Origin of the sequence: Spongiivirga sp. MCCC 1A20706 (assembly GCF_046524175.1) — a bacterium.
GTDB lineage: Bacteria > Bacteroidota > Bacteroidia > Flavobacteriales > Flavobacteriaceae > Spongiivirga.
This window is the reverse complement of the sequence record NZ_JBEFZF010000002.1, coordinates 403,441-518,783: the sequence shown is the minus strand read 5'-3', so window position 1 is coordinate 518,783 and position 115,343 is coordinate 403,441. Positions and strand designations below refer to the sequence as shown.

At 36.1% G+C, this 115,343-nt stretch carries 109 protein-coding genes (2 of these 109 only partly in view); 50 read left to right on the top strand and 59 right to left on the bottom strand.

The genetic code is table 11. The annotated features are described in order from the left end of the window. The 3 genes from ABN763_RS06455 to ABN763_RS06445 all read right to left on the bottom strand — a co-directional run. Nucleotides 1–780, bottom strand: the 5' end (the start) of a protein-coding gene (locus ABN763_RS06455) for a M61 family metallopeptidase (RefSeq protein ID WP_410484620.1). The gene continues 1,035 nt to the left of window position 1, outside the view; only the first 780 of its 1,815 coding nucleotides appear in the window; its start codon is at nt 778–780; its stop codon lies beyond the left edge, outside the window. A gap of 102 nt (nt 781–882) precedes the next feature. Beyond that, nucleotides 883–1,098 carry a helix-turn-helix domain-containing protein gene (locus tag ABN763_RS06450; protein ID WP_410484619.1) on the bottom strand — a complete coding sequence of 72 codons (216 nt, stop codon included), beginning with the start codon at nt 1,096–1,098 and terminating at the stop codon, nt 883–885. Nucleotides 1,099–1,100: 2 nt separating this feature from the next. Continuing rightward, a complete protein-coding gene (locus tag ABN763_RS06445; RefSeq protein WP_410484618.1) occupies nt 1,101–1,613 on the bottom strand; it encodes a DUF2975 domain-containing protein in 513 nt (170 codons plus the stop codon). 139 nt (nt 1,614–1,752) lie between these two features. Here ABN763_RS06445 and ABN763_RS06440 point away from each other — a divergent pair, with 139 nt between their 5' ends. Genes ABN763_RS06440 through bioA form a run of 3 tightly spaced genes read left to right on the top strand, consistent with a single transcriptional unit; the run spans nt 1,753 to nt 4,917 of the window. Then, entirely contained in the window at nt 1,753–2,943 is a 1,191-nt protein-coding gene (locus ABN763_RS06440) for an aminotransferase class I/II-fold pyridoxal phosphate-dependent enzyme (RefSeq protein WP_410484617.1), read from the top strand. Between the two features lie 40 nt (nt 2,944–2,983). Beyond that, complete coding sequence (gene bioD / locus ABN763_RS06435) at nt 2,984–3,610, top strand: dethiobiotin synthase (protein WP_410484616.1); 627 nt, start codon at nt 2,984–2,986, stop codon at nt 3,608–3,610. A 38-nt stretch (nt 3,611–3,648) separates the two neighbouring features. Further along, nucleotides 3,649–4,917 (top strand): adenosylmethionine--8-amino-7-oxononanoate transaminase, encoded by a 1,269-nt coding sequence (gene bioA / locus ABN763_RS06430; RefSeq protein WP_410484615.1) that lies wholly within the window; start codon nt 3,649–3,651, stop codon nt 4,915–4,917. On the opposite strand, the gene ABN763_RS06425 is transcribed toward bioA, so the two are convergent. Further along, entirely contained in the window at nt 4,897–5,328 is a 432-nt protein-coding gene (locus tag ABN763_RS06425; RefSeq protein WP_410484614.1) for a cytochrome c oxidase assembly factor Coa1 family protein, read from the bottom strand. The genes bioA and ABN763_RS06425 overlap by 21 nt on opposite strands. A 49-nt stretch (nt 5,329–5,377) precedes the next feature. Here ABN763_RS06425 and ABN763_RS06420 point away from each other — a divergent pair, with 49 nt between their 5' ends. From ABN763_RS06420 to ABN763_RS06410, 3 genes are all read left to right on the top strand, one after another. After that, entirely contained in the window at nt 5,378–6,535 is a 1,158-nt protein-coding gene (locus ABN763_RS06420; protein ID WP_410484613.1) for a beta-ketoacyl synthase N-terminal-like domain-containing protein, read from the top strand. A 366-nt stretch (nt 6,536–6,901) separates the two neighbouring features. Beyond that, a complete protein-coding gene (gene bioB / locus ABN763_RS06415) occupies nt 6,902–8,002 on the top strand; it encodes a biotin synthase BioB (protein WP_410484612.1) in 1,101 nt (366 codons plus the stop codon). Nucleotides 8,003–8,063: 61 nt separating this feature from the next. Further along, nucleotides 8,064–8,933, top strand: a complete 870-nt coding sequence (locus ABN763_RS06410) for a cupin-like domain-containing protein (protein ID WP_410484611.1) — start codon at nt 8,064–8,066, stop codon at nt 8,931–8,933. A gap of 5 nt (nt 8,934–8,938) precedes the next feature. Here the strand turns inward: ABN763_RS06410 and ABN763_RS06405 are convergent, their stop codons facing one another. From ABN763_RS06405 to ABN763_RS06395, 3 genes are all read right to left on the bottom strand, one after another. Next, the gene (locus tag ABN763_RS06405) at nt 8,939–9,415 is read right to left on the bottom strand and encodes a regulatory protein RecX (protein WP_410484610.1); all 477 of its coding nucleotides are present in this window, start codon (nt 9,413–9,415) and stop codon (nt 8,939–8,941) included. Between the two features lie 62 nt (nt 9,416–9,477). Next, entirely contained in the window at nt 9,478–11,022 is a 1,545-nt protein-coding gene (locus tag ABN763_RS06400) for an Rne/Rng family ribonuclease (protein WP_410484609.1), read from the bottom strand. Between the two features lie 336 nt (nt 11,023–11,358). Then, on the bottom strand, nt 11,359–11,649 hold the full coding sequence (locus ABN763_RS06395) for an HU family DNA-binding protein (protein WP_410484608.1): 291 nt from the start codon (nt 11,647–11,649) through the stop codon (nt 11,359–11,361). Nucleotides 11,650–11,778: 129 nt separating this feature from the next. On the opposite strand from ABN763_RS06395, the gene mutY reads away from it, so the two are divergent. The 5 genes from mutY (at nt 11,779) to gldD (ending at nt 16,206) form a co-directional block, all read left to right on the top strand. Continuing rightward, nucleotides 11,779–12,819 (top strand): A/G-specific adenine glycosylase, encoded by a 1,041-nt coding sequence (gene mutY, locus ABN763_RS06390; protein ID WP_410484607.1) that lies wholly within the window; start codon nt 11,779–11,781, stop codon nt 12,817–12,819. 58 nt (nt 12,820–12,877) lie between these two features. Beyond that, nucleotides 12,878–13,720, top strand: coding sequence for a class I SAM-dependent methyltransferase (locus ABN763_RS06385; RefSeq protein WP_410484606.1), 843 nt, complete (start codon nt 12,878–12,880; stop codon nt 13,718–13,720). A gap of 100 nt (nt 13,721–13,820) precedes the next feature. Further along, the gene (locus ABN763_RS06380) at nt 13,821–14,291 is read left to right on the top strand and encodes a single-stranded DNA-binding protein (protein WP_410484605.1); all 471 of its coding nucleotides are present in this window, start codon (nt 13,821–13,823) and stop codon (nt 14,289–14,291) included. Nucleotides 14,292–14,311: 20 nt separating this feature from the next. After that, nucleotides 14,312–15,631, top strand: coding sequence for a gliding motility-associated protein GldE (locus ABN763_RS06375; RefSeq protein WP_410484604.1), 1,320 nt, complete (start codon nt 14,312–14,314; stop codon nt 15,629–15,631). A 2-nt stretch (nt 15,632–15,633) separates the two neighbouring features. Beyond that, nucleotides 15,634–16,206 (top strand): gliding motility lipoprotein GldD, encoded by a 573-nt coding sequence (gene gldD / locus ABN763_RS06370; protein WP_410484603.1) that lies wholly within the window; start codon nt 15,634–15,636, stop codon nt 16,204–16,206. Between the two features lie 2 nt (nt 16,207–16,208). Here the strand turns inward: gldD and ABN763_RS06365 are convergent, their stop codons facing one another. The 7 genes from ABN763_RS06365 to ABN763_RS06335 all read right to left on the bottom strand — a co-directional run bounded on the left by ABN763_RS06365 (nt 16,209) and on the right by ABN763_RS06335 (nt 25,283). Further along, nucleotides 16,209–16,598, bottom strand: coding sequence for a VOC family protein (locus ABN763_RS06365; RefSeq protein WP_410484602.1), 390 nt, complete (start codon nt 16,596–16,598; stop codon nt 16,209–16,211). A gap of 300 nt (nt 16,599–16,898) precedes the next feature. Then, complete coding sequence (locus tag ABN763_RS06360) at nt 16,899–17,351, bottom strand: helix-turn-helix domain-containing protein (RefSeq protein ID WP_410484601.1); 453 nt, start codon at nt 17,349–17,351, stop codon at nt 16,899–16,901. A 40-nt stretch (nt 17,352–17,391) separates the two neighbouring features. Next, on the bottom strand, nt 17,392–17,922 hold the full coding sequence (locus tag ABN763_RS06355; protein ID WP_410484600.1) for a hypothetical protein: 531 nt from the start codon (nt 17,920–17,922) through the stop codon (nt 17,392–17,394). Between the two features lie 393 nt (nt 17,923–18,315). Beyond that, nucleotides 18,316–19,602, bottom strand: a complete 1,287-nt coding sequence (locus ABN763_RS06350; RefSeq protein ID WP_410484599.1) for a hypothetical protein — start codon at nt 19,600–19,602, stop codon at nt 18,316–18,318. Continuing rightward, nucleotides 19,586–20,083 carry a hypothetical protein gene (locus ABN763_RS06345; protein ID WP_410484598.1) on the bottom strand — a complete coding sequence of 166 codons (498 nt, stop codon included), beginning with the start codon at nt 20,081–20,083 and terminating at the stop codon, nt 19,586–19,588. Before ABN763_RS06345 ends, ABN763_RS06350 begins: the two co-directional genes overlap by 17 nt. Before the next feature lie 237 nt (nt 20,084–20,320). Next, the gene (locus tag ABN763_RS06340) at nt 20,321–22,426 is read right to left on the bottom strand and encodes a DUF5689 domain-containing protein (RefSeq protein WP_410484597.1); all 2,106 of its coding nucleotides are present in this window, start codon (nt 22,424–22,426) and stop codon (nt 20,321–20,323) included. A gap of 145 nt (nt 22,427–22,571) precedes the next feature. Next, complete coding sequence (locus ABN763_RS06335; protein ID WP_410484596.1) at nt 22,572–25,283, bottom strand: carboxypeptidase-like regulatory domain-containing protein; 2,712 nt, start codon at nt 25,281–25,283, stop codon at nt 22,572–22,574. A 326-nt stretch (nt 25,284–25,609) separates the two neighbouring features. On the opposite strand from ABN763_RS06335, the gene ABN763_RS06330 reads away from it, so the two are divergent. Beyond that, a complete protein-coding gene (locus tag ABN763_RS06330; protein ID WP_410484911.1) occupies nt 25,610–26,656 on the top strand; it encodes an endonuclease/exonuclease/phosphatase family protein in 1,047 nt (348 codons plus the stop codon). A gap of 7 nt (nt 26,657–26,663) precedes the next feature. Here ABN763_RS06330 and ABN763_RS06325 read toward each other — a convergent pair whose 3' ends face one another. The 12 genes from ABN763_RS06325 to ABN763_RS06270 all read right to left on the bottom strand — a co-directional run bounded on the left by ABN763_RS06325 (nt 26,664) and on the right by ABN763_RS06270 (nt 43,511). Next, a complete protein-coding gene (locus ABN763_RS06325) occupies nt 26,664–27,104 on the bottom strand; it encodes a hypothetical protein (protein ID WP_410484595.1) in 441 nt (146 codons plus the stop codon). Between the two features lie 102 nt (nt 27,105–27,206). Continuing rightward, nucleotides 27,207–30,455, bottom strand: a complete 3,249-nt coding sequence (locus ABN763_RS06320; RefSeq protein ID WP_410484594.1) for a carboxypeptidase regulatory-like domain-containing protein — start codon at nt 30,453–30,455, stop codon at nt 27,207–27,209. 154 nt (nt 30,456–30,609) lie between these two features. Next, nucleotides 30,610–32,259: a glucose-6-phosphate isomerase gene (gene pgi / locus ABN763_RS06315; RefSeq protein WP_410484593.1), complete on the bottom strand. Its 1,650-nt coding sequence runs from the start codon at nt 32,257–32,259 to the stop codon at nt 30,610–30,612. Continuing rightward, nucleotides 32,192–33,565: a peptidoglycan DD-metalloendopeptidase family protein gene (locus ABN763_RS06310; protein ID WP_410484592.1), complete on the bottom strand. Its 1,374-nt coding sequence runs from the start codon at nt 33,563–33,565 to the stop codon at nt 32,192–32,194. The genes pgi and ABN763_RS06310 overlap by 68 nt, the downstream gene beginning before the upstream one ends. Nucleotides 33,566–33,570: 5 nt before the next feature. Next, nucleotides 33,571–34,533, bottom strand: coding sequence for a tryptophan 2,3-dioxygenase family protein (locus ABN763_RS06305; RefSeq protein WP_410484591.1), 963 nt, complete (start codon nt 34,531–34,533; stop codon nt 33,571–33,573). A 66-nt stretch (nt 34,534–34,599) separates the two neighbouring features. Then, the gene (locus tag ABN763_RS06300; RefSeq protein ID WP_410484590.1) at nt 34,600–35,379 is read right to left on the bottom strand and encodes a DUF3108 domain-containing protein; all 780 of its coding nucleotides are present in this window, start codon (nt 35,377–35,379) and stop codon (nt 34,600–34,602) included. A 427-nt stretch (nt 35,380–35,806) separates the two neighbouring features. Next, entirely contained in the window at nt 35,807–36,946 is a 1,140-nt protein-coding gene (gene hppD / locus ABN763_RS06295; RefSeq protein ID WP_410484589.1) for a 4-hydroxyphenylpyruvate dioxygenase, read from the bottom strand. 146 nt (nt 36,947–37,092) lie between these two features. Continuing rightward, complete coding sequence (locus ABN763_RS06290) at nt 37,093–37,575, bottom strand: CCC motif membrane protein (RefSeq protein ID WP_410484588.1); 483 nt, start codon at nt 37,573–37,575, stop codon at nt 37,093–37,095. 44 nt (nt 37,576–37,619) lie between these two features. Beyond that, nucleotides 37,620–38,777 carry a homogentisate 1,2-dioxygenase gene (locus ABN763_RS06285; RefSeq protein WP_410484587.1) on the bottom strand — a complete coding sequence of 386 codons (1,158 nt, stop codon included), beginning with the start codon at nt 38,775–38,777 and terminating at the stop codon, nt 37,620–37,622. Between the two features lie 87 nt (nt 38,778–38,864). After that, nucleotides 38,865–41,108, bottom strand: a complete 2,244-nt coding sequence (locus tag ABN763_RS06280) for a patatin-like phospholipase family protein (RefSeq protein WP_410484586.1) — start codon at nt 41,106–41,108, stop codon at nt 38,865–38,867. Next, the gene (gene uvrC, locus ABN763_RS06275; protein ID WP_410484585.1) at nt 41,089–42,888 is read right to left on the bottom strand and encodes an excinuclease ABC subunit UvrC; all 1,800 of its coding nucleotides are present in this window, start codon (nt 42,886–42,888) and stop codon (nt 41,089–41,091) included. Before uvrC ends, ABN763_RS06280 begins: the two co-directional genes overlap by 20 nt. 68 nt (nt 42,889–42,956) lie before the next feature. Beyond that, nucleotides 42,957–43,511 (bottom strand): TetR/AcrR family transcriptional regulator, encoded by a 555-nt coding sequence (locus ABN763_RS06270; protein ID WP_410484584.1) that lies wholly within the window; start codon nt 43,509–43,511, stop codon nt 42,957–42,959. Nucleotides 43,512–43,655: 144 nt separating this feature from the next. On the opposite strand from ABN763_RS06270, the gene ABN763_RS06265 reads away from it, so the two are divergent. From ABN763_RS06265 to ABN763_RS06255, 3 genes are read left to right on the top strand one after another with little or no spacing between them, the layout of a single operon-like run. Beyond that, entirely contained in the window at nt 43,656–45,104 is a 1,449-nt protein-coding gene (locus ABN763_RS06265) for a sensor histidine kinase (RefSeq protein ID WP_410484583.1), read from the top strand. A 6-nt stretch (nt 45,105–45,110) separates the two neighbouring features. Further along, nucleotides 45,111–45,542 carry a response regulator gene (locus ABN763_RS06260; protein ID WP_410484582.1) on the top strand — a complete coding sequence of 144 codons (432 nt, stop codon included), beginning with the start codon at nt 45,111–45,113 and terminating at the stop codon, nt 45,540–45,542. Further along, nucleotides 45,517–46,095: a 5-formyltetrahydrofolate cyclo-ligase gene (locus tag ABN763_RS06255; protein ID WP_410484581.1), complete on the top strand. Its 579-nt coding sequence runs from the start codon at nt 45,517–45,519 to the stop codon at nt 46,093–46,095. The genes ABN763_RS06260 and ABN763_RS06255 overlap by 26 nt, the downstream gene beginning before the upstream one ends. Here ABN763_RS06255 and ABN763_RS06250 read toward each other — a convergent pair. The 10 genes from ABN763_RS06250 to recO all read right to left on the bottom strand — a co-directional run bounded on the left by ABN763_RS06250 (nt 46,071) and on the right by recO (nt 57,635). After that, nucleotides 46,071–46,745 carry a lipoprotein signal peptidase gene (locus ABN763_RS06250; RefSeq protein ID WP_410484580.1) on the bottom strand — a complete coding sequence of 225 codons (675 nt, stop codon included), beginning with the start codon at nt 46,743–46,745 and terminating at the stop codon, nt 46,071–46,073. The genes ABN763_RS06255 and ABN763_RS06250 overlap by 25 nt on opposite strands. Before the next feature lie 56 nt (nt 46,746–46,801). Beyond that, a complete protein-coding gene (locus ABN763_RS06245; RefSeq protein WP_410484579.1) occupies nt 46,802–47,428 on the bottom strand; it encodes a hypothetical protein in 627 nt (208 codons plus the stop codon). A 75-nt stretch (nt 47,429–47,503) separates the two neighbouring features. Further along, on the bottom strand, nt 47,504–48,223 hold the full coding sequence (locus ABN763_RS06240; protein WP_410484578.1) for a DUF4097 family beta strand repeat-containing protein: 720 nt from the start codon (nt 48,221–48,223) through the stop codon (nt 47,504–47,506). A 35-nt stretch (nt 48,224–48,258) separates the two neighbouring features. Continuing rightward, nucleotides 48,259–49,017 carry a DUF4097 family beta strand repeat-containing protein gene (locus tag ABN763_RS06235; protein ID WP_410484577.1) on the bottom strand — a complete coding sequence of 253 codons (759 nt, stop codon included), beginning with the start codon at nt 49,015–49,017 and terminating at the stop codon, nt 48,259–48,261. Between the two features lie 11 nt (nt 49,018–49,028). Beyond that, nucleotides 49,029–49,820 (bottom strand): HEAT repeat domain-containing protein, encoded by a 792-nt coding sequence (locus ABN763_RS06230; RefSeq protein WP_410484576.1) that lies wholly within the window; start codon nt 49,818–49,820, stop codon nt 49,029–49,031. 5 nt (nt 49,821–49,825) lie between these two features. Beyond that, a complete protein-coding gene (locus tag ABN763_RS06225) occupies nt 49,826–50,359 on the bottom strand; it encodes an RNA polymerase sigma factor (protein ID WP_410484575.1) in 534 nt (177 codons plus the stop codon). A gap of 122 nt (nt 50,360–50,481) precedes the next feature. Further along, nucleotides 50,482–50,865 (bottom strand): TraR/DksA family transcriptional regulator, encoded by a 384-nt coding sequence (locus tag ABN763_RS06220; RefSeq protein ID WP_410484574.1) that lies wholly within the window; start codon nt 50,863–50,865, stop codon nt 50,482–50,484. Nucleotides 50,866–50,869: 4 nt separating this feature from the next. Then, nucleotides 50,870–54,268 (bottom strand): isoleucine--tRNA ligase, encoded by a 3,399-nt coding sequence (gene ileS, locus ABN763_RS06215; protein WP_410484573.1) that lies wholly within the window; start codon nt 54,266–54,268, stop codon nt 50,870–50,872. A gap of 111 nt (nt 54,269–54,379) precedes the next feature. After that, entirely contained in the window at nt 54,380–56,932 is a 2,553-nt protein-coding gene (locus ABN763_RS06210; protein ID WP_410484572.1) for a TonB-dependent receptor domain-containing protein, read from the bottom strand. Beyond that, a complete protein-coding gene (recO, locus tag ABN763_RS06205; protein WP_410484571.1) occupies nt 56,916–57,635 on the bottom strand; it encodes a DNA repair protein RecO in 720 nt (239 codons plus the stop codon). Before recO ends, ABN763_RS06210 begins: the two co-directional genes overlap by 17 nt. A 134-nt stretch (nt 57,636–57,769) precedes the next feature. Here recO and ABN763_RS06200 point away from each other — a divergent pair, with 134 nt between their 5' ends. The 4 genes from ABN763_RS06200 (at nt 57,770) to ABN763_RS06185 (ending at nt 61,064) form a co-directional block, all read left to right on the top strand. Beyond that, nucleotides 57,770–59,320 carry a hypothetical protein gene (locus tag ABN763_RS06200; protein ID WP_410484570.1) on the top strand — a complete coding sequence of 517 codons (1,551 nt, stop codon included), beginning with the start codon at nt 57,770–57,772 and terminating at the stop codon, nt 59,318–59,320. Continuing rightward, complete coding sequence (locus ABN763_RS06195) at nt 59,317–59,712, top strand: hypothetical protein (protein ID WP_410484569.1); 396 nt, start codon at nt 59,317–59,319, stop codon at nt 59,710–59,712. The genes ABN763_RS06200 and ABN763_RS06195 overlap by 4 nt, the downstream gene beginning before the upstream one ends. 216 nt (nt 59,713–59,928) lie before the next feature. Then, the gene (locus ABN763_RS06190) at nt 59,929–60,261 is read left to right on the top strand and encodes a hypothetical protein (protein WP_410484568.1); all 333 of its coding nucleotides are present in this window, start codon (nt 59,929–59,931) and stop codon (nt 60,259–60,261) included. Between the two features lie 101 nt (nt 60,262–60,362). Next, nucleotides 60,363–61,064 (top strand): thioredoxin family protein, encoded by a 702-nt coding sequence (locus ABN763_RS06185; RefSeq protein ID WP_410484567.1) that lies wholly within the window; start codon nt 60,363–60,365, stop codon nt 61,062–61,064. A 47-nt stretch (nt 61,065–61,111) separates the two neighbouring features. On the opposite strand, the gene gdhA is transcribed toward ABN763_RS06185, so the two are convergent. From gdhA to ABN763_RS06165, 4 genes are all read right to left on the bottom strand, one after another. Next, complete coding sequence (gene gdhA / locus ABN763_RS06180; RefSeq protein ID WP_410484566.1) at nt 61,112–62,455, bottom strand: NADP-specific glutamate dehydrogenase; 1,344 nt, start codon at nt 62,453–62,455, stop codon at nt 61,112–61,114. Between the two features lie 195 nt (nt 62,456–62,650). Beyond that, a complete protein-coding gene (locus ABN763_RS06175; RefSeq protein WP_410484565.1) occupies nt 62,651–63,808 on the bottom strand; it encodes a cystathionine gamma-synthase in 1,158 nt (385 codons plus the stop codon). Nucleotides 63,809–63,916: 108 nt separating this feature from the next. Then, nucleotides 63,917–65,167, bottom strand: coding sequence for a cation:proton antiporter (locus tag ABN763_RS06170; protein WP_410484564.1), 1,251 nt, complete (start codon nt 65,165–65,167; stop codon nt 63,917–63,919). A 1-nt stretch (nt 65,168) separates the two neighbouring features. Beyond that, complete coding sequence (locus ABN763_RS06165) at nt 65,169–65,627, bottom strand: DinB family protein (RefSeq protein ID WP_410484563.1); 459 nt, start codon at nt 65,625–65,627, stop codon at nt 65,169–65,171. Between the two features lie 70 nt (nt 65,628–65,697). On the opposite strand from ABN763_RS06165, the gene ABN763_RS06160 reads away from it, so the two are divergent. Beyond that, on the top strand, nt 65,698–66,048 hold the full coding sequence (locus tag ABN763_RS06160) for an arsenate reductase family protein (RefSeq protein WP_410484562.1): 351 nt from the start codon (nt 65,698–65,700) through the stop codon (nt 66,046–66,048). Between the two features lie 9 nt (nt 66,049–66,057). Continuing rightward, nucleotides 66,058–66,948, top strand: coding sequence for a DMT family transporter (locus tag ABN763_RS06155; protein ID WP_410484561.1), 891 nt, complete (start codon nt 66,058–66,060; stop codon nt 66,946–66,948). Here the strand turns inward: ABN763_RS06155 and ABN763_RS06150 are convergent. Both ABN763_RS06150 and ABN763_RS06145 read right to left on the bottom strand, forming a co-directional pair. Then, the gene (locus tag ABN763_RS06150) at nt 66,945–67,433 is read right to left on the bottom strand and encodes an acyl-CoA thioesterase (RefSeq protein ID WP_410484560.1); all 489 of its coding nucleotides are present in this window, start codon (nt 67,431–67,433) and stop codon (nt 66,945–66,947) included. The two genes, ABN763_RS06155 and ABN763_RS06150, sit on opposite strands and share 4 nt — an antisense overlap. A gap of 21 nt (nt 67,434–67,454) precedes the next feature. After that, nucleotides 67,455–68,429, bottom strand: a complete 975-nt coding sequence (locus ABN763_RS06145; protein WP_410484559.1) for a lipid A-modifier LpxR family protein — start codon at nt 68,427–68,429, stop codon at nt 67,455–67,457. Nucleotides 68,430–68,549: 120 nt separating this feature from the next. Between ABN763_RS06145 and ABN763_RS06140 the strand changes: the two genes are divergently transcribed. From ABN763_RS06140 to ABN763_RS06125, 4 genes are all read left to right on the top strand, one after another. Beyond that, nucleotides 68,550–69,554, top strand: coding sequence for a bestrophin family protein (locus tag ABN763_RS06140; protein WP_410484558.1), 1,005 nt, complete (start codon nt 68,550–68,552; stop codon nt 69,552–69,554). Beyond that, nucleotides 69,554–70,513 (top strand): YheT family hydrolase, encoded by a 960-nt coding sequence (locus ABN763_RS06135; RefSeq protein WP_410484557.1) that lies wholly within the window; start codon nt 69,554–69,556, stop codon nt 70,511–70,513. Before ABN763_RS06140 ends, ABN763_RS06135 begins: the two co-directional genes overlap by 1 nt. Before the next feature lie 25 nt (nt 70,514–70,538). Continuing rightward, nucleotides 70,539–71,048 (top strand): plastocyanin/azurin family copper-binding protein, encoded by a 510-nt coding sequence (locus tag ABN763_RS06130; protein ID WP_410484556.1) that lies wholly within the window; start codon nt 70,539–70,541, stop codon nt 71,046–71,048. 71 nt (nt 71,049–71,119) lie between these two features. Further along, nucleotides 71,120–71,590, top strand: a complete 471-nt coding sequence (locus ABN763_RS06125; RefSeq protein WP_410484555.1) for an OsmC family protein — start codon at nt 71,120–71,122, stop codon at nt 71,588–71,590. Between the two features lie 105 nt (nt 71,591–71,695). Here ABN763_RS06125 and ABN763_RS06120 read toward each other — a convergent pair whose 3' ends face one another. Both ABN763_RS06120 and ABN763_RS06115 read right to left on the bottom strand, forming a co-directional pair. After that, nucleotides 71,696–72,337: a gluconate 2-dehydrogenase subunit 3 family protein gene (locus ABN763_RS06120; protein WP_410484554.1), complete on the bottom strand. Its 642-nt coding sequence runs from the start codon at nt 72,335–72,337 to the stop codon at nt 71,696–71,698. 9 nt (nt 72,338–72,346) lie between these two features. Next, nucleotides 72,347–74,062: a GMC oxidoreductase gene (locus ABN763_RS06115; RefSeq protein WP_410484553.1), complete on the bottom strand. Its 1,716-nt coding sequence runs from the start codon at nt 74,060–74,062 to the stop codon at nt 72,347–72,349. Nucleotides 74,063–74,236: 174 nt separating this feature from the next. Here ABN763_RS06115 and ABN763_RS06110 point away from each other — a divergent pair, with 174 nt between their 5' ends. Genes ABN763_RS06110 through ABN763_RS06075 form a run of 8 tightly spaced genes read left to right on the top strand, consistent with a single transcriptional unit; the run spans nt 74,237 to nt 81,328 of the window. Beyond that, a complete protein-coding gene (locus ABN763_RS06110) occupies nt 74,237–75,226 on the top strand; it encodes a TIM barrel protein (protein ID WP_410484552.1) in 990 nt (329 codons plus the stop codon). 35 nt (nt 75,227–75,261) lie between these two features. Further along, on the top strand, nt 75,262–76,491 hold the full coding sequence (locus tag ABN763_RS06105) for an MFS transporter (RefSeq protein WP_410484551.1): 1,230 nt from the start codon (nt 75,262–75,264) through the stop codon (nt 76,489–76,491). Between the two features lie 23 nt (nt 76,492–76,514). Beyond that, nucleotides 76,515–77,654 carry a Gfo/Idh/MocA family protein gene (locus ABN763_RS06100; RefSeq protein WP_410484550.1) on the top strand — a complete coding sequence of 380 codons (1,140 nt, stop codon included), beginning with the start codon at nt 76,515–76,517 and terminating at the stop codon, nt 77,652–77,654. A 36-nt stretch (nt 77,655–77,690) separates the two neighbouring features. Then, nucleotides 77,691–78,743 carry a sugar phosphate isomerase/epimerase family protein gene (locus ABN763_RS06095; protein WP_410484549.1) on the top strand — a complete coding sequence of 351 codons (1,053 nt, stop codon included), beginning with the start codon at nt 77,691–77,693 and terminating at the stop codon, nt 78,741–78,743. 18 nt (nt 78,744–78,761) lie between these two features. Next, the gene (locus ABN763_RS06090; RefSeq protein WP_410484548.1) at nt 78,762–79,508 is read left to right on the top strand and encodes a DUF1080 domain-containing protein; all 747 of its coding nucleotides are present in this window, start codon (nt 78,762–78,764) and stop codon (nt 79,506–79,508) included. Then, nucleotides 79,509–80,258 (top strand): DUF1080 domain-containing protein, encoded by a 750-nt coding sequence (locus ABN763_RS06085; RefSeq protein WP_410484547.1) that lies wholly within the window; start codon nt 79,509–79,511, stop codon nt 80,256–80,258. A 7-nt stretch (nt 80,259–80,265) separates the two neighbouring features. Continuing rightward, on the top strand, nt 80,266–80,688 hold the full coding sequence (locus ABN763_RS06080) for a VOC family protein (protein WP_410484546.1): 423 nt from the start codon (nt 80,266–80,268) through the stop codon (nt 80,686–80,688). After that, nucleotides 80,663–81,328, top strand: a complete 666-nt coding sequence (locus ABN763_RS06075; RefSeq protein WP_410484545.1) for an SGNH/GDSL hydrolase family protein — start codon at nt 80,663–80,665, stop codon at nt 81,326–81,328. The genes ABN763_RS06080 and ABN763_RS06075 overlap by 26 nt, the downstream gene beginning before the upstream one ends. 114 nt (nt 81,329–81,442) lie before the next feature. Here the strand turns inward: ABN763_RS06075 and ABN763_RS06070 are convergent, their stop codons facing one another. Then, a complete protein-coding gene (locus tag ABN763_RS06070; RefSeq protein WP_410484544.1) occupies nt 81,443–81,808 on the bottom strand; it encodes a hypothetical protein in 366 nt (121 codons plus the stop codon). A 285-nt stretch (nt 81,809–82,093) separates the two neighbouring features. Between ABN763_RS06070 and ABN763_RS06065 the strand changes: the two genes are divergently transcribed. Genes ABN763_RS06065 through nadD form a run of 3 tightly spaced genes read left to right on the top strand, consistent with a single transcriptional unit; the run spans nt 82,094 to nt 84,135 of the window. Further along, the gene (locus tag ABN763_RS06065) at nt 82,094–82,966 is read left to right on the top strand and encodes a YicC/YloC family endoribonuclease (protein ID WP_410484543.1); all 873 of its coding nucleotides are present in this window, start codon (nt 82,094–82,096) and stop codon (nt 82,964–82,966) included. Further along, nucleotides 82,966–83,547, top strand: a complete 582-nt coding sequence (gene gmk, locus ABN763_RS06060) for a guanylate kinase (RefSeq protein WP_410484542.1) — start codon at nt 82,966–82,968, stop codon at nt 83,545–83,547. The genes ABN763_RS06065 and gmk overlap by 1 nt, the downstream gene beginning before the upstream one ends. 6 nt (nt 83,548–83,553) lie before the next feature. Then, nucleotides 83,554–84,135, top strand: coding sequence for a nicotinate (nicotinamide) nucleotide adenylyltransferase (gene nadD, locus ABN763_RS06055; protein ID WP_410484541.1), 582 nt, complete (start codon nt 83,554–83,556; stop codon nt 84,133–84,135). Nucleotides 84,136–84,188: 53 nt separating this feature from the next. Here the strand turns inward: nadD and ABN763_RS06050 are convergent, their stop codons facing one another. The 5 genes from ABN763_RS06050 to ABN763_RS06030 all read right to left on the bottom strand — a co-directional run bounded on the left by ABN763_RS06050 (nt 84,189) and on the right by ABN763_RS06030 (nt 88,407). Continuing rightward, nucleotides 84,189–84,944, bottom strand: a complete 756-nt coding sequence (locus tag ABN763_RS06050) for a UDP-2,3-diacylglucosamine diphosphatase (RefSeq protein WP_410484540.1) — start codon at nt 84,942–84,944, stop codon at nt 84,189–84,191. Between the two features lie 204 nt (nt 84,945–85,148). Continuing rightward, nucleotides 85,149–85,601: a 6-pyruvoyl trahydropterin synthase family protein gene (locus ABN763_RS06045; protein WP_410484539.1), complete on the bottom strand. Its 453-nt coding sequence runs from the start codon at nt 85,599–85,601 to the stop codon at nt 85,149–85,151. Nucleotides 85,602–85,759: 158 nt separating this feature from the next. After that, on the bottom strand, nt 85,760–86,530 hold the full coding sequence (locus tag ABN763_RS06040; RefSeq protein WP_410484538.1) for an enoyl-CoA hydratase/isomerase family protein: 771 nt from the start codon (nt 86,528–86,530) through the stop codon (nt 85,760–85,762). 45 nt (nt 86,531–86,575) lie between these two features. Further along, nucleotides 86,576–87,907: an MATE family efflux transporter gene (locus ABN763_RS06035; protein ID WP_410484537.1), complete on the bottom strand. Its 1,332-nt coding sequence runs from the start codon at nt 87,905–87,907 to the stop codon at nt 86,576–86,578. Continuing rightward, nucleotides 87,904–88,407, bottom strand: coding sequence for a GNAT family N-acetyltransferase (locus tag ABN763_RS06030; protein WP_410484536.1), 504 nt, complete (start codon nt 88,405–88,407; stop codon nt 87,904–87,906). Before ABN763_RS06030 ends, ABN763_RS06035 begins: the two co-directional genes overlap by 4 nt. A gap of 69 nt (nt 88,408–88,476) precedes the next feature. Between ABN763_RS06030 and ABN763_RS06025 the strand changes: the two genes are divergently transcribed. Further along, complete coding sequence (locus tag ABN763_RS06025; protein WP_410484535.1) at nt 88,477–89,268, top strand: universal stress protein; 792 nt, start codon at nt 88,477–88,479, stop codon at nt 89,266–89,268. Here ABN763_RS06025 and ABN763_RS06020 read toward each other — a convergent pair. Next, nucleotides 89,265–89,921 (bottom strand): NAD(P)H-binding protein, encoded by a 657-nt coding sequence (locus tag ABN763_RS06020; RefSeq protein WP_410484534.1) that lies wholly within the window; start codon nt 89,919–89,921, stop codon nt 89,265–89,267. The two genes, ABN763_RS06025 and ABN763_RS06020, sit on opposite strands and share 4 nt — an antisense overlap. Nucleotides 89,922–89,967: 46 nt before the next feature. On the opposite strand from ABN763_RS06020, the gene dinB reads away from it, so the two are divergent. After that, nucleotides 89,968–91,074 carry a DNA polymerase IV gene (gene dinB, locus ABN763_RS06015; RefSeq protein ID WP_410484533.1) on the top strand — a complete coding sequence of 369 codons (1,107 nt, stop codon included), beginning with the start codon at nt 89,968–89,970 and terminating at the stop codon, nt 91,072–91,074. 168 nt (nt 91,075–91,242) lie between these two features. Beyond that, nucleotides 91,243–91,707, top strand: a complete 465-nt coding sequence (locus ABN763_RS06010) for a PAS domain-containing protein (protein ID WP_410484532.1) — start codon at nt 91,243–91,245, stop codon at nt 91,705–91,707. Between the two features lie 114 nt (nt 91,708–91,821). Here the strand turns inward: ABN763_RS06010 and pyk are convergent, their stop codons facing one another. The 6 genes from pyk to ABN763_RS05980 all read right to left on the bottom strand — a co-directional run bounded on the left by pyk (nt 91,822) and on the right by ABN763_RS05980 (nt 97,763). Beyond that, the gene (pyk, locus tag ABN763_RS06005; RefSeq protein WP_410484531.1) at nt 91,822–93,264 is read right to left on the bottom strand and encodes a pyruvate kinase; all 1,443 of its coding nucleotides are present in this window, start codon (nt 93,262–93,264) and stop codon (nt 91,822–91,824) included. 3 nt (nt 93,265–93,267) lie between these two features. Continuing rightward, nucleotides 93,268–93,750, bottom strand: a complete 483-nt coding sequence (locus ABN763_RS06000) for an IPExxxVDY family protein (protein WP_410484530.1) — start codon at nt 93,748–93,750, stop codon at nt 93,268–93,270. Nucleotides 93,751–93,861: 111 nt separating this feature from the next. Next, a complete protein-coding gene (locus tag ABN763_RS05995; protein WP_410484529.1) occupies nt 93,862–95,502 on the bottom strand; it encodes a sensor histidine kinase in 1,641 nt (546 codons plus the stop codon). Nucleotides 95,503–95,518: 16 nt separating this feature from the next. Further along, on the bottom strand, nt 95,519–96,256 hold the full coding sequence (rnc, locus tag ABN763_RS05990; protein WP_410484528.1) for a ribonuclease III: 738 nt from the start codon (nt 96,254–96,256) through the stop codon (nt 95,519–95,521). Nucleotides 96,257–96,262: 6 nt separating this feature from the next. After that, a complete protein-coding gene (fabF, locus tag ABN763_RS05985; RefSeq protein ID WP_410484527.1) occupies nt 96,263–97,516 on the bottom strand; it encodes a beta-ketoacyl-ACP synthase II in 1,254 nt (417 codons plus the stop codon). 13 nt (nt 97,517–97,529) lie between these two features. After that, nucleotides 97,530–97,763 carry an acyl carrier protein gene (locus tag ABN763_RS05980; RefSeq protein WP_068590783.1) on the bottom strand — a complete coding sequence of 78 codons (234 nt, stop codon included), beginning with the start codon at nt 97,761–97,763 and terminating at the stop codon, nt 97,530–97,532. 174 nt (nt 97,764–97,937) lie between these two features. Here ABN763_RS05980 and ABN763_RS05975 point away from each other — a divergent pair, with 174 nt between their 5' ends. From ABN763_RS05975 to ABN763_RS05955, 5 genes are read left to right on the top strand one after another with little or no spacing between them, the layout of a single operon-like run. Continuing rightward, nucleotides 97,938–98,513, top strand: a complete 576-nt coding sequence (locus tag ABN763_RS05975; RefSeq protein WP_410484526.1) for a phosphoribosylglycinamide formyltransferase — start codon at nt 97,938–97,940, stop codon at nt 98,511–98,513. Then, nucleotides 98,506–99,147, top strand: coding sequence for a viroplasmin family protein (locus ABN763_RS05970; protein WP_410484525.1), 642 nt, complete (start codon nt 98,506–98,508; stop codon nt 99,145–99,147). Before ABN763_RS05975 ends, ABN763_RS05970 begins: the two co-directional genes overlap by 8 nt. Nucleotides 99,148–99,202: 55 nt before the next feature. Then, nucleotides 99,203–99,796 (top strand): START domain-containing protein, encoded by a 594-nt coding sequence (locus ABN763_RS05965; RefSeq protein WP_410484524.1) that lies wholly within the window; start codon nt 99,203–99,205, stop codon nt 99,794–99,796. A gap of 60 nt (nt 99,797–99,856) precedes the next feature. Then, nucleotides 99,857–100,783 carry a PfkB family carbohydrate kinase gene (locus tag ABN763_RS05960; protein WP_410484523.1) on the top strand — a complete coding sequence of 309 codons (927 nt, stop codon included), beginning with the start codon at nt 99,857–99,859 and terminating at the stop codon, nt 100,781–100,783. Nucleotides 100,784–100,832: 49 nt separating this feature from the next. Further along, nucleotides 100,833–102,731, top strand: coding sequence for an amidophosphoribosyltransferase (locus ABN763_RS05955; protein ID WP_410484522.1), 1,899 nt, complete (start codon nt 100,833–100,835; stop codon nt 102,729–102,731). Nucleotides 102,732–103,350: 619 nt separating this feature from the next. On the opposite strand, the gene ABN763_RS05950 is transcribed toward ABN763_RS05955, so the two are convergent. After that, the gene (locus ABN763_RS05950) at nt 103,351–103,959 is read right to left on the bottom strand and encodes a superoxide dismutase (protein WP_410484521.1); all 609 of its coding nucleotides are present in this window, start codon (nt 103,957–103,959) and stop codon (nt 103,351–103,353) included. Nucleotides 103,960–104,418: 459 nt separating this feature from the next. On the opposite strand from ABN763_RS05950, the gene ABN763_RS05945 reads away from it, so the two are divergent. From ABN763_RS05945 to ABN763_RS05920, 6 genes are all read left to right on the top strand, one after another. Further along, nucleotides 104,419–105,177: a hypothetical protein gene (locus tag ABN763_RS05945; RefSeq protein WP_410484520.1), complete on the top strand. Its 759-nt coding sequence runs from the start codon at nt 104,419–104,421 to the stop codon at nt 105,175–105,177. A gap of 303 nt (nt 105,178–105,480) precedes the next feature. After that, a complete protein-coding gene (locus ABN763_RS05940; RefSeq protein ID WP_410484519.1) occupies nt 105,481–108,621 on the top strand; it encodes a UvrD-helicase domain-containing protein in 3,141 nt (1,046 codons plus the stop codon). Nucleotides 108,622–108,669: 48 nt separating this feature from the next. After that, nucleotides 108,670–109,863: a glycine C-acetyltransferase gene (gene kbl / locus ABN763_RS05935; protein ID WP_410484518.1), complete on the top strand. Its 1,194-nt coding sequence runs from the start codon at nt 108,670–108,672 to the stop codon at nt 109,861–109,863. A gap of 123 nt (nt 109,864–109,986) precedes the next feature. Then, nucleotides 109,987–111,342, top strand: a complete 1,356-nt coding sequence (locus tag ABN763_RS05930) for an OmpA family protein (protein WP_410484517.1) — start codon at nt 109,987–109,989, stop codon at nt 111,340–111,342. A 205-nt stretch (nt 111,343–111,547) separates the two neighbouring features. Further along, nucleotides 111,548–114,292, top strand: a complete 2,745-nt coding sequence (locus ABN763_RS05925; protein ID WP_410484516.1) for a PD-(D/E)XK nuclease family protein — start codon at nt 111,548–111,550, stop codon at nt 114,290–114,292. Beyond that, a complete protein-coding gene (locus ABN763_RS05920; RefSeq protein WP_410484515.1) occupies nt 114,282–115,124 on the top strand; it encodes an alpha/beta hydrolase family protein in 843 nt (280 codons plus the stop codon). The genes ABN763_RS05925 and ABN763_RS05920 overlap by 11 nt, the downstream gene beginning before the upstream one ends. Before the next feature lie 14 nt (nt 115,125–115,138). On the opposite strand, the gene ABN763_RS05915 is transcribed toward ABN763_RS05920, so the two are convergent. Further along, nucleotides 115,139–115,343: the 3' portion of an SDR family oxidoreductase gene (locus ABN763_RS05915; RefSeq protein ID WP_410484514.1), read on the bottom strand. It continues 509 nt past the right edge of the window; the window shows 205 of its 714 coding nt (coding positions 510–714); its start codon lies beyond the right edge, outside the window — the gene reads right to left on this strand; the stop codon is at nt 115,139–115,141.

The window sequence follows — 115,343 nt, the reverse complement described above, 5'->3', positions numbered from 1 at the left end:
GCCATCCCCTGACACATTGGGCATATAACTAGCCAAAAAAGTATATTCACCAAAATCGAATTTAGGAAGCTCTCCAAAAACCGCTTCTTCTTCTGCAACAATTTTCTTTACACTTTCAAAATACTCATCAAGTTCAGTTTCTGAACCTTGATGTAGCAATACAAAATTTATTTTTTGAATTTCCTTTCCTTTTCCAACTAAAAAACTCCTTTTTGAGAAATTGCTCAACATAATCGGACTATCCATGAAATAATAAAAGTTAGGCGCCATGAACTTGTTGCCACTGATCTTTTTAAGTTGAGTAGCCACGCGCCAACCAAGATCATCATGCACATCAAAATACATCAAAATAGCCCGACTGCTCAATGCTGGGGCGTACATAAATGTCGCTGGAATATTTAAGTGAGCATGGGTTTCATCAATTTGGCTATAGGTACCATCTGCCCTATTGGCGAAAAGCGTATAAGACAATTCAATAACGCCATCATGCCCAGAAATGATCCATTGATACGGGTCGGGTCTGGTGATAAGAAGCGGACTACCTTTACTATCTAACGCTCGAACATTAAACACATTTTTCGCAAACTCGTGCAATGCATAGCGCCCTGGCGAAGTACGACTCATTCTTACTGAAATATCTTCAGCAGGAAGATCTCTAAAAATTGCTGTTATCTCTGCCTCATGATTTACTGCATGCGGGAATGAAACCTCGTATACCACAGGGGCTTGAGCAAATGAAAAATGAGATATAAGCAACAGAAGACCAATAAAACGAAACATACATTTTTATTTTACGCTTAAAAGTAGTCTTAGCTTTAAACTTCTACAAACAATAATTTGGTAATCGTTATTTTTTCATCGTAATATCGCAATACTACGATGTTAGCTGATGTTATCCTTTGAAAACTCAAGAATATCTGCAGGCTGGCAATCTAATGCTTTGCATATTGCCTCTAAAGTTGAAAACCTGATCGCTTTTGCTTTCCCTGACTTTAATATAGAGAGATTGGCCGTAGTAATACCAACAATCTCCGCTAAATCTTTACTTTTCATTTTCCGCCTAGCAAGCATCACGTCCAAATTTACGATAATGGGCATACTTAAATAGTTAAATCATTTTCTTGTTGTAATCGAAAACCTTGTCTAAAGATTGCCGAAATAAATCCTGAGAAAACCGCAATCAGCACGTGGAACATTCCATATACAACCTCATCGTTTAGAGCACCCCCTCCAATGGTGAGGACACCCACAAAAGTTGCAACAGGAAACAACAAGTTGATGTACGTAAACTGATCAAGTTTTTTAATAGTACCATGTGTAAATAAGACCTTAGATTTAAAGGTCTTCAAAATGCGAGACAGCAACAGAAAAAACAGTAAGTAGTAAGCCAGAAATAAGAAAAGTACTAGAACAGTCTTTAAATCCAAAGCTCCCATTACATAACTTTCTATAAATGGGATTTTAATCTTGAATCTGTTGTTGTCTGTTAACTCAAATTGTTGAAATACTAATGCATAGCCAATAAAAGCAATGAACAATCCGTTGATGATCACAACTCCCAGCGCTACAAAGTACAACAACTTTGAAATTGATTTATTTCCAAACATTTTCATAAAGCTAATTTTGTATAGTTAAATCACTTTTATTTTTAGTTGAAAAGTTGTCCAAATATATAAAAATTATTGATAAACAATAATTTTTTATTTTAAAATGATATTTTTTAATACCTGCACAAGGTGTTATCTTTACCAAATGCTGCCAAAAAAACTACGGAAAAAACTAGATAAAAGAAATGAAGAAAATGCCATCCGTTCCTTACCAAAGCAATCTGATCTGATCGATTTTTCGTCAAATGACTACCTAGGACTCGCAAAGGACGCTACCATTTTTGAAAGTACTCATCAATACCTGATAGATAAAGAAATCATTGAAAACGGTGCCACTGGATCTCGACTACTATCAGGAAATCATTCACTTTATCAAAAGGTAGAGCAACTACTCTGCAATTTTCATGAGTCGGAAGCCGCGCTTGTATTTAATAGCGGGTACGATGCAAACATTGGTTTTTTTTCATCAGTACCACAAAGAGGAGATCTTATTTTATATGATGAATTGATACATGCCAGCATAAGAGATGGAATAAAAATGAGTAATGCTAAAAGTTTTAAGTTTAGGCATAACAATTTTGAAGACATACAGAGCCATTTGGAGCGAGGGTCTTATATACAAAAAGATGTTAGTGCATCTACTCAAAATGAAATCTATATTGTCACCGAATCTGTTTTTTCGATGGATGGAGACACACCGGACTTAAAAGCGTTAGCTCACATATCAAGAAAATACAACTGCCGGTTGGTCATCGATGAAGCACACGCTATTGGTGTCCATGGTTCTGGATTAGTGCAACAACTAAATTTACAAAAGGATGTTTTTGCACGAATTGCTACCTTTGGTAAGGCATTAGGTGGTCATGGAGCTGCCATTATTGGGTCTTCTGATCTAAAATCATACCTGATTAACTTTGCTCGAAGTCTAATGTACACTACAGGACTTCCACCTCATTCGTTAGCTACTATTTTAATGGCATACGAACATTTAAAAAACAACGTACTTCTCTCACCAGTGAAAGGCACTAAGGTTCAGGTGCCTTCCAACATTCAACAACTTCGAAATAACATCGAATATTTCAAAACTCAAATCTCATCATTAGGTTTAACAGAAAATCTTATTCCTAGCAATTCAGCTATTCATTGCGCCATCGTGCCTGGAAACGAAAGCGTTAAGGCATTGGCAATTAGCCTTCAAAAAAATGGTTTTAATGTGAAGCCTATTCTTTCTCCTACTGTTCCGAAAGATCAGGAGCGCCTTCGATTTTGTCTTCATTCTTATAATACTAAAGACCAAATTAAACAGGTTTTGGCATTGTTAAAAGAAGCATTGTAAATACTTCGGAAACTAAACTTGGCTTCGTTATTTTTGTGATATGAACAGCCAAAAAATTTTCGTTACCGGAATTTCAACCGAAGTCGGCAAAACCATTGCTTCAGCGATTATTGTGGAATCGCTAAAGGCTGATTATTGGAAACCGATTCAATCGGGGGATTTAGATAATTCTGATACTCACAAAATAGAGAAGTTAATATCAAACGATCAATCGGTTTTTCATCCAAATAGTTATGCATTGCAGACTCCTATGAGCCCACATGCAGCTGCCGAGATTGATAACGTTCGAATAATATTAAAAGATATTAAGACCCCAAATACAAGTAACACACTTGTAATTGAAGGTGCAGGTGGGCTTCTTGTGCCTTTAAATGATAAGCAGACCATTGCCGATATCATACTACCTAAATACAAAATAGTGCTAGTGAGCCGTCATTATCTAGGAAGTATTAATCACACATTACTATCTATTGAATACTTAAAAAGCAAAGGTCATGAAGTAGCTGGAATTATTTTTAGCGGTGATGAACATCCAACAACTGAAGCAATTATCAAAAAAATGGGCAAAGTTCCCGTTATAGGCCGCATTGATGAAGAGCCTTATTTTGATAAAAATGTTATCAAGGAATATGCTGAACGATTTAAATCAAATCTGAAAAATTTATAACATTAAGTGTCGCCTCGAGGGAAGTCGAGGGGTTTTCTATGACTATATCAAAACGCGATAAAAAATACATTTGGCACCCACTAGTACAACACAAGTTGTATGATGAAATGCTTGCAATAAAAAGTGCTAAAGGAGTCATTTTAACTGATGAATCTGGCAACGCATACATCGATGGAATATCATCATGGTACACTGCTGTCTATGGCCATTGCAATAAGTTTATAATCAGTCGAGTGACCGAGCAAATGAAACAGCTTGACCAAGTGGTTTTTAGCGGGTTTACTCATGAGCCTGCTGTTCGATTATCTGAAGCTCTAATTGATATTCTACCAGATAATCAAGAAAAATTGTTCTTTTCGGACAATGGATCTACCGCCACTGAAATCGGCATTAAAATGGCATTACAATATCATTTTAATAAAGGCAATAAGCGCAATATCTTAATAGCCTTTGAAGAAGGGTTTCATGGTGATACGTTTGGTGCCATGTCGGTATCCGGTCTTTCCGTTTATAATGGTCCGTTTGAAGAGTATTTTATTGATGTCGAACGTATCCCTGTTCCAATTGGGGAGAACAATAAAGAGGTTCTATCTGCCCTTAAAAAGTTAATAGCAAAAGGAAACATCGCAGGATTCGTATTTGAACCCATAGTGCAAGGTGCTGCAGCAATGAAAATGCATGATACAAGAGGACTTGATGCCTTAATTAAACTGTGTAAAGAAAATGATGTAATTACTGTTGCCGATGAAGTGATGACCGGTTTTGGAAAAACCGGTACTTATTTCGCATCTGATCATTTAACCTACAAGCCTGATGTTATTTGCATGTCAAAAGCACTAACCGCCGGCTTACTTCCAATGGCAATAACCAGTTGTACCCAAAAAATATTTGACGCTTTTTATGATGATGATATTGGTAAAGGATTATTTCATGCACACACTTATACGGCAAATCCATTATCGTGTACGGCCGCCATTGCGGGAATCGAATTACTAAAGTCGGTTGAAATTCAAGAGAATATCAAAAATATAATTTGCTGGCATCGACAATTTGGACAACGAATAGCATCACACCCAAAAGTAAAAAGCGTACGACAAACAGGAGTAATCTTTGCGTTGGATTTAGCTGTTGAAATGGCACGCTATGGAAACTTAAGAGATCGGCTATATAAGTTTTTTATGAAAAATGGTGTTTTCTTAAGACCTCTGGGTAGCACAATTTATATCTTAGCACCATATATTATTACCAAAGAGCAAATGACCAAGATCTATGATGTGATAGAACAATCATTCGAGATTCTCGAGTAAATCAGGTAGCAAATCAATATGCTCTTCTGATTGATCAGTGATAACATATAGCTTTTCATAGGACCACTCATCATCCTCTTTAGTACCCAAAACATAAACTCTACCCGCTCCCTTAGGTCCCTTTATAGGAATATTGAAATCTGCTTTTCCGACACCGTTAGAGAAATTTAGTGAACCGTTCATCATACCATCTGTATCGATGGGTTCACCAAGAGCATCGATCACTAATTCGTTTTTCGATACTTCTTCCATAGCCAACTCATAGGGCTCAGATCCTGTTAGCGCTTCAGACACTCCAAAGATCAAGGCACCAATACCAAATACAAATAGTAAAATAATTGTGAGACAACCACCTAACGGCACGGCCCAAATCCAATTTCGACCGAACCAACTTTTTTTGTTTTCTTCCATGACTTATGAGTATGATAAAACTTATTTTTGTTTCAAATTTTAGTAAAAATTGCAACAACCAATTTCGATTACAGGTCTTTCATCAATTTCGCCACTTGGTCGTAAGCGTTCTCAAATATGGGAATCTTATTTAAAAGATGGGCACATGTTTACTTTAAAAGAAACAAAAAAAGGTCCTGCTCCTGTTGCTTCGTTAAAAGATCGCGACAAAGATGTCATTAATAAGCTAAGAAATTCAGAATCAAAATATGAACATTTAGACGATTCCGTTTTGTATGCGATTTATGCGGCTCGTGAGACCATTTTGGAAGCTGGTTGGAAATCAGATTCTGATTTCGGAATAAACATAGGATCATCTCGAGGAGCAACATCTCTATTTGAAAACTATCATGAGTATTTTTTAAAAAAAGGGGCCGCAAAAACACTTACTTCTCCCACCACAACTTTAGGCAATATTTCTTCTTGGGTAGGCCATGATCTGCAATCAAAAGGGCCAGAAATCAGCCATTCGATAACATGTTCTACCGCATTACACTCCATGTTGAATGGAGCCGCATGGTTACAAAGCGGATTGACCGATAAGTTTCTAGTTGGCGGTAGTGAAGCAGCGTTGACCAACTTCACTATAGCGCAAATGCAAGCCCTTAAGATTTACTCAAAAGACATAAATGACACCTTTCCTTGTCGAGCACTTGATCTCGATAAAAAAAATAATAGCATGATTCTAGGTGAAGGCGCTGCAATGGCCTGTCTCGAACTTGGCAAAAAAGAAAATGCAATAGGAACAATATCAGGAATAGGTTACGCCACTGAACCTTTGCAACATAATATATCGATTTCTACCGATGCTAATTGTTTTCAGCGTTCGATGCAAATGGCAATAAAGGATATGGGCGAAGAAAATGTCGACGCTATCGTGATGCACGCCCCCGGCACAATTAAAGGTGATTTAGCTGAACACAATGCGATACAGAAAATATTTTGTAACAGAATTCCCTTTTTAACTACAAATAAATGGAAGGTAGGTCACACATTCGGTGCTTCTGGGATGCTGAGTGTTGAATTGGCCATTCTCATGTTACAGCATCAACAAGCTATTGAAGTTCCCTACATTGCACCGCAAACCAAACCCAACAAACTGAACAATATCCTAGTAAATGCAGTTGGTTTTGGAGGGAATGCGGTATCGATCTTATTATCCAAATAAGCAAGAGGGAGTCCTCTTAAGAACAGGAAAATAACTAACCTTTGCTATCTACCCGCAAGATTCTTAATAATTTACAGATTTTTTCTTGTTAACCAATTAATACTTATACCTAAGACAGTAACTCATTGGTAGAAGTCTTGTGAATAAGCCTGGTGATATTTAACGGTTAAACCCCTCATCAATTAAGCGCAATAGGTTATTTTTGATATATGATCACGGCTTAGGGATTGCAGCGGCATCCTTTTTCATGTCATCCTGAGCGCAGTCGAAGGAGACTTGAAAAAGATATAGCGGAAAGCCCGGCCCTACGTAGTTCTAATGTAATTAGAACGAAGTAGGGAAAGCTCCACAACAACCAAACGACTGATGAGTACAATACGACATAACTGGACAAAAGAGGAGATATTGGCTATTTACAATAAGCCTTTAATGGAGTTATTATATGAAGCTGCCACAGTGCATCGTGAGTTTCACGATCCGAACACAGTGCAGGTTTCTACCTTATTATCAATAAAAACTGGTGGCTGTCCAGAAGATTGTGGATATTGCCCACAAGCAGCGAGATACCATACTGATATTGAAGGCAACGACCTGATGAGTGTTCAGCAAGTGAAAGCACAAGCATTACGAGCAAAGTCTTCAGGAAGCAGCCGAGTTTGCATGGGTGCCGCTTGGAGAAACGTAAAAGATGGCCCTGAATTTGATCAAGTTTTAGAAATGGTGCGCACAATTAATAAGCTAGATATGGAGGTATGTTGCACGCTGGGTATGGTTACCGAAAATCAGGCGAAACGTCTAGCAGAAGCCGGTTTGTACGCTTACAACCATAATCTTGACACATCAGAGGAATATTATAAAGAAGTTATTTCTACACGTGGTTATGAGGACCGCTTGGAAACAATTGATAATGTTCGAAAAACCAATGTTACCGTGTGCAGTGGCGGTATTATTGGTATGGGCGAGGCTGTAGAAGATCGTGCAGGAATGCTGGTAGCCCTTTCTACATTGAATCCTCAGCCAGAATCAGTACCAATTAATGCTTTAGTGGCGGTTGATGGCACCCCCATGGAAGATGAAACGCCGGTTGAAATTTGGGAGATGATACGTATGGTAGCGACTACAAGAATTGTAATGCCGGAAACTCAGGTTAGACTTTCAGCAGGACGCACTAATATGTCACGCGAAGGGCAGGCAATGTGCTTTTTTGCTGGAGCCAACTCAATTTTTGCAGGTGACAAATTACTGACGACACCAAACCCTGATGTTAATGAGGATATGGAAATGTTTAAAATGCTTGGACTGAATCCGCAAAAACCATTTATTAAGAAAATGCAACCACAGACTGTGGAAGCAGCCGACTCTCAATACGAATCATTAGGTGAAAAACCGAAATGGACCAGACCAGAACATACCATTGATCGGAATGAAGAAGCAAAGCAAAAAGGTAAGTTAGCATCCAAACTTTAAGATATCGTTTGGAAACCTTTTGTTAACTTTGGGCATTCATCAAGCTTAAATCGATTTACATTTGGGATTGCAACTACAAGATATACCCCGGGTAGAAACCATTACCAAGAAAGATTTTATTAGTAATTACTTCAGACCTCAAAAACCTGTGGTAATTGAACGTTTCATAGAAGATTGGCCTGCGTATTCTAAATGGAATTTAGAATATATGAGCGAAGTTGCTGGCACCTTAGAAGTTCCTCTCTACGACAATAGGCCGGTTAAACACGATGAGGGGTTTAATGAGCCTCATGCCAAAATGAAAATGAGTGATTATATCGCTCTACTTAAAAGGGAACCTACAAAATACCGCATTTTTTTATGGAATATTTTAAAGGAAGTACCAGAACTACAACAGGACTTTACATTTCCTGATTTCGGACTTCGTTTAATGAAGGGACTACCCATGTTGTTTTTTGGTGGAGAAGATTCCTATACCTTTATGCATTATGATATCGATCTCGCTAATATTTTTCATTTTCATTTCGAAGGGAAAAAACAATGTATTCTTTTTGATCAAGAACAAAGCAAATACTTATATAAAGTACCTCACTCTTTAATCACAAGAGAAGATATTGATTTTGCTAATCCCGATTTTAATAAGTGGCCCGCGCTAAAACGTGCAAATGGTCATGTTGCCAATCTTGAACATGGTAACATACTATATATGCCAGAAGGCTACTGGCATTATATGAGGTACTTAACCCCAGGTTTTTCAATGAGTTTACGTGCTATTGCCAGAAACCCGAAAAACTTGAGCAAAGCGATTTATAATGTTTTTGTAATGCGCCATTACGACAACTGGATGCGAAAACGAAAAGGCCAAGCGTGGATTGATCATAAAAATGAACAAGCGATTGTTAGAACACATGCTACACTAGGTATTTCTTAGAATTTTTATTTAATGAGTTGATTGATCTTCTCATAGACCAGATGGGATTCCCAGCCTCTATATAACAAATAATCCGCTAGTTTTTTTTTCTTCTTATACGGGTTTTTATCCGTGAGTTGAGCTAATCTTTTTTTGGCAAGTGCATCTAAAGTTTCGAAGTAAGCATGAGAGTCGATTTCTTTTAAAGCCTTATCGATATTGTATTTCGAAATATCACGAAGTTTTAGTTCTCTTACAATCCGATTTCTCCCCCACTTTTTGATATTGAATTTTCCTCGTGCAAAACTCTGTGCAAAGCGCTGCTCGTTTAGGAAGTTGTGCTCAATTAAATGCGAAACTATCGTGTCAATAGCAAGAGGAATCATGTTCATATTTTTCAATTTAGTAATCACCTCTTTATGACAACGATCTTGGTAAGCGCAGTAGGCTTCAAGTTTTCTTTTTGCTTCAGTAACAGTATATGACCCAATGTTTCGTTTCACAAAACGAAGATATCATTTCTACAAAACAAAAAAGCCCATTTCGAAAACGAAACGGGCTTCTTCTATTTTAAAACTGTACCACTTTCATCTTTAAAGTGGTACTCTAAATACGTGTAAGCATCTCTAGGTAATATTTTTACCCATTTTTTGTGTTCAAAAAGCCATTTTGAACGGATGGATGGAAATCCTTTGGTCAAATAGGCTGCAATAAACGGATGCGTATTGAGCGCTATTTTCTTGTTTTTATTGTTTGACAATATTCTCTCCAGATCATGGTTAATTTTATCGACAATTACGATAGGGGCTTCTACTTCGCCTCCGTTTCCGTTAGGATTTTCCTCCCTTGTCTTAATTGCCATTTCTGGTCGAACTCGTTGTCTCGTAATTTGTATCAATCCAAACTTACTTGGCGGCAAGATTTTGTGTTTGGCCCTATCTTCTTTCATTTCATTTCTTAAATGATCGAATAAGGTACGTCGGTTAGCTGCATTGTTCATGTCGATAAAGTCGATAACAATAATACCTCCCATATCGCGTAAACGAAGTTGCCTAGCAATTTCACTTGCTGCAATTAAGTTTACTTCTAATGCTGTATCTTCCTGATTTTTAGCTTTGTTAGAACGATTACCGCTATTTACATCAATAACATGTAATGCTTCGGTGTGTTCTATCACCAAATACGCCCCACGACTCATAGAGACTGTGCGACCGAAAGATGTTTTAATTTGCCTTTCTATCCCATATTTTTCAAATATGGGTACTTTAGACCGATAGTGTTTTACGATTGATTCTTTGTTAGGTGCAATTTTATGCACATAGTCTTTAATTTCTTGATAAAGCTGTTCATCATCAACCTGTATTCCCGTAAAACTATCATTAAATATATCCCTGAGGATTGATGATGCTCTACTTAATTCACTTAATACTTTTGATGGATGTTTTGCTCTATGCAATTTTTTGCACATTGCTGCCCATTTATTTAGCAGGTTTTGCAAGTCTTGATCTAGTTCAGCGACTTTTTTGCCTTCGGCTACGGTACGAATTATTACTCCAAACCCTTTCGGTCTGATGCTTTTTACCAATCGTTTTAATCGATCTTTTTCTTCTTTACTTTCTATTTTTTGAGAAACAGAAATACGATCAGAAAAAGGGACTAGTACCAAGTATCGACCAGCGATAGATAGCTCTGAGCTTATTCTAGGGCCTTTGGTCGAAATTGGTTCTTTAACGATTTGTACCAAGATTGACTGGTTGGCTTTTAGCACATCATTGATGGCGCCGTCCTTGTTAATCTCCGGTTCAAATGGGAAATCTTTTAAAGAATAATCTTTTAATTTACCTGTGCTTACACGTTTAATGAATTTTAATAAAGACGTAAGTTTTGGCCCTAAATCATGGTAATGCAAAAATGCATCTTTTTCATAACCCACATTAACAAATGCGGCGTTAAGTCCTGAAACGGGCTTTCTGATTTTGGCAAGAAAAATATCTCCTACCGAGAAATCATTGTTTTCAACCTCTTTATGTAATTCAATTAATTTTCCATCCTTTAATAAGGCAAAATCGTCAGCTGTGTTGCTAGATCGTACGATCAATTCTTTATTCACGCTGATCTGATTTTTATCCCGATAACAATCGGAATGGATTAAACATAAAGTTGAAAGTATATATACTTTCCGCAGTGATCAATGGCTTTGATCGCACTGCAATGTTATTATATCTGTCTATTGTACAGATACAATTCACAGGTTTAAATTCCTGTAGATACCTTAAGTATCTTTTTTCAAAGAACGTTTTTTGTTCAAATCAAAAAAAAAGTAGTTAGACTAACTACTTCTTTTTGTGGCGGTTTGCTCTACGGCGTTTCTTACGCTTGTGAGTGGCTACCTTGTGCCTTTTTCTTTTTTTACCACTTGGCATACTGTGTGTTAATTTTAATTGTTTTACTTAACCTCCACATTCGTTTTTACTCCTTCTACAAAAACTTTCGCAGGCTTGAATGCAGGAATATTGTGAGCTGGGATTTTGATTGTGGTGTTTTTAGAAATGTTTCTTCCAGTTTTTTCTGCTCTAGTTTTAATAATAAAACTTCCAAAACCTCTTAAATAAACATTGTCACCACCTTCTAGTGAATTCTTTACTTCTTCCATAAAAGATTCAACAGTTGCCTGTACATCTCCTTTTTCGATTCCTAGTTTTTCAGAAATCCTCGCTACGATATCCGCTTTTGTCATTTTTAATTGAATTATAGGGTTTGTTTATAAGGGCTGCAAATATATAAATTTTTTAACCAATTAATAAAACGTAATTGACTTAAATATAATTATATAAACTCATATTTTTACACTTTCTCTGTTAATTTTATGACGTTTTCTCAACACCTAATCAATTGGTACTCAATTAATAAACGGGATTTACCATGGCGAAATACCACAAACCCCTATCCTATATGGCTTTCTGAAATAATTTTGCAACAAACTAGGGTTGAGCAGGGTATGCCCTATTATTTTAAATTTTTGAAGAAATTTCCTTCCATTCAAGACCTGGCAACGGCAGATGAAGCAACCGTATTAAAACTTTGGCAAGGATTGGGTTATTACTCCAGAGCAAGAAACCTTCATACCACAGCTAAGTACATTGCTTTTGAACTTGAAGGAGTATTTCCAAATACTTTTGAAGGTTTATTAAAACTAAAAGGGGTTGGGCATTACACCGCAAGCGCGATTGCCTCTATTTGTTTTAACTTACCAACACCGGTAGTTGATGGAAATGTTTTTAGAGTACTTTCTCGGTATTTCGGAATTGAGACTCCTATAAATAGCCCCAAAGGAATTAAGGAATTTAGGACACTTGCTGCTTCATTAATTAATCATGAACAACCAGCTACTTTTAACCAGGCCATTATGGAGTTTGGCGCTACTCAATGTAAACCACAGAATCCATATTGTTTACACTGCCCTTTTAATGATAGTTGTATCGCATTGCAAAAAAATCTGATCAAATCATTACCGGTAAAACTAAAGAAGACTAAGGTTAGACATCGATACTTTAATTATTTAGTGATCAAAACGAATAATAATGAGTCCGTTATTAAAGAACGCACCTTGAAAGGTATTTGGCAACATCTATTTGAATTTCCCCTAATAGAAACCGACTCTCCTGTTAATGAAAATACTTTAATCAATCTTGATTCTTTTAAAAAAGAAGTAGAAGGCCGATCTTTTGAAATCAGTCTGTATAACGATATAGATATTGTTCATAAACTATCACATCAACATTTACATACCAAATTCTGGATTGTAGAACTAGAAAGCATTGAGCAGGAAACCGTACCTATCGACTCTTTAAAACAATATGCTGTACCAGTTCTTATTCATAATTTCTTAGAAGAATACACCTTTTAGACTCTTGAAAACGGATTTCCATTTTTTGAGTTTTTACTTCAATTGATTTTGTATTTTCATGATAGCTATTTTTCAAGACATGCAAATTCACGAAACCGCATTTGTAGTATCAACTTATCGTTCGCTTCATGAAGATGTAAGTAAAGATAACTATGCCAAACTTTGGAACAATCCTGCAACGAATGCACTACTACCAACAATTTTTAAGGAAGTTTCTCCCTATGAAGGCATTTTGCATGCAATTAGAAATCGGTTTTTTTACGAGAGTTTACGTTCTTTTTTTAATAAACATAAAGGCGGTACATTCATAAATTTTGGTGCTGGCTTTAGTATGTATCAATTCATTTTAGATGATTCTGTTAATACCATAGACATTGACAAAAAAGAAATTCTCGACTTTAAGAAAGATAGGATAGGTAAGTGGACAGCTGAAGGCAAATTACCTCATCGGAATATTCAATATCTGAGTATCAATTTTAATACAGCACAAAAAGAAGAGATTGTTTATTCTCTACGACCATTGATCACAAAAAAGCCAACCTTTATACTTTTAGAAGGCGTCTTATTTTTTTTAAACAAAAACACAACCGACAAATTATTTGACACCTTCAAGGTCCTACAGGGAAAAGATGACCTTGTAGGCAGTGTTTCTTATATATCCAGTATAAAAAACACAAAGGTTTACAGCAGGCTCATTAACTACTTTGATAAAAACAATGACACCAATGATTCGTTTATGCATCAAACGATTCCTCATTCTTATTACGAGCAGATTCCTAATTACCGATTAGCAAGAGCCACCAGTGAATTTAATCTTTTAGAGGAATATAGTCCAGCACATTCTTCAATTAAAGAAAATGAAATTTTAAATGAACATCTATATTTGCTGCAAAAAATGTAGTGGAACTAAGTAAATCTCGATATGTTTTCAATTGATAACACTACTTACTATGTTCAAGTTTTTTAATTATCTTTAATACTACAATAAACAAACAAAAACCATGTCAGGAACCTTAAACAAAGTAATGCTTATTGGGCATACTGGAGATGAAGTAAAGATGCACTATTTTGAAGGAGGAGGTTGTATAGGTCGCTTTCCACTAGCAACTAATGAAACCTATACCAATAAAACTACTGGCGAACGTGTTTCTAACACAGAGTGGCATAATATTGTAGTACGAAATAAAGCTGCAGAAATTTGTGAAAAGTATCTTAGTAAAGGAGATAAGGTATATATAGAAGGTAGAATTAAAACGAGAAAATGGACTGATGACAAGGGATTGGAACGCTACAGTACAGAAATACAGTGTACTGACTTTACCTTTTTAACCACAAAGCAGGAATCTGGTATGCAGCAGCCAATCCAACAACCGACAGCAGCTCACCCAATGCAACAACAAGCTCCAGCAACGCCTGCAACTCCAGCGGCACCCCCACAACAACCAGTTGAAGAAGATGATCTCCCATTTTAAGTTTAATTAATTAACACGAATTGGATACCGAACCTCCGAGTCTAATTATTTTATTACTGTCTACTAGCACTTACCTAGTGCTAGAATGGTTAATATTACTGTTATTACTTGTATGCTCTGCCTTGATCTCTGGGGCCGAGGTTGCGTTTTTCTCACTTTCTCCCACCGATCTTAAAGAAGCAAAGGTCGCAGGTGATTCTTCATTATCTAGAGTTTTTAATTTACTGCAAAAACCAAAACGCTTATTAGCAACTATTTTGGTAGCTAATAATACTATTAATATTGGAGCAGTATTACTATTTGACGCCATAGGTAGTGTCATTTTTGCTAATATGGACTATCAGTTACTTGGTTTTATTAATGTTCGTTTCCTGGTAGAGGTCGGTATTGTAACCTTTCTTATTTTGTTGTTTGGTGAAATACTTCCAAAAATTTACGCAAGCCGTAATAGTTTGTCATTTTCTAAAACCATGGCCAAACCTATTTACATTCTTGATATTTTGTTCGCACCTTTAAGCAGGCCAATGCAGGCGGTAATTGGTTTTATACATTCGAAATTTGGCAATAAAAAAACTAATTTATCAATCGACCAATTATCGCAAGCGCTTGAACTTACCTCAGAAGAAGACACCACCGCCGAAGAACAAAAAATATTACAAGGCATTGTCTCATTTGGCAACACTGATACCAAACAAGTAATGCGTCCTCGAATAGATATTTTTGGTTTAGGTATAGAACAGCCTTTTAAAGAGGTAGTTACTGAAATTATCAAAAATGGTTATTCCCGTATTCCTGTTTATAAAGACAATATCGATACTGTTGCCGGTGTTTTATATGTAAAAGATTTGCTTCCACATATCGATAAAACATCTTTTAACTGGGAGAAACTTATAAGAGAACCTTATTTTGTTCCTGAAAATAAGAAGTTAGACGATTTGTTAAAAGAATTTCAAGATCAAAAAAATCATCTTGCTATTGTTGTTGATGAATATGGCGGAACCTCTGGTTTGGTCACATTAGAGGATATTATTGAAGAAATCGTTGGAGATATTACTGATGAGTTTGATGACGAAGACCTTATTTACTCAAAAATTAGCGACAAGCAGTTTGTATTTGAAGGAAAAACGGCTTTACGCGATTTATATAAAGTAATTGACTTAGAAGACCCTACTTTATTTGAAGAAAATAAGGGAGAGGCAGAAAGTATTGCAGGCTTCGTATTGGAAATTTCAGGAAGTTTTCCTAAAAAGGGAGATCGGATTACCTTTGAAGATTATGTATTCGATATAGAAGCTTTAGATCGAAAGCGAATTAAACAAGTAAAGGTTACCATACCTTAATTATGAAGAAGCTACTTTACCTCTTAGTTGTTATGTGTTTTATTTTGTTTTTTTCTTGCGGAGAAGATGCAATACCAAAACCAAAAGCACAACTACGTTTAGAATATCCACAGCCAAAATACGAGCTTGAGGCTAAAAGTCTCCCGCTTACTTTTGAAAAAAATAAGCTTGCAAAAACCATTTATCAGCAAGCTTCCAACAATAGGCAGCTGGCCTTAAATTTAGAATATCCACTACTAAACGCCACTGTTTATATTTCTTATATGCCAGTCACCAGTAATATTGATTCATTACTGAGAGATGCACAAAACCTTACGCAAAAACATGTAGTAAAAGCGGATAATATTCAGAGCGATTTGTATGAAAACCCTGATCGAAAAGTATATGGAATGTTCTACCAGGTTTTGGGTAACGCTGCATCGCAGAGTCAGTTTTACGCAACTGATAGTACCAAACATTTTTTAACGGGCTCTCTTTATTTTTATGCAAAGCCAAATTTTGATTCTATCCAACCTGCAGCTGCTTATATTCAAAATGATATGATGCGATTAATGGAGACTATTGTTTGGAAATAACTTTAGGTTATTGTTGCCAACCACCAACTATTTCCAAAGGGATCTTTAATTCCAGCAGTTCGCTTACCATTATCTTCATCAATAGGATGCATTAGTGGTTCACATCCCATATCTATCGCCTTATAAAAAGTGGTATCAGTATCCACTACATATATATATAAGGATGACGGTGTATTTCTTGTTTCATTTTCAGCTTCTGAAAGGAATAACATGGCATTGCCGATCAAGATCTCAGAATGTTGAATCTGCTTTTGAGCATTCAGCGTCCTAAACATTTCCTGAGCGTTGAAAAGCTTTCTAATAAAATCTATAAAAGCTTCAGCATTATACAACAAAAGAAAAGGCATTACTTGCTGGTGCCCTGCCATTATTTTAAGTTGACTAGTGATCATAAAACAAGGTTCTTGATTTATGTACGTAGATTAATTTGGGTTGGATTTTGAAAATAGCGTTTTGTTCTGATCGCACATCCCTATATCTCGAGAGAAATCATGAAGTTAGATAATCATGTGGACCTTCCCGATGCCTCCAAAAAATCAATTACAATTTCATTTTTACAAACTATCTTCTTTGAATTTAGGAAAACCTATTGCAAAAACCACAAGTATCTAAAAGCTTTTTTTCGGACATATATGGTGAAAACAAATAATCTTAGCTAAGAGCTAAGATTATTTGTTTTCATAAAAAACTACTTAATATGATTCACATACCTCTTCGTTAAAATTTCGCCAGAATTTCACATCGTATTTTGGATTCTGATTAAGAAACTCCGTTATTTTCAGTTGAACTTCTTTGTCATTTAAATCATTAGTATTACTATTTAGATACACTTCTGTTCTTGTTCTTTCCCGGATAAGAAACTCCCTATATTTTTCAATTAAATAAGATAGTAATTCAGGTAAAGGTATTTCACAAGCAGTTGCATAAGCCCTAACAATGTTTAGATTAACGGATTTTTCTCCCTTTTCACACTGGCTGATATATGATTGTTTAATATCCTTTCCGTCACAAATTTGATTTTGACGAACTTTCCTTATCTCTCGAACTTCTTTCAGGACAACGCCCACCCTAAACCTTTGGTTAAATGGTTTATCCTCTGGGCTAAAGTTAATGTCCACATTGGAATGATTTTTTGTTTTGTTCATAATCGATAATTTTTAGATTCTAATAAATTGTTATGTAATGCTAATCTTTAGGGCCATTGCCGCTTTCGCCGGCAATCAATTCATAAATTCTGATCGACTTCGAAAATATTTTCCATACGATACCCGTACCGATAAATTTCAAAATCCATTTATAAAGTTTATTTTTTGACGTATTACTATTCTTTTTCTCTTTAAACTGTTCGAAATGACTTTTCAGATTATCTAATTCTTGAAGAATGAAAATTAAAGGATCGTCATAATCAGAAGTTCCTTGCCTGTTTTCTAAAAGAACAAAATGGTTAATTGATTCTTCATCTAAAACATTCTTTATTTCTAGAATTAACGTGGCTGCTCTAAAATCAGTTTCAATTAATTCTCTTATCCATTTGTCAAATAAAATGGTGCTTTTATTTGAAATTGGCATTTCAATGGTGCTAATACCATAATTTATAGTTTGGTGGTGCAAAAGTTTCTTTATAGGCTTTAGCAACGGTTGGTTTACATTTTTGACGATTTGCGCTAGATTAATCGTCATTGTGGAGCTTGGCGGAGTACCTGAAAAGTTCTTCATCTTTCTTAAATTTTGAATTAGCCGTGGTGTGTATTCTTAAGAAAAAGAATATTAAGATCACCTAAATATAAGAATAAAGATTTAAAATATTACCAAATTGGTAATATTTTAACATGGAAGATAAAAACTTAACCCCTTCTCCCAGGACTAAAATCCTCAGGTGCATCTTGTGGCTCTAAAATGGTACCTGCCTCCCCTGTATCATTCCAAATTTGCCATTCAGAAAAGATGTAGCTAGTATTACCTTGAGTAATGTTTGGGTTGCGAAGTGTCCGACCATCTTTTTCTATTAGCTCTCAACATATATACAGCGTACTTTTAGTCCATATTTTCTTTTAGGATATCCCTAATACACTTTAAATAAGCCAATCGTTAAATTGGAAAAAATTATTTCTAATTAAACTTGCAGGAGATTCTAATTTCAGAACTGATAATTGTCTTAGAACATTTTTCTAATTTAATTTTCTTTTGTTCTCCAGATGAATCAGAAGCTGAGCTCCTAGCCCTTTGATTACCATACATTCTAGATTTAACCGATAGAATTGTTTTGTAAAGAACACCGTCACCATCCGCATTTATTAGAAAAAACTTATATTTTATTCCAGTAGGCAACGATATTCCATTTTTAATTTGTTCATATTGCCACATCTTCCTATAATTTCCCTTAGTATCCTCAATTACAACATATATTCCTTCGTTTGGCTCGCAATCAAAAAGCAAAACAATCCTTCGTTTGTTCGATAGCAAATCCCTGTAGTGATCATATTCAGTTGAAGAATATAATGATTCATCATTTCCAGCTGTACTATTATCAAATTTCTTTATAAAGGATATAGGTTCAGGAAACAGAATCGCATATTTAACCCCTTCTATTCTGTTAGTATCGACGAAATCATTTGCTGTGAATTTTCTTATATCAAAAAAATCTCCCTCTTTTAAAGCATCTCTAACATCAATATAGCTTACTCTTATCAAGACAAGACCATTTAAATACTGCTTAACATAGTTAGATATTTGATTCACTTCTAATTCTTCTAAGGACAACTGCCTTTCTACAATTTTTAGTAATAAATTGCGAATTTTCTGAGAACGCATTTCCATTAGAATCTTCCCTAACGCTCTTTCCATAAGAGGGTATTCATCAAAATCTGAAATTTTAATATAACTAGAATCTTGTGTTTTTAATTCGAATATTTTTTTTATGTAGGGGCTTCTCCTTTGAGTGTAACCCAAAGAGATTCTCTTTGAAAGCATACTGTAAAAGGGCATATTAGGTTCAAAATCGATGCTAAAGTGATCAGAAATCTTCAAAGACTTGTTTAGATACAATTTATCCAACCCCCGTTTATTCTCCATTAAAAACATTGACATTTTGTCATCAATTTTTTTTCTCATTTCTTGCCTATTAACGTACTCATAGCCAAGAATTGAATCTATTGCATTATCATATAAATGCTGATTAGCATAAGAATATAACTCCTTCAAAACTATACCTCTATTTTCGCTATTCTCAAAAAGCTTAACTCCATTAGACACCTGCCTATTAACTTCTTTCCTATTAATAGAATCGATCTCAAGGGTTTTTAAAGCATATTCAAAGCTTAAAAAATCAGCTCTATTTGATGCATTAAGAGCTAATGAAAAGAGAAGAATAAACAAAGGGCTAATTTTTGCTTTCATTTAAATTTGTCGTGATAAATAAACCAAGGAAAATCAATGAGGCAATAAAGGATAAAAACTGTAATTTTCTAGGTATGATTAAACTTCCATCAAAAGGTTGAAAAATATTTTCTGATAATTGCTCTACCCATGTTTGCATATAAATATAACCAAAATCAATTGAGATAGTTGCGCAACATAAAGCTGTAATCGAAAAATAAAGCGCATTCTTTGAGAGTTTGGTGATTGACCCAAACTTCTCAACAATAAGAAATCCAACAATACCAAAAATTGCTGTAGCAAGAGACATCAGTAATTCATTCATTCTACTTATCATATCCATTGTTTGTTCCTGCATCTTGTTCAAATCTGGTAATATAGGGGCTGGATCAGCAGAAAGTTCGAACCAAAAATGGTTATAACATATGCTAAAAAGAGTAATCCCAATACTAACAGCAAGCCTATACTTTTTCCATAGGCTTTTTAATTTATTACGCAACACAATCCAGTTTTTGACGACAGAAAGTTTTAATTATGTAAATATCTAATTATGAGATATGTAAAAATAACTAAATATCCTTTTGACTTGTAAGATAATCATATGGCCTGCTTATTTAAAAAAGTTATTTCCTAAAAATATTTATTATTAGTGTCCTCAATACATATAAACAATTCAAATTTTGAATTAAATTAATTCGATTTATATGTGATTTTTCTTGACATTAATTTTGTTCGATATTTAATCTCCCCGCCCTGGACTAAAATCCTCAGGTGCATCTTGTGGCTCTAAAATAGTAGCTGCTTCTCCCGTATCATTCCAAATTTGCCATTCTGAAAAGGTATAGGTTGTGTTGCCTTTGGTTATATTAAGATTTCGAAACGCCCGACCATCCTCAAATTCGTGATTAGTACCTGTGCCATCTTCTCCTATTACACCAAATACATCTATTATAGTACCATTTACATCAATCAAGTCATAATTATCATCGCCATTACCGTCTGCAACAAGCTTATTTTTTGCCTCCAAATCAGGCGAAAAGCCATATACATTTTCAAAAGCTAACGCATTTGGCGAAATCACATAGGTCGACTCTGGCATTAGTATCACCTCCAAAACTTCTTCGTTAGTGGGTATAGCGCTATCATTTGTATATCTTCTCACCTTCCACCCACTAAGATTAATCGCTTCTGATGAGGCATTATACAATTCAATAAAACGAGCTTCATCATTGTTATTTGGATCAGCAAGCTCAGAAAAAATAATAGCGTTGGAAGTACTTACCGGAGTACAGTTTTGATACATATTGGTAAAATTCACATCATCGGTATTTCTAATTTTTAGGTACTTCCCATTTTCATCTTCCAAAACAACAGCGGTCAACTGTCCATTTCCTGAAGGAAATTCAGCATTTGCAAAGGTCGACACACCAGAATTTATCAACGAAATCGTTCCGAATGTATCACAATTGATCAAGGTGCGAGTGGCGTCATCCTCTCCACTGAAGAATGCATATGCAGCTTGTTGTTCATTACTAACAACCTCAAGGTTTTCCAAAGCAATCAAAGTCCCTACCGCCGCCAAGTCTATGTTACTAACAACAGTCGGGACAAGCTCTTCTAACTCTCTAGTTGAAAAAAGAAATTGATCAATCTGTTCATTCGGAATTTCTGTTATGAATCCGTTTTTTAAAATTCCTATAGCTAGCATTCCTTCTTTTGTTTTTCCGAATGCTAACTTATCTAGTTTTATTTTTATTTTATGTCCAAGTGGAAATTGTTGATAGAGGCCCTCGCCTTTCATTAAAATGGGAATTCCTATACTTGGTTTCTCAGCGATATCCTGAACGACCAATATATTTTGAAAGTTTTTTTGTTCATCACTTGATATAACTACCCCTTCGACTATTCGGTTTTCTAACCCAAAGTCTACTACTGCATTATCATATGCTGAAATAACATCCGATAATTCAGTGTTTACATTTAGACCATCTGTAATATCACATCTGGTTTCATTAAAAACTAAATCGTCTGTATCTCTTATTTGAAGCACGTTCTTACTATCATTAAAGTCTCTTGAAAAAATAGCGGTAATACTCCCTTTTCCATTTGGTATAAGCTCGGAAACAAAATCAGCAAACTTACTGCTGCTTAGCGTTATGGTGGTTCCGTTTTGGCACGTCTGAAGGATTCGCTCACCATCAAATTGGTCTGTAGATTCTCCTGCAAATGTCTTTCCCGCTTCAGAAGGTGTAAACTGAATGTTGTTTATTTGAATGAGTGTATTTAAGTGATTTTCATTTAACTGGTCAAGTGTTATTAAACTTGGTACAATGTTTATAATTTCAGGACTTCTAACAATGACATCGTCAACTTCTTGTTCGGGGATTCGATCAAGTTCGCCGTTAATTAATTTACCAATAACCAACACTCCATTCTCTTTCGAAATAGACAATCCAGCTAGCTTAATATAAACCTTTCTCCCAATCTCAAATTTTGAAAAAAGCCCACTTTGATTAACATCTATTCTAAAACCAAGACGCGGATCTTCTATTGTTGAGGTATCATCCATTTTATTTTGAACAATAAGCTCTTTAAAGAAATTTCCTTTTTCATCACTCGACATAACATACCCTTCAATATAAATGCGCTCATTATCTTGAAACGTAACGGGGCCAAAAGACTGATCGAAACGTTCCTTGATCGCCTTAAATGTAGTTTTGACTCCATCAATTAAAGGTTCTTCCTGTTCTTGATTAAGCACTAATGGAACTTCGAACTCGTCATCGCTAACACAGGAAATGAAAATGAGTAGCGTTAGGATAATATATGTGGTTTTTGGTTTCATTTTATGGTTGTTTTGTGTGTGTTTTAAATGGATACACTCTTCTAAATCTTCCCTTAAGGGGGAGACTTTATTATTCTTCTTACTAATTAATTTGACACCCTCACCCCAACCCTCTCCCTCGAGGGAGAGGTAGTTGGTTAACCAGCTAAAATCGGACATAACACCCAACAAAAAAGTTAGTACCACGTCCGAACCAGTATTTATTTCCGAATACAGGACGTTCTCGTTCAAAATCTTCTTTTAGTTGACTATAATTCGCATTTCTGCCTTGCTCAAATCCTCCTGTTTTATATGTTTCATTCAAAATGTTATTGATGCTTGCGAAAAAACCGAGATAATAGTCTTTCACTTTCCATGACTTACCCCCCACAGCATTTACAATCATATAGGGCTCAAATTCTTCTTGTTGTAGAAGTACTCTAGATAGATCGCTATCGATAGCATTAATGGGAAGTCCGTCAGTATCTAAAAAGAAATTATTACTTCTAGGAAGCGGACTCACATCAACGTATGCGTTGCTAAAAAAGTTTACTGTGGGACTAAACCACCAATATTCCGGATCTCGATATTCAAAGCCAACTGAATATGCTCGTTGCGGACCATTAGCCAGTTTGTAATTTTTCAAATTTGTTCTTCCCACATCTAAAAAACCATTTTCCAAATCCTGTGAGCTTAATATCAGATTTGGATTATTGCTGTAGGTATATTGTCCGAATGAAACTGCCCCTTTTAGCTTTAAGGTCGAAGTAATTGGTGACTCAAATCCGAGCTCGGCTCCAATGTAGGTTTTTTCAATTCCTTGAAGAACCTCTTGTACAAAGGCTGCGGTATCACCACCAATACCATCAGTAAAATAAAATGAAACTTCGTTTGCATTTTGCAGTTGGCTATAAAAACCAGTTAAACGACCATTTAAAAAAGGAAAGCGAAAAATATAGCTAGCATCGGTGCTAAAAAATCGTTCTTCTTTAATACCAGGTACTACCGAATTACTTTCTCGTAGATTTACAAAACTATTGCTAATGGTTGGTGCGCGTTGTGAGAAAAAACCGTTTAGTTGAAATAAATGCCTACCCGATGTTTTAAATGTAGCTCCTGCTTTTGTCGAAACACCAAGAAAAGATAACCGCTCTCCTTTACCAAACGAGTTGTCTTGGTAAGCCTCACTTTCAAAAAAACCTTCACGCTGATAATTTGTTTGTGTAGCTGATAGCGCTAAGAAATAATCTAATGATGCTGTTTTCGCCTGTAATTGAACAAAACTAGAAGCCTCTATCGCATTAATGCCATAATGATATCTAAACTTATCACCTTCTAAAACAACTTGATCGGGGTTTAGAAGGTTATACTGGTAATTGTCAAACGTATCCGTATTTACATAATTTTCTCCGCCTAGCAAATCAGAAAGAACCGCGAAATTATCTGAATATAATTGTCTAAAATGTAACTTTCCGTTTAGCAATAACTTGTCGGATAGTTCAACCCTAACTATACTATTTCCGCTGAAAACCTTATCCTCGGTACGGTCGTCATATAACACATAATCAGATGTGTCGCCAATATTTTGTTCATACAGTGAAAACCAATTGAGCTGACCGTTTTTGATAAATTCTTGCTCGTTTACAAATGCTTCCTGAAAGTTAATGGGCTTTCTACTTAGCGAATAGCTAGGTAGTTTTCGGTAATAAGCTGCACTCGGATTATTAGTATTTCTATAGTCAAGTCTGCTCGATGCATTATACCCAAACTGATATGACAAATTGGTATTGATAGTTACCTTATCTGAAAGCTCATAAAAATGGTTTAGCATGATGATTGGTTCTACCACCTTTCGCTCTCTAGAATTTCTGATTTCACCATCCTGAAACCCCCAATATTCATTATACTGATTCCCTTTTAAATCAAAAATTTCTTGGGTAATTGGTGAAGTACGACCTCGTCTGTTAGGGGTATACATGGCTACTATGTTAAGTGCTTGCTGTTTTCCCAGTTGTTTTTCAACACCAATAAAAACCGAATTAGCATCGTAGAGGCTGCCATCTACATAAGCTTGATCTGCCCATCTTCGAGATAATGAAATTGAGTACGCCCAACCTGAACTTAATAAACCAGAATTATAGCTGCCCATTACTCGATTTTTATACGACCTGTTGGATGACGCATACGAAATGCTAGCACCTTTTCGCATTTGTGACACACGAATATTTATATTTGTAGTAGCTTGAGCACCTCCAAAGTCAACATTAGAGGCGCTAACTCCGTTGACAAATTCCTGATTTCGCATCACGTCATTCAATCCGCCCCAATTACTCCATAATGGTCTACCATTTTGAAGCTTATTCATTTTAATACCGTTTATTAAAATAGAAGTATTCATCGCATCAAGGCCCCGTACCCTGAAAAATGAACTACCAAATTCAAATGCAGCGGTACGCAAAAAAACATCTTTTGTTGCTTGTAATAGACCAGGAGCATTTTGAGCGCGTATATCATCTAGAAAATCATCTTCACCCAATGTGATAAAATTTTCAGACTGATCAGTTTGAATGTCGGGCTGCATTAAAATTTGACCGATATCTATTTTGCCCAAATCAGTAATATTAACCTCAAATTCTTGTGTTACGAATCCATTTTTTTGGAAAAGCAATTGCTGTTTTCCAAATGGAAGCCATTCTAAAATGAATGTACCATCTGACTTTGTTATTGATAGATTTTGAGTAGAAACCAACGATATACGCACTCCGCCCATAGGGCTTAAATCGCGTTCGTTCAGAACAGATCCTACCACCGAAGTCTCTGGTTGCGCATGACTCAATGAGACAATGCACACATAACATGTTATCAAAAAAGTTTTCAAGATAAATACGCTTAACAGCGTTGGTAGGAGTCTCGAATATATTATGCATGCATAATATTTAAAGAATAATTACTATAATATGTGATTTTAATCGTTGAAATGCAAGAATTATGATTTTAGCGTTATAAATAATTACATTTATTCTCCATACAGAGAGCTCTTTGATCTTTTTCTAACATTGTCAGTAAAGATTATGATTCTAAATAGTTCTCGACTGCGCTCGAACCGACCAAAAAATGCTTATAAGAAATAATTAAAAAACAGCATGGACTATAATTTCATGTTAGTAACTTTGAATAAATATCAACACTATTAAAGCTAACCCTATTAAACAGCTATTATTCTTTATACTACTTCTTCCATTATGTGTAAGTAGCCAGAAGAAAGGTTCCAAATACCAAGTTCATACCATTGCATTTTACAATGTCGAGAACTTGTTTGATACCATAAACAACCCCAACACTTTTGATGATAACCGTACACCAGAAGGAAAAGACCACTGGACCCAAGCCTATTATCAAGATAAACTTGGTAAAATATCGAAAGTAATAAGTGGTATTGGAAGTGATGTTGCAAAAATCCCACCTTCAATTATTGGTTTAGCAGAAGTTGAAAACCGACAGGTCGTTGAAGACTTAATTGAACACCCAAACCTTAAAAAATGGGATTATGGGATAGTTCATTTTGACTCAAAAGATACTCGTGGGATTGATGTTGTTCTTATGTATCGTCGTTCACTGTTTACCGTAGCTTCTTATAAAAAACATGAATTACACATTATCGACAGTCAGACCAACTTAAGACAGTATACACGAGATCAATTAGTAGTAAGTGGTATTCTCGATGGTGATGAGATTAATATTATCGTAAATCATTGGCCTTCACGAAGAGGAGGTGAAGCTAGAAGCAACTATAAAAGAGAAGCAGCAGCCTACTTAACCAAACACCTTGTTGATTCAATTTCTAGAAACCAGCATAAGCCCAAAGTTATAGTTATGGGTGATTTTAATGATGATCCCATTAATAAAAGTCTTAAAAAAATATTGAATGCAAATGATAAAGTTATGGCAACCGATACGGTAGGATTTTACAACCCTATGCTACGAATGTATAAAAAGGGGCTGGGAACTCTAGCATATCGCGATCGGTGGAATTTATTTGATCAAATACTCATAAGCCCCGCTTTGCTTAACAGCAAATCGAACGGATTTTATTACTGGAAAAGTGGGATTTATAACCCAAATTTTTTGACCAACCAAAAAGGAAAGTATAAAGGATATCCGTTTCGAGCCTATAGCAATGGTCGTTATGCCGGAGGATATAGTGACCATTATCCGGTTTACACTTTTTTAATCAAAGAAATTGTTGAATGATAATGAGCTATCCTAACCATGTATTCCATGGAATACGGCTTAACAATGCGACAAGACCTATAGCATAAAATACACCAATTGCATTAAACTTTTTGTTACTTGCTACCCTTTTCTTATGCTTACTCCAACCCATTGTAATAAATACTATGGCAAGAATGTTTGTAAATGGATGTTCAACTAAATATAAACGCAAAGTCGGATCTTTCATAACAGCACCCATTCCTTGCTCAGAAAAAGCAGAGAAGTAGGGCGTCACAAAATATAGTACTAACCCTATTAACAGTTGAATATGCGAAAAAATCAAAGCAAACAAACTAAGTCGTATATCTCTTGCTTCAAACTCTTTTCCTCTTGCTAAAGATACAAACGCGTTAATTACAGCAACAAGTAATGCTATTAATACCAGAAAGGCCCAGTAAGAATGGATATTTCGTATGACTTCGTACATGATATGGTTTGTTATTTTAGGTAAAGATAGTTTCCCAAGGTTAAGAAAACAAAAAACCCTGACTGAATAGCCAGGGCTTTAAGCTTATTATTTTATAGTTGATTAGTTAAACGTGTAACGTAAACCAACTTGCATTTGCCATCTAGATGATTGGATTCCATCATCATCCAACTGAATGATATTATCACTACCTCTTGAATTAACTTCAAATATTGGGTCAGCTCCATTAGTATCAACATCTAAGATATTAACCTGCCCAGGGGTGAAACGCTGCTGCCCCCAGTCTTTGTTTAATAAATTAGTAAAGTTAAAGATGTCGAAAGAAGCACTTAATGTATTTTTCTTTCCTTTTACATTAAATGAGAAATCCTGAACTAAACGAAGATCAAGAATATGACTCCATGGTCCAAATTCAGCATTACGCTCAGCGTAGTTACCTCTTCTTGAGCTTAGGTAATCATCACCGCTGATAATACCGTCTAGTGTTGCCCACTCGTCGGCTGTAGATCCATTTTCGTTACTATCTACCAGATTTATTTCTGACTCATCAGCTGGCACATAAATTAACGCATTATCTCTACTGTCATCGTTTAATAAATCTCTACCTCCATAGGTATAAGAAAACGGCGTGCCGCTACCTCCTGTATAAAACAATCCAACTCTAGTACCTAAATTATCGTTCCAATCGATATCAAAGTTCACACTACTAATAATACGATGTCCTTGAGCAAAACCTGAACGAGCAACGGGAGGATTCCCATTTTTACCATTGACGGTAATAATTCCTCTCCACTGCGAACTGTTCTGTGATGAGGTCCCATCAAAAATAGATTTTGCATCACCGTAAGAGTATGAAGCATTCGCACTAAAACCAAGTTTATCTGTAAGCTTAGTAAATGGCTTGCTCAGAGTAGCAGCGATATTCCAAGAATTACCGGCACCAGTATTAGATGCTAGAATAATTCTATTATAAGTAGGATCAACACGACTGAACCTGTTATATAACGGACGGTTATCAGCACCATTTAGTGTTTCTGTAGGATTAGCGATATTCAAGTTCTCATAAAAGATCTCAGTAATATTATCTTGCCAAATACCATCAACACTTAACACTAAGCCAGCAAGTGGAAGCTTTTGATCCACCGCTAAGTTGAATTTAAAACGCTGTGGTAATTTAAAGTTTGGCGCAAATAAATCGACGTTACCACCGAATTCACCAGCACCTGGTTGTAAGTGCTGTGGTTGACTGTTAACATCAGGGTTAAAGGTAATAGGAGTTGCAAAATCACCTTCATCACTAAATGCACCAGTAGCACCACCATTGTTATTATATGTACCACCTGGCCATACCAACGGAAGTCTTGAAGTAAATATACCAAGACCACCACGAATTTGTGTAGTCTTATCGCCATTAACGTCCCAGTTAAATCCAAGTCTTGGAGACAATAACACTTTAGTAGAAACTCGTTTTCCAACTCGCGCTCCGCGTAGGTTTTTACCAGCTGCTTCTAAAACACCTACTGCACGATTGTTGAAATCGTCATTTACCGGGCCATTTTCCCAAATTGGCATATCGAACCGGATACCAGCGGTTAATTTAAAGTTATCTGAAAATTGCACTTCATCTTGTGCATAAAAACCAAGTTGACTAATACTAAACTCAGCTGCACCTGAAGAGTCATCCCCAACTGCTAACCCTCCTGCAACAGAGTAGCCTCTTTCAAAATCAGAAACTGGATCGTTGTTAATAAATTGGGCTAGACTCTCATAAATGTATGTCCCATAGTTACTTGGGAAAAACAAGTTTTTACTACTTGAAAATTCGTTATGAGTACCTAAAGTAATGGTATGACGTCCTTTGTAAATTTCAAAGTTATTAGTGATCGTTATAATATCCTGGTCCAATAAGTTTGCTGTTGAAAAACGTTCAGCACCAGCTTGTAATCCGTTAAAAGGATTTCCAAAACCATCCTCGATTACCAATGTTGGGAATGGTTGTCCTAATGGACTTCTGTCATCTCTTACACTAGTCAAACCAATTATGAAGCTATTGGCAACATTATTTGATTGGTAGTTCCATTCTAACGATCCAGAAATCGTATTTGACTCAAAAAATTCAGAACCATTATTAAATCCTATCGTTCTAGAACCAGAATTACGTGCTTCAAGGTTCTCAGCACCAACGTACCGCGCACTTAAAATAAACTTGTTTTTTTCGTTTAAGTTAAAATCAAACTTTGCAGTTATCTTATCACTAGTCAGTGTTCTTGTGTTGTTAAAACCTCCTATATCATATCCATATCGATTAAGCACAGTATCGCGGAATAAATTAACTCCAGCTAAATCAGTATCTCCATCGTAAATGCTAAAATTAAAAGGTTGTGGTGTCTCCTCATCCTGTCTTTCGTAGTTTACGAAAAAGAATAATTTATCCTTAATAATAGGTCCCCCAACGCGAACACCATAGGTAAGCGCTCTAAATTCATCAAGGCTTTCTCTTGTTTCACCTGCGTCAAAGTCAACTCTTTCTGGAGGCGTTTTTCCAGCCAAACTTTCATTTCTTAAAAACCCGTATACAGAACCTGATATCTCATTAGTACCTGAACGTGTTACCGCGTTAATCGCACCGCCAGCAAAACCAGAAATTTTAACATCAAATGGTGCCAACTGAATGTTAAATGATTCAATTGCATCAATTGAAAAAGGGCTTACACCAGTTTGACCACCATTAGTACCTGATCCTGCAAGACCAAATACATCATTGTTTACTGCACCGTCGATATAGATAGCATTGTAACGGTTGTTTTGACCAGCTAAAGAGATAGAGAATCCATCATCTCCTTCTGTTAACTGGGCCTGTGGTGTAGTTCTAACAAAATCAGCAACGGATCTTGATGCCTGAGGCAACGCCTCAATTTGTCTCCTGTTAATATTTGTTTCAGCACCAGTACGGTTACCATCGAACACGCTACCTTGCGCTACGCCTGTTACAACAACTTCGTCTAAAGCAGTTGCATCTGTAACCATTGAAGTGCTTATTCTTAAGGTTTGACCTAGATCTAAAACTACGTTCTCTCTAACGAAATCTTTAAACCCTACATAAGAAATAGTAATCTTGTATGGCCCACCTGATCTCATATTTGAAATACGGTAGAATCCATCAAAATCAGTCGTAGCACCATAGGTTGTACCAGAAGGCACATGAACCGCTACAATATTGGCGCCAGGAAGCGGTTCTTTTTGATCATCTGTGATTTGTCCTCCCAAAGAAGATGTTGTTACACCTTGGGAAAAAGCTACTGCCGCAAAAAGTAATGCGACAACAACCAAACAATTTTTAATTGTCTTCATTGAGTATATTAGTTTAATTACGCGCTGCAAAATTATGTTTTTTAAGCCTTAGTTTGTTACTTAAACGTTAAATATATTAACATAATAAAGTTGAAAAGCCACATTTCATACCTTCTGAAATGCAGCTTTTTAACAATTTTACTTTATAAAAACCTTAACTATTGTTCTTTTGCTTGTAATAATCTATCAAACTTAAGGTAGAAGCATCATGATTCGCAATATTCTCAGCACTTAAATCTTTTAAAATTTTATTGGCTAGTTGTTTCCCTAATTCTACTCCCCATTGATCGTAGCTATAAATATTCCATATAACACCTTGTACAAATATCTTGTGTTCGTACATAGCGATTAACGCTCCTAAGGATTTTGGAGTTAACTGATCAATCAAAATTGTATTTGTTGGCTTGTTCCCTTCAAATACTTTAAAAGGTGCTAATGTTTCAATTTCGCCCCTAGACAATCCTGATTTTTCAAGCTCGGCATTTACAACTTCCATCGATTTTCCTTTCAGCAGGGCTTCGGTTTGCGCAAAGAAATTAGCCATTAATTTATTATGATGATCAGTATCACCATGCAATGACTTGACAAAACCAATAAAGTCTGCTGGTATTAATTTAGTTCCTTGGTGAATAAGCTGAAAAAAGGCATGCTGAGAGTTGGTGCCGGGCTCGCCCCAGATTAATGTCCCTGTTTGGTAGTTAACTCTATTACCGTTTCGGTCAACACTTTTTCCATTACTTTCCATAATACCTTGCTGCAAATAAGCTGCAAAACGATGTAAGTATTGTGTATATGGAATGATTGCTTCGCTTTCAGCATCAAAGAAATTATTATACCAAATACTTAGCAGTGCCAATGTAACTGGGATATTTTCATTAAAAGGAGTTTCTTTAAAATGCGTGTCCATCTTACTCGCTCCGTAGAGCATTTCATCAAAGCGATCATAACCAATGGCTAAACTTATAGACAAACCCACCGCGCTCCATAACGAAAAACGACCTCCAACCCAATCATTCATTGGGAAGATATTTTTAGGCAAGATACCAAACTCCTGTACTTTTTCAAGGTTCGTAGAAACCGCCACAAAATGTTTTGCTATGGCCTCTTCATCAGCTAGTTTAATAAACCACTTTCTTATCGTTTGTGCATTGCTCAACGTTTCTTGTGTACTAAAACTTTTTGATACTATGATAAACAAAGTAGTTGTTGGATCGAGATCTTTAATTACTTCCTGAACATGATCTCCATCGACATTGCTTACAAAATGAATATTGAGGTCTGTTTTATAGTACGCTAAAGCATCTACCACCATTTGAGGTCCTAAATCAGAACCGCCAATACCTATATTAACAACGTCGGTAAACTTTTTACCTGAAAACCCTCTTCTGGTACCGTTCAATATGTCTTCGGTAAAATTTTGAATCTTATTTTTTACCTGATATACTTCTGGCATTACATCATCGCGGTTAACTAATACAGGCTTTGAAACATCATTTCGCAAGGCTGTGTGAAGCACTGCTCGCCCTTCTGTTTCATTGATAATGTCTCCACCAAAATACTTTGCTATTGCATCCTTAAGGTCTACTTCTTCAGCAAGATCATAAAGCGCATTAAGCGCTTCTTGGTCAATAATATTCTTTGAAAAATCAACTAAAAACTCGTCCCATTGTATGCTCATGGTATTTGCTCGATCTTCATCTTGATCGAACAAATTAGCGGCATGTATGTTTTGAAGTTTATCGTATTGTCTTTGAAGTTTTTTCCACGCTTTGGTTGTGGTTGGATTGATCGATTGTAAGGCCATTTTTAGGTTTCGTTAGGTCAGTTATTTCAATTGTATCTATTGGAGCTTCTTTTACAGGAAAAGGTATGCTATCCAGCTGTGCTTTTAAAGGGGCCACAAAGTTAAAGAATGTTGGCTTAATTTCCTCTTTCATAGGCTCAGCATCTGGTAAATCTTGCTTATATGGATCGACTTCTCGCCCGTTTTTCCAAAAACGATAGCACACATGAGGCCCCGAGGTATTTCCTGTCATTCCTACTTTACCAATTACTTGGCCTTGTTTTACAGTCTCTCCTCTTTTAACTAGGCGCTTAGACATATGTAAATACTGTGTGCTGTAGGTACCGTTATGTCTAATTTTTACATACTTGCCATTGCCACGAGTATATGATGACTTTACTACAGTGCCATTAGCTGTTGCCAAAATTGGCGTACCAACGCTGGCAGCATAGTCTGTACCACGATGGGGACGGATTCTATTACCATAATAGGCTATTCGACGTCTTAAATTATATCGCGAGGAAACCCTGCCAAATTCAACTGGGGCTTTTAAGAAAGCTTTGCGTAACGTTCTTGCTTGTTCATCAAAATAATCGGTCCCTCCAACAAGACTGTCATTTGTAAATTCAAAAGCGTAAAAAGGCTTCCCATTATGTTGGAAATAAGCCGATTTTATTCGGTCAACACCAACATTAATTGTATCGTTAATATAGCGCTCATCATAAACAACCTTGAACTTATCTCCCTTCTGAAGTCTAAAGAAATCAATTGACCACGCATAAATAGTCGAAAGATCTAATACTAAACTATATGGTAATCCCTCTTCATCCATTGTTACCGATAAGTTTTCTTCAATAATACCGGAAGCAATTCGCTCTTTGATGGTTACTGGTTTCTTTGCTTTATAGCCATGAATGGAATCTTTAAAATCAACTACCCAATAATCAATATTATTCGCTTGATAAATAAATGCTTGTGGTGTGCTCAAGGAGTCTTTACTTGCAAGTATAGTGTATGGTTTGCCTGTTCTTATTTTTCTAAGGTCAATCGTATCTTTTACCGCTTCAACAATGTTGTACACTTTTTGTCGCGAGACATTGTTTTTTTCCATAATCCAACCAAAACTATCGCCATTAGTAACCGTATCATTTATGACCTGATAGTCATTCAAATTAAAACCAAATTCCATAATTTCAATAGGCTCTGCCTTTACTTCCTGAACCACCAAATCAGCATCTAAGGCCGGAAAGGCCACTTCCTTCTTGTCATTTTTACATGCCGCTAATGCTAACAATAGCATCGCACTCAAACCCCATACTTTTTTCAAATTCTTTATTGCTTTTCTGTATTAAACCTATGGGTAACCCATTCTTTACCCCATTCTTCTTTCTCCTGATCGGACCATAATTTCGGAAAGAAAATTACTTTTTGAAAACTTGGCGGCAAATATTCTTTCCAATTGGTTCCTCCGGTTGCCTCAACCGCAGATTTATCTCGTTTTAAATAACGATACGCCGATCCCATATGCATTAAAGGCCAGTTCACATTAGCATCTATATCTAATTTTTTTAGGGCGTTAATTAGATATTTATTCGATTTTTCATTCTCTGGAAGTTGCAAATATTTATGGTAAATGGTATTGTTTTTTACTTCATTGGTAATTCGCATGAACCTAGGAGTATAACGATATTCAAACTGTTTTAGTGTTAATGTCTTTTCACCGGTAACAGCATCAGTAGCGCCCTTTTTCCAATAGATATGTTCATAAAGATCATCCTGCGTATCACTTTCAGAAAACTGATCACGAATGCTATGGTGTACAAGGTTTTCCATCCCTGTGGCATAAAACTCTATCATTCGGTATTGTGCGCTTTGAAATCCACTTGCCGGAAGTAAAGACATACGATATCTTAAAAACTGATCGCGATCCATTCCATTAATCATGATTTCAAATGATGAAATAAGCGCCTTATAATAATTGTTAATTCTAGTAATGCGCTGCGTGAAAAATTCGGCATTTTGCAACTTATCATCAATAAGCTGTTTTTGTTCATGTATAATAAGCTTGAAATACAACTCTGTAATCTGATGATACATTATAAAAATCTCTTCATCAGGGAAATATGTTCGAGGTATTTGAAGGCTTAGTAAAGTATCTAGATGAATGTAATCCCAATAGGTAAGATATCGCTCATATAGCAAGCCATCGAGATAGGCGCCCATATCTTGACCAGAATTTTTAAACTTCTGCTCAAGCTTTAAGATTTTCTCTTCAATGTTGGGTTTTATCGGCATTAAAAAATGATGCTATATTGGCAAAACTAGCAATAATGCAAATAAAATATGTAGCTCTTTCAGCTTTTAATTAACAATTACTTTAAAAGAATGTTTCAATCCTTTAAAAGCATCTAGATCTGCCTTAAGCGAACCTACTGCAAGGCTTGCTTTAATGCGCAATGGCACTTTATTATCGTCATTACTTACCCAAAGCGTAACACTTTCTTTTTCTTTAAATACGCGTCCTGCTTGAACAATAGGTCTAAATTTAAGTGCTCTTATCTTACCAAATTTTGTTCTAATCGTTTCTTTACCTAAATATTTTAGTTTAAACGGAAACGTTTCTTCATCAAAAAACATATTAAGTGCTAACTCATCACCAACTCTTAGTTCGTCAACTTTATAGTTCGCTCTTAAATAATAAAAAGCTGATATCATGTCTTGTACTCCAGACTGTATATCAAATTTACCTTCGGTATCGTGCTTATAATCTTTTACTACTGCTTGCCGAGCATCATGATCGAAAAAGATCTCCTTATCCTTAGTGTGACCTCCTTCGTCTATTTTACGAACAAATTTGTAGGGAATTAATTTACTTTGATCAAAGTAACTTTCATAATTATCTTCTACCCTAAAAAAGAGGCGAGAAAGGCCAGTAGTACGACCATAACCCACCACATGATAGACCGGAACCTCATCTAAAGTTTCCTTCTTCACTTCCATGGTAGCGTATCCAGCATTAATAAGCCCGTAATGGATACGAAACTTAAACCACTCTCCTTCTTTAAAGCAGGATTGCTTCTCTTGGGCACTACCAAAAAAGAAGGTAAAAATGAGTAAAAGGGGAAGTAGGTATTTCATCATTGTATATTGGTATAAAAATAACTAATGCATTACTAATTTATTGTTAATAATATGTTTGTATTCAGTAAAATTCAATTATCATACCAAAATTGAGATCGCTGGCGCTTTTAGATTTTAGATATTAGACCGCTTCGCTTTTAGATCGGAGTACTTGCCAGCTTTGTCAGTTAACTTTTATAGTTTTAAGAATTTAGCTCAAATAAAAATCCCCGGTATTACTACCAGGGATTTTCATTCTATTAACCAACCAAAACTTTAAATTATGAAAAACTTTAAAGTTAAACCGGGAAACCACCCCCGATTTGTGATACAAAGATACGTTGACAAATTTATTATGCAAGCATAGTAAATTGACTTTAACATAACATTGGCCAAGTTGGCAAAGTAATTTTATTTTTTTTAAGAAATTAGCAACAATTCACCTTGTCTACAGTGTTCCACGCATTTCTTGTTCGCGCTCTATAGCCTCAAAAAGCGCTTTAAAGTTACCTTTACCAAAGGATTGGGCACCTTTTCGTTGGATAATCTCGAAAAACATCGTCGGCCGGTCTAAAACAGGTTTTGTAAACAACTGGAGCAGATAGCCTTCGTCATCTCTATCAATCAAAATACCAAGCTCTTTTAAGGGTGCAAGGTCTTCGTCGATTTCTCCAACACGGTCTAAAACATCATCGTAATAGTTTTCTGGCACGTATAAGAACTCAACACCTCTGTTTTTTAGCTGGGTTACGGTTTCAATAATATTATCAGTAGCTAAGGCAATATGTTGCACTCCGGCACCATTGTAAAAATCAATATACTCCTCAATTTGTGATCGTTTACGACCATCCGCAGGTTCGTTTATTGGAAATTTAATACGACCATTACCGTTGCTCATTACCTTACTCATTAAAGCGGTATACTCAGTAGAGATATCCTCATCATCAAATGAAATAAGTTGAGCGAAACCCATTACTTTAGCATAGAATTCGCACCATTTATTCATTTCATTCCAACCTACATTCCCTACCATATGGTCAATATACTTTAAACCAACTGGCTCCGGTTTATATTCCGGGTTCCAAGCTTTATAACCCGGCATAAAAACGCCCTTATAATTTTTACGCTCAACAAAGACGTGAACTGTTTCTCCATAGGTATGAATACCTGACATGATTACTTCGCCATTTTCATCTTGAAATATTTTTGGTTCCAAGTATGACTCAGCGCCACGATTAGTAGTCTCTTTGTAACTTTTGGTCGCGTCATCTACCCAAAGAGCGACAACCTTCACACCATCGCCATGCGCTTCGATATGCCGATTAATATCACCCCCTTTTTGCAAAGGCGATGTTAAAACCAATCTTATTTTGTCTTGTTGTAACACATAGGAAACACGGTCTTGTAGTCCCGTTTCTAAACCAGCATAGGCTAGTGGTTGAAAACCCCATGCTGATTGATAATAATGAGCGGCTTGCTTTGCATTACCAACGTAAAGCTCAACGTAATCAGTACCTAATAGTGGTAAAAAATCATCAGCTTCAGGTACTATTTTTTCTAATTGTAAAGAAGAATTATCTGTTGTCATTTTTAAAAGAATTTCGTGTTGTTATTGTAATAGATATTAGTGCCTTGTGATTCGTAAGTGAACTTACCACATGGCCCGTAAATGTGAAGTGATATCTATTCTATTATTTAACACAATCTGTTCTTTATAAAGATACTAACTCTTTTTTAGTTTTTCGGAACCTCTGTTTCTTCTTCAACTCTTTCTATTTCGATTTTATCGATCACCAAAGTATCCCTTTGTTGTTGAATTGAATCTTGATCTTCTTCATATTCCCAATCATTATCGTCATACTCATAATTCTCATACTTATCTCTATTTTTTTGAATTTCATCCCATATTGATGAATCATTTAAAACAGAACCAACCATCGCTATTCTAAAAATGAAATAAACCATTAACAATATGCCAAGTACCAAACCAATAATGTTCAACACCTTGGCAATATTCACGTTGCTTTTACTAGCGGGACTATAGGCATCCGGATTCTGATGAAACTCTTTTAAACTTTTATTAGCCATGACCAAGCCAATAATACTTAGCGCAAGGGGCAAAATAAATAATAAAGAACAGCAACATCCGGTTACCGAAAATACAATGGCTACAATTCCTAAAATAAGGGCCGTAGGATCAGCAGGTAATTTTTGCATAGTTAGCTTTTAAAGCTGCGAATGTAAATAAATTTAAATAGACACTATTCTAACCATGATTTATGATAGCTTTCATCAGCAATTTTCATGGCTTCTTTTGTTACCTGCAATGGTTTAAAAGTATCAACCATTACCGCTAGCTCTTCGGTTGATTTTTTACCAATACTACGCTCGGCAGCACCCGGGTGCGGTCCGTGTGGTATTCCAGCTGGATGTAATGAGATATGTCCCGCTTCAATATCATTTCTACTCATAAAATCACCATCAACGTAATACAACACTTCATCACTATCAATATTACTGTGGTTGTACGGCGCAGGAATTGCCTCAGGATGATAATCATACAATCGTGGGCAGAATGAGCATACTACAAAAGCATCAGTCTCAAAAGTTTGGTGCACTGGAGGTGGTTGATGTACTCGCCCCGTTATAGGTTCAAAATCATGAATTGAAAATGCATATGGATAGTTGTAACCATCGTAACCTACTACATCAAAAGGATGGGTTGCATACACCATATCGAAAATCTCATCTTGCTTTTTAATTTTCATTAAAAAATCTCCTTTTTCATTGTGCGTTTCTAACTCTTCTGGTCTTCGCAAATCACGCTCGCAAAAAGGTGAATGTTCTAGCAATTGGCCAAACCAATTTCGGTAGCGCTTTGGTGTGTAAATAGGTCTTCTAGACTCTACAATAAACAATCGGTTGTCAGCGTCATCAAATTCTATTTTATAGATGATACCACGCGGTATTAACAAATAATCTCCATATTTAAAATCGAGATTTCCCATATGGGTTCTTAATTTTCCACTTCCTTTATGAATAAAAATCAACTCATCTGCATCTGTATTCTTATAAAAATACTCAGTTTGCGATTGTTTTGGTGCTGCCAAAATAATAGTACAGTCGCTATTGGTTAATACCGCTTTTCTACTTTCTAAATAGTCATTTTCGGCAGGCACTTGAAATCCACGAAAGCGATAGGAAGTCATGTTATTGGCCTTCGCAATTTTAGGCGCAACACTATACTGATTTTTAATTTCTTTTACTTGAGTTGGCCGATGTTCGTGATATAAATTAGAAGACATACCGTCAAAACCAATAGTTCCGAAAAGTTGCTCGTAGTATAAACTTCCGTCCGGTTTTTTGAAAATGGTATGGCGTTTAGGAGGGATTTTACCCAATTTATGATAGAATGGCATAACGAAATCGATTTAGATAACAAATATCGGAAAAGAATACTGAATTTAAATACTAGTTTGTAGCATAGTGCTCGGGTAAAAAACTAACTAAAACCAAAAGCCCAAATTGATAAAAACATTATCGACATCTCCTTCCGGGCTCCATGTATATTTAATTTCTATAGGCCCTAAAAAAGTTTCCAGACCATACCCAATAGCATAACCACTAAAATTGGGTTCTGTAAACCACTCACCTTCATTAAAAATACTGGTTCCAGCATTGGCAAAATTGGCTTCAAAATTAATGTGGTTACGATCAAATATCTCATAATCCGCTCTTAAATTCCCTTTTATATAGCTATCTCCGCCAAAACTTAAAAAGTCATAGCCAAAAAATGGAATGAAGTTGTTAATTAAATTATTGCCATACCCGCCAAGTACAAAGTCGAAAGACTGTACATCGCTTATCCCTATTTTAAAACCCATTTCTGACCCGATGCCAAAAGTGAACGCTTCAGAAATCGGAATAGCTGCCCCAATCTGACCTTTTATAACTGCAAATTCACTAAAGTTATCGTTAAAGTCTGTTGAGAATAAATATAGGTGCCCATCACCTTCAAAATAAAGTCCTCTATGAGGAAAGTATTTGCTGTCATAAGTATCGAACTTTAATTGTGAAAACAGGCTTCCATAGTCACTTTTATCAAATGTCAGGTTTTCGTTATTGTTTATATTTTGAGATAGATTAGGGGTGTCATACTTTAATCGTTTATGCTCTGCACCGATTGAAAACGAAAATTCCTCACGAATTACGGTTTCAATATAAAACTGGTTGGTGAAATCAGTAACATCCAGTTCAATTTTATTCAACTCAACAACACCTTCTGCTTGTTCGTCAAAAATATCGGCCTGTATGTTTTGTTTAAAACTATTATATCGGGATCGTAAACCAATACTCCAATATCGACCTTTATCCAAGTAATATTCAAAATTATACCTCAGATTATCACCAAATATCAAATCAAGTGAGGCAACGTCATTGTCAAAAAACAATCGCTTTTTAGTAAAATTTACCAAAGCTGCACTTTTATAAAGATTATCGTAATGAACACCTAGTCTGATAAAGGAAGTTAATTCGCTTTGATTCATATTCATCGATAAAATATCGCCTTCACCATCTTTGACAAACTTGTACCGAATACTTTTAAAGTTACCAGTGGCGGACAAGTTCTTTATTCCTTGATCTAGTTCTTCATATGTTGTTTTTTCGGGCGCATTTATTCGAAGTTTACCTAAGATATAACCTCTTGGATACTGCTGATCACCTGTTATTTGAATCTCTTTAATAAAGATGCTGTCTTGAGCAGTTTTAAAAGCTGGGCGTTTGTAAGATTGTTTTTGGTTGCTCAAAACCTCATTTAAATTTTCGATTTTTTTAAGGGCTGCCACATAGCCATTTTCAATGATTTTTTTGCCCTGATCAAATGAGATCACGGTAAAATCTTCAATATCAGGCTTAATATACACATCTGTTTGAAGCGACTTGCGTTTCATATCATTAATAGTGCGATAGTTGTTTATTTGAAGTAGTATTCCTGGTGCACTGGTCAGCTGGTCACGATCACGAAGTTCATCTTGCACATCGACCCCTATTAAAATGGTGGCACCCATATTTTTTACAAGATTAATAGGATAATTATTCGATACACCTCCATCAATTAGCAGCCTGCCATCTAGTTCCACCGGTTCAAATAATGATGGAAACGCGCCACTTGCCGTAATTGCATCAGCCAAATTACCTTTATCTAATTTTACCTGTTGACCGGTTTCAACATCAGTTGCAATGCAGAAAAATGGGATAGGGAGTTCACCAAAATCATCAATATCACTTACCGGCTCAGTGAGTTGAGCGAGTAAATTAAATACATTTTGTCCTTTTGATAACCCAGAAGGAAGTGACACCTTAAAATTTTCAAAAGGGACCGTGATCGCATAGCGTTCTGCGTCTTCTTTTTCGTAAAAGGTACGGGCCGATCTAGGAAGATCGTCTTGAATAAGTTTTTGAAAATCGACTGCTTTAAAAAGAGAATCTAACTGCATTGCACTATAGCCAGATGCATATAAGCCCCCAATAATTGCTCCCATACTGGTACCGCCAATATAATCAACCTTAATACCTAAACTGTCAATAACCTTTAGCACTCCAATATGGGCCAGACCCTTTGCACCACCGCCACTAAGTACTAGGCCCACTTTTTGATCAGCAGCCTCAGGCTGTTCTTGGGCCTCAGTTAAAAATCCGATGCTTAAACAGATATATAAAAAGTATTTTCTAAGTATCGTTATGTTCAAAATGTTTTTTCAATTTTAGTGCTTTTGATCTGCCAACAACAGCTTCCAACTCACCGAATGAGGCTTTAGAAACTCGTTTGGCCGACTTGAAATACTTGATCAGATTTTCTGCCGTTTGCTTCCCAATTCCGGGTACATTTTCTAACGAATTTGTGATCGCCGCCTTACTACGCTTATTTCTGTGAAACGTAATACCGAAACGGTGTGCCTCGTTTCTTAAATGTTGAATGATCTTCAGTGTTTCCGATTTTTTATCCAGATATAACGGAATAGGGTCGTCAGGATAAAACAGCTCTTCCAATCTTTTGGCGATTCCAACAATTGCTATGGTGCCCCTTAACCCTAATTGATCTAAACTTTTTAATGCGGAAGACAACTGACCTTTTCCCCCATCAATGATGATTAATTGTGGTAAAGGTTGCTCTTCTTCCATCAATCTTTTATAACGCCTGAACACTACCTCTTCCATCGATGCAAAATCGTCGGGACCTTCAACCGTTTTAATATTAAAATGGCGATAGTCTTTTTTTGAAGGTTTTCCATCTTTAAAAACTACACAGGCTGCTACTGGATTAGACCCTTGAATATTTGAATTATCAAAACATTCAATATGTCTCGGTTCTTCACTTAAACGTAAATCCTTCTTCATTTGCGCCATAATACGATTAGCATGCCGGTCAGGGTCTGTAATTTTTACCTGTTTAAAACGCTCCATTCGGTAGAATTTTGCGTTGCGCTCAGAAAGCGCAACAATACGACGTTTATCCCCTAACTTCGGAACTGTCACCCTGATCTCTTCACCTAAACCAACCACAAAAGGCACATATATTTCTTTTGATTGAGAGTGAAATCGTTGTCTAATCTCAACAATTGCCAATTCTAATAATTCTGCATCGCTTTCTTCGAGCTTCTTTTTAATTTCTAAAGTATGTGATCGAATTATAGAACCATGTGCAATTTGCAAGAAGTTGATATACCCATAGCTATCATCAGATACTATTGAAAATACATCGACATTGGTGATCTTAGGATTTACGATTGTAGATTTGGCTTGATAACCCTCAATAATTTCAATTTTGTCTTTGATCTTTTGGGCTTCCTCAAATCGCATTTCTTTAGCCAAACTGGACATTTGTTTCTTGAAACTCCCCAATGATTCTTTAAAATTTCCTTTAATTATTTGCCGCACCGCACTGATCCCATCGTTATAAGATTCTTCGGCTTGCTTTGCTTCACATGGACCTAAGCAGTTTCCCAAATGATATTCTAAGCATAACTTATACTTACCAGCCTCAATTTTTTCTTTTGATAAGTCATAATTACAGGTACGTAGTGGGTACAAGCCTTTTACAAGATCTAGTAAAGCTCTAACTGTTTTCACACTGGTGTAAGGACCAAAATACTCCGATCCGTCCTTCACTAGTTTACGGGTTAGAAACACCCGAGGAAAACGCTCTTTTTTAATACAAATCCATGGGTACGATTTGTCATCTTTTAAAAGTACATTGTACCGAGGCTGATATTTCTTAATTAGGTTGTTTTCTAATAGCAGGGCATCGGTCTCGGTTGGGACAACAATGTGTTTGATCTCAACAATCTTCTTAACCAATACTCGAGTTTTGCCATACTCATGATTCTTCTGAAAATAGGAGGAAACTCTTTTTTTCAAGTTCTTGGCTTTACCAACGTAAATGACCACACCATTTTTATCGTAATACTGATAAACCCCAGGGCTATTGGGTAATGTATCTAACTGCAGTTGAAGCGAGGGTGCATCCATTAGGTTAAATTTATTATTTGATGCTAAAGTGTACTAGCCTTGGTTGGGTTTTAATAAAACTTTAATGTTTAGATCATGGTCTTCACCAAATCTTTGGCCTCCATAATAGGCCATGAAGCATCGTGCAAATAACTTTCTGTGGTAGCACCTTCAAACAAAATATATACTTTGTTGGCTATTGAATGTGCATCATCCCGATATAGGTTTTGCTTTACTAACCTTTTAATATATGCCCTAAATCGCTCTTTAAAATCGGCTATTTCTTTTCTTAATTTCTCATTATCCTTCGCTATTTCTGCTAAGGCGTTTATACTCCATGATCCTCTAAAGTCTTTTTCCCGATATACTTCTAATAGATAATCAAATAAACAAATAATTTGATCCCGACCTTGTACACGCATTTCAACAAAATTCATGAGTTCTCCGAAGAAAGTGTCTTCTTTTCGTTTTAAATATGCCATCAGCAAATCATCCTTTGTTTTAAAATGAGCGTAAAGGCTTGCCTTCGCCACATTTGCTTTCTCTATAACCTCGTTTATTCCAGTTGTATTATACCCTTTTTGATAAAATAATTGAGACGCCGCATCAATGAGTCGTTCTCTAGCCGGTAGTGTTTTTCCCATACACAAATTTACGAAAAACTTGAAAAAGGTAGACCGTTATGTCTGTTTTTAAACAACTGCAAATAAATCTATTATCTTAATTCACCTATTTAATTGGGTTTACTTATATTTGTTACCAGTTAAATACTTGTTACCCCCAAGCAAATGACTCTTAGAACTACCCTACAACCTGCACATGGTATTGTGCACAATACTGCTATTTGGAAGGAAAAGATAACTGATGTTCCTTCAACATGGAATTCCATATTCTGTTTTCTTAACATTGATTTTGAAGGCATTGATGATCTTCCGGCCTATTTTTTTACGCATGTCATTCATCCAGGTGACAGTGATCATCTTGAGGAGTTACTAAATGCATTTTTCACAAAGCAAGAACGTTTTATATACAAGGTGCGGCTACTTTTAAATGATTCTTTATTTGAATTATATGAATTTAAAGGCAGTGCAGAATTGGTTGAATCCGGGTATGAACTAACATTACAGGTTAAACAAACAGACACCGCTAAAAGAAAAGTTCATGATCCCAATGAATCAGATTTTTTCTACAAAGAAACAGCCAATATGACCCTAACAGGAGGATGGATGGTCGATGCAGATACACTTGAAGTTTTCTGGGACAGGCAAACCAAAAAAATCTACGGGGTGGCACCACATTATCAGCCAAAGTTTCAAGATGTACTAAGTTTTTATATAGATGACCATAGAGATATGCTTTATGGCGCATTTAGAAAATGCCTAACAGAAGGTATACACTATGATATGGAGCTACAACTTCGAGGATTAAACGGAGAAACCACTTGGATACGTACCAAAGGAAAACCAGTTTACGATAAATCGCATCAGATAATAAAAGCAAGAGGTATAATTCAAAATATCGATCGACAAAAAAGAAAGGAGATTAAACTAAAAGAGTCTTTTGATATTATACTAAAACAGAACGAGCGACTTTATAACTTCGCACATATTGTATCGCACAACTTGAGGTCCCATTCCGGTAATTTTGAACTAATCCTTGGTCTTTTGAATGACCCTGACACCTCCAAAAAAGATAAAAAGGAATATGTGGAAAATCTACAACTTGTTTCTCAAAGTCTTAATGAAACAATTTCTCACCTTAATGAAGTGGTGAATATGCATGTCCGTCAGGATGAAAAAGTTAGGGTGTATTTTGAAGATACTTTAACCAATGTTAAAAATGGTATTCAACAAATTATTGAAAAAAATAACACCAAAATAATCACTAACTTTGAAGTGAAAGCGGTTGATCATATCCCGGCATATCTTGATAGTATTCTGCTTAATCTGCTAACTAATGCTATTAGATATAGACATCCTGAAAGGAATCCTGAAATAATGATCAGTACTTTTAAGGAAAATGATAAGACCATATTAAGTATTTGCGATAACGGTTTAGGTATTGACCTTATCAAGAATGAACATAAAATTTTTGGCATGTATAAAACATTTCATGGGAATGATGATGCACGTGGAATGGGTCTATTTATGACCAAAAGCCAAGTTGAAGCCTTAAATGGCACAATAGAAGTATCAAGTGAGCCCGACAAGGGTTCGACCTTTAAAATTACCTTTTAAAAACACATGCCTCAAACAAAGCCCGATCTTACCTGCATTATTGATGATGATAATCTGTACTTAAAAATTGTAAGTAGAATTATTGAAAGTAAAGACCTTTGCAAGGATATTGTAATTTTCAAAAATGGTAAAGAAGCTATAGATCATTTTAGTACGCTGGTTGATCTTCCTGAAAATAGAAGGGTGCCCGATGTAATTTTCTTAGATCTGAACATGCCTATAATGGATGGCTGGGAATTTCTAGATGAGTTTCTAAAAATAGACGAAGCCGTTAGACAGCGTATTACTTTATATGTAGTAAGTTCATCGATTGACCCACGAGACATTAATAGGGCGAAATCATTTGAAACCGTCAAAGACTATTTAGTAAAACCCTTATCATTGGAGGCACTTAAAAAAGTATTTCAATTTAATGACGACCAAGGCGGCACTTCGTAAGCATTACAAAAACTTACGTGATCAACTGACTTCAGACGATATTGACACCCATAGTTTAACCATTGCCAATAACATATTGAAACTGCCCATATGGAAGTTTAGTTACTATCATCTTTTTCTTCCGATTACCAAAAATAAGGAAGTCAACACAGAATTTATACTAAACATACTATCTGGTAAGGACAAAAACATTATCATTTCTAAAAGTAATTTTGACAACTTTAGTATGCGACATTTTTTGCTTACTGATAGCACAAAGATTAAGCGCAACACATTAGGCATTCCAGAACCTATTGATGGTATTGAAGTACCAAACTCAAAAATTGAAGTAGTTTTTGTACCACTTCTCGCTTTTGATAAAAAAGGAAATCGAGTTGGCTACGGAAAAGGATTTTATGATCGATTTTTGACCGAATGTAATTCCGAGGTTATCAAGATAGGACTATCTCTTTTTGAAGCGGAAGAGGTATTAATTGATGTTTCAACCGAAGACCAAGCCTTAGACTACTGTATTACACCACAAACCACCTATTCATTTAATACTTCGGATTGATTTGGTTTTGCAAAAGCTCTCTTATTAAATACCAAAAGTATTCCGACCCCAGTACTAATGGCCATATCGGCAATGTTAAATACAGGATCGAAAAAAGTGAAACGCCTACCTCCCCAAAAAGGAAACCATTCTGGCAAGGTCGTATCAATCATTGGGAACTGCAACATATCGACTACGCAACCCTGCATGAAACCTGAATAACCTTCAAAGTTTACTTTTGAAACGCCTCCATAATCAACCCATCTATCTAATTCAGCATTGTAAATTGTACCAGAATCAAAAATGTAATTATAGAAAAGAGAATCAAGTATATTACCGAAAGCACCGGAAAAAATTAGTGCAATTGAAATGATCAATAATTTTGGTGCGTTTTTCTTTATTGAAGTATGTAGCCAATAAAAAATACCGACAATAGCAAATAACCTAAAGGTCGTTAAAATAATCTTCGATTGTGGCTCAGTCACAAATGAGATAAAATCACTTAGCTTTTTGCCCCAAGCCATCCCAGGGTTTTCTACAAAAACGATGCGAAACCAACTTGCAACCTCAACTCCGTCACCTAAAGCGTAATGTGTCTTAATATAAAATTTGGAGATTTGATCAACCAAAAGGATTAAAAAAATAAGTAAACCAGCCTTTTTAAGATTCATGGTGTATGTGCAGGGTTAAGCTGGCCAAAAATAAGAATATTATATCGAACCTTTTTTTAATAATTTGGAGTAGTGACCACTATTGGTCCGTTAACTGATTTCAATGAAATAATGTAAGGCCCGGGAGTAATATTCTGCTTCTTTATTTCGCCGCCAGTAGATTTCGCAACTACTTGAGCAAAATTAGTTTCAAGAGCAATTTTACCATTATATGTATTTATTGTAGCATCTCCATAAAAATCGCGGCCCACAAAATTACCTCCTCTCAAATCAACCATTAAATTATCAAACTTTCCTCTCACCTGAGTATTCGCAATATCACTGGTTATTTGTACTTGTTTTTCTTCAGGAACGGTAACGATCATTTTAGCAGATACCACCTTGTGCGCGCTTAACTTATCATTAAACTCCTTAAAAGCATCATGATATTCAACACTAATAGTAATTACATCGCCATGTTGATTAGCAGAGAGTACAAGTTGATCACTGTGTTCACCTTCTGTCTGTACTTCGAGTTCTATTTGATCACCAGGCCCTGTGACCAGTTGTAAATCAAATACCTTATCGATATCAAAATCAATTTTATTTACACCAAATGTGCTTACCTTTTTAAACACTTTATTTTGTGAAAGTCCCATTTGAACACTCAAACAGCAGCATAAATAAATAATAGAATATCGCATAATGTAAAGATACAGAAAATGCTCCCTGAGGAGCATTCTGTAAAACTTATAAATTTCTTAAAGTGATCGCTCGCACTATATTTTTCTTAAAAAAATACTTCCACTAACCGTTGTCAACTTCAATTTGTTTTCAGCAGTATCAACGGTGCCATTTACTCTACTTCCTCCCCATCGATTATTACTTTCATCTCTGTTAAAGCTCAACTTATCATCCGCATAAATAGTTCCTGTAACTGTTTTCGCCTGAACACTCGATTTTTTGACATTTATATCGATATCTCCACTAATTGTCTTTAAAGAAAAATCTCCATCGTAATTTTTAATATTAATATCTCCACTAATGATATCAACATTAAGATTCCCACTATACGCTTCTGAAGAAACATTTCCTGAAATACTTTTAACGCGGAGTTTGACTTTTTTTGGAACGTACAAAGTGACTACAATATCCATATCCATCGAACAGCAATTGCAATTACCATCCTCATCTTTCTTTCCTCTCCAACCGTTTTGCTTTTTGAAAAGATCACCATAATCAGAGTCGATTCGCAGAACCGAACTACTATTATCAACGGTCATACTGAAATAGTCATCATATTCACCATCATTAATAGATACTGCTGCTTTTACATATACCTCATTTTTGTCCCAAGTTTTGATATTAATATCCTCAGCAAATTTGAATTCTACCTCAACATTATCACTTGTTGGTTTAATATTCTTTTCAATTACTTTTTGAGCGCTAGCTACTGCAACTATTAAAAAGCTTACTAGCATTAAAACTGTTCGTTTCATGACTGATTATTTTTGATTGATTTATTAGCTATTTCTTATTTACTTTTTCTCAGGTAAATGTCCCCCACCGACGATCGCAATGTGATTCCAACACCACCGTTGTTTATTTCAGTTTTCAAATGTCTTCTCCCAGAAAGAATTTTCATGTCCTTTTTCTCGTTCGAAAATTTCAGATCAAAGTCTGTATAGATTTCACCCATAGTTGATCTTAAGTCTAGATTAGCTGCCGTATTTGCAGGTAATTTGATGTCTACATCACCCGCTGATGAATAAATCGATATTGGGGAAGATTGATTTACTTTACTAAATTCGACCGTAATATCTCCGGCAGATGCTTTTGCTATAACTGGTCCGGTAACATCTAGGATCTTAATTGTACCAGCGGTTGCTTTTACCTCAATTTCGGATTTAAAGCCTGAAATATTCAAATCGCCTACGGTTTTACATTCAGCATGTACTGCTACTGACTCCGAAATATAAACTACCATTTTAGGCCCATGCATATTTTTAAGATTGGTAACCTCTAAAACATCGCCATTTTTCTCCACATTAATACCCAATCCTGTATTATCAGTTCCTCCAGCATATATTGCTTTCAAGCCTTTTGCTTTCTCCGGTCTTTTATGTCCATTACTTTCAATAAGAATTTCATTTTTATCATGAGATTTGACAATAATATCGTTGGTCGACATTAATTTTACCTTAGTAATTCCCTGTAATGATTGTTTAAAGTCTTGTGCATTTATAGAAAATGCGACAATAGTGAATAACACTAATAATGTTTGTTTTTTCATCTGTTTGTTTTTTAAATGATTGATGGTAACCCCATTTTTACTTGATCTTTTACGTAGGTGGGGGTATCCTCTTCTTGTAAAAGACGCTCCATGGATTTTATAGCTCCTTTTTCTTGAATACTTACTAATATTTCGATTAAGCTTATTTGAAGACCAGGGTCTTCTTCACGATCGAGCGCTACGATTAGCTCATCACGAACCAATTTCTCATCGGTAAATTTTGACAGTGCTTCGATGGCAGCAAGCCTTACGTTTGCGTTATCATCAAAATGCATGCGCTTTATTAAAGCATCCAGAACTTCGTTATTAGGTGTTTGTACCTGATTGACAAAATGCACTCCTTGTACGCGTTTACTAGCCGACTGATTTTCAACCAATGCTAACATCATAGATTGTTTCATTTTTTCAGTCTCCTGAACAAGGCTTTCCATCTTATCCTGATTTTTCTGTTGCTGCTGGTATTTACCATAGGTGAAACCAGCGAATACAAAGGCAACCACTGCTGCTACCTGCCAAACATTTTTCAAAACGTTGTTTTGGGGTTTATGTTGATTTAACGAAACTACGCCATCTTGCTTTTGCTTCTCTTGTTCTAACATATTATAGAACCCTTCGGACAATTTTTTTGAAGGAAGAATCGTATTGACTTTTTTAAAAGATTCTTCTAATTGTGTAAGCTTATTTAGCTCGTTTTGAAGATCGGTGTCTTTTGCTAAAAAGTCTGCTATTTCCTTCTCCTTTTTTGTTGATAGATTACCTTCCAGATAATCAATTAACATTGATTTTATTTCTTCTTTTTTCATAATCCTTACTCTTGAAAATAAAATGTCTTTAATTTTTTTAATGCTCTATGCACTTTCACCTTTACCGCTCCGGTAGTACTCCCCATCATTTCAGCAAGCTGATCATATTTTACCTCTTGTAGTCTGTTCAATACAATAAGCTCTTTATCTTGATCATCTAACTTATTAAGTACTTCACTTAAATGCGATAAATCGTCCAGCTTAACATTATTTTCTTCTCCTAACTTATAACCAACATCGTCAAGACGGTCTATCTTCTGTTTCTTTTTTCGATAATGATTACTTAAGCTATTCCTTGCTATGGTAAATATCCATGAAATGAATTTCCCACCATGGTAAGACGACCGATACTTAATAGCTTTATAAAAAACCTCTTGTGTAACATCTTCACTTAAATCGCGATCGCCATTCGTCATTTGACACAAAAAATTAAATATGCGTACATGATATCGCTCAAAAAGAACACTCATATTATCTAAATTCCCGTTAGATACGGCAGTCATTAATTCTTCGTCAGTTAGTTGGCTCAAAACCTTCATTTAAGTTGGTTACATTACTATATAGTCCGTTTTTTAGGAAAGGTTACATCGAAACATAAAAAAAGTGCCTTTCTAATCAAGAAAAGCACTTTTTTATTCAATTATAAGCTTTATTACTTATATTATTTTTGCATGTTTTTTGCTTCAATACTCAAAGTAGCATGTGGTACTAACTTTAATCGCTCCGGATTAATTAGTTTTCCGGTTACTCTGCAAACACCATAGGTTTTATTTTCAATACGAATCATCGCGTTTTTTAAATCACGTAAAAACTTTTCTTGTCTAATCGCCAACTGCGTATTTGCTTCTTTTGACATCGTTTCTGAGCCTTCTTCAAATGCTTTGAATGTTGGAGAGGTATCATCGGTACCATTATTTCCGTCATTCATATAAGCGCTTCTCAATAATTCAAGGTCATGCTCAACCTTTTTCATTTTATCTTCTATCAGTGCTTTAAATTCATCAAGCTCCTTATCTGAGTATCTTACTTTATCTTCCGTTGCCATAATTTCAAAATTTTTCAATAAATAATTTGGTATTTATCTCATCAAAAGCAATTTCTATTCCATTAGTAATAGTCTCTTCAAAATCTAGTACGGCAGTTAGTGTTTCTGCCTTAATGTACCCTAGATTAGTAGCTACTGCTTTCTCAATTTGTTCATTTTTTTCTAACTGAACTTTAATTTGATCAGTTACTTCAAAACCAGAATCTTTTCTTAGGTTTTGAATTCGGTTCACCAATTCTCTGGCTATACCTTCTTCTTTTAATTCATTAGAAATTGTTACATCTAATGCAACTGTTAATGATCCTGAATTAGCCACTAACCAACCTTCAATATCCTGTGAAGTAATCTCTACTTCGCTTAAGCCTAATGTAATACTTTTTCCATTAATTTCAACAGCTATCTCGCCATTTTGCTCGATTTTTACGATTTCTTCCTGTCCGAAACTTTTTATCGCGTTGGCAATCAATTTCATATCTTTTCCAAATCGAGGCCCAAGTACTTTAAAATTAGGTTTTATCTGCTTTACCAAGATATCAGATGCATCATCAAGCAACTCAATTTCTTTTACGTTAACCTCTGATCTAATCAAATTTTCAACCGCAAGAATCTCTTCTTTTTCAGATGCATCTAGCACAGGAATCATGATACGCTGCAATGGTTGGCGTACTTTTATCATTTCCTTTTTTCGTAACGATAATACTAGCGAACATATTGTCTGCGCTTTTTGCATTTTATGTTCTAATGCCTGATCAATCATCTTAGAATCAAAAACAGGGAAATTCGCTAAATGTACACTTTCAAACCCTTCCTTATTTGTAGCTGCATTTAAATCTTTATAAAGTCTATCTGCAAAAAATGGAGCTATAGGAGCCATTAACTTTGCAACTGTATTCAAGCAGGTATATAACGTTTGGTATGCTGAAAGCTTATCTTGACCATAGTCACCTTTCCAGAAACGTCTCCTGCTTAAACGAACAAACCAATTACTCAAATTTTCTTGTACAAAATTGGAAATTGCGCGGGCAGCTTTGGTAGGTTCGTAATCAGCGTAAGCTTCATCAACTGATTTTGTTAAGCTATTTAGTTCTGATAGAATCCAACGATCAATTTCTGGTCTTTTATCTAGTGCTATTTCTTCTTCTTTATAAGTAAACCCATCAATATTGGCGTACAGGCTGAAGAAAGAATACGTATTATATAAGGTGCCAAAGAATTTACGACGTACCTCAGCAACACCTTCAAGATCAAACTTTAAATTATCCCACGGATTCGCATTAGAGATCATATACCATCTAGTGGCATCTGGGCCATATTGTTCTAATGTAGAAAATGGGTCAACCGCATTACCTAACCGCTTTGACATTTTTTGGCCATTCTTGTCTAATACTAGTCCATTGGAAACTACATTCTTATAAGAAACCTGATCAAAAACAAGTGAACTTATTGCATGTAATGTGTAAAACCATCCCCTTGTCTGATCAACACCTTCCGCGATAAAATCAGCTGGATAAGACTTGCTATTATCGATCATATCCTTATTCTCAAACGGATAGTGCCATTGTGCATAAGGCATCGAACCGGAATCGAACCACACATCAATCAAATCGCTTTCGCGTTTCATTGGTTTTCCTGAAGCAGAAACCAATGTAATAGCATCAACAATATTTTTATGAAGATCAACCTTATCATAGTTATCTTCTGACATATTCCCAACTTCAAATTCAGTAAAGATATCCGCCTTCATTAATCCAGCTGCAACCGATTTTTCCATTTCAGACTTTAGCTCTTCGATAGATCCTATGATAATTTCTTCTTTACCATCTTCTGTTCTCCAAATTGGAAGCGGAATTCCCCAATAACGAGATCGAGATAAGTTCCAATCGTTTGCATTTTTCAACCAGTTACCAAATCTGCCCTCGCCGGTAGACTTTGGCTTCCAATTTATAGTTTCATTTAATTGATGCATCCGATCTTTAATCTCGGTTACTTTAATGAACCAAGAATCTAATGGATAATATAAAATGGGCTTGTCGGTACGCCAACAGTTGGGATAACTATGAACATACTTCTCGACCTTAAATGCTTTGTTTTCCGTTTTTAGTTTGATGGCTAACTCAACATCTACTGACTTTTCCGGTGCTTTGCCATCTGCATAGTACTCATTTTTTACATACTTACCCCCAAGATCACCCATGTGTTTAGTGAACTTTCCTTGAAGATCGACCAACGGCACTAAATTATCATTGTCATCCTTTACCAACATAGGCGGGACCTCAGGATTTGCCTGCTTAGCCACCAAAGCATCATCAGCGCCAAAAGTTGGCGCTGTGTGAACTATTCCTGTACCGTCTTCTGTAGTCACAAAATCACCCGCAATTACCCTGAATGCATTTTCTGGATTGTCATTTGGCTGAGCATAGTCTAAAAGCTGCTCGTATTTGATTTCAACAAGGTCTTCCCCTTTAAATTCTTTTACGACATAAAATGGGATTTTTTTATCCCCGTCTTTATAGTCAATCAGCTCAGGCTTTGATTCAACCTCATTATATTTTCCGCCGAACTGTTTACTCACTAAAGATTTAGCAAGTACCACATTCATTGGTTTGAATGTATACTGGTTATAAGTCTCAACCAATACATAATCAATTTTTGGCCCTACCGTAAGTGCTGTATTACTAGGCAGCGTCCAGGGTGTGGTCGTCCAAGCCAAAAAGTAAATATCACCTTCATTACGAAGAAATTCAGGTAAGGTTTCTTCCTTTGCTTTAAATTGAGCTACTACAGTAGTATCAGTAACATCCTGATATGTTCCCGGTTGATTTAATTCATGAGAACTAAGCCCAGTTCCCGCCTTTGGTGAATATGGCTGGATGGTATACCCTTTATAAAGTAGTCCTTTATCATAAATCTGCTTTAGCAACCACCATACACTTTCCATATATTTTGGCTTATAGGTAATGTACGGATCATCCATATCAACCCAATAACCAATTTTACGGGTCATATCATTCCAGATGTCTGTATAACGCATCACCGCTTTTTTACAAGCCTCATTATACTCTTGAATGGATATTTTTTTACCAATATCTTCTTTGGTAATTCCAAGCTCTTTCTCAACACCAAGTTCTACTGGCAACCCATGCGTATCCCAGCCAGCTTTTCGTTTTACCTGATAGCCTTTCATCGTTTTATAACGAGGAAAAATATCCTTGATCGTACGCGCCATTACATGGTGAATACCCGGTAGGCCATTGGCAGACGGAGGTCCTTCAAAAAATATATAAGGTTCAGCTCCTTCACGCTCGGTTATACTTTTAGAAAAAAGGTCATTCTCCTCCCAATAAGAAAGGATTTCTTCTGCTACTTTCGGTAGATCAAGTCCGCTATATTCGGTAAACTTCATGCCTTAAAAATCAATCGCTTGTTAAGAAGCGCGAAATTAAGGATTTTGAGTGAAAAAGACGCTGAAATCGGATCAAGTAGCAGTTAAATTGATCCTATAAAATTTAATGGTCTAAAAGTTAACCGAAGCCATCACCCTAAAATTTCTTCCAGGGGCACTAATTCCTGATGCAAATTCTCGATAATGACGGTCAAAAATATTGTCCATCGATAATTGTATTCTTATTGAAGATGTAAGGTTATAAGCCACAGCTGCCCCTAAAGTATTCCAAGAGGGTAGGCCGGCAAATCGATCTACATCTTCAATTGCATCAGCATTAATTAAAGGTGTTTCTTCTAAACCATCTTCTCCACCTTCGCTAAAATCTTCTGGGTTTTTATTTCCAGAAAACCTCCAATACAGTTGAGAATCAATCCTATTTTTTGTGTAATTCAAACGCGCGCTCCCAAACCAGGGAAGAATAGATGGTAGTGGGCGATTACCATCAAAAATGCGACCGGCCGTATAGGTGAGATTACTTTGAAAGCGAAGATTTCTAACAACCTGGGTATTTATGTCAAATGTCCCCCCAACAACATACGCATTTCCTAAATTTGCATTTGCAAGTGTAATATCTTCATCTCCGTTAAAGATGATCGTGTTTGGGTTATCAGTGGTAGTATCACCTTCTACCACAAAAGGAGCTCTACCAATGACGTTGCGAAGCCACGTATAATAGGCAGTAAGTGAAACAATATTGGACTTTTTGCCCAGAAACTTGGTAATACCCACCTCACCGTTATAAGCAAACTCAGGTTCAAGATCTGGGTTTGGTATTGTTAAAGTACCCCCTTGCTCTCTAATTTTTCCAATGTCATCAATATTTGGTGATCTGAATCCACTAGAGAGAACAGCATTTAGTTGCCATTTAGAGCTGGGTCTAAAAACATATCCTAACGTTGCGGTAACAGCATTGTTACTGGTCGTAACCCGATCCAGATTGCTATCGACTAATGCCTGATCATTCCAAGCAGCTTTTAGCTTTGTAAAGGTGTATCGAATTCCAGAATTAAAGGTCGAAGTGCGGTTAATATCCTGTCTATAATTGGTATATGCCGCTGCTGTGGTATACGTACTACCATCACTAGGGTAACGCGTAGAAATCAGTTGTCTAGGTTGTAATCCAATTATTCGATTTCCTTGTAAAATAAGCTCTTCCGCAAAGGCATTAGATTGTACATCGTTATGGGTAAACTCTACTCCATAACTCAAATTTCTTTTCTCTCGAAGGTCAGCATAAAAGTCAGCATTTAAACTATATACCTCAACATCCTCAATTTGGCTTTCTCTGGTAATACTGTTAAAATTTCTTTCGATTCTCGATTCTTCAATACTTTGAAACGCAGCAGTAATTGTTCCTTTTTTCATCCATTTTTTACCCGGATTGAACTGTAACTGCGGTGAAATTAAGAAGCGTTTTTGCGGACCGTAATCCCATCTAGCAAAACGAAGCGTGCCATCACGAAATTCTGCTAACCTGTCAAACCTTGGAATATTTGAGGACTCAGAAAACTGAATATTCAAACCAAGACTGGTTCGATGATCAAGTTTCATAACAAACTTCTGAAGTACATCAAATTGGTCATATCCAGTTCCTTTTTGTTCATTAGGATTTGGATTCACAACCGGATCTGGATTATAAAACTCTTCAGTATTATTTGAATATAAGTTTACCAACCCCCAGTCTTCAAAACCATGTTTTCTACTACGTCCCATTCGTATGTCTCCAAATCTACTAAACGATACGTTGGTAAATGAAGCCCATCTACCAAAACTAAATTCTAGATCCAAGCTGTTCGTATATTCTTCAGTTGCTTGACTATATCGACTTATGAAACCTCCTGAAAATGGTTTAGTGCTATTAATTTTTGGGGTTTTTGTATAATAATGAACCACCCCACCTAACGCATCGGAGCCATAAATAACGGATGACGGCCCAAAAACAACTTCGGTACGTTCTAATGCATTCGGACTTATTGTAATTGCATTTTGTAGGTGTCCAGATCGGAATATGGCATTGTTTAACCTTACACCATCAATAACAAGTAATACTCTATTCGCCTCAAAACCTCGAATAACAGGACTGCCACCACCACCTTGTGATTTCTGAACTCGTATTCCTGGAGCTTCGACCAATAAATCAGCACTTGTTTGTGGAGCCGTCCTTTGAATAGCCTGAGTAGAAAGCACTGCTATTTTCTCAGCAATCCTTGTTTTAGTTTCTCCAGTTTTTGAAGCTGATAATACTACCTCATTCAGCCGCTCAGTCTCTGGAGATAGATATACAATAAATCCGTTCCGGAAATAGCGTGCTTTAGCAATTGTTTTTTTTACAAAGCCTAAATGTTCAAAAGTTATCTCCTCACCTAAATCAAATTGAGACAGATCTGCTTCTCCCTTTTCATTGGTAATTGTGCTTTTTGATGCATCTATATTATAAATAGCAACACCAACAAGTGGTTCATCTTCTACTTGATCTTTTACAGTAATCGTTTGGGAGAAAACCAATAAGGGGGAAAAGAATAAAAAGAAGAACAAAATCAGCTTTCCCCTAGCCTTTTTTGCTAAGAAACTTAGCCGGCAATTTTCAGGAAAATTTAGAGAAAAACTAATTAAAAACTTCATTTAAAACCGCTAAAGATCTGGGTTTTCTAAATCCCTGCAAATGTAACTCAAAATATTCAATTAATATCGTAAGTAACTGCTGTCTGTCAGTGCTAGAAAACCTTGTAGCATTTAATGCATCAAAAGTTGTACCCAACAGTCGTTTAAAGAGTGTTAAATTTTTATCAGATATCGTATGTAACTCAAAAGCAGACGAAGTAAAAGCTCCATCTAAAAGACTAAAGGCGGGCAATTCTGCATCATTTGTATCCGGATAAAATCCTAAATACCGAGTCAGGTTTAACAAAAAAAGCATATGGAAATTGGCTACCTGATCATGCGCATCGAGCCATTGAAATGCCATTTCCAAATATTCGAATAACGATTGATTGACTTCTTCTTCAACAATAGAGACATTCAACATCTCTGATAAAAACATGGCAATGGCTCCTTTCTTAATGTCGGTATGAACTGTTTTATAAGCGTATGCTGTTTTTACTTCGCGAATGCTTTCTAAAGTACCTTTATTTTTGTGATTGGCTTCTAGTATTAATTGCGACAACGGTTGAAAATATGCCACCTTTAACTTCCCTTTTTTAGATTTTAAAACCCCTTTAAGCAAATACGATTTTAAACCCGCTTCTTCAGTGTAACACTTAACGATTAAACTAGTATCGCCGTATTTTAATGATGAGATTACGATAGCTTTTGTTGTGATCTGCATGAATTTTTAGGTATAAAAGTCAAAAATAATCTTGTTTTAGATAAAAAGTTGGAAAATTATGCGTTTTACATAAAGCCTTAGGTAAAAGAGAAAATAATTTATTATTTTAGAGCACAACTAAACAATATTCAAACATGAAATCTGCTTTCAAAATACTTCTAACAAGTCTAACCCTTCTAATTATACTTAATGGTTGTAGTGACGAAACTGTTGAAGTATCTCCCGATAATCTAAGATTCGAGTTTTCTGTAAAAAAAGGGAATCTTACCAATTTTACATCTTATTCTGATGATTTAAAAACAGGCGTTAGTCCATTTGCGAAGTCTTTGAAAGAGAAAAGTAATAATTCAACAAGCAGGGATACATATTCAGAATTATATGATTTCTATTTAGACACTACCAATGTTCAACTAATCGATAATGGCTATTTAAAGAGTTATGCAATGCCAATTGTAAGAGAACATTGGGAAAATGGGTTTCTTGAGAATTACATTATAACTTTCTATCAAGATGGAAGCCATACACAATGGATTGTCAAATATAAATACGACAATTCCTATCCTAATGGTTTTGATATGCAAAAAACTGAAATCACGGTAATTGATGACCCCAATCTCTTATCCTTTGGCACTTCCAGAGGAGATTGCCCACCACACCTTGTTGAGTATAGCTGGGATGATAATGCAGGAGATTGTATTGAGTTTGATTGTACATATGGTGGAGAGCATCCTTACGGGGATAATAATTGTGATGTTTCGCCAGGTCATCCTGACGCCGCTAGACGAGTATGTTTTGGAGCATGGGTGGTGTCCGGGTGTGCCCAAACAGGTGGAGGAAGCAATGGTGGTCAAGACCCAACTAGTGGAAGTGGAGCTGGAAGCGGAGGCGGCATCGGAGGTGATGGCGATCCTGATGAATTTTGTATGGAAGATTGTCCACCGGTAATTCCTATTCGAGGTCCTGTAGCAACCCCTTGTAATACACCAGGCGGGTCAGGGTTTGTAAATGCGGATGGAGAGTGTGTGGTTCCTGATCAAATATTGAAAGATTCCTCTTTTGAAAATAGTAAAGCTGATTGTGTTTACGAAAAGTTAAAGGCTAACTCTTCTGGGTTTGCAGGAGCAATTCGTAATTTCGATGGAGACTTTCCAGTTGCACATTTAAAATTTACAATAGACAATTCTTTACCCAATACCACCAATGCTCAAACCTCCGTACCTTCTCAATTTTTAATTCAAATAAGTATTAATGGGAACACATTGTCCAATAGGACTGTGCTTGGTTTGGCTCGAACTTTGATACATGAAACTATACATGCGGAAATGTATCGAAAAGTGAAATCTGTAAATAATCAAATTAGCATTACTGATTTTCCTGGAATTTATGATTATTACACTAGGCATATAAAAAATTGGCAGCATCAACAAATGGCAAATCACTATATTGATGTTATTGCAGATATGTTGCAGATGTTTGACGGTAATAGTAAACCCAGACAATATTATGAAGATATTTCCTGGGTTGGGTTATATAAAATCCGGGATCAAAATAATCCAGGACCTGATTCTAACCCTAATTATATTAATACTGATGGATGGAATGCCTTAACAGTATCTGAACAACAAAGAATTTTGAATACTATTGCAACTGAAAAATTGAACGGAAATAAAAATTGTACACCATGAAAAACTTACTGAAGCTATTTTTTTTCTTATTCGTAATTACATTTTCTTATGGCCAAAAAACTTTCGCTCACGTTTCATTTAATTGTTACGAGGAAAAAGATGGTAGAATAATAAATAATGGCTTAACAACGGAGTTTTTCAGCCAAGGACAACATTTCATTTCAGAAACAAAACCTTTGGAAATAACACATAGCGTAATTGAGGACAATAATATTCTAACCATCAAGGACTTTCTGAATTTAGCAAGTAAAGAAAGATTAAAAAGACAAAAAAAGAATGTTGCAAATATTATTTTCAACGATCAGGTATTCAAGTCTATTTATTTGTATTGTTATGATAATGGTAAATTTTATAAATATCAAGTGAAATGGGTTGAAGAAATTAGCGATTAAAAGTTTTAAAAAATCCTATTTTACTATTCTATATACTGGACAAAAATAAGGACATTGTTTATTCAACATTCTGAAAAAAATAAGGTTACGATACAAAATTCAACTCCTAACGATAAATCTCTCCTTATAATCAGAATATGCTATGATTAATTTACAAAATGGAATACTAAAAATAATAACTCCTTATATTTTGTTGAACATATTGGCAAAAAGTAAATGAAACAAATACTACTAATATTCATACTATTAACTTCACTTTCCTGCGGATTTAATAGAGTATCAAAAAAAATCAGAACAAATGATTTTTCTAAAGTAATTTGTGATACAATAGTGCCTAAAAAAGATGGAAGCTATGCGGTTTTCATTTTGAAGATGAAAGCTGAAGTCAATGATTCAATTAAGATCAAGTTCGTTGACGAACTTATTTTTAGTGGAAAGATTGATACAACTATTAAAGCTGACTATTACGGTAGAGTTAAGGTACCTGTTAGTTTCAATCCTTATAAAGCTACAAAAGGTTCGGTTGATATAGAATTCAGCATCTTGTAGATGTAGAATGATGATTAAATAATAAAATGAAATCTCTCTCATTTACAATAAACAGCATATCGAATAGCATCCACAAGCTGGTATTATTATTAGTTTTACTGTTGTCTCAATTTATTAATGCTCAAATAGCATGGAAAAATGATCTAATCGAAGCCAAAAAAATTGCACTCCAACAAAACAAGCTTCTACTACTGGATTTTACTGCAGTATGGTGTGCCCCTTGTCGCAAAATGGATAAATTTTTATGGGAGTCTAAAGAAATGGAAAAAATTGACAATAATTTTATTTATGTAAAAATCGATATTGACCACCAACCGCATTTAAAAAAAGAGTTTGAAATTAGCAGTATTCCTGTTGTGCACATTATTGATGCAGCAGGAAATAGAATATGGAGTAAAAAAAGTTTCACAAAATCTTCAGATTACACAAAAATACTTCGCCAATTTCCTAGTCACACTTTAACACTTTCTAAAAACCTAAAACCTATATTAGAAAAAAGGTTAAGCAGTATGGCTTTTTACAACTTGGCAAGATCTTATCAAGGACTTGTATACAAATTATATGATAAAAAAATTAGCAAATATTTTAAGCAAATTAGTAATAGCTTCTTCAATCAAGTGATTGAAAAAAGTAACAATCAACACTTAATTGTGAGTTCTAAGCTAAATATTCTTTTAAACGAAGTTTATTGCGGTAGGGAAAAACAGGTTAGAAAGGAACTTTCTTTAATTGAAATAGATATAGGTGATGACAGATCTGCAAATTTGAAAAAACAAATTGAAGAACTTATCGCTAGCAAATAAAAAACCCCGCTTTTCAGCAGGGTCTTTCCTTATACTTGTAATGAGGTTTAAACCACCCCTTGTGCTAACATCGCATCAGCGACTTTTACAAAACCGGCAATATTGGCTCCTTTAACATAATCGATATTACCATCGTCTTCTTTGCCATACTCAACACAACTAGCGTGAATATCTGCCATGATTTGCTTTAGCTTTTCATCAACTTCTTCGCGAGTCCAGTTAAAACGAAGTGAGTTTTGTGTCATCTCTAAACCAGAGGTAGCTACCCCACCGGCATTTGATGCTTTACCGGGTGCGAATAAAATTTTTGCCTTTTGAAAAGTATGCATCGCTTCCGGAGTACTTGGCATATTAGCGCCTTCGCTAACGCATATACATCCGTTATCTAGTAAGGTTTTTGCATCATCACCATTTAATTCATTTTGCGTAGCACATGGAAGTGCAATATCGCACTTAACTCCCCAAGGAGTTTTTCCTTTATGGAATTCTGCTGATGGATATTTATCACAATATTCGTGAATACGACCCCGTTTTACATTTTTAAGCTCCATTACAAAAGCCAACTTCTCTTCATCAATACCATCCTTGTCAAATATAAATCCTGAAGAATCAGAAAGTGTAACTACTTTAGCACCTAATTGAGTTGCTTTTTCTGCTGCATACTGAGCGACGTTTCCTGAACCAGAAATAACGACTGTTTTGCCGTCAAATGATTGGCCTTTGGTATCTAACATATTTTGAGCAAAATATACCGTGCCATAACCCGTTGCTTCAGGACGAATTTTTGAACCACCCCAAGTAAGACCTTTACCCGTTAATACTCCAGTAAACTCATTTCTCATTTTTCGGTACATTCCGAATAAAAATCCGATTTCACGGCCTCCTACACCAATATCACCGGCAGGTACATCTGTATTTGGACCGATATGACGGAAAAGCTCGCTCATAAAACTATGACAAAAACGCATAATCTCATCATCAGATTTCCCCTTAGGGTCAAAATCAGAACCTCCCTTACCGCCACCCATTGGAAGCGTTGTCAAACTATTTTTAAATACTTGCTCAAAGGCCAAGAATTTTAAAACACTCATTGTTACTGTTGGGTGAAAACGAAGTCCGCCCTTATAAGGACCAATGGCAGAATTCATTTGAATGCGATACCCACGATTTACATGTATTTCTCCATCATCATCTACCCAAGGTACGCGAAACTGAATAGCGCGCTCAGGCTCAACCATTCGCAATAAAATGTTTTTACCATTATAAATCTCTTGTGAAGCAATATAAGGTATCACCGTTTCGGCAACTTCTTGTACCGCTTGTAAAAATTCAGGCTCATGCGCATTCCGCGCACGAACCTCTTCCATAAATGCATCGATCTTAGCTTGCATATGTGTGGTTGATTATTGGATTCGTAATTATTGATTAAAATTTGGTTGCAAAGATATGGTATTGATAAAAAATGTATTCGATTTTTTTCAAATTAATAATTACCCATGTGGAATTACTTTAGAAAGGTCCTAAAAATCAATTCTCATTTCAGTATTGACACTACAATATAGTTTAAATAATTGATAAACAGATTATTAGCCTATAGCCTGCTTTAAATCATCGATAAGATCATTTACATCTTCTATGCCAACACTTAAACGGATAAGCGAATCGACCACCCCTGTTTTCTCTCGCTCGGCTTTCGGTATTGATGCATGCGTCATGCTAGCCGGATGGCCCGCAAGACTCTCGACACCCCCTAAAGACTCGGCCAGAGTGAAGATCTTTAAATTTTCGACAATTCTAATCGCCTCATCATAATCATTGCCTTTGGTTACGAAAGATATCATACCACCAAAATCATTCATTTGCCGCTTAGCTATATCATGGTTTGGATGTGTCTCAAAGCCTGGCCAATACACTTTCTCAATCTTAGGATGGGTTGATAAAAATTCAGCTATGGCTTTGCCATTTTCGCAATGACGTTGCATACGCACGTGCAATGTTTTAATACCTCTTAAGACCAAAAAACTATCCATAGGGCCGCATACCGCTCCGCTTGCATTTTGAATAAAATACAATCGGTCCGCTAAATCTTTATCTTTCACCACCAATGCGCCCATAACCACATCACTATGCCCACCTAAGTACTTTGTAGCAGAATGCATCACAATATCGGCGCCAAGATCAAGCGGTTGTTGCAAGTAAGGAGTTGCAAAAGTATTATCAACTGCAAGTAAAATGTTATGCTTCTTAGCAACCGAAGCTACTAACTCAATATCAATAATATTCATCATAGGGTTGGTCGGTGTTTCAACCCAAATAAGCTTGGTATTTGCGTTCACATAGTTTTCGATATCTGATGCATTTTCCATTCCTATAAAATGAAACTTAATCCCAAAACCTTCGAAAATCTTTGTAAACAAGCGATAGGTACCTCCATATAGATCATTAGTAGAAACCACTTCATCTCCAGGCTTTAGTAACTTAATAACAGCATCAATTGCGGCTAGCCCGCTACCAAATGCCAAACCAAAATTCCCATTTTCAATACTCGCCAAACTTTTTTCAAGTGCCGTTCTGGTTGGGTTAGCGGAACGAGAATATTCAAAACCCTTATGACCTCCGGGAGTTGTTTGCGAATAAGTACTTGTTTGATATATAGGTGGCATTACTGAACCATAAGCAGGGTCTACATTATCTTGACCACCATGTATTGTTTTTGTATTGAAGTTTGTTTTTTCTGAGCTCATTATTGTGTTTTTAACGCTGCAAAATTACATTTATTTAATGGGTTCACATACTCCTAATCTTGCAACTTAGTTCCCGTCTTTGTGTAATAAAAATCAAACTCCTTACAACTACGATTTTGAACTGTTTACTATACGCTTAACTAGAGGACCAACAGTTAAGCCTTGAGCAATGATAGAAAACACAACAATAATATAAGTAACGACTAAAAATAGTTCTCTATTCATATCTGTTGTTAAGCTCAAAGCAAGTGCAATTGAAATACCACCTCTTAGTCCGCCCCATGTCATAATCAGATTTGTTCTTGGGACAAAATCCAATTTTTTGGCATAAAACGTAATAGGTAACCACAACGAAATATATCTTGAAAGTAAAACAAGTGGAATACCAATCAATCCTGCCACGACGAACTTACCTTCAAAAGTTAGCACTAGAAGTTCCATGCCTATCATCACAAACAAAACCGTGTTTAAAAGCACATCGATCAGCTCCCAAAATTTATCGACATAAGCTTCCGTTATTTCTGACATTGCACTACCTCGAATAGTATCATTGCCGACAATAAGTCCCGCTGTCACCATTGCTAATGGGGCAGAAACATGTATTTTGTGTGCCAACAGGGTTCCGCCCATGACCGCCGCAAGTGTAATAATAACCTCTACATCATAATTATCGATTGCTTTCATCATCTTATAAGTCACATAACCCAATCCTGCGCCTAAAGCAATACCTCCTAATACTTCTAGGCCAAATAATTTTGCTACCTCTATAAAATCAAATGACACTTCAGTAGATTTTGCGATCGAAAAAATGGTAAGAAAAATTACGACTCCAACTCCGTCATTAAAAAGTGATTCTCCGACTATTTTGGTTTCCAACTTCTTCGGCACGTTGGCCTTTTTTAAAATTCCTAGTACCGCTATGGGGTCGGTTGGTGAGATCAAAGCCCCAAACAACAAACAATAAATAAAGTCGACAGGCAAGCCTATCAACTTCATAACCATGAACATCAATCCGCCTATTAAAAAAGTAGAAGCCAAAACACCTAATGTCGCAAAAATAAGGATTGGTTTTCGCTGCACTTTTAACTGCTCAAAATTGGTATGCAAGGCTCCAGCAAAGAGTAAAAAACTTAGCATACCGTCAAGCAAGACCGTTTTAAAATCTATTTGCGAGATAAATTCCTTCTCTTTTAAAAGTAGCGTTTCGTCAAAATATCCCAATGCAAGAATAAGCAAAGTAAAAACGATAGTGATCACCATTAAACCGATGGTAATTGGCAGTTTTAAAAACCGAACATTTACAAAACCGAATAAAGCCGATAAAACGATTAATATCGTTGCGATTGAATAGTAATCCATTTTAAGCGGCTTTTAGCAAAGCCATTATAATACCAACGTGCACTCCTTCATGAAAAAGATTAAAACTAATAGCGTCGTCAATAGTTGTAATGTCAGAATTTGTAGTTGCGATATGAAGCCCTTTGTAATCTTTCAAATCGCCATTCTCATAGTCTTTAATAGTCTGTTCTAAAGTAGAAAAAACCAGTTTTTTTAGGTCTTCAACCTCATCTTTTGTTGCATCACGTTCCGGTTTTGTTCCTTTTTTATAAAGTGATATGAAATTGGCATCAACAACCATCGGACGTCCCGCTAAACCCTGAATAATGCCTTGTTGAGTCGAAACGATATGACCAATATTCCAGATAATATTATTCTTAAATCCCTCCGGGATATAATTAAGTGTTGAAAGTGGAATTGTTTTGAGGTAGTGGTACAACAATTTTCTATTTTGCATTGTTGTTTCTAAGACAAAATTCATCTGTTATTTTTTTATAAATATAACTGAATTTGACCTAAATGAATTTTCTTTGTAACGCAAAAATTGACCAATGAAAAAAATATATCATTTAGGCTCTTGCAGCACTTGTATTAGAATTATAAAAGAACTCGATCTTCCTTCAGATTTCGTATTACAGGATATAAAAAAGGAGTCTATCTCGGCCGATCAACTAGATGAAATGAAAACCTTGGCCGGAAGTTATGAAGCTCTGTTTAGCAAACGTGCGCAACTATACAAGCAAAGAGATCTTAAAAATCAAAATTTAGGAGAAAAAGACTTTAAAAATCTCATTTTAGAACATTACACTTTTCTAAAAAGACCGGTGACGATAGTAGATAACCAGATTTTTGTTGGGAATAGTAAAAAGACCGTCGAGGAATCCAAAAATGCCATTCACTAAATAACTGTAATGAGCAAACGCACGCTTGCCATTTTAGCTGCTCTTGGTGCAAATCTTATCTATGCCATAAATCATACGGTAGCGAAAGATGTGATGCCAACCCATATTAAACCATTTGGTTTTATTCTGCTTCGTGTTTTAGGTGCTAGCTTTTTATTCTGGTTAATTAGTATTTGGGCGCCAAAAGAAAAAATTGACAAAAAAGATTGGCTCAGAATTATGGGCGGTGCATTTTTTGGCATGTGCCTTAATATGTTGGCATTTTTCAAAGGTCTGAGCCTATCAACGCCTATTCAAAGCTCGATTGTTATAACCATAACTCCTATTGTAGTGTTTATTCTTTCTGCTTACTTAATAAAGGAAAAAATAAAGGGATTGAGATGGTTTGGTATTTTCATGGGATTTGCCGGGGCTTTAACCTTAATCATTTTTGGCCAAGAGCTACGAATGGATGCCCCAAACATTCCTTTTGGCAATTCACTTTTTGTTGTCAATGCAATTGCCTATGCCTTTTACTTGGTAATTGTTAAACCGCTCACCGCTAAATACCATGTATTTACATTAATGAAGTGGTTATTCCTGTTCGGGTTGATAATGAATATTCCTGTTACCATATCAGAGTTTTTAGAAGTGCAGTGGTCATCCCTGCCTTTTGACGCCTCGTGGAGAATGGCATTTGTAGTTCTGGGAACCACGTTTACAACGTATCTGTTAAATGTATATGCGCTTACAAATTTAAGAGCTTCAACAATTGGGGCTTTTGTGTATTTGCAACCACTTATGGCTATAGCCTTTGCCATTATTGTTGGGGCTGATAGCTTAAACGTTGTTAAAATAATTGCAGCGTGTACCGTTTTAATAGGTGTTTACTTAGTTACTAAAAAACCAAAAGAAGGCTAAGTAAGGTCTTTAGGGAATTTTGCTTCTTTTCGGGTATCTTCTTTAGTAAGAATCCTAAAATCATCTGTATGGTGCAGCTTATCGACAATTGCGAGCAGTTCCTTTGGTAAGGCTGTAAGTTTTCTGGTTTTTAGGTCGATCCAAGAGCCTAGCATATTTCCATACGTCATATTTCGCCCGTTTTCATCATAAAAATTATGACGAAACTCGTAGAACATACCATCCTCAGACATTCCTCCTAATTCCATGGTAACACGAATCACCGATCCTGCCATTACTTCTCTAAAATAATACACATGCTCATGAAAAACGATTGGGCCCAAGTTGTACTGTTGCATTTGTTTTTGGCCAAAACCATTCTCCCCCAAAAAACTCATTCTGGTATGAGCCATAAATACAATATATGAGGAGTTTGCCAAATGCCTGTTAGCATCAAGATCATTCCAACGAATGTCGAATTCTTTATAATAGACTGAGTTGAGCATTTTAATAATGAAGATTTAAATTTAAAACCTAATACTACCTTGCAAGCGACCATAAATATGGGTGCTGTTCTTCACAACTTTACCATATTCCCAAGTAAAAACTAGTCCAAGACTAAGCCAATCTTCTGAGAAATAAACCCCGTGAATCATGGTTACATACGCATTGCTAAGATCGTCAATTTTATACGGACTGTTCGACCCTATTAAACTTCCCTGAGCTGTACCATCGAAAGCAACAAGTCCTAAACCGATTTTTGATTGAAAAAAGAGCTCTTCTTTCGCAGGATCAGCTAGTAGTTGATTGTTAAATGAGGCCGTTTTATTCATGGATTGAAATAATCCTAATCGAAAACCAGCCATTGGCAATGCATCAATGTATAAATTACCCACCCGAGCTTGTGCACTCGTAAATACGTTAAACGTACTTGCTTCAGGATATAGATCGTATACATACTCGCCCGAAACATTTAATAATAACTGATCAGGATTTTGAAATTGCCATCCTTCATATTGCAAATCATCAGAAATATTTTCATGCCAATATAGTTGCAGCGCTCCTGCTTGTGAAGATGGCCCCATGATTCCACCTAAGACGCTTAACTTGAAAAATGATCTTTGAAAGCTATAGGTAGTACCTAATTCTGCATATAATAATCCTGACCAAGGCCTATCAAAATTTTCAGGACCCTCCACTTCTAGGGTTGCTGCAAATTTTTCGGCATTTGAGGAAGTATACCCTTCAATACTGACATCGATTGAGAAAAAATAATCTGTTTTATTTAAAAAAAGCTTTTGTAGGCCTAAAAAATTCCCCTTTTTAAACTGATATCCAAGTTTTGCTCCAAACGAGTAATACCTATCAAAATCTCTTCCAGGAACAAAAATATCATTATCGGTCGAAAAACTAAGCTGATTTTTATAAGCTGTAGTATCCTGTGCGGAAAGATGAAAAATGCTAGCTATATAAACCAGCAACAACTTTAAAAATAATCGCAATTTCTTCTTTTTCGTTTAGGTTTCACAATGTACATAGAATTTGTTTGGATAACATGAAATATCGGTCAACTAAAAATAATTTTATCTAATTTTAACAAACCACACAATAACTTTACGTACATGTATATAAAAAGAAATATTAGCTGGGGCATTATCATAAGATATGCTTGGAAAAACTTATTATTTTTCACCATATGGGCCGGCTTAATTTTTTCAGCTTATTATTTTTTAGGCTGGGATACCATAGATATTCCCTTTCAACCCTTAAGTGTTATTGGTATTGCTGTTGCCTTTTATATTGGTTTCAAAAATAGTCAGAGCTACGACCGTTTTTGGGAAGGAAGAAAAATTTGGGGAGGTATTGTTAACTATTCACGAACATGGGCCAATCAAGTTTTAGCCCTTGTTGACGATGTTCCTGAAACGAAACGAATTTTAATTTACCGACATATTGCGTGGCTAAATGCCTTAAGAGTTCAATTAAGGCAGCCCACGTCATTTAGCATCAAAGAATCGAAATCTGTTGAGCGGATGTTCGACCGTCACGGAGAGCGTAACCCTACTTGTATAGGACTTGAAAATTTTCTTAGCGATGAAGAAGAACAAGACCTTGAAAACAGAAAAAATGTTGCCACTCACTTAGTAAAGAATCAGGCTCAACACCTTAAGCAACTTTTAAATGATGGTAAAATAACAGAGTTTGACAAACAAACTTTTCATAACACTCTAGCTGAATTTTATAACCTACAGGGAAAGTGTGAACGTATTAAAAACACCCCCTTCCCCCGGCAGTATGCTTATTTCAGTACATTATTCACGTGGATTTTTGTATTGCTATTGCCTTTTGGATTATTATCTGTTTTCGAAAACCAGATAAATGAAATTAGCACAGAGATGAAAAAAGAGTGGTTTCTATTATTAATGATTCCATTTTCTGTTTTAATTTCCTGGATTTTCGTTACTATGGAAAAAGTAGGTAGCAATAGCGAGGATCCTTTTGAGGGTCGAATCAACGATGTACCAATGACAGCGCTGTGCAGAACAATTGAGATCGATTTGCGCGATATGCTAGATGAAAAGAACCTACCTCCTAAAGTTACCCCAAAAGACAACATTTTATATTAATGCCGCTTATTCCTTCTAATTACAATCCGCCACATTTATTTAAAAATGGGCATTTTTCAACTATTTACGCTGGTCTTGTTAGAAAAGTAAATGGTGTTCATTACGAACGAGAACGCATTGAAACCCCTGATCATGATTTTATTGATCTCGATTGGAGTTTTAGTAAAAGTGAAAGTACTAAACTAGTCATTATACTTCATGGGCTAGAAGGAAGCTCTCAGCGACCTTATATTATTGGTAGTGCCAAAATATTTAATCATAACGGGTTTGATACGGTTTCAATGAATATGCGAAGTTGTAGCGGTGAACCTAATAAACAATTTAGAACCTATCATTCTGGCGCAACAGAAGACCTTGAAGTGGTAATTAATCATATTGTCAAACAAGATAAATATGATCAAATCATCATCAAAGGCTTCAGTCTTGGGGGCAACCTGACATTAAAATATTTAGGAGAAGATCGCGAGATTCCTAAGCACATAAAAGGAGCGATTGCCGTTTCAGCACCATGCAACTTGTATGGTTCGATGCTAGAAATACATAAACTAAAAAATAAGGTTTACGCCAACCGATTTAAGCGCAATTTGTTAGAAAAATTACGCCAAAAACAACAACAATTCCCCGACTGGTTTGAGGGAAAAAACATTAAAGACATTATCACTTTAAAGGACTTTGATGATTTTTATACCTCCAAGGCACATGGTTATATAGATGCCTTAGATTATTACGAAAAGGCGAGCTCTTTGCCATATCTTCAAAACATTAAAACACCTACTTTGTTAATCAATGCATTAAACGATTCGTTTTTATCAGAAAAGTGCTTTCCTAAGGATGAAGCCATAAAAAATGACACTTTATATCTAGAAATACCAAAATATGGTGGTCATGTAGGGTTTTATGACAAAAACAATCAATATTATAACGAAAAACGCTCACTTAATTTCGTGAATGAGTTGTAACTTTACCATATAAATTTTACAGTAAATGAAAACATTAATTAAAGCAGCGTATCTACTAGTTCTTTCTATCGCTTTGTTAAGTTGTGGTGGTAAAGAAAAGAAAGAAGACAAACCAAAAATTCAACTTAAAGGGCAAAGTGACACAAAAGAGTCGAAAGACCCTAATACTGCAGAAATCGCTTTAACCGGAAACGATTTAATGCGTTTTAATAAAACGGAAATTAAAGTAAAAGCAGGACAAAAAGTAAAACTTACGTTGACTCATATCGGTAAAATGGATATGAACATTATGGGGCATAATTTTGTATTATTAAAACAAGGGACAGATTTACAGCAATATGTTTTAAAGGCAGTTGATTTTAAAGACAATGATTATATTCCGGATGGTGATGAGACCATAGCACATACTAAAATGCTTGGCGGTGGACAAAACGATACTATCGAATTTGATGCCCCAGCTCCGGGAACCTATGATTTTATATGCAGTTTTCCAGGACATTTGGCCCTAATGAAAGGAAAGTTTATAGTGGAATAAAAAGAATCTCATTAAACACAATTTAAAACCCCAGGAGCTTTCAAGGCTTTTGGGGTTTGTTTTTTAACGTTATGAAACAACATCATTACACCACAAATTTAAAATGGACATGCGCCCCAGGCGAAGGCACTACTTCCTACACTTCTTATTCAAGAGATCATACGATAACGGCCAATAATAAAAAAATAGCTATTCCCAGCTCGTCAGACCCTTCGTTTAGAGGCAATTCTGAACATTACAATCCGGAGGAGTTGTTAGTTGCCTCTTTATCATCTTGCCATATGCTTTGGTATTTGCATTTATGTAGCACACATAAAATAATAGTTCTAGGATATCAAGATGAAGCTAGTGGTATCATGGAAGAAACAAAAGATGGTAGTGGACGTTTTACAGAGGTTATCTTACAACCTAAAGTTACCATTTCAGCCGAAAGTGATTTAGAAAAGGCGCATCAGTTACACCATGAAGCCAATAAACTCTGTTTTATAGCAAACTCTTGTAACTTCAAAATTTCGCATAAGCCTGTAATTAATTTGGAGTAATTATCTAAATCTATATTGTTTTGACTTTTCATTATCCCAAATAAAAAGGGCCTGTATCACATTGTAATGATTACAGACCCAATTTTATTTAGTTGGATGCATCGGCTATAGGGACCAAGCCTGGCCACCGGTGGCCTCTTCTAATGGTATACAACCTACAAATTGTCCAGGTACAGGCAAATAAACTTCTGGCCGTTCACCGATAGTCTCACTAGTTGTAAATGCCCAAACGCTAGTGCCTCTTATATTGTGAGAAAATGAGTATAACATTTGCTCAGTAGTTAGTTCAGGCTCTCCATCTTCACCCGCTTCTTGAAAAGCCTTTCCAATAGCTTCATCATATACCTTACGTTCATCCTTATTTAACTTTAGGTAGGTATCAAAAATAGCTGTGTATGCTTCGTTCTTTACTTTTTTTGCGGGGTTCTCTTCATTAACACCAAGTGCTTTCATAAAGTTAACAATCCCTTTTTTAAACATCGCTTGACCTTCTTCATCTACAACCTCAGCTTGAAAACTATCAATAAATTGAGCCACGTTTAGCTCTTTTGCTCCCGGCAAGGTTTCCGTTTTAGGAAGTATAATATCGACCATTTTTTGAAGGACGACACCTTCTTCTTCGGTTAGAAATGTTGGTGTCCATGGCGCCTCAGTTTTACAACTTTCCAGTAAGCTAAGAACCGTAGGCGTAGCTACTAAATATCCTGCTCCTAATCCAATATTTTTAAGTGCGCTTCTTCTATCCATTCTATATGATTAAGCGTTATTTTCTTTTGATTTTTCTTCGTTTACCCACTTAGCAGCATGATTTGCAGCTCTAGCGGTCAGCGCCATATAAGTCAACGATGGATTTTGGCACCCTGCACTAGTCATACAAGCTCCATCCGTTACATATACATTATCTACCCCATGCACTTGATTGTTCGCATTTAAAACAGACGTTTTAGGATCTCGACCCATTCTTGCAGTTCCCATTTCATGAATACCAATACCAGGAGCTGCTACATTATCAAATGTTACCACATCGACAAAACCAGCCTTTTCAAGCATTTCTTTAGCCTCTGATTTCATGTCCTCACGCATTTTGTACTCATTCTCTTTCCACTCTGCGTCAAACGTTACGGTAGGTAATCCCCATTCGTCAAGTCTATCATAATCCAGCGTCATTTTGTTTTCATGATATGGTAAGGTTTCTCCAAAACCTCCCAGACCCATGCTCCATTCTCCAGGCTTTAAGATTTCTTCTTTAAACTCTTCTCCATATCCCATTTCAGCTACATGCTCGGTAATTCCGCCGCGACCCGCTCCGCCTTGATAACCAAAACCTCTTAAGTATTTATCTGATTTTGTTTCCTTATCACCAAGGTTTTTAAAACGGGGGATATAAATACCATTAGGCCTTCTTCCTTTATAATATTTATCTTCAAACCCAGGATATTTTCCAGAAGCTCCAGCACCTAAGTGGTGATCCATAATGTTATGACCTAATTCTCCGCTATCATTCCCAAGTCCGTTGGGGTATCTCTTGGATTTTGACTGCATCAATATAGAAGCGGATGCAATAGCAGATGCGCAGCAGAAAATAACTTTAGCATTAAAAACCAGTGTTTCTTTGCTTTCGGCATCAATCACTTTTACACCAGTTGCCCTTTTGGTATTATCATCATATATAATCTCGGCAACAATGCTATGTGGTCTTAATGTCATATTTCCAGTACGTTCAGCAGCTGGCAAGGTACTGGAGTTAGAACTAAAATACCCTCCGAAAGGACAACCACGAATACAGCGGTTACGGTATTGACAATTGCTGCGCCCTTCAAATTGTTTTGTTTTAGAAGTATTATGAGCAGTACGACCTATAGTCATAATACGGTCTTTGTAATTTTCGGCAATATTCTTTTTTAAATGGTCTTCTACACAATTCATCTCCATAGGTGGTAGAAACTTCCCGTCAGGTAACTGAGGTAACCCAAGGTTTTCGCCACTTACCCCAATGTATTCTTCCACATAATCATACCACTTTTCAAGATCTTCATATCGTATTGGCCAATCGACAGCAATACCTTCATTTTTGTTGGCCTCAAAATCCAGATTACTCAAACGATAGCTTTGTCTACCCCACATGATAGAGCGACCACCTACATGGTAGCCTCGCATCCAATCGAAACGTTTTGTCTCGTTATAAGGGTGTTTAATGTCATCTACAAACCAATGTGCACTAGCTTTTCTTGTAGTATATCCTGTACGGGCCTGTTTTTCTTGACGTTTTGCTTCCGTTACTGTTTGATTTCCTTTAAACTTAAAATCCCACGGATCTTTATTCATGGTCGGATAATCCTCAATATGCTTTACCATTCGACCTCGTTCTAATACCAAGGTCTTCAAACCTTTTTCACAAAGTTCTTTGGCAGCCCATCCACCACTTATTCCAGAACCGATTACGATAGCATCGTATTTTGGTTGTTCCTCCATAGATTGATATATTACTGGGTATTTGTTAATTTTTCCTTGAAAAGGCTATCAAATATATAAAATTTGAAGTATTATTTTGAAGCTTTCGAAAATAGCTTAATTTTAGATTTCGTTAAATTTTACGCGACCTTTCAACGAAAACGATAAAGTATTATACATCTACAAACTCAACCAATGAAAAAAATAATTTTTACACTAGCTGCTTTGACCTTTTTTCTTGTTTCTTGCAAGAATAATTCTGATAAAAAAGAAAATTCAGAAGCCGAAACTGCTCAAATAGCGCCTCAACAATCGACCGATCCATTCTTCAAACTATCACTTGCGCAATGGTCATTAAATCGTGCCATAAGAGGTGGTGAAATGAGCCCATTTGATTTTGCAAAAAAAGCCAAAGAAATGGGATTTGAGGGCATTGAATATGTAAGTCAGCTATACACTAAAGAGCTAGAAAAATATGATGATAAAAAGGCAGGAATGGATAGTATTGTTGCCAGAATGAAAAGTGAAAGTGAAAAACACGGCGTTACCAATGTTCTAATAATGATTGATAGAGAAGGTGATCTTGCGGCTGAAGATGAAAAAGATAGGGATGCAGCCGTAGAAAGCCATAAAAAATGGGTTGACGCAGCTTCAGTATTAGGGTGTCACTCCGTTAGAGTTAATTTATTTGGCACGAATGATCAAGCTACTTGGTTAAAGACCGCTCCTGACGGACTCAAAAAATTATCTGAGTATGCAGCTACAAAAAATATCAATGTGATTGTTGAAAATCACGGCTATCTATCATCTAATGCTGGTTTATTAATGAAGGTAATGAATACCGTTGCAATGGATAATTGCGGTACTTTACCCGATTTTGGAAACTTCTGCTTAAAGCGTGAAGGTGGTGCACAATGGGGCGCCAAATGTGTCGAAGAATACGACCGATATAAAGGTGTTGAAGAAATGATGCCAAAGGCATTTGCCGTAAGTGCGAAGTCACACGAATTCAATTCTGAAACAGGTTTGGAAACAGCTACGGATTATACTAAAATGATGAAAATTGTAAAAGATGCCGGTTATACCGGTTTTGTTGGTGTTGAATATGAAGGTCAAGGACTTGGAGAAGAAGCGGGTATTATCGCCACTCGAGATTTGCTTTTAAAAGTAGCTAAAACACTTTAACAACGTATAACTTTAATTAACCAAACTAATTATATATGAAAGGTATTGTAAGAGCGCAACTATCGTTTATGATGTTTCTCGAGTTTTTTATTTGGGGAGGATGGTTCGTAACGATGGGAATTTATTTGCCAAATACATTAGGTGCCGATGGTGGTCAAATAGCAGCAGCCTATTCAACACAATCATGGGGGGCGATTTTGGCGCCGTTCATTATAGGTTTAATCGCCGATCGATTTTTTAATGCAGAACGCATATTGGGAATATTGCATTTAATTGGCGCGTTCCTAATGTATCAAATGGCCAATACTGTAGATTTTGGAGCATTTTATCCTTATGTATTGGGATATATGATTGGCTACATGCCAACACTAGCATTAGTAAATTCCGTTGCCTTTAATCAGATGAAAGATCCTGCTAAGGAATTTTCATTTATTCGTGTTTTTGGTACCATAGGATGGATTATTGCGGGACTTGTTATTAGCTATGCTTTTGCTTGGGATTCTGAAGCTGGAGTAAAAGAAGGCTTGCTAAAAAACACTTTTTTAATGACCGCTGTAGCATCGACCATCTTAGGAATTTTCAGTTTTACGCTACCTAAAACCCCACCTAAAGCAAGTGCAGGTGAAAAAGTTAGTATTTCTGATATTTTAGGTCTTGACGCTTTGGGACTTTTAAAGGACAGAAACTTCTTGTTATTCTTTCTTGCATCTATCTTAATTTGCATTCCATTGGCATTTTACTATCAACATGCCGGACAGTTTTTAGGAGAAATTGGTGTTGCGAACCCTGCAGCTAAAATGACTATTGGTCAGATTTCAGAAGTGCTTTTCATGCTATTACTGCCATTTTTCTTTAAAAAATTTGGTTTTAAAAAGACCATTCTTGTGGGTATGATCGCATGGACCGTTCGCTATTTGCTTTTTGCCTATGGCAACTCAGGAGAACTTGTATTTATGCTATTAATTGGTATTGCCCTGCACGGTATTTGTTATGATTTTTTCTTCGTATCGGGCCAAATTTATACAGATAGCAAGGCGGGTGAAAAATTTAAAAGTGCAGCACAAGGACTAATTACGCTTGCAACCTATGGTGTTGGTATGCTAGTAGGATTCTACATTGCAGGAAAAATAACAGATTCAAACTTAATTTCAGAAGGAGTTCACGACTGGAATAGCATTTGGATATTTCCTGCCATATTTGCTGCGGGAGTAATGTTATTGTTCGCACTGTTCTTCAAAAACGAAAAAATAGAATATAAAGAATAGCTCAATTTTAATAAATCAATCAAATGAGTGCTAAAATAAAATTAGGAATTTTAGGAGGTGGTGGGGATTCGCTAATCGGTGTATTGCACCGTGTTGCATCAGCAATGTACGATCAATATGAGATAGTAGGTGGAGTCTTTAATCCTAACTACGATGACAACATTGCTTTTGCTAACAAAATTGGATTATCAACCGATCGTATTTATACTGATTTTGAAACGATGATTGCTGAAGAAACGAAGCTTCCAGAAAGTGAACGTATGCAAGTGGTATCGATATTAACTCCTAATTTTTTGCATTTTCCAATGGCAAAAACCCTGCTTGAAAACGGGTTTAATGTGATATGCGAAAAACCAATGACCACTACCTATGATGAGGCGAAAATTATTAAAAAATTAGTTGAGGAAAAGAAAAGCATCTTTGCAGTCACCTACACTTACACCGGTTATCCTATGGTTCGTCAGATGCGAAAAATGATCACTAGTGGGGCAATAGGTGCTATTCAAAAAGTAGATGCGCGTTATTATCAAGGGTGGATCAATCCCATTATTCACGATAAGGCAAAACGCTCAAGTACATGGCGCCTCGATCCTGAAAAATCAGGTATTAGCTGTTGTATTGGTGATATTGGTACACATGCATTTGATATGGTAGAATTTGTTACCGGGAAACACGTAACCAAAGTTCTTGCTGATTTGAATTATCTATACGATGATAATCAAATGGATATTGATGGCACCGTTTTGATTCGCTTAGACAACACCATCAAAGGAGTAATTCGCGCTAGTCAAATTGCAACAGGAGAAGAAAATGGTTTAGCAATACGAGTATACGGGGATAAAGGTGGATTGAAATGGGAGCAAGAAAATCCGAATTATTTGTACCATTTGGAAGATGGCACTCCCCTTCGTGTTTTAAAACCGGGACATGATTACAATACCGAGCTATCACTTGATGGCACCAAATTACCTCCGGGACATCCTGAAGGTATATTTGATTCTATGGGAAATATATATAAAGGTGTAGCCAAAGCCATAAAAGGTGAAGCCTACGATCATGCAGAGTTCCCCACAGTAATTGATGGTACAAGAGGAATGGATTTCATTGAAAAAGCGGTCGATTCGCACAAAAAAGGAAATATTTGGGTTGATATTGATCAATAGAACCCATAATAACCAATCAAAAAGCACAAGTTATACATGAAAACGATAAAAGGCCCTGCGGTATTTTTAGCACAGTTTATGGACGATAAAGCACCATTTAATAGTCTTGATGGGCTGTGTGAATGGGCAAGCGATTTGGGGTATAAAGGCATACAAATTCCAACTTGGGAAGACCGCCTAATAGATTTAAAGGTCGCAGGAGAAAGCAAAACATATTGTGACGAACTTAAAGGAAAAGTAAATAGTTACGGGCTGGAAATTACCGAGCTTGCCACACACTTACAGGGACAGCTCGTTGCTGTCCATCCTGCATATGATATCATGTTCGACAACTTTGCCCCAGACAATTGTAAAGATAATCCTAAGAAACGTACAGAGTGGGCACGGCAACAGATGATAAGTGCGGCATATGCTAGTAAGCATTTGGGTTTAAATGCGTGTCCTAGCTTTACAGGAAGTTTACTTTGGCATACTATGCACCCTTGGCCACAGCGCCCAGATGGTTTGGTCGAAATGGGCTTTGAAGAGTTGGCCAAAAGATGGACCCCTATTCTTGATGTTTTTGACGAGTGCGGCGTAGATGTGGCGTACGAAGTACACCCTGGTGAAGATGTACACGACGGTGTGACATTCGAGCGATTTTTAGAAGCTACAGGAAACCATAAGCGCTGTAACATTTTGTATGACCCAAGTCATTTTGTATTGCAACAGCTTGATTATATTGAATATATTGACCATTATCATGAGTTCATTAAATCGTTTCATGTAAAGGATTCTGAATTTATCCCAGATGGTAAACGAGGTACTTTTGGCGGGTTTAGTGATTGGAAAGATCGCGCAGGACGGTATCGCTCTCCAGGAGATGGGCAGGTCGATTTTAAAACCATCTTTACTAAACTTACTGAATACGGATGTGATGTTTGGGCCGTAATGGAATGGGAATGCTGCGTGAAAAGCCCTGAACAAGGCGCACGAGAAGGCGCCCCATTTATTGCAAGTCACATCATTGAAGCAACCGAAAAACGTTTTGATGATTTCGCAGGTGAGGCTACTGACAAAGAAAAATTAAAGCGAATTTTAGGACTATAACATTCAACATTTAAAGGAATGAAAAAAGCAATTTGGACATTGGCACTCTTAGCATTAACTAGTGCTTGCAAGGAAACTAAAAAGGAAGAAAAAACCGCTGAAACAGAAACTCCAAAAGTAGAGGTGAAAAAGGAAGAATTTGTAGCACTTTTTAATGGCACTGATCTTTCAGGATGGCATTCTTATGGTAAAGAGGTTGTCGAAGAATATTGGACCGTTGAAGATGGTGCTATGAAGTTTACTCCGCCAGAAAACCGTACAGATAATAAACCATTAGACATTGTAACCAATGGCGAATTCACCAATTTTGAATTATCAATAGATTGGAAAATTTCAGAAGGTGGTAATAGTGGAATTTTTTGGAGCGTAAAAGAAAGTGAAAAATTTGGTGTGCCTTATGCCACTGGGCCCGAGATTCAAATATTAGATAATGAACGCCATCCCGATGCTAAAAATGGTCCTGATCGAATGGCTGGCGCCCTTTATGACATGATCCCCACTAAGGTAGAAGCTGCCAAGCCCGCAGGGGAATGGAACACCTGTGTGATCAAAATAGATCATAATGTCAACAAGGGAATAGTAACCCTTAACGATATAAAAATTTCAGAATTTGCAGTTCATGGTCCTGAATGGGATGCCATGGTCGCTGATAGCAAGTTTAATGGCTGGGAAGGCTTTGGTGAATTTAGAACTGGTAAAATTTGTTTACAAGACCACAACGATATTGTTTGGTATCGAAATATTAAAATTAAAGAGTTACAATAAATGACCTCAAAACATATTTATACATTAATTACGATTAGCTTCGTTGGTTTTCTTGGACTTTCTGCTCAGGAAAAGAAATCGGAAATGAGCCCAAAAGAGACTGAGGATTGGAGCAACGAGCCGAAACAAATTTCATTTAATAAAAACAATGTTCCTTCGGATGCTATTGTACTTTTTGATGGCAGTAATCTAGATGCTTGGCACAATAGAAAAAATGAAACTCCGGCCAAATGGACCATCAATAGCGATGGTACAATGACCGTAAAGCCGGGCACTGGCGACATCAAAACCAAAGAAAAATTTGGAAGTATTCAACTACATTTGGAATGGAGCGCACCGGACAAAATTGAAAGTGAAGGTCAAGGTCGTGGTAATAGTGGGGTGTTCTTTCAGGAAAAGTATGAGGTGCAAATTCTTGACAGCTACAACAACCGCACCTATAGCAATGGCCAGGCGACGGCAATTTACAAACAAACCATTCCACTAGTAAACGCTACCAAATCACCTACTGAATGGCAGACGTATGATATTATTTTTCACCAACCAATTTTTTACAATGGCAAAAAAGTACAATCGGGCACTTTTACAGTAATTCACAATGGGGTTGTAGTGCAGGATCATGTTGAGATAAAAGGCTCTACTGAATATATCGGCCCGCCGCTTAATGAACCACATGGGGAGGGGTCAATTGTGTTACAAGATCACGGAAATCTGGTTCAATACCGAAATATTTGGTTGCGTAAACTATAGAACTTGCATGGAACAACGAATGACTATTATAGGCTTAGGAGTTAAGGACCTTAAAGCTTCTACGACATTCTATGAAGAGAAATTTGGTTGGAAGAAAACGAATGCAAGCAATGAGTTTATTTCATTTTTTCAGCTAAACGGAATCTTGTTATCGCTTTATCCAAAAGATAAATTGGCCGAAGACGCCGAAGTGAGCCCAGAAGGATCTGGCTTCAAAGCTTTTACTTTGGCTTATAACACTCGTAGTCAACAAGAAGTTGATGCAATTATTAATACCCTGAGAGCTAAAGGTGTGACTATTATAAAAGAACCGCAAAAGGTTTTTTGGGGCGGCTATAGTAGTTACGTAGCCGACATAGATAACAACCTATGGGAAGTTGCGTATAATCCTTATCTAGCACTTGATGAAGCAGGGAACGCACTTGAGTAAGAAGTTTTTACTGTACCTATCAATTGCTCTTAATGTGGCACTAGCATGCATGCTTTTGCTTAAGCCATCTTCAATCAAAATGGAAGAATCACCTACTGAGGTGATTGTCCCGAATAAGAAAGTAAACATCGTAATGCTGGGTAATTCAATTACGCATGCTGGTAATTGGAATGAAGTTTTAAACAGAAATGATGTTTTTAATGCTGGTATGCCAGGCTGGACATCACAACAACTATCATGGGTAATTAAGGATTTTGTGGTTCCTAATAATCCTAAATTGTGTTTTTTTAAAGCGGGAATTAACGATTATATCTTAGGCATTTCTACCCAACGTATTTATAAAAATATTTGCACAAATCTTGATTCAATTAAAGCTGTTGGTGTACAACCAGTTTTTCAAACTACACTTTATCAATTAAATAATGAAAAAGTTAATAGGCAGATTGACAGTTTAAACGATCTTATGAAGAAGTTTTGTGCTGAAAAATCCTATGATTATGTCAATTTACATCCATTTTTAAGTGAAAATAAGGATGCGAATGCTGTCTATTATTTAGAAGATGGCACACACCTAAAGCAAGCTGCTTATATAGAATGGGCAAAGGCAATAAGGCCTGTTATAGCAAAATATAAATTATAGTAAATATCAGTTTTTAAAAAGCCTCTTCAAAAGAAGAGGCTTTTACTTTGGTCATCAACCAAAACTATTAATCACTAATCCAAACAAACTCTAATATTGTTACTGATCGTTTTCTTAGTTAAACACTGAGATCGTAAAAAACACGATCATGGGTAGTACGAACAAAGCAGTAAGTACATTTACTATTACTTTATATTCTTTTGGCTGTCTTGCTAATACAGCGTACAATTCTTTTTCAGATGTCTCCTTGTTGTAATGCTTATACGTAAGAAGGTGCATTATGGGGCCTGTTAACAAGATAGACACCTTAGTGATTAAATTAAACTCCATTCCACTAATTCTAATAACTTCTAATAAGTAGAAGTAAATTGTAGCGGAGAAAATGAAAGAAGCCTGAGCATGAACATTAATTACTTTGATACCTGCATAGTTGAAGTATTGAAGAACTTTAGCGTAAAAAATGTTTAATGGAGTAGTCATGATGTATAGTTTTGTTTGTTTGACAGTTCAAATATACAGAAACATCGATAATATGCAAATAAATATCGATGAAATACACTTTTGTTAACATTATTTAACGTATTTAATCTATTATATACGTATTTCATCGATTAAATAATTAAAATCAACTGTCCCATAGAAGATTACAAAGGCATCTGAGACATTCACCTGACAAGTATTACAATTTAGGTTTCTTATACATGCTTATAGCCCTGCGTGACATATACAATTTTCCACTACCTTTGCGCAACTATAATTCTGGCTATGATTCAATCAATGACGGGTTTTGGAAAATCCGTACTTCAACTTCCGAATAAAAAAATCACCATAGAGATCAAATCACTTAATAGCAAAAACTTGGATCTGAATACCAGAATACCAAGTTTGTATCGTGAAAAAGAGTTGACTATACGTCAGCTCATTTCAAAATCACTTGGTCGTGGTAAGGTTGATTTTTCGCTGTATTTAGAAATTACCGGAGAAGAAACTTCTAGTCAAGTAAATAACGTAGTTGTTAAAGAATATATGAATCAGCTACGAGAATTGAGTCCGTACTTTGAAGGAGGAGATCAAGAAGTAGAGTTAGCAAAAATGGCTGTTCGCATGCCTGATGCCCTGACCACCACTCGTGAAGAATTAGATGAAAGCGAGTATAATGTTATTGAAGATGAAATTAAACGTGCGTTAGCAGCTATTAACGAATATCGTTTAGATGAAGGAAAAGTACTGGAGCATGACTTTTTAAAACGCATTGACAATATCAACGCTTTATTAGAAAAAGTAATTGCTATTGATCCTAAACGTGTGGAACAAGTTCGAGAACGACTTTTAAAAGCGGTAAAAGAACTTAAAGAAGAGCATGATCCCAATCGTTTTGAACAAGAATTGATCTATTATATAGAGAAATACGATATCACTGAAGAAAAAGTACGGCTTAAAAATCATCTAGATTATTTTAAAGAAACACTCGCATCCGCTGATAGCAACGGGAAAAAACTCGGGTTTATATGTCAGGAAATCGGTCGCGAAATCAATACGATTGGTTCGAAATCAAACTATGCGGCTATGCAACAGCTTGTCGTACAAATGAAAGATGAATTAGAAAAAATTAAGGAACAAATGCTAAACGTACTATAATGGCAAATTTTGATGGAAAACTTATAGTGTTTTCAGCTCCTTCCGGATCAGGAAAAACAACCATTGTACGACACCTTCTTAGCATAGATCGATTGAATTTAGCATTTTCTGTCTCAGCTACCTCTAGAGCGCCTCGTAAATACGAAATTGATAAGCAAGATTACTACTTTTTGTCTTTAAAGCAATTTAAACAACATATTAAAGACGATGATTTTTTGGAATGGGAAGAAGTATATCGCGATAATTTTTATGGTACTTTAAAAAGTGAAGTCGAACGAATCTGGGCACAGGGTAAGCATGTTATATTTGATATTGATGTGGTTGGCGGACTCCGTATAAAAAAGAAATATCCTGAAAAAACGCTGGCTGTCTTTGTAAAACCCCCTAGTGTTGATGAGCTGAAAATACGATTGAAAAAACGCAAAACCGAAAGCGAAGACAAAATTAATATGCGCATCGCAAAAGCATCGGTGGAACTTGCTACTGCCCCGCAGTTTGATAAGGTTATTAAAAACTACGATCTTGATGTGGCGTTAACAGAAGCGGAAGAACTGGTTGCTGACTTTGTTGGTGCAGAGTAATACCCTATGAAACAAATCGGACTTTTTTTTGGCACATTCAATCCCATTCATATTGGGCATCTGGCTATTGCTAATCATATTGCAGAGTTTAGCGAGCTGGATGAAGTTTGGTTTGTAGTTACTCCCAGAAGTCCGTTTAAGCAAAAAGCAAGTTTGTTAAGTGACCGTCAACGTTATGATATGGTTTTTCAAGCCACAAAAGAATATGACAAACTACGCCCTAGCGATATTGAATTTGGACTGAAACAACCCAACTACACTGTTGATACCTTAGCGTATATACAAGAGAAACATCCCGATTATCAATTCGCCTTAATTATGGGTGAAGACAACTTAAAGAGCTTTCATAAATGGAAAAATTATGAAGTGATTATCGACAATCATCAATTGTTTGTGTACCCACGCATTTCTGAGAGCAAAATAGATAACCAATTTATCGATCACTCTAAAATTATTCACATTGATGCTCCTATCATGGAAATCTCTTCTACGTTTATAAGAAAAGCTATTAAAGAAGGTAAGAATATTAGACCCTTATTGCCCGCATCTGTATGGCAGTATGTTGATGAGATGAATTTTTACAAGTGAATACAATGCCACCTCGTCTCGACTGCGCTCGACCGGACATTTTATATTGAACCCTATTGATATTCCTTCAACTCCATATTCTCCCCGTCGAAAACGGCGTAGGTGAAATAGGTAATCCAATCCCCCAAATTGACATATTTTGAGTTTGGGCCGACTTCAATTTCCATCGGTAAGTGTCTGTGTCCAAAAACAAAGTAATCCCAATGCTTTTCTTCTAGCTTTCGTTTTGAATACTGAACCAACCATTCGTTTTCTTCGCCAAGAAACTTGACATCATCGTCGCCTGAAATAAGTTTATTTTTTACTGAGAAATACTGAGCCAAACGAACGCCCAGATCAGGATGCAACCATCGGTATAGCCATTTTGCGATTGGATTGGTAAACACCTTTTTCATTCGTTTATATCCTTTGTCACCAGGACCTAAACCATCTCCATGACCAATAAAAAATGTGGTGTTATTAAATGTGAATTCCTGCGGTTTATGGTAAACGGGGATATTGAGTTCCTCCTCGAAGTAGCCATTCATCCATAGATCGTGGTTCCCAACAAAATAATAAATAGGAATTCCGCTATCAGTAATTTCAGCTAATTTGCCCAGTGTACGAGTAAAACCTCGAGGCACTACTGTTTTATACTCAAACCAAAAATCGAACAAATCGCCTAATAAAAAAATAGCCGCAGCATCTTGCTTTACCTCATTAAGCCATTTTACAAACCGCTGCTCACGGGGGAAACTCTTTTCCCGATCTGGTGCGCCTAAGTGATTGTCTGAGGCGAAGTATATTTTTTTTCCGGATGGAATTTGCATACGGTAAATGTACGATTTTGCTTAGATGGTAAACAAATTGAAGTGTGATTCAATAATGATCATTTGCATGTTGTTAATTGCTGGCTCTTTTATAGCGTTGAATACTTTAGGGATGGAGCCGCGTACTATAATTCGTTTCTACTTGTAGAACAGCAACTAGCGACAATCCTACCCACCGAAGCCTAATCGGAGGCAGGTAACACACTACTCATTATCACTGGCAAACCATTCGGCATAGCAGCTTGCTGTTTCCCTAAGTTTAAGAGAGTGCAGTTTGATTTCTTTTGGTAAATGAGCTTTAATTTTTTTCGCAAAATCAACAATCATTAGCTCACTCGTTGGTTGATAATCAACTAACATCACCTTCATACCGCGTTCTTCTAGATCTTTTGCCAACTTAATATGTGGTGTATTTTTATTGAAAACTGTAGCATGATCAAATTGATCTACGATTTCCGCATTCACAACTTTCTTTAAATCTCCAAAATCGATCACCATTCCTAACTTTGCGTTGTCCGTATCAGATATTGGGCTTCCTATAACAGTTACCGAAAGGTGATAACTATGCCCATGAATGTTTTTACACTTCCCGTCATAACCGTAAAGGGCGTGCCCGGTTTCAAAACTAAACTCTTTTGTTATTCTGATCTTACTCATATGCGCAAAGGTAGTAATTGAAACTATTTCCGCTGCTAAATTGTGTTACCGTTTATACTTTCTGTTCGAAATCACCCTGCGCGCCACGAATATGAGAATTACAATAGCTAGTGCTCCCGGAAATAGCAGTTCGTTGTTTAAGAAATCGAGAATAGTTCTCATTTAGATTTAATTTTTGCAAGTGCCGTTTTAGTAAAATCAGAAAGTACTAGTTTTCCTGACAATGCAGCTCGATCACTTAACAGCTCATTCCAATGGTCGGTATCCTGCCATAAAACTTTCTTCATAGCAGCAAGCGCCTCTGGGTTGTAGGATGTCAATTTGCTAGCAAACGAATCAACTGCTTTATCCATTTCAGAGATCGATTCGAATACTTTGGCAAAGAGTCCTTTTTCTTTTGCCCAATAGGCGTTTTGCCATTCGTCTGCCCCAAGCGTTAGTTCCGCCAAAGCAGCTTTCCCCATTTTACGCTCTACTGCCGGAGCGATTACAAAAGGTCCGATACCAATAGTAAACTCTGATAATTTGATGGATGCATGATCTGTGGCGAATACATAATCACAAGCTGATGCGAGGCCTACTCCACCGCCAACCGCCTTACCTTGTACACGACCAATTATTAGTTTCCCACAGCTACGCATCGCATTAATGACGTTGGCAAAACCACTAAAAAATGTTTTTCCTTCTTCCAAATTTTGAATCTTCAGCAATTCATCAAAAGAGGCACCCGCGCAAAAAGCTCGCTCTCCTTCCGATTTTAAAATGACCACAAATACGGATTCATCTTCTCCCAGTTCGTATAATTTTCGAGTGAGTCTATCTAATAGTTCTCCTGGAAAAGAATTTCCCGCCGGATGACCAAATTCAATTGTAGCTATATTGTTTTGTATGTTGGTGTACAAACTGCCATTGGGTCGTATCGTTGTCATATTATGGTTGTCTATTGATCAAAAATATTCAATTTTAAACAAGTACTACACTATTGCAAGCGGATAATATGCCTTCCAAAATTTATAAATCAATGCCATAGCTCGAAAGGCAATCCAAACCAGTATCGCAATCCAAATACCATGGATCCCCATATTGGTTTTTTGGGTTATTACTAAGGTTGGGACAAATGCAAAAAAGGTAGCACCTAATAGGGTATTTCTCAAATAACCTGTCTCACCCATACCTTTAAATAACCCATCAAGTACAAAGGCAATTGCATTAACAGGCAAGAGTAAAATTGCTAAATAAAAGAACCCTCTAAATATGTTAAGTACTTGTACATCATCACTAAAAATTCGCCCTAAATAATCATATGCTATAAAGCCCATTGCCATTAGTAATAACGAGACAACTAAACCATATGCGCATATTTTTTTGGTGAGTACCAATAGATTTTTGTAGTCTTTTGCTCCGAGAAGTTTTCCCCCAAGAATATTTCCTGCTGCGCCATAACCATCAATAAAAAAAGCGGTAAACAGCCATAATTGCATCGCGATGGTATGAGCAGCAATATAATCTGTACCCAAACTGGTAGCTTGTCTCACAGCTATCACCATAGCCGTATTTAAGGCTATAGCGCGAACGAACAAATTACCGCTCATTACTAAAAAACGATTCATTTCTGGGTGCCATTTGCTTGAGAGTTTAAAAGAAACATCGGTTTTTTTAACCAATAAAAGAACAGACATGACAGCCATAATAATTTGCGAGAATAAACTTGCCCAAGCTGCTCCTTCTAAATTCATTGCGGGAACAAAACCTTCAATACCATACACTAGTACAAAATCTAAAATGATATTAGCAACCACCCCAACAAGTGAAATGATCATTGGCCAAAATGTGTTTTGCAAGCCTCGAAAAACACCAAAAATAGCAAAGACCAATAGGGTTAAAGGGAAGCCCCAAACACGAATACTATAGTACGAAATACAATATTCTAAAACTTCATTTTTGGCTTCCAAAAAGCTAAATATTTCCGAAATAAATGGGATTGTTGTTATTAAAATGATAATGCTCAAGCTAATATTAAATGTAATAGCTTGCATAGGTAAAGACCTAACTGCATCCAGCTTTCCTGCACCAAGATACTGGGAAATGATGGCTGAAATAGCGCTTCGCGTTTGAGCTAGTACCCAGATAAGCATGGATAAAAATGTACCTACAATACCCACAGCAGCCAATGACTCAGTTCCCACTTCTGGAATATTACCAACAACGGCGGTATCTGTAGCTGATAAAATGGGTTCTGCTATCCCTGAAATAATAGCCGGTATTGCCAATCTATTAATCGACTTGAGGTTTATTTCTCGCTTCATATTAAGAGCAATTCATAGCAGTAAAAAGGATCTTCGCTTTGCTTTGGAAAATAAATATTACCTAGTCGTTGATAGCCTCTTTTTTCGTAAAAACGTTGATTTCGACTATTCTGGCTAAATGTATCTAATCTAACCGATAAGGCATCTTGCCTTTTTGCTAACGCTTCAGCATAATCCATCATACTTTGTGCATACCCTTTTTTTTGATGGTCAGGATGAACCGCTAGTCTATGTATGTATATGTTATTCTCAGTAGGGGTGAGCCATTGAATTGGGATGTATTCATCATCCATCAAAGTTGATATCACAATACAACCTACAATCTCACCATCTTCCAAAAGCACCCACAGCTCATCTCGTTTAATATCTAGTTCAAATGCTTTTTGGGACGGATAGTGCTCATTCCATTGATAAATTCCCTGTTGTTGCATAAAGGCAGCACACGCCTTTGTCATACTCATTATTAACGGAATATCATCTAAAGTGGCTCTACGAATCATAGTAAGAATTTTACCATTGTAAAATTAACATTGTATCTTTGCCTCATCAATAAATAATCAATATTTGTATTGAAAAATATTCTTGTTCCTTTATCAGCCAGCCTAAATAATGAATGCACGCTGCAATATGCGATTGACTTTGCCGCCGCTTCCGAGGCAAATGTATATGTTACTTCTTTGTTTAAAGTTGCAAGAGCAGCTAATTTGCCGGTAGATGTATCTGTTGAAGCAATTACCAAACAGCAAATTGAAGGCTACGTAAATAAAATAGATACGAAGAATGTATTGGTTGAAACACTCCCTTTAGAAGGTGATGATGTACAAGAATCTATTGAATTATTGCATCAAAAAACGCATATTGATCTTATTATTGTGGCGCCACAAAGCTATTCATTAAATGAAACTTTATATCTGGGTGAGCATGCTGGTGCAGTTGTAAAACGCACTCAAATTCCTGTTCTAATTGTTCCAAGAGACTATGTATTTAAGCCTATCAAGCGTATTTTAATGGCTATAAAATCTGGAATAGTTAAGGATAACCGAAAACTAGATGTATTAAAAACCATTAAAGATACCTTTACTTCAGAGATTAGATTGTTTCTTGTTAAGACTGCTGGTTTTAGAGAAGGACATGAACAAATTGATGAGACTTTAGAATCATTGATTAATGTAGTAAAAACCACCGAAAATGCCACTGTTTTTCAGGCAGTACTTGAGCATTTGAATGAAAATGAGCCTGATGTTTTATGTGTATTTAGACGTAAACAAGGTTTTTTTGAAAAGCTTTGGGATGATAATACCGTTAAGAAGGTTGATTTCGAAAGCCGTATACCTTTGTTGGTTCTAAAAGGCGCAGATTAACTACCTAGTTCTTGTAAGCTATCTGATAGCACAATGTGCTTTTTGTATTTGTTATTGGCCAAATGGATCATTGCCGTTGCAATGGTTTTTGGATGAATAATTCTGTATTTTTTGGCAAACCCTACCATTAAAGGACTTAAAAATTTAAATACCATTTTTCCAAAATACTCACCTGGTCTTGATTCATTTCTATATCCACCTATAAGAGAAGGTCTCACAATAAATGTGTTTTTAATACCCGTTGCAATGATAGCGTTTTCCATTTCACCTTTTATACGATTATAAAAAACACTACTGTTCGCATTCGCACCCATTGAAGACATTACAATAAATGTGGATACTTGATTTTTGGCTGCTAAACCAGCAGCGGTTACGGGAATTCCAAAATCAATTTTTTTATACAAGATTTTATCCGGGGTCTTCTTTGCAGTAGTACCAATACAACAAAAAACCTCATCTGCTGTAAATTCTTCTTTTATTTCTTCAAGTCGAAAGAGATCAACTATATACTCCTTAATTTTTGGATGATCATTATCTAAAGTACGTCTGGAAAACACTTTTACGATATTGTAACGGTCATCAATAAGCAACTGCTTGAGAAGAAAACTTCCAGTTAATCCGGTCGCTCCAAGAATTATTGCCGTTTTTTTCATACATCGTTTTAGTTAAAGGTATTAATTTTAAAGATGATAATTCCTGATGCTCGACTTTAAAGACATACCGCTAAGAAAGATCATTCATGTTGATATGGATGCATTTTATGCATCAGTAGAACAAATGGACAATCCTGATTTAAAAGGACTTCCAATTGCCGTTGGTGGTAGCGAACGCCGCGGAGTAGTGTCTGCCGCAAGTTACGAGGCTAGAAAATTTGGGGTTCGTAGTGCAATGAGTGGTATGTTAGCCAAGAAAAAGTGTCCAGATCTTATTTTTGTTAAAACACGTTTCGATCGTTATAAAGAAATTTCAAAACAAATTCGAAGTATCTTTTTTGATTATACTGACCTTGTTGAACCTTTATCACTTGATGAGGCTTATTTAGATGTTACTGAAAACAAAAAAGGCCATCCTTCGGCAACGATGTTGGCGCAAGAAATACGACTTCGTATTTTCAACGAAGTTGGCCTAACCGCTTCAGCTGGAATATCAATTAACAAATTCATCGCTAAAGTTGCAAGCGACTACAACAAACCCAACGGCCAAAAAACAGTAAGCCCTGAAGAGGTGATTGCCTTTTTAGAAGCATTAGATATTCGAAAATTTTATGGTGTTGGTAAAGTCACTGCTGAGAAAATGTATCAACTAGGTATTTTTACGGGCACAGATTTAAAAAAGCGCTCCTTAGAATTTTTAAACGACCGATTCGGGAAATCTGGTGCTTACTACTATAACGTGGTAAGAGGAATTCATTTGAGTGAAGTAAAACCAAATAGAATCGCAAAATCTGTAGGAGCTGAGCGAACCTTTTCTGATAATCTTACAAGCGAAGTATTTATGTTAGAAAAATTGGAACAGATTGCAGAGGAATTAGAGCGTCGATTAAAACGCTATGTCATTGCCGGAAAAACAATCACCTTGAAAATAAAATACAGCGATTTTACCACTCAAACCCGCAGCAAAACCTTATCCTATTTTATCTCAGATAAAAACTTGATTTTTGAAGCAGCTAAGGAACTTTTATATCAAGAAAAATTAAAGAATTCTGTACGACTTCTTGGTATTTCATTGGCCAATCTAAACACTAAAAAAGGTAATGAAAAACCAGATGAAAAGATGGTTTCGGTACAGCTAAAGTTCGAATTTTAAGTTAATTTATGCATATTCTTGTTTAGCATTTTTACAGTATTTAAAGCTATCGAAAAGAAAGAATTAAACAAAAACGATAAATACCTGTATAAACTTGTGGTTTATTATTTTAATAGCTAATATTGAGTTCTTCACAGCAAAAAAATTAAACTTTAAAAGACAAAAATTATGTTTATTTCGCCCTTATCTTGCTGGGATATTTATAGTCCTTTTCTAGAGCATTTAAACCTTGCTTCCGAAGACATTAAAACACTTAATGATTTAGCTAATATCAATAAGTGGAACCACGATATTGATTTTAGAAAAGAACTCATCTCTAATAAACATGTAATTGTTGTTACCAACGCAGATTTAAACATTGTACACAGTACATACAACATGCTTGACATGAATGGCTACACGAATGAAGAAGTACTTGGTAAAAGACCAAGTATTTTTCAAGGTAAGGATACATGCCAAAAAACAGCTTCCCGCATTAGAAATGCCATTAAAAATGAACAGGCTTTCGAAGAAGTCCTTACCAACTATAAGAAAGATGGCTCTACCTACCAGTGCTGGATAAAGGGTTTCCCGATTCACGATACTAAGGGGAAACTTGTAAACTTCATAGCGCTAGAACGCTATGCAGCTTAGCAAGTAGTTAGCGTTGCATAATCCCCGGTAACTATTAAAACTTATCTTAATTAAACAGGTTGCTACAAAAGAAACTCGTTTTAATGTAACCTCCCATCATAATAAATTACTTTTCTAGAAAGTACAGCTCGTTATTTCAGTAACTCGCAATGTATTGACCATACCCTTTTCTTGTATTGGCATCGCGGCAAGACTAATTAGCATATCGCCCACTTCTAAATACCCTTTTTGACAAGCGATTTTATTTACATCTTCGATGGTTTCATCGGTGCTTACGTACCTATCATAATAAAAAGCCTTCACCCCCCAAAGTAAACTAAGTTGGGTAAGGATCCGTTTATTACTGGTAAATACCAAAATATATGCTTCAGGGCGCCATGCCGATATCTGAAACGCGGTATAGCCACTATTCGTTAGTGTAGAAATTGCCTTAGCATGAATCTCATTAGCCATGTGCGCAGCATGATAACATACTGACTTTGTTATATAGCGCTTTGTTTTTATATGTGGCGGAGATTGTGGTACCTTAATAAGGTCAGAATCTTCCACACTTTTTAAAATTGATGTCATTTTTTCGATGACCTGTACCGGATAATTACCTACTGAGGTCTCTCCTGAAAGCATTACTGCATCGGCCCCATCCATTACAGAATTTGCAACATCATTAACTTCGGCTCTAGTAGGTGTTAAACTACTTATCATGGTTTCCATCATCTGAGTAGCAATAATAACGGGAATACGAGCTCGCTTAGCCCGCAGCACCAACTGCTTTTGAATTAGTGGTACTTCATGTGCTGGTACTTCTACCCCAAGATCACCACGAGCAACCATTAATCCATCACAATAGGCAACAATCTTATCAATATTTTCAACTCCTTCCGGCTTTTCTATTTTGGCGATGATTGGTATTTTATGTTCTGAATGTTTTTTAATCAGATCTTGAAGCTCCATCAAATCTTGAGCATTTCTCACAAAAGAAAGCGCAATCCAATCAACTTCTTGTTTTATAGCAAAAATGGCGTCTTTTACATCTTTTTCTGTAAGTGCCGGTAACGAAATATCCGTATTCGGAAGGTTAACCCCTTTCTTAGATCGCAATGGTCCACCTTGAATCACTTTAGCAACTACTTCATCCTTTTTATTGGTGCTTACTACTTCAAAAATTAATTTCCCGTCGTCGAGTAAGATTCTCTCACCAGCTTTGACATCTTTAGGGAAGTTTTTGTAGTTCATATACACTTTCTTCGCAGTACCTTTAAACGATTTTCCTGTAGCAAAAATAATTTCATCACCATCACCCACAATGACGTCTTCGGACATAACACCGACTCTTAGCTTTGGTCCTTGAAGATCTCCAAGAATTGCAGCGTTGTATCCAAACTCTTCATTGAGCTCTCTTATAATAGCAATTCGCTCTTTTACATCGTCATAATCAGCATGCGAAAAATTAATTCTAAACACATTAGCACCAGCGTCTAACATATTTTTTATTACTTTTTTTGAGCTGGTAGCAGGACCAAGTGTTGCTACTATTTTTGTCTTCTTTCTATTAGGCATTTTTTATTCGAATATTAAATTGCTACGCGATTTGAGCATTGTATGATCAATTGAATAGGCTGTCTCTAAATGAGGAATCTCTTTTAATTTTAGAAGTAACTTATTCATCATTAACTGGCTACAATCACCTCCAATTTTTAAGAAATAATCTACTTTAGGTTGTTCCGGTATTAAATAATAATGAATTGTATTTGCATCACTATCTGTATTAAATAAGGTTAATTGATCTACTTCTGATTCTGTATTGACACTAACCCTATTTGTCACTAAGTTCCAAACGGTGTCAGTTTGATTATTTTCCCATTCAAATCTGGAGAAACATACGCCTTGTTGAACAAGATCAATATCCTTTCGTACCCTAAAAAACTTACTGGTTAATTGCTGGTTCATTTCATAAACAAGCTTATAGTCTTCTACTGGACTATGCAATGCAATCAACGAATATGACGCTTCAAAGTCTTCTAAAAAAAGCCTATGTGTGGCCATGAATCAACTGAATTAAATGTAAAGATAGGGCTTCTTACCTATAATAAATGCTTTAGATGTTGATTCTTGAAGCTATGTAGTTCGAAAACGTTTTAGTGCTTAGCTTACCGGTTACTTTTTTGTAGTCGGTAGCGAAAAGCTAAACGTACTACCAATATTTTCTTCACTTTCTGCCCAGATTTTTCCTTCGTTCTTTTCAACAAACTCCTTACAAAGTACAAGTCCCAACCCAGTACCTTTTTCAGCATTTGTACCTAATCTCGTTTTACTAGTCGCTATGTTGAAAATAGACTCCAAATGTTGTGGAGCGATACCAATACCATTATCGTGAATACTAACAGTTACTTGTTCACTTAGTTTTTGAAGTGATATCGTGATCAACCCTTGTGCTGGTGTAAACTTAATAGCATTAGAAATTATATTTCGCAATACCGTTGCGATCATGTTTCTATCTGCTGTCACATACACACTACCAATATCTTCAAATTGTAACTGCAACTGTTTTTCTTGAATAGCAGGATCAAACAATACACGTGTTTCCTTAATCAACTCAACAATATTAAATGATTCAGGATTAAAATTCATGCTTGATGTTTGCACCCTAGACCATGTGAGTAGGTTGTCAAGCAAATTCAATGTATTCTTTGTATGATCTTTTAGTTTTAGTAATAAATCTGTCTGTTGCTCTTCATTAGAATCACCAGTCTTTAAAATATTCATTAAAGCAATAATATAGGCCAACGGACTTCTGAGATCATGTGCTATTATTGAGAAAAACTTGTTTTTATCAGCAACTGTAGTGGCTAACTCCTGTCGCTGGAGGTCTATTGCTTTATTTGTCTTACGATAGTATTGTATTTGACTAATAACTAAAACTAGTAACAATACCATTATTGCATACCACGCAGACAATAAATAGGTAATATAAGTGTCAGGTTTATAAGGGTCCTTATAGGCAACTCCAATCGTAAGACCTATATTATAAAAAGAAGCATCTGAATAAATAAAACTATCTGAATCTATACTGTAATTTTTATAGTATTCAGGATCTTCCGTTCTGCTATACACTTTAGTACCGTCATATACTTTCTTTCTGTCAAAATCATGACCCCTTGAAGTTTTGAAATTAAAAACAAACTCCTCCTGTTGGTTGGTACTATAAACTCTATCAATAATGGGTTTGAAGTCAGTAACCGCTGTAACATAACCAATTGATTTTCCGTCTTTTATCACTCCAAAATCTAACGGGATACCCACAAACCCTTCGACTGTATTAAAAGGATTAAATGCATAGAAATCTCGACTTCGCTTCACCTTATTCAAGTTCCTTATTCCCAGATTACCTACTATTTTTCGCATAGAGGTTCCCACCAGGTTAGTAGGATCAATTTCATTTAGAGTAAAGGAATATTTAAAAACATGACTGCTATCAATATAGGATATCACAAAACTTTCCATGTTAGCAAGCTCCTTGTTTTGCTGTTTGATAAAATTTTGTAGTTGTTTAGCGCTAGGAAGCGTTTCGGAATTTTGAATATAAGACCGAACTCCTGACATGAGTAAACTATAATTACTAAGTGCTTCTTCGAGCTCGAATCTAGCGGTATCGTTATAGTTACTTAAACGTTGTTGGCGTTCGACCAGTGTCTTTTCTTGATATTTCTCATGAACAAAAAACAGGAGAACTCCACCCAATAAAAGCACAATAGCTACTACAATGAGCCAAAAAATATTAGACCTAAATTTAAACATGCTCTATTTTTAAAGGTCAGGTTTTTTCTATTCGTTCTTGAAAAGAAAAATAGGCGCGTTTTGAGGCAATTTCTTCCGCTTTTTTCTTTGAAGTTGCCCTAGCTTTAGAAACAACTTTACTATTAATATGAAGTTTTACTGCAAAATGCTTAAGCTTGTCTTTTCCGGTATCTTCATACACTTCGTATTTAAAGGTACGTTTTTCTTTTTGACACCATTCAATAAGCAAACTTTTGTAGCTTATTACCTTACCTTCTAGCCGCTCAATATCTACATAGGGCACAATTACTTTTTCATAAATAAAGCGCTCGCAATATTTGTAACCTTTGTCTAAGAAAATGGCGCCAACCAAGGCCTCGAAAATATTACCATAAATATTATCGCCGAAACTATTTTTAGGTATTCTAGAGCGTATCATACTTAACAAATTAAGATCTCTACCCAATTCATTTAAATGTTCTCGACTCACCACTTTCGATCGCATTTTAGTAAGATAACCCTCATCGCCTCTTGGTACTTCTTTAAACAAATGAGATGCAATTACGGCGCTTAACATAGCGTCACCTAAAAACTCCAGCCGTTCGTAATTAATTGGCCGTCCCTTGCTATCTTTCTTATTAAGCGATCTATGGGTGAATGCTTTTTTATAGAACTTGAGCTTTTTTGGCTTAAATCCAAGTACTTCTTTTAATTGAATAAAAAAATTCCCGTCAGTCTCTGATCGGGAATTCAATATTTTTCGCATAAAACCCATAATGGTCTATGCATCAATTTTTTTGAAGATCACACATGCATTGTGTCCTCCGAAACCAAATGTGTTGCTCATCGCAATGTTGACTTCACGTTTTTGCGATTTATTGAGCGTTAAATTAAACGAAGGATCAATATTTTCATCCACCGTAGTGTGGTTAATCGTTGGTGGCACCTCATTGTGTTGCATTGCTAAAATTGAAGCGATTGCTTCAATTGCACCAGCAGCTCCCAACAGGTGTCCCGTCATCGACTTTGTAGAATTTATGTTAATGTTAGGTGTATGATCACCAAACACTTTTTTAATAGCCTTTAACTCAGCCACATCACCTAGTGGGGTTGACGTACCGTGTGTATTAATAGCGTCTACTTCTTCAGGTTTTATATCGGCATCACGCAAACAGTTTAGCATCACACGTTCTACACCAATACCCTCAGGATGCGGAGCTGTCATATGGTAAGCATCACTTGACATACCGCCACCAATAACCTCAGCGTAAATTTTAGCTCCTCTTGCTTTTGCATGTTCGTATTCTTCTAAAACCAATGCACCACCACCTTCTCCTAACACAAAACCATCTCTAGTTCCATCAAATGGCCTAGACGCTGTTTCAGGACTTTCATTACGTGTAGATAGTGCATGCATCGCATTAAAACCGCCCATTCCAGCAATGGTAACCGCAGCTTCACTTCCGCCTGTTATAATAATATCGCAATGTCCTAAACGAATATAGTTTAGTGCATCGATCATCGCATTCGCAGATGATGCACATGCTGATACTGTAGTATAATTAGGCCCCATAAAACCATGTTTAATGGAAATATTTCCGGGAGCAATATCAGCAATCATTTTTGGGATAAAGAATGGGTTAAATCTCGGAGTACCATCTCCATTTGCAAAATTCAACACTTCGTTTTGAAATGTTTCCAATCCTCCAATACCAGCACCCCATATAACTCCAACTCTAAATTTATCAACCTTTTCGAGATCAAAACCTGAGTCTTCAATAGCCTCATTAGATGAAACAAGCGCGTACTGGGCAAATCTGTCCAGTTTACGCGCTTCTTTTCTGTCAAAAAAATCAGTTGCTACGAAGTTCTTAACCTCGCATGCGAATTTAGTTTTAAACTTCTCAGCATCGAAATAGGTAATGGGTGCACAGCCGCTCTTGCCGTTCTTTAGACCATCCCAATATTCACTAAGATTATTACCAATGGGAGTTAATGCCCCCATGCCGGTAACTACAACTCGCTTCAACTTCATAAATTGGTATTACTTATTTTGCCTCTTCGATATATGATACCGCTTGGCCAACTGTTGCAATGTTTTCAGCTTGATCGTCTGGAATTTGAATATCAAATTCTTTTTCGAACTCCATGATCAGCTCAACTGTGTCTAAAGAATCAGCTCCTAGATCGTTAGTGAAGCTCGCTTCATTTACCACTTCATTTTCGTCTACACCTAACTTATCTACGATGATAGCTTTAACTCTTGATGCAATGTCTGACATAATCTTTTAATTTTAAATTTTAGTTGTTGGCAAAAATATAAAACTTTGGTTTAATACCTTCTTTTCAATAAAAAATGTGAATGTAATTTATGAAAAATAAGCTAAAGTATTTTTGCTTTCCCAACCTTTGTAAATAATAATTTGTTTTTTTGAACTCGGTTAACCCAGCTATCTATGAAACGTATTGTGATTTTTGCTTCCGGCTCAGGTACGAATGCCGAAAATATAATAAAGTATTTTAATCATACCGGCGGGGCGACCGTTGTTCAGGTACTCTCTAACAAAAGGGATGCCAAAGTTTTAGACAAGTCTAATTCTCACCAAATTAGTTCGCTGTACTTTAATCGAATCGCCTTTTATGATACTAATGATATTTTAAATTTATTACTAATAACAAAACCGGACCTTATTGTACTTGCGGGATTTTTATGGAAGTTTCCAGAAAAGATATTAGCGTATTTTCCTAATAAAGTTATCAATGTACATCCGGCTCTTTTGCCTAACTATGGCGGAAAAGGTATGTACGGTATGAACGTTCATAAAGCAGTTATAAAAAACAAGGAAAAAGAATCTGGTATTACTATTCATTACGTAAATGAAGCATATGATGAGGGCGCCATTATTTTTCAAGCAACTACCAACATTGAAAAAGAGGATACTCCAGAAGATCTGGCAAAGAAAATTCACGACCTGGAATATGAACACTTTCCAAAGGTAATTGAGCGTTTACTTCAAAAACAACATGAGTAAAAAACAGAAATATTATGTTATTTGGGAAGGCCACAAAATTGGTATTGTCGATTCTTGGACCAAGTGCCAGTTAGCAATAAAAGGATATTCATCTGCTAAATATAAGTCCTTCGAAACCCTAGCCGAAGCAAAAAGAGCATTCGATGATGGTCCGGAAGCTCATTGGGGGAAAGGGAAATCAAAAAAGAAAAAAATCCTATCTGCTGCCGAAAAAGCAAAGTATGGAGAACCTGATTTATATTCTATTTCGGTTGATGCAGCCTCAAGCGGTAATCCTGGTAAAATGGAATACCAGGGGGTTGATACCCAAACAGGCAAGCGATTATTTCATCAAGGTGTTTTTCCACTAGGCACTAACAACATAGGGGAATTTCTTGCACTTGTTCATGGTTTAGCATATTTAAAGAAAAAAGGAAGCGATCGACTTATTTATACAGACAGCAAGATCGCTATGAGTTGGGTGCGACAAAAAAAATGCAAAACCAAATTGACAAAAAACAAGAAAAATGCTAAGATGTTTGAGCTCATTCAACGCGCAGAGGCCTGGCTTAAAAAAAACTCTTATAGTACCAAAATCGTTAAGTGGGAAACCAAAGCTTGGGGTGAAATTCCCGCAGATTTTGGCAGAAAATAATCTTAAAATTCAACCTCAACTGTAATGATTTTTAAATGTATGCAACTAAGCATTCATGAAAATCAGACTTTTATTTATATTGTTTTTTGCATCAACTTCGTTAGTTGCCCAGGAGCAATGGAAGCTTCGCAAGGAAGCCAATGGTATAAAAGTGTTTATTAAAAACGAGGAATCTACCTCATTAAACAGTTTCAAAGCAGTTACAAAAGTAAAAGCACCCATAGAAAAAGTACTTAAGGTTATTATAGACGCACCACAATTTGAACAAGACAATATAGAAAGTGCTGTCACTTATAAAGTAAGGCGCATAGATTCAACACATCATTTATATTATTTTAAGAACAAACTGCCATGGCCTATAAGAAATCGTGATAATGTCTCTATCGTTGAAATAGAAAAAGTGAGTGACACCATTATCAAGTGTAATATTAGTGCGTTTGACGAATCAATTCCTAAAGAGAAAAATACGATTCGTGTTAGTAACTTAAAAGGTTTTTGGCTGTTAGAAGAAAAAGATGGTTATACTATGGTTTCGCAAGAACTTTTTATCGATCCCGGAGGAAGTATTCCCGCTTTTATTGTGAATTCTTTACTACATAAAGGCCCATATAATACATTTTTAGCATTAAAACGTGAGGTTGAGATTTAATCTTATTTTTTAACTCGTTTAATCGACTATATTTGCAGAAAATTTAGCTTCGAAAATTACATGAGCAAGTTAGTGATTGTTGGCACAGTTGCCTTTGATGAAATTGAAACTCCTTTTGGGAAAACGGATAAGATTTTAGGTGGTGCAGGAACCTTTATCGGACTAGCGGCTTCTCATTTTAATGTAGATGCTGCGATAGTTTCCATTGTAGGAGATGATCTTCCACAAGAGTATCTCGATTTACTTACAGAAAGAAATATTGATATCTCCGGTATTGAGGTGGTTAAAGGTGGAAAAACTTTTTACTGGAAAGGGCGTTATCACAACGACATGAATAGCCGTGACACCTTGGTGACTGACTTAAATACCCTAGCTGATTTTAATCCTGTTGTTCCGGAAAATTATAAGGATGCTGAAATAGTAATGTTAGGGAATCTACACCCAGCAGTTCAGCTTGGTGTTTTAGATCAAATGAGTCAAAAACCTAAGCTTGCAGTACTTGATACCATGAATTTTTGGATGGATAGTGCATTAGACGATTTACTTAAGGTAATTGCACGAGTTGATGTAATCACTATAAACGATGAAGAAGCCAGGCAATTATCTGGTGAATACTCGTTGGTCGCTGCTGCAAGAAAAATTCATGAAATGGGACCGCAGTATGTGGTGATTAAAAAAGGAGAACACGGTGCTTTGTTGTTTAATGGCGACAACGTGTTTTTTGCTCCGGCACTGCCTTTAGAAGTAGTATTCGACCCAACAGGAGCTGGTGATACCTTTGCTGGTGGTTTTGCAGGCTATCTTGCAAGTGTTCAAAACTTTTCATTCGAAAGCATGAAAAACGCAATTATTCAAGGTAGTAACCTAGCATCATTTTGTGTTGAGAAATTTGGTACAGAACGAATGGTGAACTTAGATAGAGATGAAGTAAGAAAACGGTTGATGCAATTTAAAGCCTTGACCCAATTTGAAATAGAATTAAATTAATGATGCGCCCTTTTTGAAGGGCGCTTTTGTTTTATAGTACATATATATAATGAGTGACGCCATTAAACACGAGTGCGGTATTGCACTAATCAGACTATTAAAACCTTTAGAATTTTACAAAGAAAAGTACGGTAGTGCATTTTATGGTGTACAAAAAATGTACTTAATGATGGAAAAACAGCATAACCGTGGTCAAGATGGAGCCGGTTTTGCAAGTATTAAGCTCGATGTCGAACCTGGACAACGGTATATAAGTAGAGTACGATCAGTACAGCAGCAACCCATTCAAGACATTTTTGCCCAGATTAACAGTCGTATTAATACGGAGTTAGAAAAACACCCTGAATATGTAGAAGATGTAGCCAAGCAAAAAGCAAACATTCCTTATATAGGCGAATTACTTTTGGGTCATGTTCGCTATGGCACTTTTGGCAAAAACAGTGTTGAGAGTGTTCACCCCTTCTTACGTCAGAATAATTGGATGCACCGTAACCTGATCGTCGCTGGTAACTTTAATATGACTAATAACAACGAGCTGTTTCAAAATTTAGTCGACCTAGGTCAGCATCCAAAAGATGAAGTCGACACCATTACGGTAATGGAAAAAATTGGCCACTTTTTAGATGATGAGGTTGCCAAAATATACAAACAACTCAAAAAAGAAGGTTTTAATAAAAAAGAAGCCACCGCCGAAATACATAAACGAATTCGAGTTGGAAAAATACTAAAACGCGCCTGCAAAAACTTTGATGGTGGCTATGCCATGGCAGGCATGATAGGACATGGCGACTCTTTTGTACTTCGGGACCCGGCAGGAATACGCCCAGCGTATTATTACAAAGATGATGAAGTAGTTGTGGTGGCCTCGGAAAGACCTGTTATTCAAACAGTTTTCAATGTTCCCTTTGAACAAGTGCGAGAATTAACTCCTGGTCATGCCATTATTACAAAAAAGGATGGCACTACCAATATAAAGCAAATTTTAGAGCCCATTGAAAGAAAAGCATGTTCGTTTGAGCGTATTTACTTTTCTAGAGGTAGTGATGCAGAGATTTATAAAGAACGAAAAGAACTCGGTAAGCTAATCATGCCTAAAGTACTAAAGGCAATAGATCACGATACTGTAAATACAGTTTTCTCGTTTATCCCGAATACCGCGGAAACCTCTTTTTATGGTATGGTTGAAGCCGCCCAAGACGAGCTAAACAAACAAAAAACCGAGACTATATTAGCCGAAAAAGAAAATTTAACCGATGAGCGTCTAACGGAAATACTGGCGCATCGATTAAGAACCGAGAAAATTGCAATAAAAGATGCCAAGTTGCGCACTTTTATTACTGAAGATAGCAGCCGTGATGATCTCGTAGCACACGTATACGATGTGACCTACGGAGTTATCAAACCGGATGACACCTTGGTAATTATTGATGACAGCGTGGTACGCGGTACCACTTTGAAAAAAAGCATCATTAAAATGATGGATCGGCTCAACCCTAAAAAGATTGTGATCGTTTCATCAGCACCTCAAATACGATATCCTGATTGCTATGGTATTGATATGGCACGATTAGAAGATTTTGTTGCTTTTCGCGCAGCTGTCGAACTATTGAAAGATAAAGGACAATATGATTTGATTACAACTATTTACGAAAAGTGTTTAGCGCAGACTGAGCTTAACGATAACGAAGTAAAGAACTTCGTAAAAGAACTCTACGCACCATTTACCGAAGAAGAAATATCAAACAAAATAGGAGAGCTACTTACCAGTCCTACCGTTAAAGCTGAAGTAAAAATCATTTTTCAAAGTGTGGATAAGTTGCACCTCGCCTGTCCAGATAATCTTGGAGACTGGTATTTTACAGGAGATTATCCAACTGCTGGTGGTAATCGTGTTGTAAACAGAGCTTTTATCAATTTTGTTGAAGGTAGGAAACAGCGCGCCTACTAAGTGCTAACCATACATTGATCTGACTAACTCTTTGATTCTGGTTAATATACTGTTAACTAAGGTTATTTAACTAATAAAGACGTCGTTTAACTATAATATTATAATCGCTAGACAAACGAAATCTATATTTGTATCACCATAGCATAAGTAGGTTAAGTTCATGGTAAGATTTGGGGCAAAAAAAGGTGGATTCTTCCGCCTTTTTTTACGTCTAGACTTTTCTAAAAAAAGTGCAATTGATCGAACAAAACCTCGATTAAACTTCTAAAATTGCATTTCATCGGATAAAAATGCTTTTCATCAACTAATTGTTTGCTATATGAATATCTGCTCTATATTCGAAGAACCATAGCATAAGTAGGTTAAGTTCATGGTAAGATTTGGGGCAAAAAAAGGTGGATTCTTCCACCTTTTTTTATGGACTAAAGTGAGTACCTCATTTTATCTTATTATTCAACGAAAAAACAATAGGAATTAAGCTATACTTCCTTCATTTATTTTATAGTAAAAATTTTATTTTAGCGCACTAATAAACTGATAAACAATAGTATTTGGATCAAAAAAGGGTCTGCGACTGCAGACCCTTTTTTAATTATTAAAATAAATTATTCAAAAATAATTATTTCCCTTTGGCATAAAGCTCCGAAACCTTCTCCCAATTAATCACATTAAAAAATGCACTTATATAATCGGGTCTCCTATTTTGATAATTTAAATAATACGCATGCTCCCACACATCAAGTGCTAAAATAGGTGTCCCTCCGCAGCCAACACCAGGCATGATCGGGTTATCTTGATTTGGCGAAGAACAAACTTCTACCTTACCCCCTTCATGTACACATAGCCAAGCCCAACCTGAACCAAAACGTGTTGCTGCCGCTTTTGAAAACTCATCCTTAAAGGCTTCAAATGACCCATAGGCATCATTAATGGCACTAGCTAGTTCACCCGTTGGCTCTCCACCACCATTCGGGCTCATTACTTCCCAAAACAAACGATGGTTATAAAATCCGCCGCCATTATTTCTTACGGCACCGTTCCCCATATCAAGATTAATCAAAATATTTTCTATTGTTAATCCGTCAAGATCGGTACCTTCAATCGCCGCATTTAATTTAGTGGTATAGCCGTTATGATGTTTTGAGTGATGAATTTCCATCGTTCGAGCATCAATATGTGGTTCTAACGCATCATAAGCGTATTCTAATTCTGGAAGTTGAAAAGCCATATTTTATGGTTTTTAGTTAATAATTATCTATTCAAAATTAAGCATTAACGGTTTCAATAAAAAATAATAAGTGGTTATACAATCATTGTCTATTTTTATAGTACATATGACCAAAACGAGCCATCCTTTTCTTATTTACAATGCCTCCGCCGGCAGTGGAAAAACTCATATTATTACAAAACAGCTTATAAAAGTATTGACTAGAAATAAATAGCCTAAAAAAGTAATAAACAATGGAATAATTAATAAGAATGAAAATACAATAAGCTTTGTGTCTATTTTATTTGCAAGCCGAAAACCATACAAGAAAGACTGATTATTTGTTAAAATAGTACATTAATATATTGACTAATAAATACAGTGCAGTTTGAAATTCTTTTGTAATTTTCGCTCTTACCTACTAAAAATCAAAAATTTAACCTTATGCTATTCCGAAAAAAATTTATAGAAACTTTACAAATGTTAGGTTTCATTTGTATCCTGATCACGTCTTGCGATAAAGATAGTTCTGATAATGAGCCGATCGCAAGTATTGAAGGACTGGTTGAGGATACTCAATTTTTAGAATTGATCAATGAAAATGTAATTACAAGCTTTCGTATAGTAGATGCTACTAGAGCTTCGGAACTTTATGAAAAAGACCAACTCACATCGCAGGAAGAACAAGAGTTGGCAAGCGTATTAGGCTTCGATTCTGTAACAGATATGTTATCGTACGAAAATGATTTGGTGAATCGATGGAAAGATTTATCACAACGTTTTGAACTTCGTAAACAAGACCCAAAACAAGTAAGTAAAGTAATCACTGATACTTATAATTTAAAATTTAATGAGTTTATATTTAGTGACGAAGTTGCAAACAAATCTACTCATATTAATGTAAAAATTCCTGAGGTAGTTGATCTTCCGGAAAGCTGTCTAGACGATTGTAAACCAGGATTAGATTCATCCAATGAATCCAATTCAAGAATTTCAAACGAAGAGATAGAAAATTGTTACAGGATACCACCTCCTCTAGATCCAGATGAGGAAGATAAACTATTTAACGAATGCATGGCCAGAATGAGTAGTAATTCAAATATAAGATGGCGTTTGGGTTACAATCAGTTTGAATGCTGCGTCCTTTTTGTATGCGAGATTGATATCATTAATGATCCAAATTCCATAGATAATTGTTACCGAAATGCTCCTGTTGGTAAAAATACTATTAAGATATAAGGGGTGGTTTTAAATACTATTAGTTGCAAATACCACTTCTATATATTTTTTAAAAATGAATAAAAGAATCTACTTTGCTAATCCACTGAATAGTAACATTTGTAATTTAAAATAAGCCCAATCAACCACGTGATTTTGGTTTTAATATTTGATTCTAAGAAACCTTTTAGTCCGTATTCTTAAATAAAATCAAACAACTTCAGACGCATATCTTCTTCACATTCAAAAGTTAGGTGTTGAAGAATTATCATAATTGTTTTTCGCCCGAGTAGTATACTAGCATTAGCTATCTTTATAAAATATATGATAGCTACCGATCACCCGTTCATAATTTACAACGCCTCTGCAGGCAGTGGAAAAACTCATACGCTTACCAAGCAGTATTTAAAGACATTATTAACTGCTAAGTCGCCAAAAAAATACAGACACATTCTGGCAATTACATTTACCAATAAAGCGGTAAGTGAAATGAAAAATCGTATTGTTGATAAACTGATCCAATTCGCATCAGACGATGTCAATAAAGATGACAGTATGCTGGTCGATCTCTTACAAGAAACAGGACTCGAACCAGCGCAGCTACGGACTAAAGCAAAGTCTATTTTAAGGCATTTAATACACGACTATGCAGGTTTTGACCTTCAAACTATTGATGGGTTTACTCATAAATTGATTCGCACTTTTGCCCATGACCTAAAGCTCCCAATGAATTTTGAGGTGACTTTAGATACTGACTTGATTTTAGCACAAGCTGTTGACAGATTGCTGTCAAAAGCCGGAAGTGAACAGCAACTCACTCAAACTTTGGTTGATTTTGCCCTCGATAAAGCGGATGATGATAAAAGTTGGGATATTAAAAGAGATCTTAATAATACGGCTAAATTATTGGTTAAAGAAGATGAAATACCATATGTCGAGTTATTGAGACAGAAGAGTTTAAGCGATTTTAATCAGCTTAAAAAGATAATTCTTAAAGAAAAAAACACCTTAAACACCAGCATTGTGGAGGGAACCAAAAAAGTACTTGATCTCATTGATGAAAGCGGTCTTGAGCACGGTGATTTTTCAAGAGGATATCTCCCTAAGTTTTTTGAAAAAGTTGAGAAAAAAGAATTTGGGGTGAAATTCGGAAATCAATGGCAAGAGACACTAGTTAATGGTGGAACCCTTTATAATAAAGGATTACATGATGACCTAAAAGCAACCATAGATAGTATCCAGCCCGATATAGCTGCTGCCTTTGAAAAAACCAGAAAAGGGATTGCTCGTTTAAAATTCCTAGATAACTTTTATTCGAATATCACTCCGCTTTCCGTGTTGAGTGCTATTTATTATGAGTTAAAAACAATTAAGGAAGAAGAAGGCTTGCTACCAATATCAGAATTTAACCAAATTATCAGCAACGAAATAAAAAATCAACCCGCTCCTTTTATATATGAGCGTATTGGGGAGAAATACCACCAATATTTTATTGATGAATTTCAAGACACCTCAACCCTCCAATGGAACAATCTAACACCATTAATTGAAAATGCTTTGGCAACCAGCACCCAAACCAATAAGGCAATGTTGGTAGGCGATCCAAAACAAGCTATTTATCGATGGCGCGGCGGTGAGCCCGAGCAGTTCATAGCATTAATTAATGGCTCTAGCCCATTTCCTCAAACAAAACCATATATTGAAAACCTTCCGAGAAACTTCCGTAGCACCAGTACAATTGTATCTTTTTGCAATGCCTTGTTCTCTCACGCAAGTCCCTTTTTTCTAAATAGCAACCATGCACATATATATAAGGTAGGAAATGAACAGAAGGCAAACACTGAGCAAGAAGGCTATGTCAATATTCAATTTATTGAAAAGGAAGAGGAACTGAAAGCTCCGGAGCTTTACGCAAATAAAGTTGTTGAAACCGTAAATACGTTAAAAGCCAAAAAAGTTTCTCTAGGTGATATTTGCATTTTAGTTCGTAAAAATACCCAAGGTATTGCATTAGCTGAAGTGCTAAATGAACATGGAATCGATGTAGTATCTTCCGAAAGTTTGTTGCTAAAAAATAATCCGAAAATTCAGTTTATTAACAATTTGATTCGGTTGGGGTACCAACCTGAAAATGCCGAATTAAAGATAAGGTTGCTTAGCTTTTTAGCCGCTCATCAGCTGGACGTGAAAAATGAATATTTATTTTATAAAAATTTAATAAATAAAAGTCCACAAGCACTTTTTCAAAGTTTGCAAGCATTTAACATCGATTTCAATTTTAGTGAATTCATCAACAGAAACTTGTATGAAGCGGTAGAGCTTATTATCGATCGTTTTCATTTGGCAAAAAAAGCAGACGCCTACATTCAATTTTACCTAGATGTTATATATGAATATTTACAGCACAATCAGTCCGGTTTCACCGGTTTTATTTCCTATTGGGAGAAAAAAGAAAATAGCCTTAGTATCATAAGTTCTAAAAACAACAATGCGGTACAAATTATGACCATACATAAGTCAAAAGGTTTAGAGTTTCCTATTGTCATATATCCGTTTGCTGATGATGCCATAATTGACCATAGAAAAGATATGTGTTGGCTACCTATTGATAAAGATCTTTATGGTTTTGAATATGCCCATGTAAAAGTTAATGATGAGTTGGCACATCTGGATGCCAAGGCAGCGAAAATCCTCCTGCTTCAAAAACAACAAAATCAACTTGATGCCCTTAATATTTTATACGTGGCACTAACCCGCGCGATAAACCAGCTATATATTATATCACATAAGCCGAATCTGAAAAGATTTGAGGCTGAAAAATCCTATGCTACCATATTAACAAGTTTCTTAATGCAACAACAACGTTGGCATGGTGACGAGCTTACTTATGAATTCGGCGATTCGAATGCAGGAATAGAACCCGCAAAGTCTCGTGAAGAAAGGGATGGTATCTACACCTATTCATTTAATGCCCGTGATACAAAGAAATTAAATATATTGACCAATGCAGGGCTATTGTGGGATACTAAACAGGAAAATGCTATTGAAAAAGGAAATGTCATACATAAAATAATGTCATATGTGACGTATAAAGATGATATAGCCAATGCCGTTGAGAAAGCAATTGATCAAGGTCTAATTGCTATCGAACAAAAATCGGAAATGCTACAATCGATTGAGCAGATTGCAAATAACCAACAACTTAGAGCCTATTTTGAAACCAACTATCAAGTATATAATGAACGCGATATTATTAGCAATAGTGGACTTTTACTTCGCCCAGATAGAGTTTGCGTAGATGCAAACAACAACGCGGTCATTATCGATTATAAAACCGGAGCAATTCATAAAGAACATCAACAACAGCTTATTGGTTATGAAGATATCCTTAAAGAAATGGGATTTACCATCAGTGCAAAGCTTTTGGTATATATTAATGACACGATTAATATTATAGCAGCATAGTTTCATGAGCTAAAATCAGCTAATTTTGCACTTTTAAACACACCAATCATGTACGGAAAGATTAAAGAACACCTGCAATCAGAAATAGCAGATATTAAAGAACAAGGTCTTTTTAAAAAAGAACGCATCATTACTTCACCTCAAGATGCTGTCATTAAAATTAGCACGGGAGAAGAGGTTATTAATTTTTGCGCGAATAATTATTTAGGTCTTTCATCACATCCTGATGTAATACAAGCGGCTAAAGACACCCTTGACTCACATGGTTTCGGCATGTCATCGGTACGTTTTATTTGTGGTACACAGGATATTCATAAAGAACTAGAGCAAAAGATAGCCGACTTCTACCAAACGGAAGATACTATTTTGTATGCTGCTGCTTTTGATGCTAACGGTGGTGTATTCGAACCTTTACTTACAAAAGAAGATGCGATAATATCCGACTCCCTAAACCATGCCTCTATTATTGATGGAGTTCGTTTATGTAAAGCAGCTCGGTACAGATATCAAAATAATGATATGGCTGATTTAGAGGCTCAGCTTCAAAAAGCCAATGATGATGATGCCCGTTTTAAGATTATCGTTACCGATGGGGTGTTTTCTATGGATGGGTTGGTGGCTCCGCTAGATAAAATATGTGACCTTGCTGACCAATACGATGCCATGGTGATGATTGATGAATGTCATGCAGCAGGTTTTATTGGCAGTACGGGTCGTGGCACCTTAGAAGATAAGAAGGTAATTGACCGAATTGACATTATTACCGGAACTTTAGGAAAAGCCCTAGGTGGTGCGATGGGTGGTTATACAACCGGCAAAAAGGAGATTATCGAAATACTTAGACAACGCTCTAGACCTTATTTATTTTCAAACTCATTAGCTCCTGCTATCGTTGGCGCTTCTATTAAGGTCTTCGATATGTTGAGTAATGACACTAGCTTACGAGATCGCTTAAGTGAAAATACTGACTACTTTAAAAAACGAATGATCGATGCCGGCTTTGATATTATAGATGGTGATTCGGCTATAGTTCCTGTAATGTTATATGACGCAAAGCTATCTCAGATAATGGCCGATAAGTTATTAGAAGAAGGTATCTATGTAATAGGTTTCTTTTTTCCAGTTGTACCAAAGGGCAAGGCCCGTATTCGCGTTCAACTATCGGCAGCTCATACCAACGAACATTTAGACAAAGCTGTTGAAGCTTTTACTAAAGTTGGTAAGGAATTAGGGGTACTCTAAATCGTTTGGTACTCGCCGTTATTTCTTACATTATTCCAAATTTTTAATATATTTACCTTTGTTAATAAAATTTAACAACTTACATTTGTCGATAATTAAAACTTTAAATTAAACAAATTGAACATGAAACATCTTAGCAGATTACTAATTGCTGTATTGCTTTTTGCAGGTATTAGCAATGTGAGCGCACAAGACAAAAACAACCCGTGGCAATTTAGCTTTGGTGTGAACGCCATTGACCTCTATCCAACTAATTCTGACAAAGCTTTTGCAGGACCCTGGTTCGATGAGTACTTCAATGTATCTGACCACTGGAACATTTTGCCTTCTATTTCTACTATTGCAGTATCTAAGTACGTAGGTGATGGATTCTCTTTAGGTGCTAGAGGGTCTTTAAACAGAATCGACAAAGCTGGTGACGTAAGTGTTGACGATCTTTCTCACTATGCTATCGACGGTACTATTAAGTATAACCTTACTGAAGGTAAAAAATTCGATCCTTTCGTTGAGATTGGTGGTGGTTATACTTGGGTTGATGAAATAGGAGCTGGAACCATCAACGGTGGTTTAGGTTTTAATTACTGGTTTACTGAAAACTTAGGTTTAAATGTTCAATCTAGCTATAAGCACGTATTCGAAAATTATGGTTTCGAGCACTTCCAGCACGTATTAGGTCTTGCTATTCGTTTTGGTGGTACTGACACTGATGGTGACGGTATCTATGACAAAGACGATGCTTGTCCAGAAGTTGCTGGTCTTGAGGCTTTCAACGGATGTCCTGATACTGACGGTGATGGCATCGAAGATAGTAAAGATGATTGTCCTGATGTAGCTGGTCTTCCTGCATTAAATGGATGTCCTGATACTGACGGTGATGGTATTGCTGATAAAGATGATGCTTGTCCTAACGAAGCTGGTTCTAAAGAAATGAATGGATGTCCTGATGCTGATGGTGACGGTGTTGCTGACAAAGATGATTCTTGTCCTAACGAAGCTGGTCCATCTGAAAACAAAGGATGCCCATGGCCAGATAAAGATGGTGATAGCGTTCTTGACAAAGACGATCAGTGTCCAGATGTTGCAGGTACTGTTGCTAACAACGGTTGTCCTGAAGTAACTGAAGAAGTTCAGAAGAAATTAAATGATTACGCTAAGACTATCTTATTTGATACTGGTAAGTCTACAATCAAATCTCAGTCTGAAACTGTATTAGGTGACATTATCAATATCTTAAAAGAGTACCCTAATGCTAAATTTACAATTGAAGGTCATACTGATAGCGTAGGTAGAGCATCTACTAACCAGCGTCTTTCTGATGAAAGAGCTAACTCTGTGATGAACTACTTAATCACAAACGGTATTGCTTCTAACAGACTTTCTGCTACTGGTTACGGTGAAGATAAGCCAATCGCTTCTAACAAAACTAGAGCGGGACGTGCAAACAACCGTCGTGTAGAAATCAACTTAGTGAAAAACTAATTAGATTATCATATATAATTCAAAAGCCTCGGCATAAATGCCGAGGCTTTTTTGTTTATAATACCTTAATAGCCTCCTCTTCAAAACAGGAGGCTTTTCCTTTTTCATCTCCTGCAAAACCTATAATTATTCTTACTTTTAACAAGTACATTTTCTCTTTCACCGCATGTCCCAAGACTCGTTTATTAAAACACTCATTACAAATGTGACTAGCAATCACAATGCATTGCATGAGCTTACCTTCATATTGCCAAGTAAGCGTGCCGGGGTCTTTTTGTTACAGGCGTTGAGAAAGCAAATTACCAAGACAACCTTTGCCCCTAAAATTTTAAGTATAGAAGAGTTTATTTGTGAATTATCTGGGCTTCAACCTGCAGATAATACACAATTACTTTTTGAATTTTATAAGGTGTATGTTGAACTCACTCCATCAAAAAATCAGGATTCATTCGAAACATTTTCTACCTGGGCGCAAATATTGTTACAAGACTTTAACGAGATTGACCGCTACCTTGTGCCACCGGCTGAGATATTAAATTACCTAAGTGAAATAAAAGATATAGAGCATTGGTCAGTTCAACCTGATAGAACTGAAATGGTAAAGAATTATCTTGCTTTCTGGAGTCGGTTACATACATATTACACCCATTTTACTAACAACTTGGTAAATCAGAAAAAAGCGTATCAAGGACTAATATATAGAGCTGCGGCAAAAAAAGCGAAAACCTATGCCCAAGAAACTAATAACAAACATATTTTCGCTGGTTTCAATGCACTTAATAATGCTGAACAAGAAATTATACAACAACTTCTTGAAGCAGAAAAGGCCGAGGTATTTTGGGATACCGATCGAGTTTTCATGAACGACTCCATACATGCAGCATCCATGTTTTTGCGTAGTTATAAAAACAAATGGGCTTATTATCAATCCAACTCTTTTAATTGGGAATTTGACACTTTTGCATCATCCAAAAACATTCATATTAAGGGTGTTCCTAAAAATATTGGTCAAGCTAAATATATAGGGTACTTACTTGATCAACTAGTCAAAGAAAATAACTCGCTGCAAAATACGGCAGTCATTTTAGGCGATGAACAATTGCTAATCCCCATGTTAAATGCCATCCCAGAAAGTATTCCTAACATGAATATCACGATGGGGTTCCCATTAAAAGCAGCACCAATAACCACATTATTTGAGCTTTTGTTCAGCTTACATGAAAAAAATGAACAACGATTATATTATCAAGACGTAATTCAAATACTATCGCATCCCAATGTTCGCCAATGGTTGTTTGCAAAACAGACAGATCAAGCTCAATTAATCATTGATTATCTACAACAAAACAATATCATTTTTACAAATATTGATCAACTAAACACCATTACTAGTAGTGAAATAAAATCTGAAATTTCTTTGCTTTTTGAATCCTGGAACAATAGTCCAAAAAAAGGAATTGAGCAATTACAAACACTTATCCTAGCATTAAAGGAAAAAAAGCGAAATAGTGAACAGAAAGACGCATTGCTTTTAGAATACCTATTCCGTTTTCACCAGCTGTTTAATCAGCTTCATCAACTAAATGAGACATATCATTATTTAAAATCAGTCAAGGCATTACATAAAGTATACAAAGAGCTGCTCAGCATTGAAACCCTCGATTTTCAAGGTGAACCTCTAGAAGGGCTGCAACTCATGGGTGTGCTGGAGTCTAGAGTTTTAGATTTTGAAACAGTCATTATAACCAACGTAAATGAAGGTGTATTCCCCTCAGGAAAAACACAAAATTCGTTTTTACCATTTGACTTAAAACTGCAATATAAATTACCCACCTACCAAGAAAAAGATGCTATTTACACCTATCATTTTTACAAACAACTACAACGTGCAAAAAATATTTATTTAATATACAATACAGAGCCTGATGCCTTGAATGGTGGTGAGAAAAGTCGATTTATTAATCAGTTAGAAATTGAGAAGCAACCCAATCATTATATAACACATGAAAATTTAAACACTCCTGTACCAAAACTACATAACACATTAAGGTCAATCCATAAAAATGATGATGTCATTAATCGTTTAAAAGAAATTGCCGCTAAAGGATTTTCACCTTCATCCCTAACCAATTATATTCGAAATCCGATCGATTTCTTTAATCAGAAAATTTTACAAATACGCCAATACGATGAGGTTGAGCAAACCGTAGCGGCCAATACACTGGGCACTATTGTTCATGAAACATTAAAAGTATTTTATTTACCACTTCTTGATACGTTACTACATGAGGAGCATATTATTAATATGAAAAAAAATGTTGATGCAGTAGTAACACATCATTTCAATGAAGTGTATAATAGTGAATCCATTAATGAAGGGATGAACCTAATTATTTTCAATGTCGCTAAACGCTATATTGAAAACTTCTTGAATGCGGAGTTAGCTGAAATTAAAAAAGGCAATCAAATTAAAATACTTCATATAGAAAAGGACTTTAGTGCTCCTATTCACATAGACCAATTACCCTTTATGATTAATGTAGTTGGTCAAGTTGATCGAGTTGATGTTTATAATGGCACCCTGAGAATTATTGATTACAAAACAGGAAAAGTTAATCCGTCTGAAGTGCGATTATACGATTGGGGCCTTATCAATACAGATTACAAAAAATACAGTAAGAGCTTTCAAGTATTGTGCTATGCTTTTATGATTAACCATCACTATCCTTTTACAAGTCCGGTGGAAGCAGGTATCATCTCTTTCAAAAATCAAAAAGAAGGCTTTCAAAAATTTGGAGTGAGAGAAAAACCTACGGGGTACAGCAAAATAGACACAAATATTACTAGCCAAACTCTCAATCTGTTCACTACAGAGCTTAAAAAGCTGATTATTGAGTTATTCAATATTAATATCCCCTTTATAGAAAAAGAAACTGAGTATGACAATTAATAAAAACCAAGTACTTAGCCGTAAAGGCGATAAACCTATGTTGGTTGACTTCTTTTACCAGTCAAACAACAAACCAAAACCTATAATCATTTTTTGCCACGGTTATAAAGGCTTTAAAGATTGGGGGTGCTGGGATTTGGTGGCAAACTCCTTTGCTAAAAATGGCTTTTTCTTTATAAAATTTAATTTTTCCCATAATGGAGGCACCATTGAGCAACCTGTAGACTTCCCCGACTTAGAAGCCTTTGCTTACAATAATTACAGCAAGGAACTTGATGATCTAGGCGATTTGATTAACTGGGTTCTAGAAAAAAATAAGATTCAAGAAGAGATTAATAAAAACGATATTTCACTTATTGGTCACTCTCGCGGCGGTGGTATTGTCACCTTAAAAGCCGCACAAGATAGTCGAGTTACCAAAGTAATTACATGGGCGGGTGTTAGCGACTATAAGAAGCGGTTTCCGAAAGGTGAAGCCTTTAATAAGTGGAAAAAAGATGGTGTGTACTATGTTGTAAATGGAAGAACAAAACAAGAAATGCCACATTACTTTCAATACTTTGAAGATTTTGTAACGAATGAAGAACGGCTGACTATTAAAACGGCCTCACAGCAATTAACCATCCCGCAATTAATTATTCATGGTACTGCTGACGAATCGGTATCTACAAATGATGCTGCTGATCTGCATTGGTGGTATCCACTGAGCAAAATTCAATGGATTGAAGGAGCCAATCATGTTTTTGGGGGGAAACATCCTTGGGATGAAGAAACCCTACCAGAACACCTATCACAGGTAGTAGCTGAGACTATTAAATTTGTAAATACCTAAGAACTTTTTGAAGTTTATTTTAAATCAGGTCTTGTCGGCCTCACCTCGATCTTACTAGGCAACGTTCTAGGGTGCATTGTCAGCAAGTCGATCACCAACTTACCAATATCTTCCGGTTGAATTTTCCAGGCATCTTTATCATTTGGTATATGATCATTAAAATAAGTGGCAACCGATCCCGGCATAATGGTCGAAACTTTTACCCCATACTTTCTAAGA

What these genes read in the sequence shown, in the direction of transcription:
- ABN763_RS06450 (WP_410484619.1), bottom strand. Translation starts at nt 1,098, where the DNA reads ATGCCCATTATCGTAAATTTGGACGTGATGCTTGCTAGGCGGAAAATG.
- ABN763_RS06445 (WP_410484618.1), bottom strand. Translation starts at nt 1,613, where the DNA reads ATGAAAATGTTTGGAAATAAATCAATTTCAAAGTTGTTGTACTTTGTA.
- ABN763_RS06440 (WP_410484617.1), top strand. Translation starts at nt 1,753, where the DNA reads ATGCTGCCAAAAAAACTACGGAAAAAACTAGATAAAAGAAATGAAGAA.
- bioD (WP_410484616.1), top strand. Translation starts at nt 2,984, where the DNA reads ATGAACAGCCAAAAAATTTTCGTTACCGGAATTTCAACCGAAGTCGGC.
- bioA (WP_410484615.1), top strand. Translation starts at nt 3,649, where the DNA reads ATGACTATATCAAAACGCGATAAAAAATACATTTGGCACCCACTAGTA.
- ABN763_RS06425 (WP_410484614.1), bottom strand. Translation starts at nt 5,328, where the DNA reads ATGGAAGAAAACAAAAAAAGTTGGTTCGGTCGAAATTGGATTTGGGCC.
- bioB (WP_410484612.1), top strand. Translation starts at nt 6,902, where the DNA reads ATGAGTACAATACGACATAACTGGACAAAAGAGGAGATATTGGCTATT.
- ABN763_RS06395 (WP_410484608.1), bottom strand. Translation starts at nt 11,649, where the DNA reads ATGACAAAAGCGGATATCGTAGCGAGGATTTCTGAAAAACTAGGAATC.
- mutY (WP_410484607.1), top strand. Translation starts at nt 11,779, where the DNA reads ATGACGTTTTCTCAACACCTAATCAATTGGTACTCAATTAATAAACGG.
- ABN763_RS06385 (WP_410484606.1), top strand. Translation starts at nt 12,878, where the DNA reads ATGATAGCTATTTTTCAAGACATGCAAATTCACGAAACCGCATTTGTA.
- ABN763_RS06380 (WP_410484605.1), top strand. Translation starts at nt 13,821, where the DNA reads ATGTCAGGAACCTTAAACAAAGTAATGCTTATTGGGCATACTGGAGAT.
- gldD (WP_410484603.1), top strand. Translation starts at nt 15,634, where the DNA reads ATGAAGAAGCTACTTTACCTCTTAGTTGTTATGTGTTTTATTTTGTTT.
- ABN763_RS06365 (WP_410484602.1), bottom strand. Translation starts at nt 16,598, where the DNA reads ATGATCACTAGTCAACTTAAAATAATGGCAGGGCACCAGCAAGTAATG.
- ABN763_RS06360 (WP_410484601.1), bottom strand. Translation starts at nt 17,351, where the DNA reads ATGAACAAAACAAAAAATCATTCCAATGTGGACATTAACTTTAGCCCA.
- ABN763_RS06355 (WP_410484600.1), bottom strand. Translation starts at nt 17,922, where the DNA reads ATGAAGAACTTTTCAGGTACTCCGCCAAGCTCCACAATGACGATTAAT.
- ABN763_RS06350 (WP_410484599.1), bottom strand. Translation starts at nt 19,602, where the DNA reads ATGAAAGCAAAAATTAGCCCTTTGTTTATTCTTCTCTTTTCATTAGCT.
- ABN763_RS06340 (WP_410484597.1), bottom strand. Translation starts at nt 22,426, where the DNA reads ATGAAACCAAAAACCACATATATTATCCTAACGCTACTCATTTTCATT.
- ABN763_RS06325 (WP_410484595.1), bottom strand. Translation starts at nt 27,104, where the DNA reads ATGTACGAAGTCATACGAAATATCCATTCTTACTGGGCCTTTCTGGTA.
- ABN763_RS06320 (WP_410484594.1), bottom strand. Translation starts at nt 30,455, where the DNA reads ATGAAGACAATTAAAAATTGTTTGGTTGTTGTCGCATTACTTTTTGCG.
- pgi (WP_410484593.1), bottom strand. Translation starts at nt 32,259, where the DNA reads ATGGCCTTACAATCGATCAATCCAACCACAACCAAAGCGTGGAAAAAA.
- ABN763_RS06305 (WP_410484591.1), bottom strand. Translation starts at nt 34,533, where the DNA reads ATGCCGATAAAACCCAACATTGAAGAGAAAATCTTAAAGCTTGAGCAG.
- ABN763_RS06300 (WP_410484590.1), bottom strand. Translation starts at nt 35,379, where the DNA reads ATGATGAAATACCTACTTCCCCTTTTACTCATTTTTACCTTCTTTTTT.
- hppD (WP_410484589.1), bottom strand. Translation starts at nt 36,946, where the DNA reads ATGACAACAGATAATTCTTCTTTACAATTAGAAAAAATAGTACCTGAA.
- ABN763_RS06290 (WP_410484588.1), bottom strand. Translation starts at nt 37,575, where the DNA reads ATGCAAAAATTACCTGCTGATCCTACGGCCCTTATTTTAGGAATTGTA.
- ABN763_RS06285 (WP_410484587.1), bottom strand. Translation starts at nt 38,777, where the DNA reads ATGCCATTCTATCATAAATTGGGTAAAATCCCTCCTAAACGCCATACC.
- uvrC (WP_410484585.1), bottom strand. Translation starts at nt 42,888, where the DNA reads ATGGATGCACCCTCGCTTCAACTGCAGTTAGATACATTACCCAATAGC.
- ABN763_RS06270 (WP_410484584.1), bottom strand. Translation starts at nt 43,511, where the DNA reads ATGGGAAAAACACTACCGGCTAGAGAACGACTCATTGATGCGGCGTCT.
- ABN763_RS06265 (WP_410484583.1), top strand. Translation starts at nt 43,656, where the DNA reads ATGACTCTTAGAACTACCCTACAACCTGCACATGGTATTGTGCACAAT.
- ABN763_RS06260 (WP_410484582.1), top strand. Translation starts at nt 45,111, where the DNA reads ATGCCTCAAACAAAGCCCGATCTTACCTGCATTATTGATGATGATAAT.
- ABN763_RS06255 (WP_410484581.1), top strand. Translation starts at nt 45,517, where the DNA reads ATGACGACCAAGGCGGCACTTCGTAAGCATTACAAAAACTTACGTGAT.
- ABN763_RS06250 (WP_410484580.1), bottom strand. Translation starts at nt 46,745, where the DNA reads ATGAATCTTAAAAAGGCTGGTTTACTTATTTTTTTAATCCTTTTGGTT.
- ABN763_RS06245 (WP_410484579.1), bottom strand. Translation starts at nt 47,428, where the DNA reads ATGCGATATTCTATTATTTATTTATGCTGCTGTTTGAGTGTTCAAATG.
- ABN763_RS06240 (WP_410484578.1), bottom strand. Translation starts at nt 48,223, where the DNA reads ATGAAACGAACAGTTTTAATGCTAGTAAGCTTTTTAATAGTTGCAGTA.
- ABN763_RS06235 (WP_410484577.1), bottom strand. Translation starts at nt 49,017, where the DNA reads ATGAAAAAACAAACATTATTAGTGTTATTCACTATTGTCGCATTTTCT.
- ABN763_RS06230 (WP_410484576.1), bottom strand. Translation starts at nt 49,820, where the DNA reads ATGAAAAAAGAAGAAATAAAATCAATGTTAATTGATTATCTGGAAGGT.
- ABN763_RS06225 (WP_410484575.1), bottom strand. Translation starts at nt 50,359, where the DNA reads ATGAAGGTTTTGAGCCAACTAACTGACGAAGAATTAATGACTGCCGTA.
- ABN763_RS06220 (WP_410484574.1), bottom strand. Translation starts at nt 50,865, where the DNA reads ATGGCAACGGAAGATAAAGTAAGATACTCAGATAAGGAGCTTGATGAA.
- ileS (WP_410484573.1), bottom strand. Translation starts at nt 54,268, where the DNA reads ATGAAGTTTACCGAATATAGCGGACTTGATCTACCGAAAGTAGCAGAA.
- ABN763_RS06210 (WP_410484572.1), bottom strand. Translation starts at nt 56,932, where the DNA reads ATGAAGTTTTTAATTAGTTTTTCTCTAAATTTTCCTGAAAATTGCCGG.
- recO (WP_410484571.1), bottom strand. Translation starts at nt 57,635, where the DNA reads ATGCAGATCACAACAAAAGCTATCGTAATCTCATCATTAAAATACGGC.
- ABN763_RS06200 (WP_410484570.1), top strand. Translation starts at nt 57,770, where the DNA reads ATGAAATCTGCTTTCAAAATACTTCTAACAAGTCTAACCCTTCTAATT.
- ABN763_RS06195 (WP_410484569.1), top strand. Translation starts at nt 59,317, where the DNA reads ATGAAAAACTTACTGAAGCTATTTTTTTTCTTATTCGTAATTACATTT.
- ABN763_RS06190 (WP_410484568.1), top strand. Translation starts at nt 59,929, where the DNA reads ATGAAACAAATACTACTAATATTCATACTATTAACTTCACTTTCCTGC.
- gdhA (WP_410484566.1), bottom strand. Translation starts at nt 62,455, where the DNA reads ATGCAAGCTAAGATCGATGCATTTATGGAAGAGGTTCGTGCGCGGAAT.
- ABN763_RS06175 (WP_410484565.1), bottom strand. Translation starts at nt 63,808, where the DNA reads ATGAGCTCAGAAAAAACAAACTTCAATACAAAAACAATACATGGTGGT.
- ABN763_RS06170 (WP_410484564.1), bottom strand. Translation starts at nt 65,167, where the DNA reads ATGGATTACTATTCAATCGCAACGATATTAATCGTTTTATCGGCTTTA.
- ABN763_RS06165 (WP_410484563.1), bottom strand. Translation starts at nt 65,627, where the DNA reads ATGAATTTTGTCTTAGAAACAACAATGCAAAATAGAAAATTGTTGTAC.
- ABN763_RS06160 (WP_410484562.1), top strand. Translation starts at nt 65,698, where the DNA reads ATGAAAAAAATATATCATTTAGGCTCTTGCAGCACTTGTATTAGAATT.
- ABN763_RS06155 (WP_410484561.1), top strand. Translation starts at nt 66,058, where the DNA reads ATGAGCAAACGCACGCTTGCCATTTTAGCTGCTCTTGGTGCAAATCTT.
- ABN763_RS06150 (WP_410484560.1), bottom strand. Translation starts at nt 67,433, where the DNA reads ATGCTCAACTCAGTCTATTATAAAGAATTCGACATTCGTTGGAATGAT.
- ABN763_RS06140 (WP_410484558.1), top strand. Translation starts at nt 68,550, where the DNA reads ATGTATATAAAAAGAAATATTAGCTGGGGCATTATCATAAGATATGCT.
- ABN763_RS06135 (WP_410484557.1), top strand. Translation starts at nt 69,554, where the DNA reads ATGCCGCTTATTCCTTCTAATTACAATCCGCCACATTTATTTAAAAAT.
- ABN763_RS06130 (WP_410484556.1), top strand. Translation starts at nt 70,539, where the DNA reads ATGAAAACATTAATTAAAGCAGCGTATCTACTAGTTCTTTCTATCGCT.
- ABN763_RS06125 (WP_410484555.1), top strand. Translation starts at nt 71,120, where the DNA reads ATGAAACAACATCATTACACCACAAATTTAAAATGGACATGCGCCCCA.
- ABN763_RS06120 (WP_410484554.1), bottom strand. Translation starts at nt 72,337, where the DNA reads ATGGATAGAAGAAGCGCACTTAAAAATATTGGATTAGGAGCAGGATAT.
- ABN763_RS06115 (WP_410484553.1), bottom strand. Translation starts at nt 74,062, where the DNA reads ATGGAGGAACAACCAAAATACGATGCTATCGTAATCGGTTCTGGAATA.
- ABN763_RS06110 (WP_410484552.1), top strand. Translation starts at nt 74,237, where the DNA reads ATGAAAAAAATAATTTTTACACTAGCTGCTTTGACCTTTTTTCTTGTT.
- ABN763_RS06105 (WP_410484551.1), top strand. Translation starts at nt 75,262, where the DNA reads ATGAAAGGTATTGTAAGAGCGCAACTATCGTTTATGATGTTTCTCGAG.
- ABN763_RS06100 (WP_410484550.1), top strand. Translation starts at nt 76,515, where the DNA reads ATGAGTGCTAAAATAAAATTAGGAATTTTAGGAGGTGGTGGGGATTCG.
- ABN763_RS06095 (WP_410484549.1), top strand. Translation starts at nt 77,691, where the DNA reads ATGAAAACGATAAAAGGCCCTGCGGTATTTTTAGCACAGTTTATGGAC.
- ABN763_RS06090 (WP_410484548.1), top strand. Translation starts at nt 78,762, where the DNA reads ATGAAAAAAGCAATTTGGACATTGGCACTCTTAGCATTAACTAGTGCT.
- ABN763_RS06085 (WP_410484547.1), top strand. Translation starts at nt 79,509, where the DNA reads ATGACCTCAAAACATATTTATACATTAATTACGATTAGCTTCGTTGGT.
- ABN763_RS06080 (WP_410484546.1), top strand. Translation starts at nt 80,266, where the DNA reads ATGGAACAACGAATGACTATTATAGGCTTAGGAGTTAAGGACCTTAAA.
- ABN763_RS06075 (WP_410484545.1), top strand. Translation starts at nt 80,663, where the DNA reads ATGAAGCAGGGAACGCACTTGAGTAAGAAGTTTTTACTGTACCTATCA.
- ABN763_RS06070 (WP_410484544.1), bottom strand. Translation starts at nt 81,808, where the DNA reads ATGACTACTCCATTAAACATTTTTTACGCTAAAGTTCTTCAATACTTC.
- ABN763_RS06065 (WP_410484543.1), top strand. Translation starts at nt 82,094, where the DNA reads ATGATTCAATCAATGACGGGTTTTGGAAAATCCGTACTTCAACTTCCG.
- gmk (WP_410484542.1), top strand. Translation starts at nt 82,966, where the DNA reads ATGGCAAATTTTGATGGAAAACTTATAGTGTTTTCAGCTCCTTCCGGA.
- nadD (WP_410484541.1), top strand. Translation starts at nt 83,554, where the DNA reads ATGAAACAAATCGGACTTTTTTTTGGCACATTCAATCCCATTCATATT.
- ABN763_RS06050 (WP_410484540.1), bottom strand. Translation starts at nt 84,944, where the DNA reads ATGCAAATTCCATCCGGAAAAAAAATATACTTCGCCTCAGACAATCAC.
- ABN763_RS06045 (WP_410484539.1), bottom strand. Translation starts at nt 85,601, where the DNA reads ATGAGTAAGATCAGAATAACAAAAGAGTTTAGTTTTGAAACCGGGCAC.
- ABN763_RS06040 (WP_410484538.1), bottom strand. Translation starts at nt 86,530, where the DNA reads ATGACAACGATACGACCCAATGGCAGTTTGTACACCAACATACAAAAC.
- ABN763_RS06035 (WP_410484537.1), bottom strand. Translation starts at nt 87,907, where the DNA reads ATGAAGCGAGAAATAAACCTCAAGTCGATTAATAGATTGGCAATACCG.
- ABN763_RS06030 (WP_410484536.1), bottom strand. Translation starts at nt 88,407, where the DNA reads ATGATTCGTAGAGCCACTTTAGATGATATTCCGTTAATAATGAGTATG.
- ABN763_RS06020 (WP_410484534.1), bottom strand. Translation starts at nt 89,921, where the DNA reads ATGAAAAAAACGGCAATAATTCTTGGAGCGACCGGATTAACTGGAAGT.
- dinB (WP_410484533.1), top strand. Translation starts at nt 89,968, where the DNA reads ATGCTCGACTTTAAAGACATACCGCTAAGAAAGATCATTCATGTTGAT.
- ABN763_RS06010 (WP_410484532.1), top strand. Translation starts at nt 91,243, where the DNA reads ATGTTTATTTCGCCCTTATCTTGCTGGGATATTTATAGTCCTTTTCTA.
- pyk (WP_410484531.1), bottom strand. Translation starts at nt 93,264, where the DNA reads ATGCCTAATAGAAAGAAGACAAAAATAGTAGCAACACTTGGTCCTGCT.
- ABN763_RS06000 (WP_410484530.1), bottom strand. Translation starts at nt 93,750, where the DNA reads ATGGCCACACATAGGCTTTTTTTAGAAGACTTTGAAGCGTCATATTCG.
- ABN763_RS05995 (WP_410484529.1), bottom strand. Translation starts at nt 95,502, where the DNA reads ATGTTTAAATTTAGGTCTAATATTTTTTGGCTCATTGTAGTAGCTATT.
- rnc (WP_410484528.1), bottom strand. Translation starts at nt 96,256, where the DNA reads ATGGGTTTTATGCGAAAAATATTGAATTCCCGATCAGAGACTGACGGG.
- fabF (WP_410484527.1), bottom strand. Translation starts at nt 97,516, where the DNA reads ATGAAGTTGAAGCGAGTTGTAGTTACCGGCATGGGGGCATTAACTCCC.
- ABN763_RS05980 (WP_068590783.1), bottom strand. Translation starts at nt 97,763, where the DNA reads ATGTCAGACATTGCATCAAGAGTTAAAGCTATCATCGTAGATAAGTTA.
- ABN763_RS05975 (WP_410484526.1), top strand. Translation starts at nt 97,938, where the DNA reads ATGAAACGTATTGTGATTTTTGCTTCCGGCTCAGGTACGAATGCCGAA.
- ABN763_RS05970 (WP_410484525.1), top strand. Translation starts at nt 98,506, where the DNA reads ATGAGTAAAAAACAGAAATATTATGTTATTTGGGAAGGCCACAAAATT.
- ABN763_RS05965 (WP_410484524.1), top strand. Translation starts at nt 99,203, where the DNA reads ATGAAAATCAGACTTTTATTTATATTGTTTTTTGCATCAACTTCGTTA.
- ABN763_RS05960 (WP_410484523.1), top strand. Translation starts at nt 99,857, where the DNA reads ATGAGCAAGTTAGTGATTGTTGGCACAGTTGCCTTTGATGAAATTGAA.
- ABN763_RS05955 (WP_410484522.1), top strand. Translation starts at nt 100,833, where the DNA reads ATGAGTGACGCCATTAAACACGAGTGCGGTATTGCACTAATCAGACTA.
- ABN763_RS05950 (WP_410484521.1), bottom strand. Translation starts at nt 103,959, where the DNA reads ATGGCTTTTCAACTTCCAGAATTAGAATACGCTTATGATGCGTTAGAA.
- ABN763_RS05945 (WP_410484520.1), top strand. Translation starts at nt 104,419, where the DNA reads ATGTTAGGTTTCATTTGTATCCTGATCACGTCTTGCGATAAAGATAGT.
- ABN763_RS05940 (WP_410484519.1), top strand. Translation starts at nt 105,481, where the DNA reads ATGATAGCTACCGATCACCCGTTCATAATTTACAACGCCTCTGCAGGC.
- kbl (WP_410484518.1), top strand. Translation starts at nt 108,670, where the DNA reads ATGTACGGAAAGATTAAAGAACACCTGCAATCAGAAATAGCAGATATT.
- ABN763_RS05930 (WP_410484517.1), top strand. Translation starts at nt 109,987, where the DNA reads ATGAAACATCTTAGCAGATTACTAATTGCTGTATTGCTTTTTGCAGGT.
- ABN763_RS05920 (WP_410484515.1), top strand. Translation starts at nt 114,282, where the DNA reads ATGACAATTAATAAAAACCAAGTACTTAGCCGTAAAGGCGATAAACCT.